The organism is Nocardia sp. NPDC051750 (assembly GCF_044453135.1).
GTDB lineage: Bacteria > Actinomycetota > Actinomycetes > Mycobacteriales > Mycobacteriaceae > Nocardia.
The window spans coordinates 440,120-555,462 of sequence record NZ_JBITCK010000007.1 but is presented as its reverse complement, the minus strand read 5'-3'; the positions used below and the strand labels follow the sequence as shown (position 1 = coordinate 555,462).

Annotated in this window: 97 protein-coding genes and 4 pseudogenes (2 of these 101 running past the window's edge); 44 read left to right on the top strand and 57 right to left on the bottom strand. The window is 68.1% G+C overall.

The annotated features are described in order from the left end of the window. Positions 1-1,466, bottom strand: the 5' portion of a protein-coding gene (locus ACIA75_RS30445) for a nitrate reductase subunit alpha (RefSeq protein ID WP_397110094.1). Its footprint begins 2,272 nt before the window's first position; only the first 1,466 of its 3,738 coding nucleotides appear in the window; its start codon is at positions 1,464-1,466; its stop codon lies beyond the left edge, outside the window. Positions 1,467-1,935: 469 nt separating this feature from the next. Here ACIA75_RS30445 and ACIA75_RS30440 point away from each other — a divergent pair, with 469 nt between their 5' ends. Further along, a complete protein-coding gene (locus ACIA75_RS30440) occupies positions 1,936-2,682 on the top strand; it encodes a hypothetical protein (protein ID WP_397110092.1) in 747 nt (248 codons plus the stop codon). Positions 2,683-2,704: 22 nt separating this feature from the next. On the opposite strand, the gene ACIA75_RS30435 is transcribed toward ACIA75_RS30440, so the two are convergent. From ACIA75_RS30435 to ACIA75_RS30390, 10 genes are all read right to left on the bottom strand, one after another. Continuing rightward, positions 2,705-3,691 carry an alpha/beta hydrolase gene (locus ACIA75_RS30435; protein ID WP_397110090.1) on the bottom strand — a complete coding sequence of 329 codons (987 nt, stop codon included), beginning with the start codon at positions 3,689-3,691 and terminating at the stop codon, positions 2,705-2,707. 60 nt (positions 3,692-3,751) lie between these two features. After that, positions 3,752-4,471 carry a DUF6875 domain-containing protein gene (locus ACIA75_RS30430; protein ID WP_397110088.1) on the bottom strand — a complete coding sequence of 240 codons (720 nt, stop codon included), beginning with the start codon at positions 4,469-4,471 and terminating at the stop codon, positions 3,752-3,754. A gap of 194 nt (positions 4,472-4,665) precedes the next feature. Then, positions 4,666-9,048 (bottom strand): AMP-binding protein, encoded by a 4,383-nt coding sequence (locus ACIA75_RS30425; RefSeq protein ID WP_397110086.1) that lies wholly within the window; start codon positions 9,046-9,048, stop codon positions 4,666-4,668. A gap of 588 nt (positions 9,049-9,636) precedes the next feature. Continuing rightward, a complete protein-coding gene (locus ACIA75_RS30420) occupies positions 9,637-10,281 on the bottom strand; it encodes a hypothetical protein (protein WP_397110084.1) in 645 nt (214 codons plus the stop codon). Positions 10,282-10,521: 240 nt separating this feature from the next. Continuing rightward, a complete protein-coding gene (locus tag ACIA75_RS30415) occupies positions 10,522-11,472 on the bottom strand; it encodes a sirohydrochlorin chelatase (protein ID WP_397110082.1) in 951 nt (316 codons plus the stop codon). Next, positions 11,469-12,689 (bottom strand): uroporphyrinogen-III synthase, encoded by a 1,221-nt coding sequence (locus ACIA75_RS30410; RefSeq protein WP_397110080.1) that lies wholly within the window; start codon positions 12,687-12,689, stop codon positions 11,469-11,471. The genes ACIA75_RS30415 and ACIA75_RS30410 overlap by 4 nt, the downstream gene beginning before the upstream one ends. Then, positions 12,686-13,087 carry a nitrite reductase small subunit NirD gene (nirD, locus tag ACIA75_RS30405; protein WP_397110078.1) on the bottom strand — a complete coding sequence of 134 codons (402 nt, stop codon included), beginning with the start codon at positions 13,085-13,087 and terminating at the stop codon, positions 12,686-12,688. The genes ACIA75_RS30410 and nirD overlap by 4 nt, the downstream gene beginning before the upstream one ends. A 289-nt stretch (positions 13,088-13,376) precedes the next feature. Beyond that, entirely contained in the window at positions 13,377-15,905 is a 2,529-nt protein-coding gene (gene nirB / locus ACIA75_RS30400; protein WP_397110076.1) for a nitrite reductase large subunit NirB, read from the bottom strand. A gap of 24 nt (positions 15,906-15,929) precedes the next feature. After that, the gene (locus tag ACIA75_RS30395) at positions 15,930-17,408 is read right to left on the bottom strand and encodes a nitrate/nitrite transporter (protein ID WP_397110357.1); all 1,479 of its coding nucleotides are present in this window, start codon (positions 17,406-17,408) and stop codon (positions 15,930-15,932) included. 304 nt (positions 17,409-17,712) lie between these two features. Next, positions 17,713-18,972 carry a CynX/NimT family MFS transporter gene (locus ACIA75_RS30390; RefSeq protein WP_397110073.1) on the bottom strand — a complete coding sequence of 420 codons (1,260 nt, stop codon included), beginning with the start codon at positions 18,970-18,972 and terminating at the stop codon, positions 17,713-17,715. A gap of 65 nt (positions 18,973-19,037) precedes the next feature. On the opposite strand from ACIA75_RS30390, the gene ACIA75_RS30385 reads away from it, so the two are divergent. Further along, positions 19,038-19,706, top strand: coding sequence for a FadR/GntR family transcriptional regulator (locus tag ACIA75_RS30385; RefSeq protein ID WP_397110071.1), 669 nt, complete (start codon positions 19,038-19,040; stop codon positions 19,704-19,706). 205 nt (positions 19,707-19,911) lie between these two features. Next, positions 19,912-21,402, top strand: coding sequence for an MFS transporter (locus ACIA75_RS30380; protein WP_397110069.1), 1,491 nt, complete (start codon positions 19,912-19,914; stop codon positions 21,400-21,402). A gap of 61 nt (positions 21,403-21,463) precedes the next feature. Here the strand turns inward: ACIA75_RS30380 and ACIA75_RS30375 are convergent, their stop codons facing one another. The 3 genes from ACIA75_RS30375 to ACIA75_RS30365 form a co-directional block, all read right to left on the bottom strand. Further along, positions 21,464-22,318: a TIGR02569 family protein gene (locus tag ACIA75_RS30375; RefSeq protein ID WP_397110067.1), complete on the bottom strand. Its 855-nt coding sequence runs from the start codon at positions 22,316-22,318 to the stop codon at positions 21,464-21,466. A gap of 361 nt (positions 22,319-22,679) precedes the next feature. Then, on the bottom strand, positions 22,680-23,861 hold the full coding sequence (moeZ, locus tag ACIA75_RS30370) for an adenylyltransferase/sulfurtransferase MoeZ (RefSeq protein WP_397110064.1): 1,182 nt from the start codon (positions 23,859-23,861) through the stop codon (positions 22,680-22,682). A gap of 254 nt (positions 23,862-24,115) precedes the next feature. After that, entirely contained in the window at positions 24,116-25,183 is a 1,068-nt protein-coding gene (locus tag ACIA75_RS30365; RefSeq protein WP_397110062.1) for a DUF3152 domain-containing protein, read from the bottom strand. A 230-nt stretch (positions 25,184-25,413) separates the two neighbouring features. On the opposite strand from ACIA75_RS30365, the gene ACIA75_RS30360 reads away from it, so the two are divergent. Then, positions 25,414-26,070 carry a TetR/AcrR family transcriptional regulator gene (locus tag ACIA75_RS30360; RefSeq protein WP_397110060.1) on the top strand — a complete coding sequence of 219 codons (657 nt, stop codon included), beginning with the start codon at positions 25,414-25,416 and terminating at the stop codon, positions 26,068-26,070. A gap of 53 nt (positions 26,071-26,123) precedes the next feature. On the opposite strand, the gene ACIA75_RS30355 is transcribed toward ACIA75_RS30360, so the two are convergent. The 3 genes from ACIA75_RS30355 to ACIA75_RS30345 all read right to left on the bottom strand — a co-directional run bounded on the left by ACIA75_RS30355 (position 26,124) and on the right by ACIA75_RS30345 (position 28,485). Then, on the bottom strand, positions 26,124-26,351 hold the full coding sequence (locus ACIA75_RS30355; RefSeq protein WP_397110057.1) for a DUF3107 domain-containing protein: 228 nt from the start codon (positions 26,349-26,351) through the stop codon (positions 26,124-26,126). Between the two features lie 326 nt (positions 26,352-26,677). Next, complete coding sequence (locus tag ACIA75_RS30350) at positions 26,678-27,376, bottom strand: ferritin-like fold-containing protein (RefSeq protein ID WP_397110055.1); 699 nt, start codon at positions 27,374-27,376, stop codon at positions 26,678-26,680. A gap of 41 nt (positions 27,377-27,417) precedes the next feature. Further along, positions 27,418-28,485: an alpha/beta fold hydrolase gene (locus ACIA75_RS30345; protein ID WP_397110355.1), complete on the bottom strand. Its 1,068-nt coding sequence runs from the start codon at positions 28,483-28,485 to the stop codon at positions 27,418-27,420. Between the two features lie 659 nt (positions 28,486-29,144). Between ACIA75_RS30345 and ACIA75_RS30340 the strand changes: the two genes are divergently transcribed. From ACIA75_RS30340 to ACIA75_RS30320, 5 genes are all read left to right on the top strand, one after another. After that, positions 29,145-30,956: a DEAD/DEAH box helicase gene (locus ACIA75_RS30340; protein ID WP_397110352.1), complete on the top strand. Its 1,812-nt coding sequence runs from the start codon at positions 29,145-29,147 to the stop codon at positions 30,954-30,956. 399 nt (positions 30,957-31,355) lie between these two features. Further along, the gene (locus tag ACIA75_RS30335; RefSeq protein WP_397110053.1) at positions 31,356-32,642 is read left to right on the top strand and encodes a PQQ-binding-like beta-propeller repeat protein; all 1,287 of its coding nucleotides are present in this window, start codon (positions 31,356-31,358) and stop codon (positions 32,640-32,642) included. A 37-nt stretch (positions 32,643-32,679) separates the two neighbouring features. Continuing rightward, complete coding sequence (locus tag ACIA75_RS30330) at positions 32,680-33,186, top strand: nitroreductase/quinone reductase family protein (protein ID WP_397110051.1); 507 nt, start codon at positions 32,680-32,682, stop codon at positions 33,184-33,186. A 58-nt stretch (positions 33,187-33,244) separates the two neighbouring features. Next, the gene (locus ACIA75_RS30325; protein WP_397110048.1) at positions 33,245-33,847 is read left to right on the top strand and encodes an acid phosphatase; all 603 of its coding nucleotides are present in this window, start codon (positions 33,245-33,247) and stop codon (positions 33,845-33,847) included. Positions 33,848-33,908: 61 nt separating this feature from the next. After that, positions 33,909-34,415, top strand: a complete 507-nt coding sequence (locus ACIA75_RS30320; protein WP_397110046.1) for a GNAT family N-acetyltransferase — start codon at positions 33,909-33,911, stop codon at positions 34,413-34,415. 24 nt (positions 34,416-34,439) lie between these two features. On the opposite strand, the gene ACIA75_RS30315 is transcribed toward ACIA75_RS30320, so the two are convergent. Continuing rightward, positions 34,440-34,856 carry a hypothetical protein gene (locus tag ACIA75_RS30315; protein ID WP_397110043.1) on the bottom strand — a complete coding sequence of 139 codons (417 nt, stop codon included), beginning with the start codon at positions 34,854-34,856 and terminating at the stop codon, positions 34,440-34,442. Positions 34,857-34,968: 112 nt separating this feature from the next. On the opposite strand from ACIA75_RS30315, the gene ACIA75_RS30310 reads away from it, so the two are divergent. Together ACIA75_RS30310 and ACIA75_RS30305 are read left to right on the top strand one after the other, a co-directional pair. Next, the gene (locus tag ACIA75_RS30310; protein WP_397110041.1) at positions 34,969-35,916 is read left to right on the top strand and encodes a diacylglycerol/lipid kinase family protein; all 948 of its coding nucleotides are present in this window, start codon (positions 34,969-34,971) and stop codon (positions 35,914-35,916) included. Positions 35,917-36,166: 250 nt separating this feature from the next. Beyond that, entirely contained in the window at positions 36,167-36,421 is a 255-nt protein-coding gene (locus ACIA75_RS30305; protein ID WP_357240534.1) for a WhiB family transcriptional regulator, read from the top strand. Positions 36,422-36,643: 222 nt separating this feature from the next. Here ACIA75_RS30305 and ACIA75_RS30300 read toward each other — a convergent pair whose 3' ends face one another. Then, complete coding sequence (locus ACIA75_RS30300; RefSeq protein ID WP_397110038.1) at positions 36,644-38,158, bottom strand: sensor histidine kinase; 1,515 nt, start codon at positions 38,156-38,158, stop codon at positions 36,644-36,646. Between the two features lie 169 nt (positions 38,159-38,327). Then, the gene (locus ACIA75_RS30295) at positions 38,328-39,023 is read right to left on the bottom strand and encodes a TetR/AcrR family transcriptional regulator (RefSeq protein WP_397110035.1); all 696 of its coding nucleotides are present in this window, start codon (positions 39,021-39,023) and stop codon (positions 38,328-38,330) included. Positions 39,024-39,134: 111 nt separating this feature from the next. Between ACIA75_RS30295 and ACIA75_RS30290 the strand changes: the two genes are divergently transcribed. Next, on the top strand, positions 39,135-40,160 hold the full coding sequence (locus tag ACIA75_RS30290) for a hypothetical protein (protein WP_397110033.1): 1,026 nt from the start codon (positions 39,135-39,137) through the stop codon (positions 40,158-40,160). Between the two features lie 59 nt (positions 40,161-40,219). Here the strand turns inward: ACIA75_RS30290 and ACIA75_RS30285 are convergent, their stop codons facing one another. Further along, positions 40,220-40,435, bottom strand: a complete 216-nt coding sequence (locus ACIA75_RS30285; protein ID WP_397110031.1) for a biotin/lipoyl-binding carrier protein — start codon at positions 40,433-40,435, stop codon at positions 40,220-40,222. Positions 40,436-40,581: 146 nt separating this feature from the next. On the opposite strand from ACIA75_RS30285, the gene ACIA75_RS30280 reads away from it, so the two are divergent. Then, the gene (locus tag ACIA75_RS30280; protein WP_022597109.1) at positions 40,582-40,656 is read left to right on the top strand and encodes a 50S ribosomal protein bL37; all 75 of its coding nucleotides are present in this window, start codon (positions 40,582-40,584) and stop codon (positions 40,654-40,656) included. Between the two features lie 100 nt (positions 40,657-40,756). On the opposite strand, the gene rsrA is transcribed toward ACIA75_RS30280, so the two are convergent. Both rsrA and ACIA75_RS30270 read right to left on the bottom strand, forming a co-directional pair. Next, complete coding sequence (gene rsrA / locus ACIA75_RS30275) at positions 40,757-41,011, bottom strand: mycothiol system anti-sigma-R factor (protein WP_397110350.1); 255 nt, start codon at positions 41,009-41,011, stop codon at positions 40,757-40,759. 20 nt (positions 41,012-41,031) lie between these two features. Continuing rightward, positions 41,032-41,718: a sigma-70 family RNA polymerase sigma factor gene (locus ACIA75_RS30270; RefSeq protein WP_397110029.1), complete on the bottom strand. Its 687-nt coding sequence runs from the start codon at positions 41,716-41,718 to the stop codon at positions 41,032-41,034. Positions 41,719-41,993: 275 nt separating this feature from the next. Between ACIA75_RS30270 and ACIA75_RS30265 the strand changes: the two genes are divergently transcribed. Both ACIA75_RS30265 and ACIA75_RS30260 read left to right on the top strand, forming a co-directional pair. After that, complete coding sequence (locus tag ACIA75_RS30265; RefSeq protein WP_397110027.1) at positions 41,994-42,485, top strand: aminoacyl-tRNA deacylase; 492 nt, start codon at positions 41,994-41,996, stop codon at positions 42,483-42,485. A 229-nt stretch (positions 42,486-42,714) separates the two neighbouring features. Further along, entirely contained in the window at positions 42,715-43,029 is a 315-nt protein-coding gene (locus ACIA75_RS30260) for a hypothetical protein (RefSeq protein WP_397110024.1), read from the top strand. A 50-nt stretch (positions 43,030-43,079) separates the two neighbouring features. Here the strand turns inward: ACIA75_RS30260 and ACIA75_RS30255 are convergent, their stop codons facing one another. Beyond that, entirely contained in the window at positions 43,080-43,946 is an 867-nt protein-coding gene (locus ACIA75_RS30255; protein WP_397110022.1) for an SOS response-associated peptidase, read from the bottom strand. A 184-nt stretch (positions 43,947-44,130) separates the two neighbouring features. Between ACIA75_RS30255 and ACIA75_RS30250 the strand changes: the two genes are divergently transcribed. The 3 genes from ACIA75_RS30250 to rsgA all read left to right on the top strand — a co-directional run bounded on the left by ACIA75_RS30250 (position 44,131) and on the right by rsgA (position 48,024). Further along, a complete protein-coding gene (locus ACIA75_RS30250; RefSeq protein WP_397110020.1) occupies positions 44,131-45,636 on the top strand; it encodes an aldehyde dehydrogenase family protein in 1,506 nt (501 codons plus the stop codon). Positions 45,637-45,715: 79 nt separating this feature from the next. Further along, positions 45,716-47,026 carry a 3-phosphoshikimate 1-carboxyvinyltransferase gene (gene aroA, locus ACIA75_RS30245; RefSeq protein WP_397110348.1) on the top strand — a complete coding sequence of 437 codons (1,311 nt, stop codon included), beginning with the start codon at positions 45,716-45,718 and terminating at the stop codon, positions 47,024-47,026. Further along, positions 46,975-48,024, top strand: a complete 1,050-nt coding sequence (gene rsgA / locus ACIA75_RS30240) for a ribosome small subunit-dependent GTPase A (protein WP_397110018.1) — start codon at positions 46,975-46,977, stop codon at positions 48,022-48,024. The genes aroA and rsgA overlap by 52 nt, the downstream gene beginning before the upstream one ends. A 64-nt stretch (positions 48,025-48,088) precedes the next feature. Here rsgA and ACIA75_RS30235 read toward each other — a convergent pair whose 3' ends face one another. Continuing rightward, on the bottom strand, positions 48,089-48,433 hold the full coding sequence (locus ACIA75_RS30235; protein ID WP_397110016.1) for a TfoX/Sxy family protein: 345 nt from the start codon (positions 48,431-48,433) through the stop codon (positions 48,089-48,091). Between the two features lie 76 nt (positions 48,434-48,509). Between ACIA75_RS30235 and ACIA75_RS30230 the strand changes: the two genes are divergently transcribed. Both ACIA75_RS30230 and ACIA75_RS30225 read left to right on the top strand, forming a co-directional pair. Further along, positions 48,510-49,484 carry a hypothetical protein gene (locus ACIA75_RS30230; protein WP_397110014.1) on the top strand — a complete coding sequence of 325 codons (975 nt, stop codon included), beginning with the start codon at positions 48,510-48,512 and terminating at the stop codon, positions 49,482-49,484. Between the two features lie 2 nt (positions 49,485-49,486). Beyond that, positions 49,487-49,843, top strand: coding sequence for a GntR family transcriptional regulator (locus tag ACIA75_RS30225; RefSeq protein ID WP_397110012.1), 357 nt, complete (start codon positions 49,487-49,489; stop codon positions 49,841-49,843). Positions 49,844-50,047: 204 nt separating this feature from the next. Here the strand turns inward: ACIA75_RS30225 and ACIA75_RS30220 are convergent, their stop codons facing one another. The 3 genes and pseudogenes from ACIA75_RS30220 to ACIA75_RS30210 form a co-directional block, all read right to left on the bottom strand. Then, positions 50,048-51,385 carry an LLM class flavin-dependent oxidoreductase gene (locus tag ACIA75_RS30220; RefSeq protein WP_397110010.1) on the bottom strand — a complete coding sequence of 446 codons (1,338 nt, stop codon included), beginning with the start codon at positions 51,383-51,385 and terminating at the stop codon, positions 50,048-50,050. A gap of 57 nt (positions 51,386-51,442) precedes the next feature. Next, positions 51,443-52,154, bottom strand: a pseudogene (locus ACIA75_RS30215) (ABC transporter ATP-binding protein); the annotation flags it as partial. Between the two features lie 29 nt (positions 52,155-52,183). Next, positions 52,184-52,441 (bottom strand): annotated as a pseudogene (locus tag ACIA75_RS30210) (ABC transporter substrate-binding protein); the annotation flags it as partial. Between the two features lie 383 nt (positions 52,442-52,824). On the opposite strand from ACIA75_RS30210, the gene ACIA75_RS30205 reads away from it, so the two are divergent. From ACIA75_RS30205 to ACIA75_RS30195, 3 genes are all read left to right on the top strand, one after another. Continuing rightward, complete coding sequence (locus ACIA75_RS30205; RefSeq protein WP_397110008.1) at positions 52,825-55,299, top strand: hypothetical protein; 2,475 nt, start codon at positions 52,825-52,827, stop codon at positions 55,297-55,299. After that, positions 55,296-56,093: an ESX secretion-associated protein EspG gene (locus ACIA75_RS30200; RefSeq protein WP_397110006.1), complete on the top strand. Its 798-nt coding sequence runs from the start codon at positions 55,296-55,298 to the stop codon at positions 56,091-56,093. Before ACIA75_RS30205 ends, ACIA75_RS30200 begins: the two co-directional genes overlap by 4 nt. A 247-nt stretch (positions 56,094-56,340) precedes the next feature. Beyond that, on the top strand, positions 56,341-56,739 hold the full coding sequence (locus tag ACIA75_RS30195; protein WP_397110004.1) for a DUF732 domain-containing protein: 399 nt from the start codon (positions 56,341-56,343) through the stop codon (positions 56,737-56,739). 86 nt (positions 56,740-56,825) lie between these two features. Here ACIA75_RS30195 and secA read toward each other — a convergent pair whose 3' ends face one another. Continuing rightward, positions 56,826-59,672, bottom strand: coding sequence for a preprotein translocase subunit SecA (secA, locus tag ACIA75_RS30190; RefSeq protein WP_397110002.1), 2,847 nt, complete (start codon positions 59,670-59,672; stop codon positions 56,826-56,828). 307 nt (positions 59,673-59,979) lie between these two features. Between secA and ACIA75_RS30185 the strand changes: the two genes are divergently transcribed. The 5 genes from ACIA75_RS30185 (at position 59,980) to ACIA75_RS30165 (ending at position 66,201) form a co-directional block, all read left to right on the top strand. After that, positions 59,980-61,386 carry a wax ester/triacylglycerol synthase family O-acyltransferase gene (locus tag ACIA75_RS30185; RefSeq protein WP_397110000.1) on the top strand — a complete coding sequence of 469 codons (1,407 nt, stop codon included), beginning with the start codon at positions 59,980-59,982 and terminating at the stop codon, positions 61,384-61,386. Positions 61,387-61,396: 10 nt separating this feature from the next. Then, on the top strand, positions 61,397-61,900 hold the full coding sequence (locus tag ACIA75_RS30180; protein ID WP_397110346.1) for a DUF6912 family protein: 504 nt from the start codon (positions 61,397-61,399) through the stop codon (positions 61,898-61,900). A 175-nt stretch (positions 61,901-62,075) separates the two neighbouring features. After that, a complete protein-coding gene (locus ACIA75_RS30175) occupies positions 62,076-63,209 on the top strand; it encodes a ferredoxin reductase (RefSeq protein WP_397109998.1) in 1,134 nt (377 codons plus the stop codon). 155 nt (positions 63,210-63,364) lie between these two features. Further along, the gene (locus ACIA75_RS30170; RefSeq protein WP_397109996.1) at positions 63,365-64,741 is read left to right on the top strand and encodes a fatty acid desaturase family protein; all 1,377 of its coding nucleotides are present in this window, start codon (positions 63,365-63,367) and stop codon (positions 64,739-64,741) included. A 212-nt stretch (positions 64,742-64,953) separates the two neighbouring features. Then, positions 64,954-66,201, top strand: coding sequence for a fatty acid desaturase family protein (locus tag ACIA75_RS30165; protein ID WP_397109994.1), 1,248 nt, complete (start codon positions 64,954-64,956; stop codon positions 66,199-66,201). 82 nt (positions 66,202-66,283) lie between these two features. On the opposite strand, the pseudogene ACIA75_RS30160 reads toward ACIA75_RS30165, so the two are convergent. Further along, positions 66,284-66,919: pseudogene (locus tag ACIA75_RS30160) on the bottom strand (aldo/keto reductase); the annotation flags it as partial. A 190-nt stretch (positions 66,920-67,109) separates the two neighbouring features. Between ACIA75_RS30160 and bluB the strand changes: the two are divergent. Continuing rightward, positions 67,110-67,742, top strand: coding sequence for a 5,6-dimethylbenzimidazole synthase (gene bluB, locus ACIA75_RS30155; protein ID WP_397110344.1), 633 nt, complete (start codon positions 67,110-67,112; stop codon positions 67,740-67,742). 111 nt (positions 67,743-67,853) lie between these two features. Here bluB and hpf read toward each other — a convergent pair whose 3' ends face one another. The 17 genes and pseudogenes from hpf to cofD all read right to left on the bottom strand — a co-directional run bounded on the left by hpf (position 67,854) and on the right by cofD (position 85,035). After that, entirely contained in the window at positions 67,854-68,573 is a 720-nt protein-coding gene (hpf, locus tag ACIA75_RS30150; RefSeq protein ID WP_397109992.1) for a ribosome hibernation-promoting factor, HPF/YfiA family, read from the bottom strand. Between the two features lie 189 nt (positions 68,574-68,762). Then, complete coding sequence (locus tag ACIA75_RS30145) at positions 68,763-69,395, bottom strand: ComF family protein (protein WP_397109990.1); 633 nt, start codon at positions 69,393-69,395, stop codon at positions 68,763-68,765. Between the two features lie 42 nt (positions 69,396-69,437). Next, entirely contained in the window at positions 69,438-71,267 is a 1,830-nt protein-coding gene (gene lpqB, locus ACIA75_RS30140; protein ID WP_397109988.1) for an MtrAB system accessory lipoprotein LpqB, read from the bottom strand. Further along, the gene (gene mtrB / locus ACIA75_RS30135) at positions 71,264-73,177 is read right to left on the bottom strand and encodes an MtrAB system histidine kinase MtrB (RefSeq protein WP_397110342.1); all 1,914 of its coding nucleotides are present in this window, start codon (positions 73,175-73,177) and stop codon (positions 71,264-71,266) included. Before mtrB ends, lpqB begins: the two co-directional genes overlap by 4 nt. A gap of 99 nt (positions 73,178-73,276) precedes the next feature. After that, on the bottom strand, positions 73,277-73,954 hold the full coding sequence (mtrA, locus tag ACIA75_RS30130; protein ID WP_033243239.1) for an MtrAB system response regulator MtrA: 678 nt from the start codon (positions 73,952-73,954) through the stop codon (positions 73,277-73,279). A 79-nt stretch (positions 73,955-74,033) separates the two neighbouring features. After that, positions 74,034-74,705, bottom strand: a complete 672-nt coding sequence (locus tag ACIA75_RS30125; RefSeq protein ID WP_397109985.1) for a dTMP kinase — start codon at positions 74,703-74,705, stop codon at positions 74,034-74,036. Between the two features lie 78 nt (positions 74,706-74,783). Then, the gene (gene ahcY / locus ACIA75_RS30120; protein WP_397109983.1) at positions 74,784-76,265 is read right to left on the bottom strand and encodes an adenosylhomocysteinase; all 1,482 of its coding nucleotides are present in this window, start codon (positions 76,263-76,265) and stop codon (positions 74,784-74,786) included. A 224-nt stretch (positions 76,266-76,489) separates the two neighbouring features. Beyond that, positions 76,490-77,557: an alkane 1-monooxygenase gene (locus ACIA75_RS30115; protein ID WP_397110340.1), complete on the bottom strand. Its 1,068-nt coding sequence runs from the start codon at positions 77,555-77,557 to the stop codon at positions 76,490-76,492. Between the two features lie 299 nt (positions 77,558-77,856). Then, positions 77,857-78,492 carry a TetR/AcrR family transcriptional regulator gene (locus tag ACIA75_RS30110; RefSeq protein ID WP_397109981.1) on the bottom strand — a complete coding sequence of 212 codons (636 nt, stop codon included), beginning with the start codon at positions 78,490-78,492 and terminating at the stop codon, positions 77,857-77,859. A 41-nt stretch (positions 78,493-78,533) separates the two neighbouring features. Beyond that, positions 78,534-78,716, bottom strand: coding sequence for a rubredoxin (locus ACIA75_RS30105; RefSeq protein ID WP_357240450.1), 183 nt, complete (start codon positions 78,714-78,716; stop codon positions 78,534-78,536). 40 nt (positions 78,717-78,756) lie between these two features. Then, a complete protein-coding gene (locus ACIA75_RS30100; protein WP_397109978.1) occupies positions 78,757-78,930 on the bottom strand; it encodes a rubredoxin in 174 nt (57 codons plus the stop codon). Further along, positions 78,927-80,162 (bottom strand): alkane 1-monooxygenase, encoded by a 1,236-nt coding sequence (locus ACIA75_RS30095; RefSeq protein ID WP_397109976.1) that lies wholly within the window; start codon positions 80,160-80,162, stop codon positions 78,927-78,929. Before ACIA75_RS30095 ends, ACIA75_RS30100 begins: the two co-directional genes overlap by 4 nt. A 382-nt stretch (positions 80,163-80,544) precedes the next feature. Then, positions 80,545-80,692 (bottom strand): annotated as a pseudogene (locus ACIA75_RS30090) (rubredoxin); the annotation flags it as partial. Between the two features lie 17 nt (positions 80,693-80,709). After that, positions 80,710-81,945: an alkane 1-monooxygenase gene (locus tag ACIA75_RS30085; protein ID WP_397109974.1), complete on the bottom strand. Its 1,236-nt coding sequence runs from the start codon at positions 81,943-81,945 to the stop codon at positions 80,710-80,712. Between the two features lie 239 nt (positions 81,946-82,184). Then, complete coding sequence (locus tag ACIA75_RS30080) at positions 82,185-82,703, bottom strand: NUDIX hydrolase (protein ID WP_397109972.1); 519 nt, start codon at positions 82,701-82,703, stop codon at positions 82,185-82,187. Continuing rightward, the gene (locus ACIA75_RS30075) at positions 82,700-84,061 is read right to left on the bottom strand and encodes a coenzyme F420-0:L-glutamate ligase (protein ID WP_397109970.1); all 1,362 of its coding nucleotides are present in this window, start codon (positions 84,059-84,061) and stop codon (positions 82,700-82,702) included. The genes ACIA75_RS30080 and ACIA75_RS30075 overlap by 4 nt, the downstream gene beginning before the upstream one ends. Further along, positions 84,058-85,035 (bottom strand): 2-phospho-L-lactate transferase, encoded by a 978-nt coding sequence (cofD, locus tag ACIA75_RS30070; protein ID WP_397110338.1) that lies wholly within the window; start codon positions 85,033-85,035, stop codon positions 84,058-84,060. The genes ACIA75_RS30075 and cofD overlap by 4 nt, the downstream gene beginning before the upstream one ends. Positions 85,036-85,569: 534 nt before the next feature. Between cofD and ACIA75_RS30065 the strand changes: the two genes are divergently transcribed. The 7 genes from ACIA75_RS30065 (at position 85,570) to ACIA75_RS30035 (ending at position 92,281) form a co-directional block, all read left to right on the top strand. Then, positions 85,570-85,803, top strand: a complete 234-nt coding sequence (locus ACIA75_RS30065) for a WhiB family transcriptional regulator (RefSeq protein ID WP_033243613.1) — start codon at positions 85,570-85,572, stop codon at positions 85,801-85,803. Positions 85,804-85,888: 85 nt separating this feature from the next. Next, a complete protein-coding gene (locus tag ACIA75_RS30060) occupies positions 85,889-86,368 on the top strand; it encodes a metallopeptidase family protein (RefSeq protein WP_397109968.1) in 480 nt (159 codons plus the stop codon). A 280-nt stretch (positions 86,369-86,648) separates the two neighbouring features. Beyond that, positions 86,649-87,023, top strand: coding sequence for a DUF3499 domain-containing protein (locus ACIA75_RS30055; RefSeq protein ID WP_397110336.1), 375 nt, complete (start codon positions 86,649-86,651; stop codon positions 87,021-87,023). 127 nt (positions 87,024-87,150) lie between these two features. After that, positions 87,151-88,527, top strand: a complete 1,377-nt coding sequence (locus ACIA75_RS30050) for a phosphomannomutase/phosphoglucomutase (RefSeq protein ID WP_397109966.1) — start codon at positions 87,151-87,153, stop codon at positions 88,525-88,527. A gap of 111 nt (positions 88,528-88,638) precedes the next feature. Beyond that, complete coding sequence (locus ACIA75_RS30045) at positions 88,639-89,838, top strand: tobH protein (RefSeq protein ID WP_397109964.1); 1,200 nt, start codon at positions 88,639-88,641, stop codon at positions 89,836-89,838. After that, positions 89,838-91,049, top strand: a complete 1,212-nt coding sequence (manA, locus tag ACIA75_RS30040) for a mannose-6-phosphate isomerase, class I (protein WP_397109962.1) — start codon at positions 89,838-89,840, stop codon at positions 91,047-91,049. Before ACIA75_RS30045 ends, manA begins: the two co-directional genes overlap by 1 nt. A gap of 305 nt (positions 91,050-91,354) precedes the next feature. Then, positions 91,355-92,281 (top strand): cation diffusion facilitator family transporter, encoded by a 927-nt coding sequence (locus tag ACIA75_RS30035; protein WP_397109960.1) that lies wholly within the window; start codon positions 91,355-91,357, stop codon positions 92,279-92,281. Here the strand turns inward: ACIA75_RS30035 and ACIA75_RS30030 are convergent. The 4 genes from ACIA75_RS30030 to ACIA75_RS30015 all read right to left on the bottom strand — a co-directional run bounded on the left by ACIA75_RS30030 (position 92,278) and on the right by ACIA75_RS30015 (position 97,606). Beyond that, the gene (locus ACIA75_RS30030; RefSeq protein ID WP_397109958.1) at positions 92,278-93,741 is read right to left on the bottom strand and encodes a phytoene desaturase family protein; all 1,464 of its coding nucleotides are present in this window, start codon (positions 93,739-93,741) and stop codon (positions 92,278-92,280) included. The genes ACIA75_RS30035 and ACIA75_RS30030 overlap by 4 nt on opposite strands. 226 nt (positions 93,742-93,967) lie before the next feature. Continuing rightward, positions 93,968-95,263 carry a cytochrome P450 gene (locus ACIA75_RS30025; protein ID WP_397109956.1) on the bottom strand — a complete coding sequence of 432 codons (1,296 nt, stop codon included), beginning with the start codon at positions 95,261-95,263 and terminating at the stop codon, positions 93,968-93,970. A gap of 112 nt (positions 95,264-95,375) precedes the next feature. Beyond that, positions 95,376-96,095: a TIGR03089 family protein gene (locus tag ACIA75_RS30020; RefSeq protein ID WP_397109954.1), complete on the bottom strand. Its 720-nt coding sequence runs from the start codon at positions 96,093-96,095 to the stop codon at positions 95,376-95,378. A 32-nt stretch (positions 96,096-96,127) separates the two neighbouring features. After that, complete coding sequence (locus tag ACIA75_RS30015) at positions 96,128-97,606, bottom strand: LCP family protein (RefSeq protein ID WP_397109952.1); 1,479 nt, start codon at positions 97,604-97,606, stop codon at positions 96,128-96,130. A 150-nt stretch (positions 97,607-97,756) separates the two neighbouring features. On the opposite strand from ACIA75_RS30015, the gene rfbD reads away from it, so the two are divergent. From rfbD to ACIA75_RS30000, 3 genes are all read left to right on the top strand, one after another. Next, positions 97,757-98,626, top strand: coding sequence for a dTDP-4-dehydrorhamnose reductase (rfbD, locus tag ACIA75_RS30010; protein ID WP_397109950.1), 870 nt, complete (start codon positions 97,757-97,759; stop codon positions 98,624-98,626). 11 nt (positions 98,627-98,637) lie between these two features. Beyond that, on the top strand, positions 98,638-99,549 hold the full coding sequence (locus ACIA75_RS30005; RefSeq protein ID WP_397109948.1) for a glycosyltransferase family 2 protein: 912 nt from the start codon (positions 98,638-98,640) through the stop codon (positions 99,547-99,549). Between the two features lie 75 nt (positions 99,550-99,624). Beyond that, complete coding sequence (locus ACIA75_RS30000) at positions 99,625-100,704, top strand: sugar phosphate nucleotidyltransferase (RefSeq protein ID WP_397109946.1); 1,080 nt, start codon at positions 99,625-99,627, stop codon at positions 100,702-100,704. A 16-nt stretch (positions 100,705-100,720) separates the two neighbouring features. Here the strand turns inward: ACIA75_RS30000 and ACIA75_RS29995 are convergent, their stop codons facing one another. Continuing rightward, a complete protein-coding gene (locus ACIA75_RS29995; protein WP_397109944.1) occupies positions 100,721-102,289 on the bottom strand; it encodes a carboxylesterase/lipase family protein in 1,569 nt (522 codons plus the stop codon). Between the two features lie 116 nt (positions 102,290-102,405). Here ACIA75_RS29995 and ACIA75_RS29990 point away from each other — a divergent pair, with 116 nt between their 5' ends. Beyond that, complete coding sequence (locus ACIA75_RS29990; protein ID WP_397109942.1) at positions 102,406-102,630, top strand: zinc ribbon domain-containing protein; 225 nt, start codon at positions 102,406-102,408, stop codon at positions 102,628-102,630. Between the two features lie 84 nt (positions 102,631-102,714). On the opposite strand, the gene ACIA75_RS29985 is transcribed toward ACIA75_RS29990, so the two are convergent. From ACIA75_RS29985 to ACIA75_RS29970, 4 genes are all read right to left on the bottom strand, one after another. Beyond that, on the bottom strand, positions 102,715-103,014 hold the full coding sequence (locus ACIA75_RS29985) for a SelT/SelW/SelH family protein (protein ID WP_397109940.1): 300 nt from the start codon (positions 103,012-103,014) through the stop codon (positions 102,715-102,717). Between the two features lie 56 nt (positions 103,015-103,070). Then, positions 103,071-103,457, bottom strand: a complete 387-nt coding sequence (locus ACIA75_RS29980; protein ID WP_397109938.1) for a YchJ family protein — start codon at positions 103,455-103,457, stop codon at positions 103,071-103,073. A 116-nt stretch (positions 103,458-103,573) separates the two neighbouring features. Next, positions 103,574-104,143: a hypothetical protein gene (locus ACIA75_RS29975; RefSeq protein ID WP_397109936.1), complete on the bottom strand. Its 570-nt coding sequence runs from the start codon at positions 104,141-104,143 to the stop codon at positions 103,574-103,576. Further along, a complete protein-coding gene (locus ACIA75_RS29970) occupies positions 104,140-106,644 on the bottom strand; it encodes an AAA family ATPase (RefSeq protein WP_397109934.1) in 2,505 nt (834 codons plus the stop codon). Before ACIA75_RS29970 ends, ACIA75_RS29975 begins: the two co-directional genes overlap by 4 nt. Positions 106,645-107,154: 510 nt before the next feature. Here ACIA75_RS29970 and ACIA75_RS29965 point away from each other — a divergent pair. From ACIA75_RS29965 to ACIA75_RS29950, 4 genes are all read left to right on the top strand, one after another. Further along, positions 107,155-109,995, top strand: coding sequence for a DUF5691 domain-containing protein (locus ACIA75_RS29965; RefSeq protein ID WP_397109932.1), 2,841 nt, complete (start codon positions 107,155-107,157; stop codon positions 109,993-109,995). Continuing rightward, entirely contained in the window at positions 109,992-111,098 is a 1,107-nt protein-coding gene (locus ACIA75_RS29960; RefSeq protein ID WP_397109930.1) for an AAA family ATPase, read from the top strand. Before ACIA75_RS29965 ends, ACIA75_RS29960 begins: the two co-directional genes overlap by 4 nt. Before the next feature lie 262 nt (positions 111,099-111,360). Continuing rightward, on the top strand, positions 111,361-113,805 hold the full coding sequence (locus tag ACIA75_RS29955) for a DUF5682 family protein (protein WP_397109928.1): 2,445 nt from the start codon (positions 111,361-111,363) through the stop codon (positions 113,803-113,805). After that, a complete protein-coding gene (locus tag ACIA75_RS29950) occupies positions 113,802-114,977 on the top strand; it encodes a VWA domain-containing protein (RefSeq protein WP_397109926.1) in 1,176 nt (391 codons plus the stop codon). The genes ACIA75_RS29955 and ACIA75_RS29950 overlap by 4 nt, the downstream gene beginning before the upstream one ends. A 227-nt stretch (positions 114,978-115,204) precedes the next feature. Here ACIA75_RS29950 and ACIA75_RS29945 read toward each other — a convergent pair whose 3' ends face one another. Next, a protein-coding gene (locus tag ACIA75_RS29945) for an ABC transporter permease (RefSeq protein WP_397110334.1) crosses the window boundary here: on the bottom strand, positions 115,205-115,343 show its final stretch. The gene runs 2,375 nt beyond the window's last position; only the last 139 of its 2,514 coding nucleotides appear in the window; its start codon lies beyond the right edge, outside the window — the gene reads right to left on this strand; it ends in the stop codon at positions 115,205-115,207.

The window sequence follows — 115,343 nt, the reverse complement described above, 5'->3', positions numbered from 1 at the left end:
GGGCGGCCCACGGCGTACTGCGCCAGCAGCAGATCGAAGACCGTGGTGACCCGCTTCCCGGCGACCACCGTGGTCGGCACACCACGCGTCAGCACGCCCGGGGTGTCGGTATCGAACCGGGGGAACTGTACGGCCGCAGCATCATCGGTACGGCCGTACAGCGTCAGGAGCGGCTCGACGCCCCCGAGATCCAGATTCCAGCGCCCGGTGCCGTTCTCGCCGAACCGATCCCCCAACGATCCGTTCGGCACCACCGGCGCCCCGTCGGAGTCCAGCAGCACGGTCCGGAATTCCGCGCCCTCGTCCTCGTTGCCCAGGTCGGCGGAGGTGAGGAATTTCCCCGGCACCGCGACCCCGTCCGGGCCTTCCTCCACTGTGATCAGGAACGGCAGGTCGGTGTACTTGCGGACATAGTCGAGGAACCGCGGCGTACTCCGGTCGACGAAGAACTCCCGCAGCACAACGTGACCCATGGCCATGGCCAGCGCGGCATCGGTCCCCGGCCGGGCGGCCACCCATTCGTCGGCGAACTTGGTGTTGTCGGCGTAATCCGGCGACACCACCACGACCTTCTGGCCGCGATAGCGGGCCTCGGTCATGTAGTGGGCGTCCGGGGTGCGGGTCACCGGGACGTTGGAACCCCACATGATCAGATATCCGGCGTCGAACCAGTCCGCCGATTCCGGAACATCGGTCTGATCGCCGAACACCTGCGGCGACGCCACCGGGAGGTCGGCGTACCAGTCGTAGAAGGACAGCATCGACCCGCCGAGCAGCGAGATGAACCGGGCCCCGACCGCATGACTGACCATGGACATCGCCGGAATCGGGGAGAAACCCGCAACCCGGTCCGGGCCGTACTGCTTGATGGTGTGCACATGGGCCGCGGCCGCGATCTCGGCGGCCTCCCACCATTCCGCGCGAACGAACCCGCCCTTACCGCGGGCCGCCTTGTACTTCCGGGCGCGTTCCGGATCCTCGACGATATCGGCCCAGGCCAGTACCGGGTCCTTGAGTTTCTGCTTGGCCTCCCGGTACATCTCCAGCAGCGTGGACCGGACATACGGATACCGGACCCGGGCCGGCGAGTAGGTGTACCAGGAGAAGGACGCGCCGCGCGGGCAACCGCGGGGTTCGTACTCGGGTTTGTCCGACCCCACCGACGGATAGTCGGTCTGCTGCGATTCCCAGGTGATCACGCCGTCTTTCACGTAGATCTTCCAGGAACACGAGCCGGTGCAGTTCACCCCGTGGGTCGAACGCACCACCTTGTCGTGGGACCAGCGGTCGCGGTAGAACTCGTCGGCACTGCGCCCGCCGACCTTGTGCACGGTGCGGTGATCGTCGGAGACCTCACCGCGCTGGAAGTATTTCCCCAGCCGCAGGAGTGCGTCGCCGGCGCCCGGGTCTCCGGAACGGGTGTCCGCAGTGGTGCGCGACGTGCCTGGAGTACGTGAAACAACCACGACGCCCCCTATTCTCGAGCGGTGAAATCGGGCTGAATGTCTTGACTGTAAGGACGGCGCCGGACCAGGCCAAACGGTCTTCTCACATCGAAAATGAGCAGGTGGTGAGCTGTGAGGTCACCGCAATCTGGTGGTCACTACGGCACACCGCCGGATGTGGCGGCGAGAGAAGGTCACCTGGGAAAACGGTGCGGAACGCGGAAGGTGGGCCACCTCGGAAGCGCTCGCGGGCCGGAGCGGTGAAGCTTCGGAAATCACCGCTTCTCCAGTGGTTTACATTTGTTTACATATTGTGGCGTCCGGATCGGGCCGGCACGCAGTGGCGCGCATCACTCCGCACTCACTCAGGGCGACCCGGCACTTCCACACAGCGGGAAGCCGATCACCGTGTTCCCGGAAGCGATTCGCCTACGATTGCTGCCCGATCCGACTGCCACCGGCGGTCGCCCGAACAGCGTCGAGGTGCACCATGGTCAGACCTGCGCCGGTGTCCCGGGGCCGGAGCTTTCCCACTCGAACCATATCCGCGCTCGCGGCGACCATGCTGCTCGTCGGTACGGCGCTCGCCACCGGTGCGGTGCTGGCACCCGCCCGGGCCGATGCCGCCCCGGCCGTCACGGTATATCCCGGTATGGAGGTCGTGCGAACCGAGATCCAGGGCAAGAAAACGGCGGTCAGCCGGTGCACTGTCGGGCTCACCGGGTCGGTCGGCTCGGCGCGGTACGCGGTCACCGCCGGGCACTGCTACCGCGACGGAGTCGTCACCGACAAGGACGGCAATCCGATCGGCTGGTACGAATTCCACCGGCCGGACAAGGGCCTCACCTTCGGGTTCGGGTTGATCCGGCTGTACGAAGGGATCGGGGTGGCCGCCACCATGGGAAGCTTCGGCTTGTCCTCCGTGGATATGAAGCCCCGCAAGGGGCAGAAGGTCTGCAAACTCGGCGCGACCACCGGCTGGAGTTGCGGAACGATCACCGAAACCGCGGAGAAATACCTCTACACAACCAAGGAACTCGGCTCGGAGGGCGGCGATTCCGGCGCGGTCGTCTACCGGCAGACCGCCGACGGGCACGCCGCCTTCGTCGGCATCCTGGTGGCCTACGACGAGGCGAACGGCCACAGCGCGGTAGTGGAACCCGCCGCCTGGCTCTTCGATCAGATCGACCGGTACGGCCCGACCCGCGACGCGCCGTTCGTCTGGTACCGGGTCTGATCCGGTCCGGCTCCCAGCGGGATCAGACTCCGAGCGCGCCCGCGAAGACCGGCCAGGACCGGTGCAGATCGTCCTGCCAGTAGGACCAGGCATGGGTGCCCGGATGGAGGTGGACGGTCGCCGGGATCTGCCGGGCGGCCAGCGCGGCGACCATCGGGCCGGTGCAGCTGTTGACGACGGATTCCATGGCGCCGCCGACGAGTACCCGGTCGGCCAGCCGCAGCGGGTCACCGTCGATTCCGCGCGCGTTCAGCACCTCGTGCTGTCCCGGGGCGCCGCTACCGGCGGAGAGGTAGAGCGCCGTCCCCCGCAAGCGCTCCAGGTGCAGCATCGGATCGTGGTCGAGCCAGGCGGGATGGCCGGGGCCGCCCCACATATTGGTCGCGTTCGCCCCGAACAGGGCCAGCTGCGAGTACACGATCGCGCGGGCCATCGGATCGCTGGTCCGGGTGCAGCCGCTGTATGCGCCGGCGGCCCGGTACAGACCGGGGGCGCGGATCGCCAGATTCAGCGCCGAAGTCGCCGACATCGACAGCCCGGCCACCGCATTGCGGCCGGTCATCCCGAACCTGGCGTCCAGCAGCGGCGGCAGTTCGCGGGTGAGGAAGGTTTCCCATTTGCTGCGGCCCAGTACCGGATCGTCGGCGAGCCAATCGGTGTAATAGCTGGCCCGGCCGCCCATCGGCACGATCACGTTCACCGGTTTATCGGCGAAGAACTCCACCACATCGGTCCGCCGCATCCACGGACCCCCGTCCTCGCCGCCGTCGACGGCGTTGAGCAGGTACAGCGCCGGAGCGCCGGAACCCGGATGGGACATCCACAAGGTGATCGGTTTATCCATCGCGGCGGAATGCACGACCACTTCGAACTGCCGGCCACCGAGCGGGCGCACATCCAGGATCCGGGCCGGCCCCGCCGCGGCGGCCGGCCCCGCCGCGGCTCCGGCCGGTATCAGCGCGAAACACAGCGTGAACAGGTAAACCAGGCAACGCTGCAGCCGGTACATGCCGTGGTTCTACCACGATGCACACCCGGTCCGGCGGCAAATCACCGGCCGGAGCGCAAGTCATCCGGCCTGTTCGTCCCGGGCATGCACGCGCAACGCGGTGATCGCCCCGGCCTCCGCTTCCGGCACCCGCATCCGCTCGGCGACCGACCACCGCAGCGCCCGCGGCAGCTGCGGCGCGACCTTGCTGAAATACGCGTACAACCAGTCGGTGCGCGCGACCAGGAACGGATAGTCGGTGGTCATCATGGGGCGGATCACCAGCATCGGCAGCGGTGCGTCCAGCGGATGGAAGGCGGCATTCCACAGGCCCGGCACAGCGCATCCCGGATAGAACTGGCCGAGCATCAGGCCGTCGCGTACCAGGTCGGTCTTGTGCCGGCGGTGCACGGCGTCGATCCGGTCATACCGGGTGAGGCCGGGGAAGACGGTCACCGATGCCAGCGACCGGGCGTCGGTTCCACTCGCCCGCAGGTGGTTGTAGAGCTCGTGCGCATCGCGCACCACGTCCGATAATTCCGCGGCGGTGAGATCGTCACCGCCGGGAACCACAGCCGTCCACAGGGCGTGCCGCGCCGTCGTCTGCCGGACGAACGGGCATACCGGGCCCTCCCGGCCGAGCTCGGGGTGCGGATGCACGAGATAGTCGGCGATCCAGTGCGTGAGCACCTCGGCGTCGGGAAAATCGCGGGACCACCGCGCCGGGTCTTCGTAGACATCCCGCCACAAAAAACCCGTGCGCGGGCCCACATGCGCAGGCAGCGGCACTTCGGCCGCCACCGGGGGCGGCCTCCACCCGGACACCGTCGGAGTCATAGCGCGGCACCCAGTCGTAGAAACTCCCTGGAAGCGGGGGCGTTCGGTCGGCGGAGGCCGCAGCGAAGGCGGAGATATCGCATCATGGGTGCTCCTTCGAAGCCGGGGCGTTCGGTCGGCGGAGGCCGCAGCGAAGGCGGAGATATCGCAGAATCGCATCATCGGTCTACCACCGGTTCCGCGAGCCGCGCCAGATGCCGGGCCAGAATCGGGCCGATCACCGCGGCGATATCGGGGTTGGTCAGCTGCCCGTGCGCGGCGTCCACCGGATGTTCGATCAGCTCACCAGCGATATACGGGCGCCAGAGCCGCACGTCGAGCAGTTCGGTCTCACCGCGGGTCGCCGAGAAGTACAGCAGGTCACCGTCGAACACTCGCGGCCGGTAGCGGGCGGATATCTCGACCCCGGAGATATAGGCGCGATGCAGCCGGTCCAGTTGGCCCGCGGTCAAACCGGCCCCCAGGGTGGCGCCCGCGGCCGCCAGCTGTGCGGCCGCCGCGGTGGCGGTGAGTTCCGGAGCCCGCCCGACCTGATCCGCATCGGGTTCGTCGCCGAGCAGATGGGTCAGCAGATCCCGCATCCGCGGCCGGGGCGGCGGCGGGGAATCCTCCGGGAAGACGACGCTGTCGAGCATCGCCAGCAGAGCGACCGGACGACCGAGATCACGCAACCGCACCGCGACGGCGTGGGCGAGCTGGCCACCGAGCGACCAGCCGAGCAGATGGTAGGAGCCCTCGGGCTGGACACCCAGGATCTCCCGTACATAGCGATCGGCGAGAGCATCGGCCGTGGTGATGTCCGGTTCGCCGGAGGTGAGCACCGGCGACTGGACGCCGTAGACCGGACGGTCCTCGACCCAGCGGGAAAGTCCCGTGTAGCACCAGGCCAGCGGCACAGCGGAATGGAAGCAGAAGAGCGGCGGCCGGGAACCGCCGCGGCGCAACGGGAGCAGGATCTCCAGACCCTCCGTCGTCGCCTCGGGCCCGCCGTCGGTCGCGGGTCCGGTTACCGGCGGATCCGATCCACCAGTGTCCCCATTCAGCCCGGATCCCACAGCTTCACCGGCGCCGGGGCCCGCCCAGGGACCTGCAGGTGTCCCGTCGCCTCCGGATACTGCCGGGCCCTGCCCGGAGGGTGCCGCCGAGGTAGCGGATACCCGGTAGCCCGCGATACGGTCGGCCAGATCCGCGACCGTCGGGGCGGTGAACAACCAGCGCACGGTGACCGGCACGCCGGTCACCTCGGCGAGGTCGGCCGAAAGGGCCACGCCCAGCAGCGAATTCCCGCCCAATGCGAAGAAATCGTCGTCCAGGCCGATATCCGTACGGGCGACCGTGCGGCCGATTCGTTCCGCGACGAGCCGCTGCAGGTCCGTCTCCGGAGCGCGATAGGCACGTGGCAGCACCGGTTCGGGAAGCCGGGCGCGGTCGAGTTTTCCGTTGGCGGTCAATGGAATCCGATCGATCTCGATCACCACTGCCGGTACCAGCGCGGCCGGCAGCACATCGCGCAGCCGGCGCAGCGTGACCACCGGATCGAACCGGTGGTCTGCCGCGACGACGACATAACCGACCAGGCGGGCGCCCGATCCGGGTCCGCCCGCAACAGTGACCACTGCCTGGGCGATCTCGGGACAGGCGGTCAGCGCCGATTCGATCTCACCGGGTTCGACCCGGCGGCCGTGCACCGTGAGCTGCCGGTCGACCCGGCCGAGGTATTCGTAGCCACCGGGGCCGGCACGCAGCAGATCCCCCGTCCGGTACAGCCGTTGCCCGGTACCCGCCGGATCGGCGACGAACCGGGCGGCAGTGGCAACCGGGTCGTGCAGATAACCGAGCGCCACCCCGGGACCGCCCACATACAGTTCGCCTCGGCCGCCTACCGGTACGGCCTGCAGCCGCCGGTCCAGCAGCCGCGCGCGAACACCGGGCAGGACGGGTCCGACCAGGACCGGATCGTCCGGTGGCAGCGGATCACTCTGCATTGTCATCACGGTCGCCTCGGTCGGACCGTAGCCGTTGCACAAACGCATCCGCGGCGCCCAGCGGCGCACCAGTTCGGCGGACGGCGTCTCACCACCGGTCACCACGACCCGCAGGCTCGGCAGCTCGCCCGGGTCGAGCGTGCCGAGCACGGCGGGAGTGCTGAGCAAATGGGTGATACCGGCCGACCGAATCAAGTCGGCCAGCTGTCCACCCGCAGCCGTCCCGGGCGGGGCGACGACCAGCCGCGCCCCGGCCGCGAACGCAGCGAGCAACTCCAGCAGGTGAGCGTCGAAGGCAGGAGAATGTGCGTGCAGGACAACCGAATCCGGTCGCACTCCGTAATGCTCGACAACGTACTCGGCGAGCATGCCCAGCCCCCGGTGACCGACGACCACACCCTTCGGCGTACCGGTGGTACCCGACGTATGGATCAGGTACGCGGGGTGATCCGGACGCAGGTCTGCCCAGGGAACCCGCCTCTTCCCGGCTTTCCCTTCCCCGGCATCCACTTCCCGCAGCCACACCCCCGAGTCCGGGCCGGATCTCCCGTCGCAGCCGCCGCTGTCCGCTCCGGGCACGCCGTCCGGCCCCGGTCCGAACACCGCCCGTTCACCCCGGTAGCTTCCGGCATCGACTGCGGCGTCACGCGATTCACGCGGGCGAACGACCGGCTCATAACGCTCTCCCGAGACCGACCGCCCCGCCGCGCCGGAACCGTTCGAGCCCGCAGCGGCAGCACCGTCCAGCTCCAGCCAACGCATCCGCCCGGCGACTTCTCCGTTCCCGGCGCCGGCGACTCGGACCCCATCGGCTCCGGACAGCGCCGGCCGCGCCCCCGCAACAGTGAGCCCCCATCGAATTCGACCGGCTGTCAGCACCGTCGCGATTCGATCCGGTGGATCCGCGGGATCGATCGGCACGAAGTAGGCACCCGAGGTGGCCACCGCCCAGATCGCGAGCACCGATTCGATCGAGCGCGGTATCACCACCGCGACCGGCACACCCGGACCCGCACCGCATTCGGTCAATTTCCGGGCCCAGCCGCGGGACAGGTCGTCCAACTGCCGATACGTCAAAGACCGGGTCGCATCGCTGATCGCCACCGCATCCGGGTGCACCGAACGCATCCCTGCGCGCAGGAGCTCCGGCAGCAACGTCCGGGCTGCCGACGGCTCTCCTTCGCGGAGGCCCTGCCCGCGCGGACTTTCGGGCAGTCCGGCCACGGAACCCGTCGCGTTCGCGGGCACCTCGAGGCGTGCGACGAGGTCGCCGGGTGCGGCGGTGAGGAAACTATCGAGGTAGGCCAGGAATCCCCGGTGGTACCAGGCGAGGGTCGCGGCGCTGTACCGGGCGGGGTTGCCGTGGAAGTCGATACTGATGGTGCGCTCGTCGGGCCCCAACTGGTAGACGTTGACCAGCAGATCCTCCACCGGACCCGACGACAGCAGCTGCGCGTGCCCGGTGAGCGGGCCCAGCCGCATCGGTTCCACGAACCCGAGCACATTGATCGCCGGCCCGAACCCGCCGCGTTCCACCCGGCCGTCGCCGCGGTCACGCTGAATATCCTCGTACGGATACCGCTGATGGCGCAGCGCCGCAAGGACTTTCGCCCGGACCTCGGTGAGCGCGGCACCGACGGTCCCCCGCGCGATATCGGTCAGCCGCAATGGCACCACATTCGCCACCGACCCCCCGGAGCGGCGCAAGACGGCGGTGGTGCGCGCCGGTACCGGCAGCGCCACGACGGGATCGTTGTTCCCCGTGAGCCGGGAGAAATAGCAGGTGAACGCCGCGATCAGCAGTTCCCCGAAGGTGGCGCCGTGCCGGGTGCGGGCCACCGCGATCGAGCCAGCTGTCCGCGGTTCCAGCAGCGCCGAGACGCGATGGGGTCGCGTCCGGGGCGCCGCGCGGTGCCCGGCCAGCCCCAGCGGCTCGGCCAGACCGGACAGTGCGGACAACCAGTACTCCCGGTCGGCGGCGACCCGTGCCGACCGGCGATAGGCCACTTCCGCGGCGAGCAACCCCGCGGTGTCCAGTCCGCCGGGCCCCTCCGGCTCGGCGCCGGTGACCGCCGCCCGGTAGAGCTCACCGGTGCGGCGCAGCAGCGCGACGGCACCCATTCCGTCGAGAACCAGATGGTGACTGCGCAGATACAGCAGGTGCCGGTCGGGGGCCACCCGGTACAGGATCGCGACGGTGAGCGCGTCGATCCGCGGATCGAGCGGTGTGAAATGGTCTTCCTCCATCCCCCTGAGCGCCTCGGCCACCGGATCCGGACGGCCGGCGAGGTCGCGAACGGTGAACTCGAGGTCCGCGTCCGCGAGCACCTGCTGCCGTGGCGCGCCATCCACCGAAACCACTCGGACACAGGGTGATTCGATCTCCCTGGCGGCGCGGCGGCCGCAGTCGCGCATCAACTCGACCTCGAGCGGGCCGCACAGGTCCAGGTACATCGCCACGGTGTTCGGAATATCCGGGTACAGCTGCTGCGCCACCCACCAGCGCAATTGGGCAGCCGACAGCGGAAGATCCGGTTCCGTTTCCTGGTACCTCACCTCGATCGCGCCTCCTGCGTTGTCCAGTCGGCTCCGACAGGAACAGCGCACGACACCGATCCACGCGTAGTCCGGGCCACCGGCCCGCCGCTACGCCTACCTGCGGAAATCACCTGGGCCGAACACTACGCCTGCCGAGCCGCACAGCACATGTACCGCAGGTACCGATGGCACCGCCGATATCACCGGCTTACAACAGCCCAAGACCCACCCGGGCCCGGGTCCGGGCCGATACCGCTCTCACGCGCACAACGGTCGACCTATCACCCGACGTCATCCGCGTCGTAAAGATATCCGCTACCGCACAGGGCACGAGCCTCGACGAATGCCGGCAAAGCCTCGGCGAATGAGGTGACCACCGTCCGCGACCGCCGAGGAGAGCCGAGTGCCGAGGGCGTGCCCGGTCAGCCTGCTACTCATCAGATATGACGCAACTAGTGGATGTGAGAACCGCAGATGTCGAAGAGTCCGCGGCGAGCTCCTCCTCGTCACCATCGAATAACAGCAGGACCTGGACAGTATGCCCGCCGAGACCGGGAGCGCATTCGTGCCGTTGTCCGCCGGAACGTTCAAGGAGACGCACCCTGCTCACCCGGCGAGCCATACCGGTAGTGATGCACCGTCATCGAAGAATACGACCTCGGGATGCTGCTCGTAGAGAATCCCGAGGTCACCTCCCCACAAGAGGCCGAGATCGCGGCCGATCGCCCAGTCCAGGACCGCCCACAGTTGCCCCTGCATCCAACATCTGTCGGTCGTTGACAGATCGCCGATATCGCCACGGGGTTTCGGTGGTATCAAGGCGGCCAGGCGCCGGGTTTCAGCGGCATCGAGCCAACCGTGGATACCCTCTCCGCCGGTGGGGTCGATCAAATACGCGGCACCGTGGTCCAGTCGTGCAAGCAGTGTGCCCAGCTCGCTGACCGGTGCGTGCTTTTCGCCCCGGTATTCCCGAAAGACACTCGAGACACGTGAGCCCCAGCTGCCGAGCCACGCGCAGGCTTGCAGCGTCTCACGGGTGATGATCCATTCGACGAGGTCGGCGAAATCGTAGTAGTCCCACATCGATCCGTCGTAATCGGATAATTCCGGCGGCTGTGACCACGCGCGGATCTCGCCGTGGGCGACGGCGAAGTTACGTCCCAGGTCGCAGTCGGAGAACGAGTCGTCGACATGGGCCATCACCTCGGCCAATCCCTCGAAGTTGCCCGGAGTCTCGGAACTGAGCGCCACCAGAGAGTGAACACGCCAGCGACGAATAGCACCCGCGACTATCGGATGATCGGGCCCGGACCTGAGAGCCGGGACAACAGCGGTTCGGAACCTTGCTTCGTCGAACGCGCACACCACGCCCCATGTACCCATCGCACCTCTTCCAGCCCGGTCAGAGGTCGATCATGACAGCCGCGGACCAGCCGAACAACGACAACTTCCGCTCGTGCCGTTGTCCGGCACAAGAGGACGGCGATCCGGTCAGGAGCGCGAACCGGCGCCCGGCCGATCCGCAGAGTGCCCGGCGGATCCCGCCAACCTCCGTGCGGGCCGACCGGACTGCTCCCGGACGGCGGCGCGGTAGCGATCCGCGATCAACCGGACCACCGCGGGATGGACACCGATCGGATCGGCGACCCCGGTCGCGCCGGCCTGGTGGAGACGTTCGTGGAACAGACCGTGTGCCAGGAGATAGGAGGCGATGAACACCCGTTCCTGCCCCTCGGCACGCAGTTGCGCCACCACCTCGGGAACACGCGGTGTGCCCGTAGCGACATACGCAGTGCGTACAGGCGTCGCGAGTTGCGCGGTCAGCATGGCGGCGGCCCGGCACACATCGGCGCGAGCCCGTGGGTCCGAAGAGCCGGCCGCCGCGAAGACCACGGAGTCGCCCGGACGCCACCCGACCGCGCGCAACCGCACGGCCATGATCCGTGCCAGCGCCGGGTCGGGGCCCATAGCGGGCGTAACGGTCACCGCGGGATGACCGCTGTCGCCCACTTCCCTCGGCACATCCTGATAGACGTGGTACCCCGAAGCCAGGAAAGCCGGAACCACCACGGCCGGAGCCGGATTCGCGGGCTGAGCGGCGAGATCGCGCAGCACTTCCGACGGCGCCGGACCGAGCACATCGACGAACGCGGTACGCACCACCGCGCCCATAGCGGGCGCACCAGGCGTGGTGGCCAAGTCGGCGAGGGGGTTGGCTACACACCCGCACCCCGCGAACCCGTGCGTACCGGGAAGGGCTGCCCGGCGACCCCGGGAATCAGGTCCGGTGCCGCCGTGCACGCATCGGGTACCGGCCCCGTCAGGCCGGTGACCCAGTTCGCGACCGACCGCCTCGGCCAGCGCGGCGATCATCTCCACGCCCTTACCGCTGCGGGTTCCGTGCGCCACCAGAACCAGCGCGGGCGCTTCCGGCGGCCTCACCCGGGCACCACCGTCCGCACATAGCGGGTGTTGCGGGCCGGAGCCGCGGACAAGGGCGCGGTATCGGCGTTGTTGTCGGTGCATTCGGCCGGATCCATCGCCAGCCGGTACCCCCGTTTGACCACTGTCTGGATCGCCTTGGGCGTACCCAGACCCGCCCGCAACCGGGCGATCGCCGTCTCCACCGCATGGGTGTCGTCGCCACCGCCGGGCAGGGTCGCGAGCAGATCCTCCCGGGATACGACGCGACCGGGATACCGCGCGAGGGACCGCATCAACGCCATCGGTGCGGGCGCCAGCTGTTTCACCGTGCCGTCCACCACCACGCACGCACCGCGCACGCTGATGGTGTGACCCGCGGCGTTGATCCGGCCGGCGCGGCGCGGCAGTTCCTCGGCGACATGGCGGGCCAGGGCACCCAGCCGGGCGCGACCGGGCATGGTGACCGGCACCCCGAGTTCCTCCAGCGGCGCCGCGGTGATCGGTCCGACACAGGCCGCCGGGACCCGGCTGCGCAGCGCGTGCAGCACCCCTTCGAGCACACCGGTTTCCTTGGCCCGCATCAGCATCGACGCCACCGCGGGAGCGCTGGTGAAGGTCACGCAGTCGATCGCGGAGGTGACGATGGCCTCGATCAGGTTGTCCATCGGACCGCGATCGGCGGGCGGTTCCCACCGGTACACCGGCACCGGCACCACATCGGCGCCACCGCAGCGCAGCACCTCGCAGAAATCCGGGATCGGCTCCCATTCGGTGGTCGCGCCGTGCAATTGGACCGCGATCCGCACGCCTTCGACACCTTCGGCGAGCAGATGGTCCAGGACCTCCGCCGACGATTCGGAGGCCGGCGACCATTCCTCACGGAGTTCGGCCGCCCGGATCGCGCCCTTGGCCTTGGGACCGCGGGCCAGCATCCGGGTACCGCCCAGCGTGGAACGCAGCTGTTCGGCCAGGCCCCAGCCCTCGGCGGCCTCCACCCAGCCCCGGAAACCGATACCGGTGGTGGCGACGGCGATCTGCGGTGGGTCGGCGACCAGCTCCCGGGTCACCCGTTCGAGTTCGGTGTCGTCGGCCAGCGGAATGATCCGGATGGCCGGCGCGGACACGACCGTCGCACCCCGGCGGGTGAGCAGGGTGGCGAATTCCTCGGCGCGCCGGGCGGCGGTGATGCCGATGGTGAAACCGGCCAGCGAGGTGCTCGTATCCGGAACCGTCATACCGGACTGCCGCTCGTGGCCACCATCGCGGGTTCGTCGGAGATCGAGACCAGTCCGTCGTCCACGCGCACGGAATATACCGGCAGCGATGCGGTGTCGTTGTCCAGACACCGCCCGTCGAGCAAGGAGAAAGCCTGCTTCAGCAGCGGCGACGCGACCACCGGCTCGCCGCCGCGGTCACCGACGATCCCACGCGACATCACCGCCGCCCGGCCGAAGGGGTCGATATTGCCGACCGCGTACAGCGTGCCCTCGGGCAGCAGGAACAACGCGGCTTGTTGCCCACCGGGCAGCAACACCGCGACGCCGCGGCCGGGAATCAAATAATCGAGCCGGCAAGCCTGGGTCCACCGGGTGGTGGCCGGGGCAGCAACTTCAGCTGTATCAATTACGGTCATTTTGGAAGCCTCCTTCGAAGGCAGTACACGCGGTCCGCGGAGGCCGCAGCGAAGGCGGAGGTACCGCATCCCCGTGGTTTCCTCCGCACGCCTACCCCATTGGTACCGACGTCCTGTTTCCTGACGGTTAAGCCGTCATTTCCCACTCGTAGCGATACTGCCGCCACGATTCCGGGCCTGCCGTGTTCATCCGGCATCCCCTCCCGCCGCTGTGGTCACCTCCGCTGCCGCTCGTGGGCGTAGCGGGCAGGCTGTGTCCTTTTCGGCCTGCCCACCACGCCCTCCGTGGTTACACTCCGCTGCCGGCTCCCGGCATGCCCGGCAAACCGAGCAGAACCGGGACCTTGCGTTCGCCGCTGTCGTCGAACGAGATGGTCGGATCCGCTTCGGCAGGGGCATTGACGAAGGAGACGAAGCGCGAGAGCTTCTGCTCGTCCTCGAGCACCGCGGCCCATTCGTCGCGGTAGCCGTCCACATGCGAAGCCATGGCCGCTTCCAGGTCCGCGGCGATCCCGAGGCTGTCCTCGCAGACCACCTCGCGCACGTAGTCGATGCCGAGGTCCTCCTGCCAGGGCGCGGTGCGCTGCAGCCGGTCCGCCGTGCGGATGTAGAACATCAGGTAGCGGTCGATATAGGAGATCAGGGTGGCGTCGTCGAGATCGCCCGCCAGCAGCACCGCGTGCTTCGGGGTGAGGCCGCCGTTACCGCCGACGTAGAGGTTCCAGCCGTTCTCGGTGGCGATCACGCCCACATCCTTGCCGCGGGCCTCGGCGCATTCCCGGGCGCAGCCGGAGACGGCCAGCTTCAGCTTGTGCGGTGACCGCAGGCCGCGGTAACGCTTCTCCAGCAGCACCGCCATCCCGACCGAATCCTGCTGACCGTAGCGGCACCAGGTGGACCCCACGCAGCTCTTCACCGTGCGCAGCGATTTGCCGTAGGCGTGCCCGGATTCCATCCCGGCGTCCACCAGCCGCTTCCAGATGAGCGGCAGCTGTTCGACGCGGGCGCCGAACAGGTCGATCCGCTGCCCACCGGTGATCTTGGTGTAGAGCCCGAACTCCTTGGCGACCTCACCGATCACGATCAACTGTTCGGGCGTGACCTCACCACCGGGCATCCGCGGCACCACCGAGTAGGTGCCGTTCTTCTGCAGATTGGCCAGGAAGTGATCGTTGGTGTCCTGCAGCGCGGCCTGTTCGCCCTCCAGGATGTGATCGCTGGAGGTGGAGGCCAGGATGGAGGCGACGGTCGGCTTGCAGATATCGCAGCCGGTGCCCTTTCCGTGCCGGGCGATGAGCTCGGTGAAGGTGCGGATACCGGTGGCCTGCACGACCTGGAACAGTTCGGCGCGCGACTGCTCGAAGTGCTCGCACAGCGCCTTGGACATCTCGACGCCGGACTGTTCGAGCACCTTCTTGATCATCGGCACACAGCCGCCGCAGGAGGTACCGGCCTTGGTGCAGGCCTTGATGGCCGGGATATCGCAGGCACCCTCGGCGATGGCACCGCAGATCGCGCCCTTGCTCACATCGTTGCAGGAGCAGATCTGCGCCTCGTCGGGCAGTGCGTCGGCGCCCAGCTCCGCACCGGCGGGGGAGATCAGGGCCGCGGGCTCGGCCGGCAGCGGCCGCCCGACCAGCGGCCGCAGCGCGGCGTACTGGGTGGCATCGCCCACCAAAATGCCGCCGAGCAGCGTCTGGGCGTCGTCCGAGATCACCAGTTTCGCGTAGGTGCCGCGGGCCGCGTCGTGCAGCACCACCGAGAGCGCGCCCTCGGTCTTGCCGTGGGCGTCGCCGAAGCTGGCCACATCCACGCCGAGGAGCTTCAGCTTGGTGGACATATCGGCGCCCGGGAACTCCCCGGCACCGCCGAGCAGCCGGTCGGCGACGATCTCGGCGGTGGTGTAACCGGGGGCGACCAGGCCGTAGCAGACGCCCTCGATCGCGGCGCATTCACCGATCGCGTAGATATTCGGGTCGGAGGTGGCGAGGCTCAGGTCGGTGATGATGCCGCCCCGCGGGCCGACGTCGAGGCCGGCGTCCCGGGCGATCTGGTCCCGCGGGCGGATTCCCGCGGAGAACACCACCAGGGCGGCGTCGATCACCTGGTCGTCGGACAAGGTGATCCGTAGCCGCTCGGCCGGCGCCGCGTCCTCGGTGCGTTCGATACCCGCGGTGCCCACACCGGTGTGCACCTGCAGTCCCAGATCACTGACCAGCTTCTCCAGGATCGCGCCACCGCCCTCGTCGACCTGGGCCGGCATCAGGCGGTCGTTGTACTCCACCACGTGCGGGGTGAGCCCGAGCATCCGCAGCGCGTTGGCTGCCTCCAGGCCGAGCAGACCACCACCGACCACCACACCGTGGGCGCCCGGACCGGCCGCCTCGGCGGCGGCCTTGATGCCGTCGAGGTCTTCCAGGGTGCGGTAGACGAAGCATTCCGGATGTTCGTGCCCCGGCACGGGTGGCACGAACGGGTAGGAACCGGTCGCCAGGACGAGCGCGTCGTAGTCGAGCACTTCACCGGAGGCGGTGGTCACCTTCTGGGCGTCCTTGTCGATCGCCTCGGCACGCTGGCCCAGGCGCAGGTCCACCAGCTCGTCGCCGGCGTACTCGTTGCCCGGAAGCGCCAGCGACGCCGGATCCCAGGCACCGACGTAGGAGGACAGACCCACCCGGTCGTAGGCGGCCAGCTTCTCCTCGCCGAGCACGACGACCTGCCAGCTGCCCGCCTCGTCCCGCGACCGGAGCGCCTCGACGAACCGGTGCCCGACCATGCCGTGACCGGCGACGACGACTGTTTTGCGCTGTGCGTTCATGGTGTCCTCCGTGGAGATCCGGTGTCAGACCGACGACCGGGCGGACCGGGATTCGGTGGGCTGGGCTGAGCTGCGGCTGCCGGATTCGGCCCGGCGGACCAGGGCCTCGGCTTCGGCGACGATTTCGTGGCCGGGCGCCGGACGGCCGGGACGGCGCAGGAACACCGTCCAGGTGACGAGGGCGCAGGCGATGTAGAACGCCATGAACACCCAGAAGGCAGTGGTCGCGGACTGCGTCGAGGCATACGACGACCGGAGCACCAGGTTGATGCCCACCCCGCCGAGCGCGCCGATGGCACCGACGAACCCGATGAGCGCACCCGAGGTGTTCTGCGCCCAGGCGGCGCGGTCGGCGGGGCTCGCGTCAAGGCTGCGCGATTTGGCGTCGAAAATCGACGGGATGATCTTGGTGACGGACCCGTTGCCCACCCCGGACAGCACGAACAGAGCCACGAACCCGGCCACCAGCACCGCCAGCACCGGGCCGGAGAATCCGGCACCCGAACCATCGGCGACCGTCGATGCCACCGCGACCACCACGGCCGCGACCATCATGGCCGCAAAGGTGAACAGCGTGACCTTGCTGCCGCCGATCCGGTCCGCGAGCTTGCCACCGTAGGGGCGGGCCAGCGAACCGAGCAGCGGTCCGATGAACGCGATCTGCGCGGCATGCAGTGTGGCCTCGGCCGCGGTGTCCCCGCCGGCCACGAAACTGATCTGCAGGATCTGTCCGAAGGCGAAGCTGTAACCGATGAACGAACCGAACGTACCGATGTAGAGGAACGAAACGGCCCAGGACTGCGGCACTTTCAGCGCGGTGAGCATGAAGGACAGATCGGCCTTCTGGTTCGGCAGATTATCCATGAACAGCGCCGCACCGAGTCCGGCCAGGACGACCAGCACCAGGTAGGCCGCGCAGATGACCGAGGCGTACTCGTTGCCGAGCGTCGCGATGACCAGCAGACCGAACAGCTGGATGACCGGGACACCGATATTGCCGCCGCCCGCGTTCATCCCCAGGGCCCAGCCTTTGAGCCGCTGCGGGTAGAAGGCGTTGATATTGGTCATCGACGAGGCGAAGTTGCCGCCACCCAGACCGGCGAATGCCGCCACGATCAGGAAGGTCGTATACGAGGTACCCGGCTGGTTCACGAAGTAGAGCGTGAGCAGCGCCGGGACCAGCAGCGCACCGGCGCTGAACACCGTCCAGTTGCGACCGCCGAACCGGGCCGTCGCGACCGTGTACGGAATGCGCAGGATCGCGCCGACCAGGGTCGGTACCGCGACGAGGAAGAACTTGCCGGCCGCGTCGATCCCGTAGGTCTCGGTCGGCATGAACAGCACCATGACCGACCAGATGGACCAGATCGAGAATCCGATGTGCTCGGCGACCACCGACCAGATCAGGTTGCGCGTGGCGATCTTCTTACCGCCGGCTTCCCAGGCCGCGGTGTCCTCCGCATCCCAGCGCTCCAGTTTCGGCCGCCGGAACAACGCCTGCACGGCGCCGCGGCGACTTTCTGTCTGCGTGTTCAAAGGGCCTCCCAACGTGGTTGGACCCCACGTTAGGAAACAGGTATTGCCGCAATGCTGCCCAAAATGACCACCGAATCAACGGTTTCTCACGCGGACGGCATCACACAGGTGAGAAACCCGCGCTTGTTAACTCGGTGTCACAGAAGCGTTTCCGGGCGTCACGAAATGCCCATTCTCACCGGGAAGCGCGGTGAGGGCCTGCGGAAATGATGACCTGCGTCACTGCCGGACGCAACTCGGCGGGAGAATCGGCGCCGCGGACGCGAACCGCTCAGGGCGCTGCGGGGCTGTCTTCCAGCAGCCGCGGTTTACACGCCTGCCACGCCCCGATCAGCAGCACCACCACCGAGACAGCGAGCAGCGCGAACGGTGCCGTCCAGCCGCCGGTCGCGGTGTGCAGCATGCCGAACACCAGGGGTCCGATACAGGCCAGCGCGTAACCGACGCCCTGGGTGAACCCCGACAGGGCGGCCGATCCGGCCGGAGTCCGGGTTCGCAGATTGATCAGCGTGAGCGCCATCGGGAAGGTACTGGGGCCCAGCCCGAGGATGACCACCCACAGCACCGGTGCACTCATCGGCGCGATCAACAGACCGGCGAAGGCCACGAGGAAGCACACCGCGCAGCCCACGGCCACCGGGAAGGGGTTGGTCATCCGGGCCGCGACGGTCGGCGCCGTCAAGGCCGCTATCAGGCCCATGAGCGCGAACAGCGCGACCATCGAACCGCCGAAAGCCGCGTCCGCACCGGCGTCGGACAGGATGGTCGGCAACCAGGTGAACACCGAATAGGTGGTCAGTGAGGTCATCCCGAACATGGCCGACATTCCCCAGGCCAGCGGCGAGCGCCACAACTTCGGGGCCGGCCCGGAGGTGGCGGGCAATCCGGTCGTATCCGCCGCGGCGTGACCCCGCCGAACGCGCAGCACACCGATCCAGGGCACGGCGGCCGCGAAGCCGAGCAGCGCCCACACACCCAGCGAGACCCGCCACCCGTGCGCCTCGGCCAGCGGGACCGCCACCAGTGCGGGAAGAACGGTGCCGATCTGCACCATCGTGATGTAGAGCGCGCTCACCGTGGCGACACGGTCGGGGAAATAACGCTTCACCAGTGGCGGGACCACGATATTGCCGATACCCATGCCGCCGAGCGCGAGCGCGGAGAAGAGCAGCAGGCCGGCGGTCTCCGAGACCAGCACGCGGGCGAGCATGCCCACGCCGGCCGCGGTCATCGCCAGCAGCACGGTCCACTCCAGGCCCAGGTGGCGCGCCAGCAGTGGTGTCAGCAGCCCGGTCAGCGAGAACATCAGCGTCGGGATCATGCCGAACACGCCGACGACCGCTGTGGAGTAGCCGATATGTTCGCCGATCTCCTCGGCGAGTGGAGTGAACGCGGTGACGGCCACCCGGAGGGTGAGCGCGGACATGATGATCGCTGCGAGTACCAGGAGCCGGCCCTCGATGAGGCTGCGACGCCGGCCCACAGAGGGCGGGTCGGCCGGACGGGTGGCCTCGGGCAGCGCTGCAGTCACCGAAAAATCATAGGATGACCCCACGAATGGGGCAAGGGAGTTGTGACGGGCGGTACTCTGGCGACGTGCAAAGCGTTCGCCGCACCAGCCTCATCGCCCAGGTCACCGAGCAACTCAAAGAGGATATCCGCTCGGGACGCTGGCCGATCGGGACGCGGATACCCACCGAGCCCGAACTCGCCGAACTGACCGGTACCGGCCGCAATACGCTACGCGAGGCCGTCCAGGCGCTGGTGCATGCCGGCATGCTGGAACGGCGGCAGGGTTCGGGTACCTATGTCATCGCCACCTCCGAGGTCGGGGGCACCCTGGCCAAATACTTCGGTGAGGCCGCCGAACGCGACGTCCTGGAACTGCGCCAGGGACTGGAGGCCACCGCGGCGGCGCTGGCCGCGCACCGCCGCGACGAATCCGATATCGCCGCGCTGCAGCATCTGCTCGAGGAACGAAACCGGCTGTGGCGCATCGATCGGGCGGCGGCCATAGAAGCAGATGTGCAACTGCACCGCGCGATTGTGGTCGCCAGCCACAACGCGGTGTATCTGGAGTTCTACGATTCCCTGCTCGGCTGTATCGAATCGTCGATCCGTTCGCGCACCGCCCGGCTCGACAACTGGTACAGCGCCGAGCACACCGAACTGGTGCAGGCGATCACCGACGGTGACGCCGAACGCGCGGCCAAGACCACCCGCTGCTTCCTCGACGCTCTGCTGGCCGACTATCCCGACCGCTGACGGTTCCAACGACGTTACGTATCGATCACCCGCGTATTCCGCGCCCGTGAGCGGGATTTGTGCCGATCGTCATAGCGCGCTATTCCGTTGAAACACCCGGCTTCTAGCGTTTCCTCACGTCACAACACCGCACTCGACCACCCGGCCGCCGCGCCGGGCACCCCGGTTCCGGCGGGGATATCGAGCCATGACGAGAGGGGCGCCGATGACCGCGATAGTCGACACCGGCCGGCAAACACCCGAGACAGCAACATCTTTCACCCACCAGCGCCGCGGGCGCTGGATCGAGCAGTGGGAACCGGACAACGAGCGGTTCTGGGAATCCGGCGCCGACCGCACCGCCCGCAAGAACCTGATCTTCTCGGTATTCGCCGAGAACCTGGGCTTCAGCATCTGGGTCATCTGGGCCAGCGTCGTCACGAGCATGGGCGCCGCCGGATTCCCTTTCCTGGAGGGTCTGGGCAGCGGTAACCCGGTGGCGGTGAGCAACGCGCTGTTGCTCACTTCCATTCCGACACTTGTCGGTTCGGCCCTGCGTATCCCCTACACCTTCGCCATCCCCCGTTTCGGCGGGCGGGCCTTCACCGCGTTCAGCGCGGGCATGCTGCTGATTCCCACCCTCGGCCTGGTGTTCTTCGTCAACCAGCCCGGCACTCCGATGTGGGTTTTCGTGCTGCTGGCCGCCCTATCGGGATTCGGCGGCGGTAACTTCTCCTCGTCGATGGCCAATATCTCGTTCTTCTTCCCGGACGGAAAGAAGGGCGCGGCCCTGGGCATCAACGCTGCCGGCGGCAACCTCGGCGTGGCCCAGACCCAGCTGCTCCTGCCGCTGCTGATCACGCTGGGCACCCATCTCACCGCGAAGGACGCGGCCGGCTACCGGTTCGGTATCACGCTGTCGGTGCTGGTCTGGATGCCGTTCATCCTGGCAGCCGTGTTCGGGGCACTGCGCTATATGGACAGCCTGTCCACCGCGAAATCCGACGGCCGCTCCTACAAACTCGCCCTGACCAACCGGCACACCTGGGTGATGGCCTTCCTCTACATCGGTACCTTCGGGTCGTTCATCGGCTTCTCGTTCGCGTTCCCGACCCTGATCAAAGCCAACTTCCCCGACCTGGCGAATATCGGCTGGATCAGCACCATCGGTAACCTCGCCTTCCTCGGTGCCTTCGTCGGCTCGTTCTCCCGGCCCTTCGGTGGCTGGCTCTCGGACAAGCTGGGCGGCGGCGCGAAGATCACCATGATGGTGTTCGGCGGAATGGCGATCGCCGTGGCCCTGATCATGGCCGCGCTGGAGATGAAGAGTTTCCCGCTGTACCTGCTGGCCTTCCTGGTCCTGTTCGTGCTCACCGGTATCGGGAACGGGTCCACCTACCGGATGATCCCGTCCATCTTCAGCGCGGAGGCCAAGAAATATGCCGCCGAACACGGGATCGAGCCCGCCGAATCGGCCGCCTCGGCGAAACGGCAGGCCGGCGCGGCGATCGGAGTTATCGGAGCCGTCGGCGCGTTCGGTGGATTCGTCCTGCAGCAGGCCCTACGCCTGTCCAATACGAACTTCGGCACCATGGAACCGGCCTTCTGGGCCTATGCCGGGGCGTTCCTGGTGATGGCCGGAGTCACCTGGTGGTTCTACCGCCGGACCTCGTTCGCCGCGGCCCGGATCCCGTCCCTGGCCTACGCCAACGTGTGACGAAACCCGATATGCGAAGGGCCGGCCGGTACCTACCCGACCGGCCCTTCCGCATACCCGGTTACACCATGAACCGGACCATATCGGCGGTCCGCACCAACCCCGGCAGCGCCTCCGGCGTCGAGCGCGGATGCAGCACATGCACCGCCAGCCGGAAGATCACCGCACGCAACAACATCTGCGGCCACTCGGGCAGATCGGACCAGCGCTCGAGCAAGCCCTCGTCGGCGCCACCCCAGGACAGCGCATCCACCACGGTCACCCCCGCGGCCCAGGCCGGCGGCCGCCAGTACGGAGTGATATCGGTCAGTGCCGGGGTCTGCGCGCCCGCGAACAATACGGTGCCGAAGAGGTCGCCGTGCACGAGCTGCGCGGGGGTGTGCACCGTTTTGCGCAGGGTGGCCAGCTGTCCGATCAATTCGAGACTGTGCCGGCCGTCCGGGGAGTTCTCCATCACCGCGCCCGCCGCGCGTAACGTACGCAGCGGCACCGCCTCCCAGGCCGCCCGGTCCGCGGCCACGAAAACATCCACGTCCAGCCACGGCGTCACCGGCGGCTGGGACAGGAACCGCGGCCGGTCCAGGGTCGCGGTTGCTTTGTGCAGCCGCAGAGATACCGAGACCACCTCGTCGTGACGGGGTTCCGGCGACCCCGGCATATAGGTGTCGCAGCGCCAGCCCGACACCACATACCGCCCGTCGGTGGCCCGCACCGGCCGCGCCAGGCGCAGACCGTCCACCCGCAGGCTTTCCCGTATTTTCGCCGACCACGCGGCGCGGGCGTGATCGGCGACGGGGCTGAGCACCACGTCACCGAGGCGCCAGCCGCCCTCCCAATCGCCGAGAGCGACCGGGCTCATCTCGCGCAGACCGAATGTGGCCCGCACATGCTCGGGGGGTTCGACTGTGGTGGTCACGGCCGTACCGTACTCCCGGGGCCCAGCCGCTACAGTGCGCCACACCGGGCCGTAGCCGTGCCGCGACACGCCGATCCGGCCCGCCGGAACCTCGCCGCCGACCCAAGCATTGCCGAGCCGGGGGCGCGGCCAGGGACACCGAGAACGGGCACCGATGAACCCGGACCGGCGCGCTTCACGGCGGCCGGTAATCGCCCCTTCGGCAGCTCCTGACTCGCTCACCTACAGGGCGATACGCCGCTCCGACGGTGTTCGCGTCCGACCATGGGAGACGCCTGCCGAATCGGGCACGGTGGCCTCGGCAACGATCCGGCGCGGCTTCGCATCACCGGGCCGGGCCCACCGCCCACATCCGGCCGACTCAGTACACCGGCAGTGAGGGATCCACCTGGTGCGCCCATGCGATCACGCCGCCCTGGAGGTGGGTCGCGTCGGCGAAACCGGCCCGTTTGAGCGCCGCCAGCGCCTCGGCCGACCGGACTCCGGTCTTGCAGTGCAGCACGATCTTGCGGTTCTGTGGCAGTTCCGATAGCGCTTCACCGGAAAGGATCCGGTCCTTCGGGATCAGCGTCGCGCCGTCGATATGGACGATGTCCCATTCCACGGGTTCGCGCACATCGATCAGTTCCACATCGCCGGCGTCGAGCATGTCCTTGAGTTCCCGCGCGGTGACGGTCGACCCGGCCGCCGCGGCCTGGCCCTCCTCCGACACCACACCGCAGAACGCCTCGTAGTCGATCAGCTCGGTGATCGGCTGCCGCGCCGGATCACGGCGCAGTTTGATCGTCCGGTAGCTCATATCGAGTGCGTCGTACACCATGAGCCGGCCCAGCAGCGGATCCCCGATACCGGTGAGGAGCTTGATCGCTTCGGTGACCATGACCGAGCCGATGGAGGCGCACAGCACCCCGAGCACACCGCCCTCGGCGCAGGACGGCACCATGCCGGGCGGCGGAGCCTCCGGGTAGAGGTCGCGGTAGTTGATCCCGCGGTTGTCCGGGGCGTCCTCCCAGAACACCGAGACCTGCCCCTCGAACCGGTAGATCGATCCCCAGACATAGGGCTTACCGGCCAGCACCGCGGCATCGTTGACCAGATAACGGGTGGCGAAGTTGTCGGTACCGTCGACGATCAGGTCGTACTCGGCGAACAGCTGTACCGCGTTCTCCGGTTCCAGCCGGATCTTGTGCAGGCGCACATCGATCCCGGAATTGATCTCCAGAATCGAATCGCGGGCACTATCGGCCTTGGGCCGGCCGATATCGGATTCACCGTGGATGACCTGCCGCTGCAGATTCGAGGCATCCACCTCGTCGAATTCGACGATGCCCAGCGTCCCCACCCCGGCCGCGGCCAGATACAGCAGGGCCGGCGAACCCAGCCCGCCCGCACCGATCACGAGCACCTTCGCGTTCTTCAGCCGTTTCTGCCCGTCCATCCCGAGATCGGGGATGATCAGGTGGCGGCTGTACCTGGCGACCTCGTCCTTGGTCAGCTCCGCCGCGGGCTCCACCAGCGGGGGCAGGGACTTCGGTGATGACACGTCTGCGAACTCCTCGTATCGAATAGCCGGGTTGCGGTGTGCGCGGCTGTACGGACGGCGGCCCGTGGCCGATGCGGCAACCGGTCGCACCGGCGTCGGTTCCGGGTACAACGCGGCCGCACCGAGCATTCTTCCCGCGACCCGCCCGCACCCCGCGCCCGGGCTCGACCGCAGCCCCGCACCCCGGCTGTGCCGCGGCACTTCGCCAGGTTGTGCGGGCCCCGGGCGCGGCCGCCGTCCCGCGCGTCGGAGGCTCAGCCGCGCGGATACGGCCACGGGTTGAACCGGCAGGTTCTCCCGTCCATCGGCACCACGCCGAAGGGGTCGAGAGCCGCGATCTCGTTGTTCGCCGTACCGAAGGTCTGCTGCATCATCACCGGCGCCAGACCGCCCTCGCTCTCACACGGCTGATGCGCGTGATAGCCGATGGCATGGCCTACCTCGTGGTTGACCAGGTACTGCCGATACGACCCGATATCCCCGTCGAACGCCGTCGCCCCGCGCACCCAGCGCGCCTCCGACAACACCACCCGGGCCTGGTCGGAGTTGTAGCAGGACGAGTCGATCGGGATCTCGAAACCGCAGGCCGTGCGCGTGGTGGTGCGGGCGGTGAGCGAGATCCGGAAATCCGGAACCCCGCGGTCGATGCGCTGGAACGCGAACTTCCGGTCGTGGATCCAGCTCTTCGGGTTGCCGAGGGTGGATTCGACGAGCCGCGCCACGGATTCGTCACCGCCGTACTCCCTGGTGTCGACCCCGTTCTCGATTTCGACCGTATAGGTGAAGGTGAACTGGTCCCCCGCGCCGATCCGTTCGGACCCGCCCGGAACGATCCGCCAGTTACCCTTCCCGGCTTCGGTGAACTTCCCGCCGGCCGGTAGCACACCGATCGGCAGATCCTCCGGGAAATGCCCGTCACCGGGCGGGGCACCGATAACCCCGGCACTCGCCGGGGGCGGCCCCAGTGCGCCCAGCGCCGGGTCGGCGGGATCCGCCGGCGTCCCCGACCCGGCCCGGACCGCATCGACCGCCACGAAGACGGTGAGCGCCAGCAACACCGGCAGGGCATACGCGCGCCAGCCGTAACGCGCGGCGAAATACCGCAGGCGCGCCCACCCACCGGCCGGTCGGGACCGCGCCGCGGCCGGCGGGGTCGCGGTAGGATCCCAGCTCGCGCTCAGTGGTTGCCGGGACTCATCCACTCGCGCGACCGCGGACCCGGCCTCGGCCGCCGTCTGCTGCTCGGCGACCGTGCGGTCTGGATCGTGGGGGCGGTGCGCGCTGCGCCCGCCGCCGGAAGAGCTGTCCGGTCGGTCGGTCACGCGGTCCACACTCTCACAGGGCCGCCGGACCGGGGACAACGGCGGTGCTCGAGGGGGCGTCCGGGCGTCCGGTCCGGACCGATCGGCAGGGTGTTCCCAGCGCACCGCGCAGATCGCGGTCGATCTCCGGGTTCGCCGACCCGGGTCGGCAAGAGCACTGTGAGCGAGTATGGTGCTCGAAAGACCCGGTACACACCCCTTTGCCGGGGAATCGACTGGGAGATCCGAATATGACCGACCTCGTGGACCGGATGACGTCGCGCTCCTCTTCCGGCACCGCCCCCAAACGTGGCACCCGGCTTCCACGTGACGAACGACGCCAGCAGCTTCTGACCGCCGCCAGTGAGGTCTTCGTACTCCGCGGTTACCACGCCGCCGGGATGGACGAGATCTCCCAATGCGCCGGCGTCAGCAAGCCGGTGCTCTACCAGCACTTCACCAGCAAACTGGAGCTGTACCTGGCGGTCCTCCAGAATTACGTCGACATGCTGGTCTCGAGCGTGCGCCAGGCGCTGCGCTCCACCACCGACAACAAACAGCGGGTCCGGGCGGCCGTCGCCGCCTACTACGATTTCGTGGACAACGAGATGCAGGGTTTCCGCCTCGTCTTCGAATCCGACCTCACCAACGAACCCCAGGTGCAGCGCCGCGTCGAACAAGCCACCGAAGCCTGCGTGGACGCGGTATACGACCTGGTCGCCCACGATTCCGGATTGGACCCCTACCGGGCCCGCATCCTGGCCGTGGGCCTGGTGGGCGCCAGCCAGTTCACCGCCCGGTACTGGCTCGAAGCCGACCGTCCGATCCCCAAGGACGAAGCCGTCGACACCACGGTCGCACTGGCCTGGGGCGGCCTCAAGCACGTCCCACTGCATCCGATGCCGTAACGCACGAAGCCCCCGCCGATCGGCGGGGGCTTCGAAGTTTCCGGACCCTGGTCTCAGACCGCGGCGAAACCGACCTTGCCGCCGGTGACGGCGCCGATCTCCACATAGGCGACCTTCGCGGCCTGGATCAGGTACTTCCGCCCCTTCTCGTCGGCGAGCGCGAGGACCCCGCTCGTGGCGCCCAGCGCCTCGGATACCAGGGCCTCGACCTCGTCCGGGCTCTGCGAGCTGGCGATGACGAGTTCCCGCGGGCTATCCGAAATACCGATCTTGACCTCCACGGCCAACCTCCGAACCTAGAGTCCTGTGCTGTCCCCGCAAGGTTAGTGGAGCTGGGAAGCCCCGTGGCACACACCCGGGTGCGCCCTCAGCGAACAACCACACCCCGGACCCACCCACCCCGCAGGTCTCGCCGCCCCGGCAAGGCCCGATCGAACCTGCCCAGCGGCGGCGCCGAAAACACGGCGCGAGCGTTCGCGAACCGGATCCCCGCCTTCGCGAACCAGACCTCGCCTTCGCGCCGTCACGAACCGGTACGCAGGTCAACTCCGCAACGGGCACCCGACGCCTTCGTGAGCAGTCCCCGAGACCGGGGACACCGCAGGTCCTACAGCCCCAGGACCGCCATCCGCTCGGCGTGCGCCGTCTGCATGCGGTCGAACAGCGTGGCGATCCCGTTCAGATCCCCCGTCGCCGCGAGCACCAGCTCCGTCAGCTCGTCACGCTGGGCCATCACATACTGGGCCTGGGTGATCGCCTCACCCAGGAGACGCCGGCCCCAGAGCGTCAGGCGGTCGCGTTCGGAGCGGCTTGCCGCGACCGCATTGCGGACCTCGTCGATCACGAACTCCGAATGCCCGGTCTGGGCCAGCACATCGCGCACCACCTCGGCCACATCCAGGCTGAGCGCGCCGGCGATCTCCCGATAGAAATCCGCGGCGATACCGTCGCCGACGTGGAATTTCACCATCGATTCCAGCCAGGTCGACGGGTCGGTGGAACGGTGGTAGTCGTCCAGCGCGCGGGTGAACGGGGCCATCGCCGTGTACACATCGGTGCCGCGTTCGGTGAGCGCCGATTCGAGCCGTTCGAAGTGCGCGAGTTCCGCCGCCGCCATCCGGGCCACCGCGACCTTGCCGTGCAGGGACGGCGACAGCGCGGCTTCCTCGGTGAGCCGGTAGAACGCGGATATCTCGCCGTAGGCCAGCACCGCGAACAGATCGGTGACACCGGGATGCTCGGCGGGGATAGGTGACGAGGCCGGTTCACTCGGTGTAACACCCAGCGCGGATGACTGTGCTCCCATGGAACTCCAGCGTAGTACCTGCCGATGTGCGGTGACCGGGGTCACGCCGGTGTGGTGAGGAACTTGTCGAGGTAGGCCCAGGTGGTGTCGCGGGCAGTGGCACCGGTCAGGATCGCCAGATGACCACCGGGCGCGGTCTCGTATCGCACGGATTCGGCACCGGTGAGCGTGTGCAGGCCGCGTTCGACCGCCCGGGCCGGGGTGATCACATCCGACGGGCCGCCGACCAGCAGCACCGGCGCCGTGACATCGGCCAGGCGGATCCGTCCGGACCCGAAGCGGACCTCACCGCGGCCGATCTCGTTACGCAGTACCAGCCGGTTCCACAGCTGCTGGTACGTCCGGCCGGGATAGCCCGGCATCTCCGCCATGAACCGGTCGACGGCCTCCATCCGGGCCAGCGATTCGGTACGTGCCAGGTTGCCGGCCACGAACCAGGGCCGCTTGACCTCCCGATCCCAGGCGGTGAGGCGATAGGCGAGCCGGGTCAGCGGCGCCGGAACCCCGCCCACCGCGCCCAGCGCCGCACCCACGGCGGCGCCGGTCCCGGTGCGCCGGGCGAGCGCCGCCAGCTGCGGCGTGCCCGGCATCGCGTTGTAGTCCAAGGGCGACCCGATCGCGGTGATGGACCGGATCGGCAGGTCGGTGTGCGCGGCGGCCGCGAGCAGCGCCATGGTGCCGCCCAGCGACCAGCCGACCAGATCCACCCGCGGTTCCCCGTCGGAGCCGATCCGGTCGGCGGCGGTACGCCGGATGGCTTCCGGAATGATGTCGTGCACCCAGTCCTCGAACCCCATCCGGCGGTCGCCGTAGGTGATCTCGCCGTAGTCGATCACATACGGCGCACGTCCGGTCTCGAGCAGGAACTCGGCCAGGCTCTGGCCGGGCCGCAGATCGAAGCAGCTGGCCGGCGCGGCCAGCGGCGGCACCAGCAGGACCGCGGGTCGCGAACGACCACGTCCGGTGACCGGGGCGGGTTCGAACCGCCGCAACTGACGGTGCGGTTCATCCCACAGCACTGTCGCGGGCGTGGGCCGGGGCCCCTCGACACCATCGCCGAAAGTCAGGGCCCACGCGTTACGCGCGGCACGCTCGAGAGTCCGCGTCAGCTCGCCCTCGGGATCGACCGCGCGCACGGCGCGATCCGCCAGGGCAATACCTCGATCTGCAATACTCACGCAGAAATTATGGGCGTACTCCGCGACACAGGAGAGAACCGGTCCTCATGGGTCCGGATACGAGCATTCGCGTGACACGCCAGCGGCGACGCCGAACACACGAGCATTCGAGATCACATTCCGAGCCCGATCGACGGCGCCCAGTGGCGGCGCCGAGTCTTACGAGGCCCTTGAAGGTTTTGGCCCGGCCCTGATTTCAGCCCTCGAAGCGCATGCGCCGCAGGCGCGAGTCTCGAGGGCTGAAAGCAGGGCCCAAGGGGGGCCAAAACCCCGCGCGCGCCAGCGCGCCGATAACAGAGCTACAATCGCCACGGACATCCGAAGAATTCGGCCGATCCGTTGAGATCGGCGGCGCCGAGAGTCGCGCACCGCGGGTGCGCCGGGCGGTGGTCGGGAATTCTGCGGGGTCCAGGAAAATGTGCGCGCACCAGATCCGCGTCACCGATGCGCTGCGCCGATGTCCGAGCTTCGCTGCCCCGTTTGCGGGCATCTGCCGACATCCGGCGGCGGCCCGGGTGAATATCGCAGGGCGGATCCGTGGTCGTCGCGGACCGGCCGGTCCGCCCCACGCCTCGTGCGCGTGTAGCGCGATAACGAGGGAAGGCACGAACCTGAGCAAGATCACAGTCGAACCGGAACCCGGTCTGGCGGAAACTCTGCTGACAGCCGAACTGGACGCCGGTCATACCGCACCGTCTTTCACCGAATTGGGTGTGCGTGACGAAATTGTCCGCGCACTGGGTGAGATGGGTATCGAACGTACATTCGCTATCCAGGAACTCACCCTGCCGCTGGCCCTGGCCGGCGAGGATCTCATCGGGCAGGCCCGTACCGGAATGGGTAAAACCTTCGGGTTCGGGGTGCCGCTGCTGCACCGGATCAGCACGCTCGAATCCGGTACCAGCCCGCTGGACGGCACTCCCCGTGCCCTGGTCATCGTGCCGACGCGCGAACTGTGCATCCAGGTGACCAAGGATCTGGAGAACGCGGCCAAATACGTCAGCACCGAGCGCGGCCCGCTGCGGGTGACCTCCATTTATGGTGGTCGCCCCTACGATTCGCAGATTGCGGCCCTGCGCGAAGGCGTGGATGTCGTGGTCGGGACCCCGGGGCGCCTGCTGGATCTGGCCGATCAGCAGCATCTCATTCTGGGCAAGGTCGGCGTTCTGGTCCTCGACGAGGCCGACGAAATGCTCGATCTGGGCTTCCTCCCGGATATCGAACGCATTCTCAACATGGTCCCCGATAAACGGCAGACCATGCTGTTCTCGGCGACAATGCCGGGGCCGATCATCACCCTGGCCCGCACTTTCCTGACCCGGCCGACCCATATCCGGGCCGAGGAACCGCACGATTCGGCGGTCCACGATCGGACGGCGCAATTCGTCTACCGGGCACATGCGCTGGACAAGAGCGAATTGATCGCGCGGATCCTGCAGGCCGAGAGCCGCGGCGCCACGATGATCTTCACCCGGACCAAACGCACCGCGCAAAAGGTCGCCGACGAACTGGGTGAACGCGGTTTCGCGGTCGGCGCCGTGCACGGCGATCTCGGGCAGATCGCCCGCGAGAAAGCGCTCACGAAATTCCGTAAGGGCACCATCGACGTCCTGGTCGCCACCGATGTCGCCGCCCGCGGTATCGATATCGACGATGTGACCCATGTCGTCAACTATCAGTGCCCCGAGGACGAGAAGACCTATGTGCACCGGATCGGCCGCACCGGCCGGGCGGGCCGGACCGGAGTCGCGGTCACCCTGATCGATTGGGACGAGCTCACCCGCTGGGCGGCGATCGACGCCGCGCTCGGACTGGGTATCCCGGAACCGGTGGAAACGTATTCGCGGTCACCGCACCTGTTTTCCGATCTCGGCATTCCGGAGGGCGTGACCGGCACCGTCGGCACGCGGAAACCGGAGCGCGAAGCGGATGCCGTGGTGGTCGAACGGCCGGCCCGGGCGCCGCGCAAACGCAACCGGAAACGCACCCGTGGCGGTCAGGCGATCGAGCCCGGCACGGTCACAGCCGATTCCGGCACCGATACCGCGGAATCCGAGACCGGGAACGCTGACAGCTCTGCCGATTCCGGCCCCGAAGCCGGCCAGGCGGATGCCCCGGCCCGTCGGCGCCGGCGCCGGCGCCGCTCAGCGGCGGGTGACAGTGTCGCCGGTGACGAGACCGGCGGCACCGACACCGACACGGACACGGCCGAGGCTGCCGATACCGGCGTCGAGAGCACCGAGAAACCGGCCCGTCGCAGGCGCCGCCGCAAACCGGCCGGCCAGGACGCGGCGGGCGGCGAAGCACCGGCCGACGGCGACGCGGCGCCCACCGGCGACGCCGGCGATTCGGCCGGCACCGCCGACGCCACCGCGAACGGCAGTTCACCGGCGCAGGATTGATCGGCCCTCGGGGACCGGTCCAGGGCCGGCGGTCAACCGACCGCCGGCCCGATCCGTATCCGGGCTCCTGAAACAGTGCTGCGAGCACCGTCCGGACGACTCGGAAGCATCCATCGGGTGCCCCTCGACGTCGGACTCGTCTGTGGGCATCCTCGTTTCCGGCGAATTCGACCCGAGCGTGCGCGTCCTGCGCACGAGCAGCCGCCGGAGGGGTGTTCCAGGCGATCGGCGCACATCCTCGGGTGGACACCAGCTCACTTCCGCGGTCGGCCCGCGTCTGCGCGGTGAGCGCACTCCGAATTCGACGCATACTTGCGTGTCCTGGGCACCTCCGGATCCGCTCCGGGCGGGCGCGGGCTGCGGACGATCGCCCCGGCAGCACCTATTAAGCTCGCGTACGTGCTCGCACCCGAGCGGCGAACGCGCGCCGATGTCATCACCGCTGCCGCGATCGCCCTCGTCGTGGTGATCGGGGTGGTCGTGGCATGGGTGAGCAGCGATGTCGCCGGTACCGAGTCGGTGGTCGCCGACCGGCCCGCTCGCTCGCCCGCGGCCGCCCGTGAACTCCCGGGCGAACTGCGGGAATTGTGGCGCTCACCCGATTCCGCCACGGCGCGTGCGCTCACCGCCGAGGGTGTGGCCGTCACCGGCGAGGGCGGCACGGTGACCGGGCACGATCCGCGGACCGGTGCAGAAGTGTGGCGATACACCCGCGATCTGCCGCTGTGCGGTGTCGAGGCGCAGTTCGGGATGGTGATCGCGGTCTACCGGAGTGATCGCGGCTGCAGCGAGACCAGCATGCTCTCCGCTGCCGACGGCCGCCGCCGGACCGCCCGCAGCAGCTATATGGACGATCAGGTCCGGTTGTCCGTGGACGGCACCTATGTGGTGGCGCAGGGGCCGGAGCGGCTGGAGGTCTGGCGCTCGGATCTCGTCCGCACCCTGGAATACGGATATGTGGATGCCAAGGAGAACTGGAAAACCCAGCCGCGCCAGGGCTGCGATCTGCGTTCGGCGGCGTCCAGCTCGTCGCGCCTGGTGGTGCTCGAACGGTGCCCGGACGATCCCGCGAATCGGCTCACCGTCCTGGCTCCCGCACCGAAGGACGACAATGTGCCGGAGGAGTACGGCTCACGGATCCTGGAGGGCCCGGGGGCGGATTCGCCGGATGCGCGCGTTATCGCGGTCTCCGACAACCGGATCGCGGTCTATCAGCCCGGCGAAACCGGACCCGAGCCCGCCGCGCCGCGCCTGACGATATTCGATGCCAAGGGCACCCCGATCGTGGTGCAGGAGCTCTCGGCTCCGCTCGCCGAGAACAGCACTGCCGTACGGATCGGTTCGGCCTTCCTGGTGTTCACCGGGAACAGTGTCATCGCCTTGCAGGCCGGTACTTTCGAGCCGTTGTGGACAGCGGGCGATGCGCTCGGTGCGCCGGCGCTGATGGCCGACCGGCTGCTGATCCCCGTTCCCGGGGCGATAGCGGCCCTCGACCCGGCCGACGGCACCGAGGTGGCCCGGATACCGGTGGACCGGCCGGGTTACGGGGGCGGCCCGATATCGCTGGCGGTACTCGGCAACACGGTGCTGGAACATCGCGACGGCGAACTGGTCGCGCTGGCCGATCCCGACGCCACCGACACGGGTGAGTCCGACGCGAACAGACCGGCAAAACCACTGCGGTGAAACGTTTTTGTCGGTGCCCGCGGGCACACTGGCCCGTATGACAGAAGCAGCCCCGCCCACCGAATCGGCCCCTGCGGCCGGATACACCCGCTACGACGATCCCGACGCGCCGTGGAACCGGTTCACCGAGCAGGATCCGGCCGTCTGGAACACCGAGGTGATCCGCGAATTCCGGGCCAACGGCGGACGGGTCGGCGGCGACTACGCCGGGGCCACGCTACTGCTGCTCACCACCACGGGCGCGAAAACCGGTAAACGGCATGTGGTTCCGCTGGGTGCGCTGTATCGCGACGAAACTCTGTACGTCAGTTCGCTGGTCGACAGCGGTGATCCCGCCTGGTATCACAACGTGCAGGCGGATCCCGCGGTGATCGTGGAACTCGGCGATCACGTGTACCACGCCACGGCGCGTGCCCTCACCGGCGCCGCCTACGACGAGTTCGCCGCCTGGGTACTCGAGAACAATCCGTTGCTCGCCGGCTTCCAAGCCACCACGGAACGCCCCATCCCCTTGGTCGTACTCACCCTGGCGACCTCGCACTGAGCGGGCGGCCACCGCCCCACCTCAGCCGTTCGGTCCGGGCCCCGGCATCATGGTGCGTATGCCCGGTCCGGAGGAGGACGCCCGTGTGGTGCTGTTGCGCCACGGCGAGACCAGCTGGTCGGTTCAGCACAAACACACCGGCCGCACCGATCTACCGCTCACCGCGGCCGGTGAACGCCAGGCCACTGCGGCCGGGCACGTCCTGGCCGGACTGCGGCTACGGGATCCGCTGATCCTGGTCAGCCCCCGTGCCCGCGCCCGGCGTACCGCCGAACTGGCCGGGCTCCCCGGCGCGCAGGTCGAACCGGACCTCGCCGAATGGGATTACGGCGAGTACGAAGGCCGCACGACCCCGGAAATCCGGGCCCACGACCCCGGATGGACCATCTGGTCCGGGACCGTACCCGGCGGTGAATCCGCCGACGCGATCCGCGCCCGGGCGGACCGTGTCCTTGGCACCGCGCGAAACGCACTGGACACCCGCGATGTGGTCCTCGTCGGCCACGGGCACTTCTCCCGCGCCCTGATCGCCCGCTGGCTCGGCTTCGAGGTCCGGGAGGGCCGCCGTTTCGCGCTGGCGACGGCCGGTGTCAGCGTCCTGGGCTATGAGCACAGCGAACCCACCCTGTGGGCGCACAACCTGCGCCCGCCCACCGAATGACGGCGCCGCAAACACCATCCTGCCCCGGCACCCCACCGAGAAACCGATCGAGGAGCTTCCCGTGCCCGTGACATCCGCCCCGGTTGTTCGCCGCGCCCGACCCGACGATGTGCCCGCGCTGGTGGACCTGGTCTACGACCTGGCGGAATACGAGAAAGCGCGGCACGAGTGCACACTCACCGCCGACCAGCTCCTGGCCGCCCTGTTCGGCCCGGATCCCGCACTCTTCGCCCATGTCGCGCTACTGGGCGACAAGGTCGCGGGGTGCGCCATCTGGTTCCTGAATTTCTCCACCTGGGACGGCGTGCACGGCATCTACCTGGAGGATCTGTACGTGACTCCGGAGGCGCGTGGCACCGGACTCGGACAGGCGCTGCTGGCCGCGCTGGCGCAGGAAGCCCACACCCGCGGTTACAGCCGGGTCAGCTGGTCGGTACTGACCTGGAACACACCCTCGATCGGCTTCTACGAATCCCTCGGCGCCCAGGTTCAGGACGACTGGGTGGGTTACCGGCTCACCGGGCCGGCCCTGGCCACACTTGCGGCCGCCGCTACCCCGGAGGTATGAGCGAACGGTCCGTACCCGGCCGTGTCATTCCTCGCTGGTGGTCCCGTACTCCTGGGCTGCCCAGCGCGAGGTCGCCGGCGCGAACAGCAGGCCCAGTGCGCCGAGCGCCACCACCCCGAGCACGGTCCCGAACACCGGCTGATCCGAGCCGAACAGCAACGACCACACCACCGGCAACAGCAACAGCTGCGTGATCGTCGCGATAGCCCGCCCCCAGCGCTGCCCGAGCAGCAGTCCGACCCCGGACGCGAGTACCGCGCCACCGAGGATGCCGAACCACATAGCCGTGCCGTAGCCGCTGATCGCGTCTTCCTCGTGTCCCAGCAGGGCCCGCACCACCAGGACAACCGCCACAGTGACAGCGACCGCGCCTTCCAGCGCCACCAACCCGCCCGCCCCCCGGACGGACCCCGGCACACCAACGTCTTTTCGCTCGACCACCCCGCCAGCTTAGGTTGTACTTTTCGGGCCGCCCGCACGCGCGGGCTCCGCACCGCATCGCCCGAGGGGGCCGAAACCGCGCGCGCACCGGCGCGCCGAATACGCTGCAGGGGTGCGGACGTTGTTGATCGTCAATCCGAATGCGACCTCTACCACAGCTGCGACCCGCGATCTGCTCGCGCACGCACTGGAGAGCCGGACCCAGTTGACGGTTGCGCATACCCAGCATCGCGGCCATGCCGCCGAACTGGCGCAGTGGGCCGCGACCAACGAAATGGATCTCATCGTGGTCCACGGTGGCGACGGGACGGTCAACGAGACGATCAACGGTTTCGTGCCACTACCGCAGGTCGACGACGGGCAGGCGTGGCGGCCCCGGCTCGGCATCATTCCCGGTGGTTCGGCGAATGTCTTCGCGCGTTCGCTCGATATCAGGCCCGACCCCGTCGCGGCGACGAACCAATTGATCGACCTGCTCAAGGCCGGTGACGGGGATCGCCGGATCGGGCTGGGTATCACCGATGACCGGTGGTTCTGTTTCAGCGCCGGTGTCGGGCTCGATGCGGACGTCTGCGCCGCGATCGACGCCGCTCGTGCCAAGGGCCGGGCGGCGACGCCGGCCCGCTATGTGCGTACGACTGTGGCGCAGTTCTTCCGCGCCAAACGCGCGCAGCCGGAAATCACCGTTCATGTGCCCGGCCGCGAACCCGTTTCCGGTGTTCATTACGCATTCGTCACCAATACGAGTCCATGGACTTACCTGAACACCACACCGGTACGTACCAATCCGGGAACCACGTTCGAATCCGGTCTCGGTGTGTTCGCCGTGCGAACCATGGCATTACTGCCTACACTGCGCCTGGCGACGCAACTGTTGTCGCCGCACTCCGAGCCGAAGTCGCGGAAGCTGTTTCGTGACGACGACGTTCCGTCGGTGCGCATCACCAGTGCCGAGCCTATCGGCCTGCAAATCGACGGTGACTTCATCGGCAGGCGTGACGTGGTGGATTTCACCGCTGTGCCGGACGTCCTCGATGTGGTCGCTCCGCGACCGGTATAAGTGGCGCATCCGGGAAATACATCCCGTTTGTGCTGCGGAAACCGGCGTAGGCGAGTAAAAAGGACTGCGGCAGGTCTCCTCGTGGGGCCTTCAGTGCGTGAGCTTCCCCACGGTGCATCGGATACCTATTGACATCTACGGTGTTCGTGAAAGCATTCACAAGCAACCGTGCGGAAACATTCAGTTCGCACAAGTGAACGATCCAGCAACCGATCGGCGCCCTGCGGCGCCCTACAAAGGAGCAGAAGGAATGGACTGGCGCCATAAGGCCATCTGTCGCGATGAGGACCCTGAACTGTTTTTCCCGGTGGGCAACAGTGGTCCTGCGCTCGCGCAGATTGCCGATGCCAAGCTGGTCTGCGCCCGCTGCCCCGTTACCGCCGACTGCCTGTCCTGGGCCTTGGGCTCCGGACAAGATGCCGGTGTATGGGGCGGTATGAGCGAAGACGAGCGGCGCGCGCTCAAGCGCCGCAATGCGCGCACCCGCACTCGTACGGCTGTCTGAGAACGCGGGGAAGCGACTACCGGACCCTTTCCAGCCCGGGCCCGGGGAGTCGCTGAATGCCCGGCACCAGTAAATCTGGTGCCGGGCCGAATTCTTTTCGGGGTGCTCAGCGTGGGTCGTCCGGTAATTTGCCGGAATGTCGCCCGAAAAATATCTGCGGTGTTTCCGACCACAGCGGATCGTGGGTATGCATAATTGAAACCGGCGAGTTTCCGTCAGGTATCACCGCGCCGAACGGCGCCCCAGCGGCACCCGCAGTACCGCATCGGTTCCGATATCGGTACCGGGATGCAACCCGATCGAACCACCCAATTCCGCGGTCACCAGAGTGCGCACGATCTGCAGCCCGAGACTGTCCGACGTCTCCAGGCTGAATCCCGCAGGCAGACCGCGACCGTCGTCGCTGATGATCACATCCAGCCAGCGGGCCGAACGCTCCGAGCGAATGGTGACGGTCCCGTTCTGGCCACCGTCGAAGGCGTGCTCGATGGCATTCTGCACCAATTCGGTCAGCACCATCACCAGCGGTGTGGCCCGCTCCGCGGAGAAAACACCGAGCGACCCCGCCCGCCGCACGGTGATGCGGGCGGTGTGCACGGTCGCCACATCGGCCATGATCGGCAGCAGCCGGTCGACGACCTCGTCCAGGTCGACCTCTTCGTCGACCGACATGGACAGCATCTCGTGCACGGACGCGATCGACGTCACCCGGCGCACCGATTCGGTGAGTGCGACCCGCGCCTCCTCGTTCTCGGTGCGTCGCGCCTGCAATCGCAGCAGCGCCGCGACCGTCTGCAGATTGTTCTTCACCCGGTGGTGGATCTCCCGGATGGTGGCGTCCTTGCTGAGCAGCGCCCGGTCCCGCCGCTTGACCTCGGTGACATCACGGACCAGGACCGCCGCCCCCGCCAGTTCGCCGTGCGGGCGCAAGACCAGCGTGCGCAACAGCACCGTCGCCCCGCGCGCCTCCACCTCCATCCGCCGCCCGGTGCGCCCGGCCAGCGCGGCCTGGATATCCCCCACCACCTCCTGCGCGTCGAAGGGATCGGTGATCAGTGACCGTGTCGTGGTGGCCAGATCCTGGCCCGCCAGATCGGCCTGCAACCCCATCCGGTGATACGCGGACAGCGCGTTCGGACTCGCGTACGTGACGGTGCCTTCCGTATCCAGCCGGATGAACCCGTCACCGGCGCGGGGACTGGAATGAGTGGCGGCACGGTCTTCGGTGGTCGGGAAGGTCCCGTCGGCGATCATCTGGCACAGATCGTCGGCGCAGGCCACATAGGCGATCTCCAGGCCGCTGCGCACCCGCGACCGCTGCCGGTCGGTATCCCGGCTGAGCACCGCGATCACATCGTCCCCGCAGCGCACCGGAATCGCCTCGCGAATGGCCTGCACGGGGTACGGGTGGTAGACGCCGGCCGCCTCGCCCTCGCTGTCGGTGCGCACGATCTCACCACTGGTCAGCGCGTCGATCACCTGCGAATGGTCCGCGTGCCGGGCCACGGTCCCGACCAGATCCTCGAGATGGACAGTCGGCGCGGTGGTCGGCCGGCATTGCGCGACGCACACGATATCGGCACCGGCGCCGATCGGTCCCGCCCCGACCCACAGCAGCAGATCCGCGAACGAAAGGTCGGCGAGCAGTTGCCAATCGCCGACCACCCGCTGCAGGTGATCCACCGCCACCCCGGGCAGATCGGTGTGTTCGGCCAGCAGATCACTCAGTGTGGACATGATGTGTATTTTGGTGCCGCCTGCGGCGTCGCGCGTTTCGGCCCCCCTTGGTCCACCTCCGCTGGGTACGTTCGGTCGGGCTCGGGTCGCGGTTGTTCCAGGACGTCGCTGAGTGCGGCGCGTCGGTCCGGGTTCACCTTTGGCGTGCACCGTCGATCGCCGCAGGGCATCAGCCGGCGGAGGCCGCCGCGTGGCCGGCTTCCTGGTGAGACTCCCCCCGATGGAGCGGGGGGTGGGTTCGCTCGGCGGCGTCGAAGGCGGGTTTCAAGGGGGTCAGGGCGGCTCGGAGGAGGTCGGGGAACGAACCGGACGGGATGACCAGGCCTGCCTCGGCCAGGTTTCCGGTCGCCGGCTGTAGCCACAGTTCGAGTCCGACGCGAACGGCAGCGGCCGCGCTCGCCGCCAGCACACGGGCCGTGGGGCTGCCGGTGTCGCCGAGGCGATCGGCGATCGCCTCGGCGAGTGGTTGCTCGATCGCGACCGCGGTGCCGAGAAATGCCCGGCGCAGTGCGGGGTGGGTGGTGAGCAGCAGCAGGCTGTCGCGACTGTGTTCGCCCGGGTCTGTGTACTGCGCGACGATGGCCTCGACGACAGCGTCGGCAAGACGGACGCCCGGGGGGTGTGCCGCGACGGCAGCGCCGACCCGGGTCTCCCGCTCGGCGGTGACAGCGGCGACGATCGCCTGTTCGCGGCTGGAGAAGTAATTGTTGTAGGTCCTCGGCGAGACACCCGCCGCCTCGGCGATGTCCTCCACACGTACACTTTCCGGCCCGTGTTCGAGCGCCAGCCGCAGGGCGGCGGCCCGCAGCGCCTCGCGTGTTGCCTGTTTCTTCCGTTCGCGCAGCCCCGCCCGTTCCGTTGTCACGCCGGCAGCATTCCACAGTTGCTGCGCTCACGCAATATTGCGTGCACGCATGTTTCTCGCTTACGGTTCGTGAGAACGATGTGAAACCACTCGACCGAACGGATCATGCGAATGCGCGGCAAGGGAATGACATACGACACCGGCTTCATCCGGAGAGGCAGAATCTCCCGGGCGGACTTCGACCCCGCGGTTGTCGCACGCGAACTCGCCATCATCCGGGACGACCTGCACTGCAACGCCGTCCATATCGTCGGTGGCGACCCCGCCCGGCTCGAAGTCGCCGCCCGCTGCGCCGCCGAACTCGGACTGGAGGTCTGGTTCTCGCCCTACCCGCTGGAGCTGACCGGTGACGAGATCCTGACACTGTTCGCCGATTGTGCGCAGCGGGCGGAGCGGCTGCGGCAGACCGGCGCCGAGGTGGTGTTCGTCGCCGGGGTCGAACTGACCATCATGAACCGGGGCTTCGTCCCCGGCGACAATGTCGACGAGCGGCTCGATCTGCTGCTGAGCGACCCCGAACGCCGCGCCGAACGGTTGACCGAGGCGAGCGCCCGCCTCGACGAATTCTTCGGCAGCGCACTCCCCCTGATCCGCGAACGATTCCTCGGCCAGATCACCTACGCCTGTATACCGTTCGAGCGTATCGACTGGACGCCCTTCGATTTCCTGTCGATCGAACTCATCCGGTCGGCCGAGGTGGCCGGCCAGTTCCGTGAAGGGGTACGCAGCCTCGTCACGCAGGGGAAACCGGTCGCCGCCACCGGCTTCGGCACGGCCACCTGGCGTGGCGCCGGCGATGTGGCGCCGCGCAGTATGGAGATCGTCGAATACGACGAACACGGCGACCCGATCCGGCTGAACGGCGAGTACACCCGCGACGAAGCCGGTCAGGCCACCTACCTGCGCGAACTCCTGGAGATCTTCGATTCGGAAGGCGTCGACAGCACCTTCGTGTTCCTCTTCGCTCTGTACAACTACCCGCATCGCCCCGCCGGCGACCCGCGCGAGGATCTGGACCTGGCAGGTCTCGGCATCGTCAAGGTCCTCGCGGACGGCCGGGGGCACACCTATCCGGATATGACCTGGGAACCCAAGGCGGCGTTCACCGCCGTGGCGGAGTACTACCGCGGCAGGTAGTGACCGATCACCCGGACATGCCCGGCCGCACCGAAATCGCGGCCGCCGTCACTCCGCGATCAATCGATGACCGCGATGAGGTCGCCCTGCTGGAGGACCTGGCCGGGCTGGACCGCGATGGAGGCGACCTCGCCGCCTACCTCGGCGATCACCGGGATCTCCATCTTCATCGACTCCAGGAGTACCAGCGTCTGATCGGTCGCGACCTGATCGCCGACCGCGACCTCGACGGTGAGCACCGTGGAGACCATTTCCGCTCGTACTTCTTCCGCCATGACACCCTCGTTCGGTAGGTTGGTTCCGGTACGGGCCCACTGCCCGCTGTACCGCCGTCGGTACAGCCAACCACACGTGGGACAATGGCCGGGATCAGTATCTACTCCCCGCATTCGCGGGAAATGTCCCCAGGAGGGAGCTACCCATGGGTAAGCGTGGCCGCAAGAAGCGCAGCCGTAAGGGCAACGCCGCCAATCACGGCAAGCGTCCCAACGCCTGAGCCATCAGGCACAGGATACGAAGACGCCGAACGCCCGCACTCGGAAACGAGTGCGGGCGTTCGTTCGTGCGGAGCCCGTGGGCCGGCCCCGCGCCGGGAGTCACTCCTCGGAGCTGACCTTCGCCGAGCGGCTGCGGATCTCCACCATCAGGCGTTCACGCAGCGAATCGGGGGCCTTGTCGCCGCCGCATTTGCGGCTGAGCATGCTCTTGATCTTTTCTTCGATGCCGTAGGCCTCGATGCAGGGGGAGCAGTGGTCCATATGGTGCTGGAGGCGTTCGCGGGTGCTGTCGTCGCATTCACCGTCGAGCATCAGCCAGACATCGGCCAGTACCGCCGTGCAGTCGACCTCCATATCGGGGTCATGCTCGGTGCTCACTGCTTGACCTCCTGGCGCACCGCGGCGGCGGTATCGGCGTTCCCGGACTCGGCTGCGGTGCGGTTGAACCCACGTTCCCGCGCCACATCGGCTAGTAGACCCTTCAGCTGTTTCCGGCCGCGATGCAGCCGGGACATCACCGTACCGATAGGTGTGCCCATGATGTCGGCGATTTCCTTGTACGGGAAACCTTCGACATCGGCGTAGTACACCGCCATCCGGAATTCCTCGGGCAGTTGCACCAGGGCGGCCTTGATGTCGTCGTCCGGGAGTGCGTCCAGGGCCTCGACCTCTGCCGAGCGCAACCCGGTCGAGCTGTGTTCGGCGGTGGCGGCGAGCTGCCAGTCGGTGATCTCGTCGGTCGGGTACTGCGCGGGTTGCCGCTGTTTCTTGCGGTACGAGTTGATGTAGGTGTTGGTGAGGATCCGGTACAGCCAGGCGCGCAGGTTGGTGCCTTCTTTGAAGGATTTGAAGCCCGCATACGCCTTGACGTAGGTCTCCTGCACCAGGTCCTCGGCGTCGGCGGGGTTACGCGTCATCCGCAGTGCGGCGCCGTAGAGCTGGTCCAGCATGGGTAGTGCGTCCCGCTCGAACCTCCGGTCCAGTTCGGCACCGGTCTCCGGCCGGTCGGCAGGCCGCTCGTCGGCGCCGGTTCCGGTCGCCACGTCGTCCTCGCTCGTCACACGTGTCCCTTCGATTGGTTCACCAGCCAAATCTACCGGGAGTGTGAAGTCGGAGAAGAACCGCGTGCGCGCCGGGGCCGGATCGAGTGGCATCGGGCGTGGTTCGGCAAGAACGGGCACCGTCGCTCCTTCGCTCTACTGGGGGTCCGCATCGGTGGCCGCTACCGGCCGGCCCGATGATCTGTCTCTGCCGCGTACAACCCGCACCGGCCGCGAAGTGTTCCCCGACCATGGCAAAGCCGATCCGCCCCGGGCCGCCGGTAAGCTTCTCGGCCATGGCAGCAGGCGCCACACCGGCGATCCGGGCACTGGTCGCGGACGGGGCCGGGCATACCGTGCACAGCTACGATCACGACCCGCGTAGCGACTCCTACGGCAGCGAGGCGGTCGACGTACTGGCCGCACGGCTCGGGGTGGGGCCGCGGCAGGTCTTCAAGACGCTGATACTCGAACTGTCCACCGGGTCGCTCGCGGTCGCGGTTCTGCCGGTTCCCGACACGTTGTCGCTGAAAGCGGCGGCTGCGGCCCTGGGTGTCCCGAAGGCGAGCATGGCCGACCGGGCGAAGGCCGAGCGCGGGACCGGATATGTGCTCGGCGGTATCTCCCCGCTGGGGCAGCGCCGCCGGCATCCGACGGTTATCGATATCTCCGCGCTGGGGTGGGAAACCGTGCTGTGCAGCGCGGGCCGCCGCGGCCTGGAGATCGAACTGGCGCCGGGCGACCTGGTCCGGCTGGCCGGTGCCGTCACCGCCGCGGTCACGGCCTGATCGAGGTAGCGGAGACATACGGCCGCGGCATGGATCGGCGGCAGCGGGCGGGCTCCGCGCCGGAGTACCGGGGCCGAGCTGGGCGGCGCCCGGGTGACCCGGAGCCGCGCCGACCCCACCGGACCCACGACTCCCCCGCGCGCCGGGCGGGAATTGACCAGGTCACGGGTTCAGGTATGCGTTACTGGGAGCGACCGACCGATCGACCGACCCGAGGATGTGATGCGATATGTCCCCGCGCAAACCGCTGCGCACTGTGTTCTTCGCTGTATCCGCGGCCGCGGCGCTGACCGTCGCGCCTGCCCTGCTGACGAGTCCGCTCGCAACACCGGCGGCACTCGCCGCTCCGGGTCAGTATCCGCTGACGGGTGAGGGCGAGGACGAGGGCGGCACCGCCGAGCGAACACCGGAGAACGGCCCTGCCGAACGTGCGGAAAAAGCCGGCGGCGGCATTCTCTCCGAAACCATCGACCTCAGCGCCGATCTGCTCAAATGTGGTCTGAGCATCGCCACAGAGGCGGTGAGCTGCCCGCTCGGCAGCTGATTTCGGCGGCGGTGCGGGGTCGTATCGTGCGGCCCGCACCGCGGCCGGTTTCACAGCAGCGTTGCCTGTTCCGCGGTGCCGTCGGCCGGGGCCAGCAGTTCCGGGCCGTTGTTCTTCACACTGTTCACCAGGGTGGACACCGGACGCGCGGTGATCCGGTCGACCAGCTCCGCGCTCGGCGCGTCGAGCAGTTCGGCGGGAGCCGGGTGGTCGGGGTCCAGCCAGGCTTCCCAGTGTTCCTGCGGCATGGGCAGGGGCATCCGGTCGTGGATCCGGGTGAGGTCCCCGATCGCATCGGTGGTGAGGATGGTGCAGGAGAGCAGGGGCTCGGGGTTCTCCAGCGAGCGGTCACGCCATACCGACCACAGGCCCGCCATATAGAGCTGTGCGCCGTCGGCCCGCGACATGAAGTACGGGTGCTTGATCACCTTCGGCTTCTTACCCCGCCCCGGTCCTGCCGGATCGGGTTCGACCAGCCATTCGTACCAGCCGTCCATGGGGACCAGGCAGCGGCGGTATTTCACCGCGTCCCGGAACGACGGCAGGCTCGCGGCCTTATCGGCCCGGGCGTTGAACAACGGTTTTCCCTTGACCGGTATCCCCGGTTCGGCGGCTTTCGTCCAGTGCGGGATGAGCCCCCAGCGCATCCGCCGAATACGCCGGCGCGGAGTGTCGTCCGGATGCTCGTGCGCGTGCCGCTCGACCACGGTGAGAATCTGCGTTGTCGGGGCGACGTTGTAGTTCGCCTGCTGCCGCCGGTCCGGCTCGCCGGAACCGGATTCGGCCGCGGCCGATTCGCTCGCCGTGGCGCTCCCCTCGCGGATACCCGAACCGGGGCCGGGTTCGGTTTCGTCGAGGGCGTCCAACTCGGCGGCGAGGCGCCCCGGGTTCGTCGTCGTCGCATATCGTCCGCACATATTTCGATCGTCGCACCGGATGCCGACAGATCGCGACAATTCCGGCCGGGAGGACGACAATAGGTGCTAGTACTGGGTGACGTGTTGAGAGTTATGTCCTAACATTCTCTCAACGGGGACGAGGTGGTCACAGGCTGCCCGTTCGCGCGCGCAGCTACCGCCCTACTTCCGCAGAGGAGACCCTGTGACAACCACAGAAAATGCCACCGAGAAAGCGTCGGTGCTCACCTCGGTCGATCCGGCCACCGGCGCGACGCTGGCCACGTATCCGATCGCCGACGACGCAGCGGTCGCCGACGCCGTCGCCAAGGCTCGCGCCGCAGCTCCCGTCTGGGAGGATCTCGGCTTCGACGGCCGGAAAAAAGCCCTGCTGCGCTGGTCCAGCAGGCTCGTCGCCAAATCCGACGAATTCTGCGAACTCATCCACGCCGAGAACGGCAAACCGCTCGACGACGCCTTCCTCGAGCTGATGCTGGCGCTGGAACATATCGCCTGGGCGGCCAAACACGCCAAGAAGACATTGGCCCCGAAGAAAATCCCCTCGGGTGCGACGATGGCAAATTTCTCCGCCCGGATCGAATACCGGCCGTTGGGCGTGATCGGTGTGATCGGGCCGTGGAATTACCCGGTGTACACGCCGAACGGTTCCATCGCCTATGCCCTCGCGGCCGGTAACACCGTCGTGTTCAAGCCGTCCGAGTTCTCCACCGGTATCGGCAATTTCGTCGCCGAGGCGTTCTCCGAGGCCAACCCGGAGCTGCCCGAGGGCGTCTTCCTGACCATCAACGGCTTCGGTGCCACCGGCGCCGCCCTGGTGAAATCCGGTGTGGACAAGGTCGCGTTCACCGGCTCGGCCGCCACCGGTCGCAAGATCATGGCCTCCGCCGCCGAGAACCTGACCCCGGTGCTGCTGGAATGCGGCGGAAAAGACCCGGTCATCGTGGCCGACGATGCCGATGTGAAGGCCGCCGCCGACGCCGTCGCCTGGGGCGCCACCTCCAACAGCGGCCAGACCTGCGCCGGTGTCGAGCGGGTCTACGTGGACAAGTCGGTACGCGAAGAGTTCCTCTCCGAGCTGACCCGCATCCTGAAGGACGTGAAACCCGGGTCGGAGGCCGGCGCGAGCTACGGGCCGATGACCATGCCGAGCCAGATCGATATCGTCAAGCGGCATATCGAAGCGGCCATTGCCAGCGGCGGCAAAGCACTCCTGGGTGGCCCGGAATCGGTCAAGGGGCCCTACATCGAGCCGGTCGTGCTGGTCGATGTCGACGAGGACTCCGCCGCCGTCAAGGAGGAGACCTTCGGCCCGACCGTCACCGTGACCACGGTGGACAGTATCGACGAGGCGATCGACCTGGCCAACAACACCACCTTCGGACTGGCCTCGGCCGTGTACTCGAAGAACCGCGGCCTCGAGATCGCCCGGCGCCTGAAGGTCGGCGCGACCTCGGTGAACTCGGTACTCGGCTTCGCCGCCATCCCCGGTCTGCCGTTCGGCGGCAGCGCCGATTCCGGGATCGGGCGGATCCACGGCGAACCGGGCCTGCGGGAATTCGCGCGACCGCATTCGATCGCGGTGCAGCGCTTCGCCATCCCGGGTATGGCGCTCATGAGTTACCGCCGCACCCAGGCGAATATGAAGATGCTGCGCAAGATGGTGCCGCTGCTGCACGGTCGCAACAAGTGATCGCCGGCCACAGATGAACAGGCGGCCGGTGGTGCTCGGCGACACACTCGGGAGCACCACCGGCACGCATGTCACTCCGATGCGCCAAGATGGTCGAGTGAGTTTCTGGCCAGCGCCCCATGTCGACGCCCCTGTGCGGGCGACCGTCACCCTGCCCGGATCGAAATCGATCACGAACAGAGCGCTGGTCCTGGCCGCGCTCGCCGACGGTCCCTCGACCATCACCGGGGCACTGCGCAGTCGCGACACCGGTCTGATGATCGCCGCCCTGCGTGCCCTGGGTACGCAGATCATCGGCGACGCCGACACCCTCGCCGTCACTCCCGGCCCGCTCCGCGCCGGGTCGGTCGACTGCGGGCTCGCGGGCACGGTCATGCGATTCGTCCCGCCGGTGGCGACCCTCGCGGCGGGCGACAGTTCGTTCGACGGTGATATCGCCGCCCGCGTCCGCCCATTGCACACCATCCTCGACGCCCTGCGCGGCCTCGGCGCCACGATCGACGGTGACGCGCTGCCGTTCACCGTGCGCGGGACCGGATCGCTGCGTGGCGGCACCGTCACCATCGACGCCTCCGGCTCGTCCCAGTTCATTTCCGGTCTGCTGCTGTCCGCTGCGCGTTTCGACGAGGGCGTGGTGGTACGCCATTCCGGGAGCGCACTGCCCTCGATGCCGCATATCGAGATGACGGTGGAAATGCTGCGCCGCGCCGATGTCGCAGTGGAGTCTCCCGCCGATCCCCGGGCCGACCAGGTGTGGACCGTCGCGCCCGGTGCGATCCGCGCGGTCGACTGGACCGTGGAACCCGACCTGTCCAACGCCACCCCGTTCCTGGCGGCGGCGGCGGTCACCGGCGGCACGGTGAGCATCCCGCACTGGCCGCGCCTGACGACCCAGGCCGGTGACGTCATCCGGGAGATCCTGGTGCGGATGGGCGCCGAAGCCGGTTTCGCCGACGGCGCCCTCACCGTGACCGGCCCGGACCGGCTGGCCGGTATCGATATCGATCTGCACGATGTCGGCGAGCTGACGCCCACCGTCGCGGCACTGGCCGCACTCGCGGATTCGGAGTCACGGTTGCGCGGTATCGCCCATCTGCGCGGCCACGAGACCGATCGGCTCGCCGCCCTCTCCACCGAGATCAACCGGCTCGGCGGGCAGGTTTCGGAGACCGAGGATGGGCTGGCGATCACCCCGGCACCGCTGAGCGGTGGCCGCTGGCATTCCTACGCCGATCACCGGATGGCTACGGCCGGAGCGATTCTCGGCCTCGCCGTACCGGGAGTGGAGATCGAGGATATCGGCACCACCGCAAAAACCCTGCCCGATTTCGTCGCCCTGTGGGAGTCCATGCTCGACCCGGAAGCGGCCGCACCGGGAGCGGCTCGCTGAGCCGCCGCGGCCGCACCACCGCCTCGTACGACGAATCCGATGTGCGGGTGCGTCCGGGGCGGAGTTCGCGACCGCGCACCAAAACCCGCCCGCAGCACCGGGATGCGGAGTCGGCGATGGTCGTCTCGGTGGACCGCGGCCGCTGGGGTTGCGTACTCGACGGCGATCCGGCGCGGCCGCTGGTCGCGATGCGGGCCCGGGAACTGGGGCGCACGCCGATCGTGGTGGGCGACCAGGTGGATATCGTCGGTGATCTCTCCGGCCGGCCCGACACTCTTGCGCGCATAGTCCGGGTCGCCGAGCGCAGCACCGTCCTGCGCCGCACCGCCGACGACACCGACCCGTTCGAAAGGGTGGTCGTCGGGAATGCCGAACAGTTGTTCATCGTGGTGGCGCTGGCCGATCCGCCACCACGGACCGGTTTCGTGGAGCGGGCGATGGTCGCCGCCTACGCCGGTGGCCTGGCGCCGGTGCTGTGCCTGACCAAGCATGATCTGGCCGGTGATTCGGAGTTCGCCGCCGCCTTCCACGATCTCGACCTGACCATCGTCTACGCCGGCATCGACGACCCCCTCGATACGACGCTGGAACTGCTGGCCGGCCGGCTGACCTGCTTTCTCGGTCATTCGGGTGTCGGGAAATCCACCCTGGTGAACCGGCTGGTGCCCGATGCCGCGCGGGCTGTCGGCGAAGTGTCCGGGGTCGGCAAGGGCAAGCACACGTCCACCCAGTCGGTCGCACTGGCGCTACCGGGTGGGGGCTGGGTCATCGATACGCCCGGCGTGCGTTCCTTCGGCCTCGCCCACATCACTCCCGACGATGTGATCGCCGCGTTCACCGATCTCGCGGAGGCCATCGAGGATTGTCCGCGCGGGTGCACCCATCTGGGTCCCCCGGCCGATCCGGAATGCGCCCTCGACAATCTGGTGGACAGGTCTCAGCGGGTCGCCGCGATCCGGCGCCTGCTGGTAGCGCTGAATTCCAACGACCAATGGTGAGCCGGCCGGTGCCGGTTCGGTCGTGACAGCGATCCCCCGGCGAGCGAGGCGGAGTATTCGCGTCTCAGCGTTTCGGCGGCTTGGGCGGTAGCGACCGGGCGAACAGCATTCCGCGATCCACCCATTCCGTCAGCGCGGGATCGTCCGCGACCGCGCCGGCGTTCACCCGCAGCCAGCCGTCCAGTTCCCGGCCCTGCATCACCATCGGCGCGACAGAGATATCGTCGACCAGCGCGGCTGCCGCCGCGGGTGCCATCCGGATCATCAACCCGCCCTCGCGCATCACCACGACCCCCATATGCCCGCCGAACAAGAAGGCGAGCCCACCGAACATCTTCCGTTCCGAACTGTCGGGCGCGCCGCCCACCACGTCCCGAACCCGCTCCGCCAGTTCTTCGTCGTATGCCATGAGGTCAGTGTGGGGTACCGGCCGACAGATCGCACTGACTCCTTTGTTATGATTCAAACATAACAAAGGAGTCGTCGTGACCAGACCCAACCCGATCCGGCTCGGCTTGCTGGCCGGGCTTCCGCCCGTCCTGTGTGCCGTACCCAACCTCGTTCTGCTGGCGACAGCGGCCGACAATCTTCCCGACCCGCTGGCCACCCACTTCTCCGCCGGCGGCGCCGACGGCTTCACCGGGCGAGTCGCCACCATAGGTATCTCCGCCGGGCTGGCCATCGGTCTCGGCGCGCTGTTCGCCGCGATCCTGGTGGCGAACAACCGGAAGGACGCACCGGCGCGCCGGCCGGACACCACATTCGACCCCAACCGCCTGCTGGTCGCGAGCTCCTGGGGAGTCGGCGGGCTGATCGGGGCGCTCCTGTTCGCGGCCACCCGCGCCAACCTCTTCCTGACGAACGCCGACCAAGCCGAACTGCCCGGCTGGACGTTTCCGGTGGCGGCGGTGATCGCTCTGCTGTTCGGTGCGGCGGGCTGGCTCATCGCCCCGGCGAGCCCGGTAGCCGAGGTCGCACCCCCGGCCGCCGAACCGCTCACGATCGGACATACCGAACGGGTGAACTGGTCGCGGCGGGCCACCTCACCCTGGATGCTGCTGACCGGCTTGGTGTCCCTGGTGATCGGTGTCGCGGTCGGGGTGGTCGTGCACCCGCTCGTCGGCTCGATCGCCGTACTCGCGGGAGTCCTGGCGACCCAGCTCGCGGTGGTACGCGTAGTCGTGGACCGGCGCGGACTCACGGTCGGGAGCGGGCTGCTCGGCTGGCCGCGGTGGCAGCTGGCGCCCGCGGAGATCACCGAGGTCACCGCGACCGATATCTCGCCCGCCCACTACGGCGGCTACGGGATCCGGCTGGTTCCCGGCGCCACCGCCGTGGTGCTGCGGGGCGGGCCGGGCATCGTGGTGACCCGTCGTTCGGGCCGGCAATTCGCGGTATCGGTGGATGATGCCGCAACCGGGGCCGGCGTGCTCGCGGGCGTCGTGCAGAAGTCGGCCTGACCGTGTTGATCCGGGTCGACCCGGCGCGGTCCGAACCGCTGGCCGATCAGATCGCGGCCTGCGTACGCCGGGCCATCGCCGACGGAGAGGCCCCCGCGGGCCTGCGCCTGCCCGGGGCCCGCGACCTGGCAGCCTCGCTGGACGTCAGTATCCATACGGTGCTCGCCGGGTACCAGCGGTTACGCGACGAAGGCCTGATCGAACTGCGCCGCGGCCGGGGGGCCACGGTCCGCGCCGGCGCCCCGGACGGCCGGGCCGTGGTGGTCGACCTCGCCACGCAACTCGTGGCCGCGGCCCGCCATATCGGCTTGGACGACGACGAGATGCTCGCCGTAGTCCGCGCGGCCGCCGCCCGCTGACCCGCGCGTCCCCGGCCCCACAACAGGCCGGTTCGAGAGGCCGATACCCGCCATGGTTTCACCGCACCGGTCGATCCGGATCCGGCCGGATCTGCGAGCCGCGCGGTCGGCACGCGACCGGGTCGCCCAGCACCTGCGGGCCACCGGTACCGGCCCGAATACCGCCGAACCCGACAGGGGACGGGCAGCCGGCCACCATCTCCGTTACGCGCCGACTCCGGCCACGGTCCGGGCGAATCGGCTGGTACGCGCGCCGAGTCCGTAGTGTCCGCGCACAGTGGTCTCGGTGTAGTCGGTGCGGAACAGTCCGCGCACCTGCAGGATCGGCACCACCAGGTCGACGAAGTCGGTCAGCCCGCCGGGCAGGTACGGCGGCATCACGTTGAAGCCGTCGGCGGCACCGGCTTCGAACCAGCGCTGCAGGTCGTCGGCGATCTGCTCGGGTGTTCCGGCCACGGTGCGGTGACCGCGGCCCCCGCCGAGTTCGGCGATCAGATCGCCGATGGTCAGTGATTCCCGTGCCGCCAGGTCCTTGACCAGCTGGTAGCGGCTCTTGTTGCCCTGGATCTGTTCGAGCGGCGGCAAGGGCGGCAGCGGTGCGTCCAGCGGGTACCCGGTGAGATCCACCCCGACCATCTGGGAGAGCTGGCGCAGCGCGTACTCCGGCGAGATCAGGTCGGTGAACTCCCGTTCCAGTCGCCGCCCGGAGGCTTCGGACTCGGCGATGAACGGCACGATACCCGGCAGGATCTTCACATCGTCGGGATTGCGCCCGGCGGCGACGGCACGGGCCTTCACATCGCGGTAGAAATCTTGCCCCTCCGGTATCGAACGCTGCGCCGTGAAGATGGCTTCGGCCCAGCGGCCGGCGAAATCCTTACCGCTCTCCGACGACCCCGCCTGCACGAGCAGCGGGCGGCCCTGTTCGGAGGCGGGCACATTGAGCGGGCCGCGTACGGCGAACCGCTCCCCCACGTAGTCGATCGTGTGCACCTTGTCCGGGTCGGCGAAAATTCCGGCGGCGCTGTCGAGTACGACGGCGTCGGATTCCCACGAATCCCACAGGGCCGTGGCCACTTCGACGAACTCCTCCGCCCGGCGGTAGCGTCCGGCATGATCGGGGACGGTGTCGTAACCGAAATTGGCGGCTTCGTCGGCGCCCACCGAGGTGACGATGTTCCAGCCCGCCCGGCCACCGCTGATCCGGTCGAGCGAGGCGAGGGACCGGGCCAGGTTGTACGGCTCGTTGTAGCCGGTGGAGGCTGTCGCGATCAGACCGATCCGTTCGGTGGCCACCGCCATCGCGGACAGCAGGGTGATCGGTTCGAAGATCGTCTGCGTATTGCGTTCGATCCGGGAGCCCACCGACAGGAGGTCGGCGAAGAACACCGAATCGAGCTTGCCGCGTTCGGCGATCCGGGCGAGCTCCTGGAAATACCCGGCCCGCAGCAGATTGCGTGCGTCGGTGCGCGGATGCCGCCAGGCCGCCTCGTGGTGGCCGACGCCCATGAGGAACGCGTTGAGATGCAGTTGCGAGGACATCGGTGCCTTCTAGAGGGCCACACGCCAGCGTGACAACCGGCGTTCGGTGAATAGCTTCCGGAACTCCGCGCCGGAACGGACGTCGTCGGTGCCGCGGTCGATATCGATACCGACCGCTGTCTTCACCCGCCCCGGCCGGGAGGTGAGCACCGCGACCCGCTTCCCCAGGTAGATCGCCTCGTCGATACTGTGGGTGATGAACAAGATCGTCTTCCCGGTGCGTTCCCAGATGGGCAGCAGTTCGTCCTGCAGCGATTCCCGGGTCTGCGCGTCGAGCGCGGCGAACGGCTCGTCCATCAGCAGTACCTCGGGATCGAAGGCGAGACTGCGGGCGATCGCGACCCGCTGCTTCATCCCACCGGACAGTTCGTGCGGGTACCGGTCCGCGAAACCCGCCAGACCCACCAGCTCGAGGTAGTGCTCGGCGTTCGGCACGCGGTACTCCCTTGGCTTCGAGCCCGAATTCGACATTGCGGCGGGCCGTGCGCCAGGGCAGCAATGCGTACTGCTGGAAGACGATTCCGCGATCGAGACCGGGGCCGGTGATCGGAGTGCCGTCGAGCAGGATCTGCCCCGAAGTCGGGGCGCTGAGCCCGCCGAGCAGATCAAGCAGCGTGGATTTACCGCAGCCGCTGGGGCCGACGAGGACCAGGAACTCCCCCGCGGCGAGGTCGGGGGTGATATCGGAGACCGCGGCCAGCTCGGACTTCTGACCCCTGATCGGAAAATTCTTGCTCACCTGAGACAGGCGGAGTTTGGGTGTGCTCATTTCTCACCGGCCGATACTTGTCCGTCGGGGCCGGCCGCGTTGAGTTTGACCACCGCACCGTTGAACGCGGACCCGAACTCGATCTCCCCGGTCGCGGGCGACTGGATGTCCTGTGGACCGCTGGTGGTATTGTCGACCCACTCCAGCTGGACTTTCTCGTAGTAACCGAGGTCCGCCGCCAGTTCGTGGAATCCCACATCCCCGGCCCAGCCCTGATAGCGCAGGACGGTCTTACCGTCGGCGGGCCTGGTCGCTTCCCCGCCCGCACCGCACGCGCACAGCAGCATCACCACGGCGGCGACCAGTGCGGTCACCGCGGGCCGCAGCGGCCGCACATGCACGTGTGGTTTCAGGCGTCTTGGCATGACATCGATCCTTATGAGGTGATGGGGCTGCCCGTCATGGTGCGGCGACGACGGCGAAGTCTGAACCGTTTGCGTCACGCCGAGTCGAACCCTTCGCGGTGGCCAACGGCGTGCGGTCGCCTCGGGCCCCCCCGGACCGGCCGGTTCGCCGGGGCGGACCGACCGGTGGGTACCGGGTCGAATTTCCCCGGACGTTATGGGAAGTTAATCCCGGTGCGGTGTAATGCGATAGACGTGTGCGCGGCACCCGGCCAACGGTCTCGGTGCGCCACACCGGGCCGGTTTTCGAGGGAAGGTCAGTTCCGATGGTTCAAGAGCCGGGCACCTGGGCCGGTCTGAAACAGGATGCGTCCCAAAACCTTCTGTATTTCGACCCCGCCGCGGCCGTGACCGGCGCGGAAGCCGCCGGCCGGATGGTCGATCAGATGCTCGCCATGCGCGCCGCCATCGACGATTTCTATATGGACGAACTGAGCAACTTCACCGGTGGCATCCTGACCTCCGGCCAGGGACTCGCCGAGATCTACAACAAACGCGCGGATCGACTGTCCACGGTGCTGCAGGACCACGCGAATATCGGCACCGAGATGGCGAATGCGTTCGTCCAGGCGGGGCTTTACTACCGCCGGACCGAGACCGAGAACTCGGCGGATCTCGACAAGATTCTCGACAAACTCGCCGAGTTCAAGGTGCCCGTGGAGCCGACCTCGGAGATTCCGATGGTGTACACGGACGGCCCCGACTACGACGCCTCCGAGCACCCCGCGGGGACGCCGACCAATGCGGGCTGGGACGGGGTCCAGGACGACTATCGCTCCCTCCCTGCCTCCGCTGTGCCCGATGAGCTGCAGCGCTACATCGGCCGCCAGGAGTCCATATCACCGGATACGGTCCAGCTGGAGAACAGTTCGGCGCTCGGCTTCCAGCATTTCCGCGGCCTGGCGGACAACCTGCCCTGGGGCATCTTCGTGCTGGCCGCGATGCGGCAGCGGTGGTGGCAGCTGGCCTCGCATACGAAGACCGAGCTGGAAAAGTTCGAGACCGCCATCGAGAGTATCCAGGACAAGTGGCTCGGCCAGGCCGCGGACCGGGCTCGGACGGCCACCAAGAACTACGTGGATTCCATTGCCCCGCTGTGGAATTCCATGTTCTCGATGAGTGAGAACATGTGGTACACGGCAGAGTGGCTGCGCCGGACTCAGATCTCGATGCCGCAGGAAGACTTCAACTTGACGGGCTCCTCGGTCGAGCAGGCCGTACTCCAGCGGTACCGAGAGGAGTGGGACAAGCACTACGCCGAGGGCATGCGCAACACTCTCCGGGAAATGCCGATCATCGAAGGGCCGATTGCCGAGCCCAAGCCGGCGCCCCCACCCCCGCCCCCGCCTCCGAACGAGGACAACAACCAGAACAACAACAACAACCCGAACAACAACAACGAGAACAACCCGAACAATCAGGGCCCCGGGGACAAGACCTATCAGGAAGGCTACGACGAGGGGTACGAGCAGGGATACGACGACGCCCTCGAGGAGACCGGCCAGGGCCAGGGCCAGGGCGAGGGCGAGGGCCAAGGATCCGGGAGCGGGTCCGGCAACGGCCAAGGCGAAGGTCAAGGCGGCGGCCAGGGCACGGGCCAAGGGCAGGGCACGGGTCAAGGCGAGGGCCAAGGACAAGGCAGCAGCAGCCAAAGCCCCGCGCAAACCCCCGAGGTCCCCAGTCACGATCAGGCCGAATACGGCTCCGGTGAAACGACGCCCGCCTCTTCCGAAACCCCCGGTGGTTCCGGCGGAACCACCCCGGCCCCCGCCAGCACAACACCGACCGTGCCCTCGATCCCCGCCGCGGACACTCCGGCGGAAAGCATTCCCAGCGGCAGCGACAGCGCCCCGGTCACCGGCACCACCATGCCGAAGAATCCCACCGCCGCCGATATCCTCTCCAAGCTCACCGGCATTCCCAAGTCGCTCCTGCCCGAATCCCTGAAGAACATTCCGGTCACGGGGCAGAACGGCAAACCACCGACTCTCGCCGACGCCCTGTCGAAGATCACCGGTATCCCGCTCGACGAGATGCCCGAGGAATTGAAGGACACCCCACTCGAGGACCTGTATTCGGGAGATTCACCGTACGGCCAGATGGAAACCCTGTTCGGCGCGCTGGGGGAAACCACCGGCAAACCGGCGGGCGATATCAGTCCGACCGATACGGAAGCAGCGATCGCCGGACTACTCGGTGGGACACCGGAAACGATGGCAAGCGGCGCGCCCGGCGCCGAGAGCCAGAGCATGCTCGACCGGCTGGTGAACATGCTCACCCAGGGCATCCAGGCCTTCACCCAGACCGGCGACATGCCCGGGATGGACCAGTTCGCGCAGATGCTCGATCCGAGTCAGCTCCAGCAGCATCTGGGCGAACTGCTGTCCGGCTCGGGTGAGATCCAGCCGGCCGGCGGCGGCTCGGGCGGCGGCGCCGGAGTACCGGCCACGGAACACGCCCCACTGGAACCGTATCCGGGGACGAAGCCGAGCCCGTTCCCCCGCGCTTCGGTCGCCGGTCCGGGCCTGGAAGTCGCCTCGTATTCCGGAGTATCGGCCGGATCGACCTCTCCCGGCGGTATGCCCGGCTCGCCCATGATGGGCTCCGCGGGCGCCGGCGCGGCGAATACCAACGGACAGAACAGCGACCACACCCCGCCGGAGTTCCTGGTGTCGCGCGAGAACCTCGACGAAATCTTCGAAGATTCCCAATCCAAGGTGCGGCCGGTGATCGAGCAGTGAATCACACCTGGGAACTGACGGATCTCGAGTTCGTCCTCCTGTGCGAGGAACACGGATCCACCGAATTACCGGTTCCCTTCACCTTCACCAGCCGGACCTGGCTGGCGGCGGACCATCGGCAGGAGCGGGCGGTAACCCTGCGGGCTCTGCGGGACCGCAATGATTCCGATCTGGACGCGATGGCCGGTGCCGTCGCCCGGCCGGATGTCACCGTCGTCGCGCAGGCCTGGGACGAGCAGGAGCCGGAGAAGCCGGAGAGCTGGAGCCGGATACACGCGGTCAGGCAACGAGCCCGGGGTTTCGTGATCACTCAGCGCCCAGGCGAAACAGTTTGGCACAGCGGCGGTTTCGATATCACCGCCTGCGATCCCCATGCCCTCGTCGAGACCGTACTGGACCTGCTGCCGCCCGCGAAAGCCGGCCGGATGAGCCAGATCACCCTGCTGGATCCCGATACCGAGCCCGATGCCCGGCCCTTCGTCCCGCTGATCAGCGATGACGACGAACCCGAGGACGACGAGGCCTACCGCAGCGCGGCCTTCCTGAAAGCGCCTACCACCGCGGTCGGGTCGGTCCAGGTTTTCCAGGGCCGGTCCATGTTCGGACCACGCGGCCGGGTCGATATGGGGCTGCGGTGGCGGGATCTGGCCGATGACGGGCGCTATGTGATTCCGCTCGCCGCGGAGGTACCCGTGGCGACCGGGATGGGGACCAAGGGCATGGTCGAGTGGGTTCAGGAGCAGGTCGTCGAGGTGCTGCTGCGCCTGGACCGGAATCTGGAACACGAGGAGTGAACCCGCTGGACCGCTGCGGTCCAGCGGGGCCGTAAGCCGTCGGTGACACCGTGAGCGAATCCTGTTCGGCGGTTCTCACCCGAACGGCAAACAGTCAACATCGATTCCGGTTACGATGCGCGCGCATCGATGCAGTGCCTCCGCGGTAGTCGCGAGGTATCGAGGCGATCGTCCAGGCCCCCGGGCCCGGATATCTGTGTGTACGACAGCTTTCCCATCCGCATGTCATTCGAGCACAGAAGGAACGATGTTCAGGATATTGATCATCAGCGCGGTGGCCTCCGCGATCGTGTTCGGCAGTTCCCCGGCCGTCTGGGCACAACCGCATCCGGGTACAGCCCGATCGGGTGCCACGGGCACCACCGGCCCGCACAATCCGGCCGGAAAAGACGATTCCGTCGCCCAACTACCTTTCCGCGATCGAGAATTCCTCCGGGCCAGTGCGTTCGACGACGAGGCCCGGCCCCTCCAGGACGGGGCGATCGCACTCGCTCGCGCCCAGTGCGAATATCTCGACAAATCCGGCAACACCGCGGCGAATCGCACGTACCTCGCCGAGGAAGCACGTCCGTTGGTGGAGTACCCCTACCTGTTCTTGGCGGCCGCGGTCCGCTCCTACTGTCCACGGCACACCGCGCCGAGTTGATCGGGTCCGGCCCCGGCGGATGAACGCCGGGGCCCGCACGAAAACAACGGCGCCCCACCGGGAGGTGGGGCGCCGTTCTTGCGGAATCAGTTCTTACGACGGGACTTCGGCCCCTTGCCCTGTTTCGTCTGCGCGCGCGCAGCCTCGCGACGCTGGCGGCGGGTACCCTGCGGCTGATCGTCGGAACCGTATTCCTCGGCATCGCTGTGCACCGCCGTGCTTCCGCCCTCGGCCGGACCCGAATAGCTGAGGCCCCGCGGACCCGACTGGTCGATACCGCGGGCCCGCAATGCCGGGGGGGCGCCGTTCTGGATCGGCAGTTTCTCCGTCGGGTACTGGCTCTCCGGCGGCACGGGCTGGGAGCCGATCGGCGACCGCAGTCCGCCGTCGATCTGCACTCCCTCGGGCTGCGGCTGCTGGACCTCCACCTGGACGTTGAACAGGATGCCGACGGCATCCTCTTTCAACCCTTCCAGCATGTTCGCGAACATATCGAAACCCTCGCGCTGGTATTCGACCAGCGGATCACGCTGCGCCATGGCGCGCAGGCCGATGCCCTCTTTGAGATAGTCCATCTCGTAGAGGTGCTCACGCCATTTGCGGTCGAGCACCGACAACAGCACCTGACGCTCCAGGGTGCGCATACTGCCCTCGCCGGCCAGCCCGTCGATCTCCGACTCGCGCTGTTCGTAGGCGGCGTGGGCGTCGTCGAGCAGCGTCTCCCGCAGATCGTCGGCGGTCAGTTCGCCGGCCTCGCCGACCTCCGTCTCGCCGGTGAGGTCCTGGTGGCTCATGCTCACCGGGTAGAGCGTCTTGAGCGCACCCCACAGCTTGTCCAGATCCCAGTCCTCCACGTAGCCCTCGGCGGTGGCGCCGTCGACATACGCGGTGATCACATCCGTGATCATGCTCTGGACCTGGCCCTCCATATCCTCGCCGCGCAGGATCTGGTTGCGCTCGCCGTAGATGACGGTGCGCTGCTGGTTCATCACCTCGTCGTACTTGAGCACGTTCTTGCGGATTTCGAAGTTCTGCTGTTCGACCTGGGTCTGCGCGCTCTTGATGGCCTTGGAGACCATCTTCGCCTCGATCGGCACATCGTCGGGCAGATTGAGGCGGGTCATGATCGACTCCAGCGCGGCACCGTTGAAACGGCGCATCAGCTCGTCACCGAGCGACAGATAGAACCGCGATTCGCCCGGATCGCCCTGGCGGCCGGACCGGCCACGCAGCTGGTTGTCGATACGCCGGGAATCGTGACGTTCGGTGCCGAGCACGTACAGACCGCCGGCTTCCTTCACCGCCTCGGCATCCTCGGCGACCTGCTTCTTCACCTTCTCCAGGGCATGGAACCAGTTGGCCTGGTACTCCTCCGGTGTATTCACCGGGTCCAGCCCCTGCTGACGCAGCAGGGTGTCGGCAATAATGTCCGGGTTACCGCCGAGCACGATATCGGTACCGCGGCCGGCCATATTGGTCGCGACGGTCACCTGGCCGGGCCGACCGGCCTCCGCGATGATCTGCGCTTCCTTCTCGTGGAACTTCGCGTTCAGCACATTGTGCGGAACACCGCGCTTGGTGAGCTGCTTGGACAGGTACTCCGAACGGTCCACGCTGGTGGTACCGATCAGCACCGGCTGCCCCGCTTCGAATCGCTCCACCACATCGTCGACCACGGCGTTGAATTTCGCCTCTTCGGTCTTGTAGATCAGATCCGCCTGGTCGGACCGGACCATCGGCCGGTTGGTCGGGATCGGGATAACGCCCAGGCTGTAGATCTGGTGCAGCTCGGCGGCCTCGGTTTCGGCGGTACCGGTCATCCCGGACAGCTTGTCGTAGAGGCGGAAATAGTTCTGCAGGGTGATCGTGGCCAGGGTCTGGTTCTCCGGCTGGATCTCGACCTCTTCCTTGGCCTCGATCGCCTGGTGCATACCTTCGTTGTACCGGCGGCCGACCAGGATGCGCCCGGTGAACTCGTCGACGATGATCACCTCGCCGTCCCGGACGATGTAATCCTTGTCCCTGGTGTAGAGCTCCTTGGCCTTCACGGCGTTGTTCAGGTAACTGACCAGCGGCGAGTTGGCGGCCTCGTAGAGATTGTCGATACCGAGCTGGTCCTCGACGAACTCCACACCGGCCTCGTGCACACCGATCGTGCGTTTCTTGATATCGACCTCGTAGTGCAGATCCTTTTTCAACAAAGGCGCAATTCGGGCGAATTCGGCATACCACTTACTGGAGGCATCGGCCGGGCCGGAGATGATGAGCGGGGTCCGGGCCTCGTCGATCAGAATGGAGTCGACCTCGTCGACCACGGCGAAATTGTGGCCACGCTGGACGAGATCGTCCAGCGAATGGGTCATATTGTCGCGCAGATAGTCGAAGCCGAATTCGTTGTTCGTGCCGTAGGTGATATCGGCGTTGTAGGCCTCGCGTCGCTGCGCGGGCGTCATTCCGGCCAGGATCGCGCCCACCTCGAGGCCGAGGAAGCGGTGCACCCGGCCCATCCATTCGGAGTCACGTTTGGCCAGGTAATCGTTGGTGGTGACGATATGTACGCCGTCGCCGCTGATCGCGTTGAGATACGCGGGGAGTACCGAGGTGAGGGTTTTGCCCTCACCGGTCTTCATCTCCGCGATATTGCCCAGATGCAGGGCCGCGCCGCCCATGATCTGCACCTTGTAGTGCTTCTGCTGCAGCACCCGCCACGAGGCCTCGCGCGCCACCGCGAACGCCTCGAGCAGCAGGTCGTCGAGGGTCTCGCCGTCGGCGTAGCGCTCCCGGAACTCATCGGTCTTGGCCTGTAGTTCGGCGTCGGTGAGCGAGGCGAAGTCGTCCTCGAGCTCGATCACCTCGTGCGCGAGATGGGAGAGCCGCTTGACCATGCGACCTTCACCAAAACGTAGCAACCTCGACAGTGTCAGCGCAGGCACGAGTCTCGTCAGTCCTCTGGGTCGGTTTCGGCTCCGATGTTCGCGGCGGCACATCCCGGCAACGGGAGCGCAGCCACAGCTTGCTTCATGGTAATGCGGCTCCCATGGTAGGCGTCGGCGCGTACCCGGCCACCGCGCCTTCGTCACAATTTCCGGCGTGGACGGGGGCGGATCCGATATACCAACGCCGGGCACCACGCAAGGCCGCCGAATTCCGTATCGGAAAATCCACACAATGGTGCGGAAACGGCTTCCGACTGGTCACAATGGAGTCCGGGTTCCGGACTCCGAAGGGGCAGACACCAGCGTGATAGCCAGGCTGACACCGCAGGACGCCGACTTCTTCCGGCTGGAATCGACCACCCACCCGGTACACATCGGGTCGCTGATCGTCCTGGACAACACCGCGGGCGGCGAGCAACTCCTGGACTACCAGGTTCTGGTCGATCTGGTCGAATCACGCCTGCCGCTGGTTCCCCGATACCGGCGCAAGGTCCGGGAGGTCCCGTTGTCGCTGGGGCGGCCGGTCTGGGTCGATGACAGCCGGTTCGATATCACCTATCACATCCGCCGCTCCGCACTACCTTCCCCGGGCAACGACGACCAGCTGCACGAACTCGTCGCCCGGCTCGGCTCGCGCCCGCTGGATCCATCCCGGCCGCTGTGGGAGATATATCTCATCGAGGGGCTGGCCGGGGGCCGCTGCGCCATCTACACGAAATCCCACGCCGCACTGGTCGACGGCGACGCCGCCCTGGAAATCGGGCATGTCGTCGCGGACGCGGCCGAATCTCCGCGGGAAATCGCCGATGACCGGTGGCGGCCGGGCCGCGAGCCCAGCGATACCGATCTGCTGCTCGGTGCGCTCGGCCATCTCGTGGCGCAGCCGGCCTCGGCGGTCGAGGTGCTCCGCGAAGCCGGCGCGAACGCGGCCGGGCTGATCGGTACTGCGGGCCGCACCCTGGACACCGTGGCGTCGGCGATCCGGTCGGCGGCCGGCGGTGCACCGGACAGTCCGTTGAACACGCGCACCTGCCGGCAGCGCCGGTTCGCCTCCGCGGTGACCGACCTGGACGATTACAAACGGATCCACCAGCACGTCGGCTGCACCATCAACGACGTGGTCCTGGCGGTGCTGACCGGCGCGCTGCGCAACTGGCTGATGTCGCGTAACAAAGGAATGACCGAATCGACCGTGCTCCGGGCCGTCGTGCCGATGTCGGGCTACGGCACCGAACCCCGGGCCGGGCGCACCCTGCCCAGCGAGATCACGCCCCTGCTGATCGATCTGCCGGTGGGCGAACCGAGCCCGGTGATGCGCCTGTCGCATATCGCCCACGCGACGGCGGACGACGGCCGGCAGCGGCATGCGGTCCGTGCCCGTACGCTGGTACATCTGGCCGGTTTCGCTCCGGCCAGCCTGCATGCGATGAGCGTCCGGGCGGCGAGTACGTTCGCAGACCATACGTTCAATGTGGTGATCACCAACGCGCCGGGCCCGCAGACGGCCATGTACGTCGGCGGTGCGCGGATGCTGGAGATGTACCCGGTGTCACCGTTGCTGCGCAACCAGGCCACGAGTATCGGGATCTCGTCCTACGACGGACGGGTCTGCTACGGACTCAACGCCGACCGCGAGGCAATGGCCGATATCGGTGTACTGGCCGCGTCGGTGCCCGAATCTATGGAGGAGTTACTCGGTGCCTGCCTCTGATCGCAAGACCATGCGTGTGTACGTACCGGCCACCGTCGCGATGTTGCGGGAACTGGTGGACAAACGCGAACTACACGCGGTGGGCGGGACGGCCTTCGCCCTCACCCCCGCGCTGCGCGAGGCCTACGCCTCGGGCGACGACGAGGAACTCGCGGAGGTCGCCATGGCGGAGGCGGCCCGCGCGTCGCTGCGGCTGCTGGCCGATGATATCCACAGTTCGGCCACGCCGATGTTCCGGCGAGCGGTGATCGCGGTGGACGCCACAGGCGTCACACTGCGCCCCGACCTGGACGACGCCGTCGTGAAACTGGACGGCCCGATCGAGTACAAGCGGATCGGATCGGTGCATATGGACCTGGCCGAGGCCGAATCCGCGGTGGCCAAGGCCGTGGACATCATCGACGCCGCGGATCTGGGCGACGAGGACGCCGAATTCGTCCTCGGTGACGCCGAGGACCATCAACTGGCCTGGTACGCCACCCAGGAACTGCCTTTCCTCCTCGAATTGCTCTGAGCCTTCCCTTGCTCCGGGCCCCGGCCCGCGCCGGCTTCCCGCCTCGATACGCTGCCGAAATGATCGGCCGATCGTTGTGACAGCGCACCATCCCGGCCCAACCTACGATGCCGTAACCTGTGGGCAGGCGGTCGCCCGACGGTGGCCACGACGACAGAAGGACGACACGGCACCGATGTTTCTCGATAATGTCCGGGAGTGGCTGGAGGCTCCGGCGGCCGATGTCGCCGAACGCGGCGGCCGGCTCAACATGCTGCGCGGGGCGGTGGCCCGGGCGACCACCCCGCTGCTGCCCGACGACTATCTGCATCTGGCCAATCCACTGTGGTCGGCGCGGGAACTGCGCGGCCGGGTGGTGGACGTCCGCAAGGAGACCACCGATTCGGCCACCCTGGTGATCAAACCGGGCTGGGGGTTCGATTTCCGGTACGAGCCCGGGCAGTACATCGGTATCGGGATCCTGGTCGACGGCCGCTGGCACTGGCGTTCGTATTCGCTCACCAGCCCGCCCGACTGGGACGACCCGCGCTACGGCAAGAAAGTCATCGCCATCGCGGTGAAGGCGATGCCCGAGGGTTTCCTGTCCAGCCATCTGGTCAACGGGGTGAGTCCGGGCACCATTGTGCGCCTGGCGGCCCCGCAGGGCGCCTTCGTGCTGCCGTCGCCACCGCCGCCGAAGGTGCTGTTCCTCACCGCCGGATCCGGTATCACGCCCGTGATGTCCATGTTGCGTGCCCTGGACCGCCGCGACGCGGTGACCGATGTGGTGCATATCCATTCGGCCCGCACCGCCGACGAGGTGATGTTCGCGGCCGAACTCGAGGACCTGCACCGGCGGCATCCGGGATTCGTCTCGCATATCCACCTCACCGGCGCGAAAGGCAAGTTCGCCCCCGCCGCCCTGGACCAGCTGTACCCCGATTGGCGGCAGCGGCAGACCTGGGCCTGCGGCCCGCTGGGCATGCTCGACGAAATCGAGAAACACTGGCACGGCGCCGGTCTCGGCAACGCCCTGCACGTGGAACGGTTCGAGGTGGAACGGTCCGCGACCACCGAGGGCGGCACCGTCACCTTCGGCAAGACCGGGCGCACAGTGACCGTCGACGGCGCCACCACACTGCTGGAGGCCGGTGAATCCGCCGGCGTTCAGCTGCCGTTCGGCTGCCGGATGGGTATCTGCCAAACCTGTGTGGTGACCTTGAGTTCGGGACATGCCCGCGATCTGCGCAACGGCAACGAACGGTACGAAGGCGAAAAGGTACAGACCTGTATCTCCGCCGCCGCCGGGGATTGCACGCTCGACGTCTGACCGAACCACCACTCCCGGCAATCACCGGGCACAGGTACCCTCGAGAGGAACGGGTGGGTTCCTCCCCGAGGGCGTCGACGCTCGCGGAAACGTGTTCTCGTTTTCGACCTATCCCGCTCTCGTCTCCGCATATCGCGCCTACAGAAGGGACGCCGGTGGCCATCACCGACATCAGAGCCTTTGCCCACCTCACGGCCGCGGATGTCGAGATGCTGGGGCAGGAACTCGACGGTATCCGGCGCACCGTAGAGCAATCTCTGGGCGAACGCGATGCCCGCTATATCCGGCGCACCATCGCCGCCCAGCGCGGCCTGGAACTCGCCGCGCGCGCCGTACTGTTCGGCAGCCGCAACCGCTGGGCCTGGCTGGCCGGTACGACAATGCTGTCGGTCGCCAAGATCATCGAGAACATGGAGCTGGCGCACAACATCAGCCACGGCCAATGGGATTGGATGAACGATCCCGAAATCCACTCCACGAATTGGGAGTGGGATATGACCGGGCCGTCGGCACAGTGGCGGCGGGCGCACAACTACTCCCACCACACCTACACCAATGTGCTGGGCCGGGACGAGGACCTCGGGTTCGGCATTCTGCGGATGACCCGCGACGAAGAGTGGCGTCCCCTGCACCTGGTGCAGCCGATCGCCAATATCGTCCTGGCCGCCGCCTTCGAATGGGGTATCGCGCTGCACGACTGGAAGATCGAGAAACAACTCGCCGGTGTGCCACGCTTCCAGCTCGGTTCCGAACCGAACAAACTGTTCGGCCGCAAGATCGTCCGGCAGCTCACCAAGGATTTCGTGATCTATCCGGCGATCACCGGTCCCGCTTTCACCGCCACGTTGAAGGCGAACGCCACCGCGAACCTGGTCCGCAATCTGTGGGCCTACGCGGTCATCTTCTGCGGCCATTTCCCCGACGGCGCCGAGAAGTTCACCGAGGAACAACTCGCCGGCGAGACCCGGGGTGAATGGTATCTGCGGCAGATGCTGGGCAGCGCGAACTTCTCCGCCGGGCCGGTGATGGGTTTCATGAGCGGGAATCTGAGCTACCAGATCGAACATCATCTTTTCCCGGATCTGCCGAGCAACCGCTATCCGCAGGTCGCGGTGGCGGTGCGCGAACTCTGCGAGAAGTACGACCTGCCGTATACGACCGGATCGCTGGGTAAGCAGTACCTGCTGGCATTCCGCACCATTCACAAATTGGCGCTCCCCGACCGCTTCCTGCGGCGCACCGCCGACGATGCGCCGGAAACATCGTCCGAACGCAAGTTCGCCGCACTCACCGCCCGGCCGGGCACCGAGCATCGGCCGTGGAGTATCGACCCGGCGACCGGTGAACGGCGCGGATTGAAATCGGCTCTGCACGACGCGAAGGTTGCCTTGCGGGCCAAGGCCCGGCACGAGAAAGAAGTGCTGCGCGCCGCCGAGCGGACCGTGCGGGCCAAAGCCCGGCAGGAGCGGGATCTGGTCCGGCGGGCCCGGAATGCACTGCGGACAGCTAACGCCGGACGGCCGGCCCGGTAGTCGCCCGCCCGGGGTTTCGCCGTATCGATTTCGGATGTAACGTCCGCCCTCGACCGGGCGATTATGACGTCGAGCCTCGGTAGTGATCCATTACGTCGGCGGATTCCGCTCGACTTATCACCCCCCATTGGGACATGCAATAGGGCGCACGCCACATTTTCTACCAAATCCTCCAAACCTACGGTGTCGTAACTTACGGTAGGGTAGCCCGCATGGCTATATCGGATGTCAAGGAATACGCGCACCTCACCGAGGCGGATGTCGAAGCGCTCGGGGCCGAGTTCGACGCTATTCGCCGGGACATCGAATCGACCCGGGGCGAGCGCGACGCCCGCTATATCCGCAACGTCATCCGGCTGCAGCGTGCACTCGAAATCAGCGGCCGCACAGTCCTTTTCGCAAGCTTCCTACCCCCGGCCTGGTTGGCCGGCGTGGCGCTGCTCGGCACCTCCAAGATCATCGAGAACATGGAGATCGGGCATAATGTGATGCACGGTCAGTGGGACTGGATGAACGATCCGGAGATCCACTCCAGCCGCTGGGAATGGGATAACGCGGGCCCGTCCAAACACTGGAAGCACACCCACAACTACCTGCACCACAAGTACACCAACGTCCTGGGGATGGACGACGATATCGGCTACGGCCTGCTGCGGGTCACTCGCGACCAGCGCTGGAAGCCGTTCAATATCGGTAACCCGGTATACAACCTGGTGCTGCAGTCACTCTTCGAATACGGCGTCGCGATCCAGCATCTGGAGCTGGGCAAGATCGCGGCCGGAAAGGTTGCGCCGGGAACCCCGGAGCGGGCCGAATTCGACCGGAAGGTCGACGAAGTACTCGCCAAGGTCAAGCGGCAGGCGCTGAAGGATTACGTCGTCTTCCCGCTGCTGACGGGCCCGTCGTTCTTCCACACCCTCACCGCGAACTTCGCGGCGAACGTCATCCGCAATATCTGGTCCAACGCCGTGATCTTCTGCGGGCACTTCCCGGACGGTGCCGAGAAATTCACCAAGGCCGATATCGACAACGAGACCCATGCGCAGTGGTACCTGCGGCAGATGCTGGGCAGCGCCAATATCTCCGGCGGCAAGCTCATGCATTTCATGACCGGGAATCTCAGCCACCAGATCGAGCATCACCTCTTCCCCGACCTGCCCAGTAACCGGTATGCCGAGGTCGCGGTGCGGGTGCGGGAACTGTGCGATAAGTACGACCTGCCCTATACCACCGGTTCCCTGCCCGTCCAGTACTTCAAGGCATGGCGGACCATCCTGAAACTGGCACTGCCCAACAAATACCTCCGCCACACCGCCGACGATGCCCCGGAAACGGCTTCGGAACGCAAATTCAACGGCGTGGCCGTTTCCACGATCGACCCGGTGACCGGGAAACGGAGCGGCCTGCGTACCGCAATCGCGAAGGGACGGCGTCGGGTCGCCGTATCGTTTGCGCGCTGACGCAGCGGGGTTGCGGGTTCGCGGGTGCCGGTAACCGGCACCGCGGACCACAACCCCGGTCTGCCATTCGATGGATTACCTACTACTCGCCGCGTGGGCCGAGCAGAATATCGCCCGACTTGGCCGGCACCGCGGCCATCGTGGCGTCGTCGAGAGTGACGGCGCCGGCCGCGACATTCCCCTCGAGATGTTCGGCGCTCGCGGTCCCGGGGATGAGCAGCACGTTCGGGGCGTGGTGGAGCAGCCAGGCCAGGCCGATCTGCGCCGGGGTGACCCCGAGCGACCGCGCGGCGGCGACAACCGCCGGCTCGTCTGTCACCTTGGGCATCCCCGGAAAGGCGCTACCCAGCGGAAAATACGGCACCCAGGCGATGTTCCCGGCGCGGCAGAGTTCGAGTATCCCCTCGTCGTCGCGCGCCACCAGGCTGTACGCGTTCTGCACACAGGCGATACCGGCGGGCAGCGCCTGGCGCAGACCTTCCGAGTTCACCCTGCTGAGGCCGATCCCGCCGATCTTGCCTTCGTCACGCGGCGCGGTCATGACGGCGAGCTGGTCATCGATATCGACCACCTGGTCACCCTCGGCGCGTAACCCTGGGCCGGTGTCGAGGCGGCGCAGATTGACAAAGGGAATTCGATCGAGCCCGAGTCTGACCAGATTGGCTTCGACGTCGGCGCGGAGTTCCTCGGGCCGCTGCGCGGGACGCATGGGGTAGGGCCCGCAGCAGCAGCCAGGACCGTACCGGCCGGCTATTCGATCTCGTCGTCGACGCGCTGCACCCGCGCGAGAGCCGGACCACCCAGGCGAACTCCGGCACAACCGCCCCGGCCGATCGGACGCAATGAACGGCGAACGGGCACGGGCGGCGCGGCAGGCGATGGATACTGTCACGGTGGGAGCTGCGGAGATGAGTGTGTACGAGGCGATCAGGACGCGGCGCGATGTCCGGGCGGAGTTCACCGGAGAACCGGTCGACGACGCGGTCCTGTGGCGAATCCTGGAAGCGGCGCATTGCGCGCCGAGCGTCGGGAACTCCCAGCCGTGGGATTTCGTGCTCGTCCGCCACCGCGCGACCCTGCGGAAATTCGCGGCGCATGTCGCGGAGAAACGGCTCGAATTCGCCCGCTCGCTGCCGGCCGAGCGGGCGCGGACCTTCGACCCGATCAAGATCGAAGGTATCGAGGAGAGCGGCACCGGCATCGTGGTGGTCCACGACGATGCCCGCGGTGGGCCGCATATTCTCGGCCGGGCCTCGGTACCCGAGACCGGCGTGTACTCCACCATTCTGGCGATCCAGAACCTGTGGCTGGCCGCGACCGCGGAACACATCGGCGTCGGATGGGTGTCGTTCTACGACGCCCCGTTTCTCGCCGAACTCATCGAGCTGCCCGCCGGGATCCGGCCGGTGGCCTGGCTCTGCGTGGGACCGGTCAGCGAATTCCAGCGCGTACCCGATCTCGAGCGTTTCGGCTGGCGGGACCGGCGGTCACTGAGCGAGGCAGTGCATTTCGAGGGCTACGACAGCGGCCGTACGGAATGAGCGCGCCGGCCGGTCTCTACCGGACCGGCCGGCGCGCTGCTGACTACTGGTACCGCCGCGCTCGTTGCGGCCGTGCGTGGTCTGCGGCCGGGTTGCGCCCGGCCGCGCCCATCAGGCGAGCCTGATCAGACCGTAATCGAACGCGTGCCGCCGGTACACCACCGACGGACGGTCACTTTCCTTGTCCTGGAACAGGAAGAAATCGTGGCCTACCAACTCCATCTGGTAGAGCGCGTCGTCCACCGTCATCGGAACGGCCGGGTGGACCTTGGTTCGCACAATATGGCCGGGGCCCTCGTACTCGGGATAGTCGGCGGCGAAATCCGCCCGTTTGGCACCGTGCCGGGAATGGTCGTGGGCAGTATCGGACAGCTCACCGGGAACGGCCTCGTCGGCCAGATCCGCAGTGGCGTCGTGCACCGAAACCGGCGTTTTCTCCCCATAGTGCACACGACGCCGATCCTTGGTGCGCCGCAGCCGGCTCTCGAGTTTGGCCGTGACCGCCTCGAACGCGGCGTAGAAACTGTCCGCACAGGCCTCGGCACGGACGATCGGCCCCTTACCGCGCGCGGTGATCTCCACCCGCTGGCAGCTCTTGCGTTGACGACGATTGCGTTCGTGGAAGAGTTCCACGTCGAAAAGGAAGATCGATGGATCGAAACGTTCCAGCCGGGACAGCTTGTCCGACACATAGATTCGGTAATGGTCGGGGACCTCGACGTTACGGCCCTTGACCACGATATCCGCGCGGGTGTCTCGTGGCGTGTCGAGCTGGTCGTCCAGCTGCGGCTGGGCTGTTTCCTGAACTGAAGGTCGTGAAGATGTCGTCACGCGTACCTCCCGGATCTGGCCGCGCACTTCCGACGCGCGCGGCGGGATGAAACCGTGCCGGCCACGTCCCAACAGTCGGCCGGCACTCGTACCGCTGGCCCACCTCCAAACTCCCGGAACGGGGTGTGTGCACGCGACGCTAGTCCGCGGATCGGCCGTTCGCCACCGTTCACGCAAATTTTGGGGGATTCACGCGGCACAGGTCACCAAGATGTCATCGAAGTATGAGCCGACGCCCGCCAGAGCCTGGGCACACGCCCGCGCCGTGGCCCCCGTGGTGAGCACATCGTCAACCATGACGACCTGCGCGTTCGCCGCCGCGGCCGGTAGCGGCACGGCACTCACCCGACCGCGGAGATTGCGGTCGCGTGCGCGAGCCGACAGCCCGGCCGAATCGCGGACTCCCCACCAGACTCGCAGACATGGCACGACCTGGCAACCGTCCAGCGACCGGGCCGCCACCCGAGCGCACCGCAGTACCGGATCGCCGCCGCGTCGCCGGGCGGAGGCCTTACGGCTCGGCGAAGGTACAAGTATCAGGGGCCGGCCGGGTACCCGCAACTCGGCCAGCCCGGCGGCGAGGGCGAGCCCGAGCGGCGGCACGAGATCACCGCGGCCGCGTTCCTTCACCGCCAGGACGGCTTGACGCGCGGGCCCGCGATACGGGCTCAGCGCCCAGCACGGCACTCCCGGGTCGTTACGCGGGCGGATCCGCATCGGCGGGCCCGCCACGGCCCGCGCGCACTCGGCGCACCATGAGGTTCCGGGCCGCCGGCAACCGCCGCATTCGGACGGCAGGACGAGATCCAGGAGTGTCCGCATACGGCGAAGTGTGCCGCGAGGCACCGACACCCGGGCCGGATATCAGCCGGGCAGAATCGGCACCGCGTCCGCACCGAGGCCCGGGACCTCGCGCCAGTAGGGATCGCCGCCCTCCGGAGTGCGGGTCAGTTCCAGGACCGCACGCGAATCCGCGACGTACTGGTGTTCGATGGAGGCGGTGACCTGACGGACCGGCGGGGTCAGGTTACGTCCGCCGAGCGAGGACATACCGGACCCGTCGATTTTCACTGTGCGTACCGGATCCACCGTGCCGCTGCCGGCCAGGATGATCGTATCGTCGGTATACCAATCCAGCGACGTCGCGGGCGTACTCAGTTCGATGGCGATCTGCTGCGGCGCGGTGAGCGCGTAGCTGCCGTCCGGGCGGACCAGCACCATCGAGATGTACACCTTCCCGTCGGCGATCAGGGCCGCGGTCACCCCGTTGCGGGAGATCCGCAGTTCGGTGATCGACCCGTCGAACGGGAGGGCGGAATCGCCGGAGAACAGTTGAGTGGTTTCCACGCCCTGGGGCAATACCGTGCCCGTCTCGCCGTTGGTGACGGCACGGATCACCCGGGTACCGTCGACAACCGCCCAGGCCGCGCTGCCGTCCGCCGTCCAGGACGGGCGGGTGATGGTACCGCCCTCCTCGACCGGAAAAGCGTCACCGCCGTAGCTGCCCATCATCAGGGTGCGCTGCGGCTGCGGCGGCTCCCGGCCCGCGTCGGCTACCGCCGCAACCCGTTTCCCGTCCAGTGACAGACCCACCGATTGCAGATTCTGCACGGTGCCGAAGTACCCGGCAGCCGGTTTCGGGCCGCCGTTGGCATCGACCTCGACAAGCGTTCCGTCGCGCAGGGCGTGCAGTCCTGTTTGCGCCTCCGGTTGCACGGATTCGGCGATCGGACCGAGATCGGTCACCGACCAGCCACCGTCGGCGAACCGCTCGTCCAGCGGACGCCCATCGGACAGCAGAATGTAGGGACCGAGGACCTCGGCGGCGGACAGGGTCAGCACCACCTGGGCGGCGAACAGCTCGCGGTCGCGCGGCGACAGCTGGTCGATACCGGAGAAATCGATCCGCACCCCGCCGAGGCCGACTCCCACCCCGACCGGATCGCCGTTGGCCTTGGTCAACGTGCCGCGGACGGCGACCGGCGGACTCAGGTAATTGCGTACGGCCGGCGCGATATACGGCTGCGGGCCGGCGATCAGCATATCGATCAGCCGCCGCGCCAGATCGTCCGGACGCACCGAGATCCAGCGCAGATCCGGGGCCACGTGCCGGCCGTCGGCGGTGACGAAATACAGCGCCTGCCGCCGGTAGGACTGGGTGAAGGCGCTGTACTCCATGACCACGCCGTCGGGTAGCTCATCGATACGCCATTCGCCGTCGACCCGGGTCATCTCGATCTTGTGCTCGATGATCCCGTCGGCCACGTGATACGACCCGTCCTCGGCCAGCTCGCCCACCTTACGAGCGCGCAGAACATAGGTCGCCTCGTTCTCGGTCCGGGATTCACGCAGCGTATCCGCACGCTCGACGATGATGTGTTCGTCCTCGTCGTTCCACTGGGTGGACGCGGCGGGGGTCATGTACTGGCGGGCGGCCAGATGTCCGTCGGCAGGATCCGCGGTGGCCTGCAGAAAATCGCGCAGCAGCAGATCCGGGTCGCGGCCGGGGCTGGGCGGCAGCGGCCCCTCGGCGGTAGGTTCCTGATCGATCGTGCCGAGGGCCTGTGGCTGCGAAGCGTCCGGGAGGTTCGCGCACCCGGCCGACACGGCCGTGACGATCACGGCGAGGAGCACCGCGAGCTGTACTTTCAGCGCGCCGGCGCGCGTGATCGGGCGTCGGGTGCGCACGGTCATGATTTCTGGTCTCCGCTGTCGGTGAACACGGACCCGCCGGATACCGCCGGACCGGCCGGGACATCCGGATCTGCCTCGGAATCTGTTGTGGGCGTATCAGCGTCGGATGCGGATTGCCCGGATTCGGTGCCGGGCGCCTCCGCGGGAGCCGCGTCGTCGCCGGATCCGGGGGCACCGGCCGTTTCACCGGTACCGGCCGGCACCGGGCCCGGTTCTGCCGCGACCGCGGGCCGTGGGGCCCAGGGTTCGGTCTCGGAGACCGGGGGACCCAGTTCCGCGCGTTCGTTCGCCCCCTGGTCGCCCTCGCCGTCCGGGCGCCGGGGAGCTTTTCGCATACCCGGTTCCAGCGGCAGCGGACTCCTGCCCAGTTTCTGTCCGCGGACCAGCGGCAGGGTCAGCCGGAAACTCGCACCGACATTGGGCCGGCCCCAGGCCTCGAGCTTGCCGTCGTGCAGATTCGCGTCCTCGACGCTGATCGACAAGCCGAGCCCGGTGCCGCCGGAGCGACGCATACGCGAGGGATCGGAGCGCCAGAATCTGCTGAAGACCAGCTTCTCCTCACCGGGCCGCAATCCGACACCCTGATCCCGCACCACCACCGCCAGCGCATTCGCCTCGGTATCGCCGCGCATCCGGATGAGCACCGGTTTGCCCTCGCTGTGGTCGATGGCGTTGGCCAGCAGATTACGCAGCACCCGTTCCACCCGGCGCGGGTCGACCTCGGCGACCACCGGTTCCTCCGGCAGATCGATCACCACCTCGACCGCGGCGTCGCGTGCGAGATGCCGGACGGTGGAGATCGCGGCACGCACACACATCCGCACATCGAGCGATTCCACCTGGAGTTCGGCGACACCGGCGTCGTGGCGGGAGATCTCGAGCAGATCGTTGAGCAGCCCTTCGAATCGATCCAGTTCGGTGACCAGCAGCTCGGCGCTGCGCGCCAGGGCGGGATCGAGATCGTCACTACTGCCGTGGATCAGATCCGCGGCCATTCGCACCGTGGTGAGCGGGGTACGCAGTTCATGGCTGACATCGGAGGTGAAGCGGCGCTGCAGATTGCCGAACTCCTCGAGCTGGTTGATCTGATTCGACAGACTCTCGGCCATTTCGTTGAAGGCCTTGGCGAGCCGGGCGATATCGTCGTCGCCGCGCACCAGCATCCGCTCTTTGAGCCGCCCGTCGGCGAATCGCCCGGCGATGCGCGCGGCGGACCGGATGGGCAGGACCACCTGACGGGTGACCAGCGCGGTAATCGCGGCGAGCAGGATCAACAGCACCACACCGCCGACCAGCATGGTGCCGCGCATCAACGAGAGACTGCGTTCCTCGTTACTCAGCGGGAAGATCAGATAGATCTCCAGCGTGGGCACCTCGGAGCTGGGACTGCCGATGATCAGCGCCCGGCCGTGATAGCCGTCCGGATCGTCGACGGAAGCGAACTGGTAGCTCACCTGGTTGCGCTGGACGAACCGGCGCAGCGAATCGGGCACCTCCTGGATGGGGCCGACGGCGACCATCTGCTGCGGGGCGCCGCCGATCATGCTCAGGGCCGAGTCGAAACTACCCGCGGCCCCACCGGACTGGCTCGAATCCCGCCGGTTCGACAGGGAGTCACGGGCATCGCTCAGGCGCTGCTGCTGGCTGGTGACATCGTGCACCCCGGCCAGCTGCCCCTCCACGGTGTTGCGGACCCGGTCCATCTCCTCGACGCCGGCATTGATCTTGGCGTCCAGCAGCCGGTCGGTGATCTGGCTGGTCAGCACGACACCCAGGACGGTGATGACGATCAGCGACAGCGTCAGCGTCGAAACGATGACGCGCAGCTGCAGCGAACGCCGCCAGAGCAGACCCAGCGATCGGCCGACATGCTGAAGCCATTCGTTGACCGGAACCAGCGCCGCCCGTATCCGGGCCGCAAGCCCGCCCCCGTCCTGATCGCGAGGTGTGCGGGACCCTTGATGGTCACGCAAGTTACCGCCTCCGGGCCCGGAGGGCAGCGGCACCGATCACGGTGGCCCGGCCTTGTAGCCCACGCCGCGGACGGTCAGCACGATTTCCGGGTTCTCCGGATCTTTCTCGACCTTGGCGCGTAGTCGCTGCACGTGAACGTTCACCAGCCGGGTATCGGCGGCATGCCGGTAGCCCCAGACCTGCTCGAGCAGCACCTCGCGGGTGAAAACCTGCCGCGGTTTGCGCGCGAGCGCCACCAGCAGATCGAATTCCAGCGGGGTCAGCGAGATCTGCGCGCCCTCGCGGGTGACCTTGTGCGCCGGCACATCGATCACGATATCCGCGATATTCAGCAGTTCGGCCGGTTCTTCCTCGGTGCGGCGCAACCGCGCCCGCACCCGGGCCACCAGTTCCTTCGGCTTGAACGGTTTGACGATGTAGTCGTCGGCGCCCGATTCGAGACCGAGCACCACATCGACGGTGTCGGTCTTCGCGGTGAGCATCACGATCGGCACACCGGAGTCGGCACGCAGGACCCGGCAGACGTCGATACCGTTCATCCCGGGCAGCATCAGGTCCAGCAGGACCAGATCGGGCCGGATCTCACGGACCGCCGACAGGGCCTGAGTGCCGTCGCCGACCACGTGCGGGTCGAAACCCTCGCCCCGCAGGACGATGGTGAGCATCTCCGCGAGGGCCATATCGTCGTCGACGACCAGAATCTTCGGCTTCATAGTTACTATGTTGTCATCTCCCGGGCTCGTAACGGGTCGCCACGCCACACAGTGGCGCGTTCCCGCCGGATATCCAACACTAATTCGCTGCCAATGCGGCGAGCCGCGCAGCCAATACGTTCATTTCGCCGGAGCGCGGGCCGGAGCCTTGTTCGCTGGGCCGGAAAACCCACCAGGTGCCATACCACTCGCGCCGAGCGAGATCACGGTACACCGCGGCCGTGCGTTCCTGTAATCCACCGTCGCGTTCGTAGGCGTCCAACTCCCGCGTCGCGTCGAGTTCACCGCGCCGGCGGGCACGTTGGGCCGCGACCTCGACCGGTACGTCCAGCAGCAACTGCACCCGCGGCACCGGGAGTTCGAACCGGCCGAATTCCAATTCCCCCACCCACCGCACGATTTCCCCGTCGGCGGATTGACCCAGCCGGGCCGCGTTGTACGCGGCATTGGAGGCCACATACCGGTCCAGGACGACCACGTCGTTGCCGGCCAGTAATTTCGCCAGTTCGTCGGCCGCGGCGGCCCGGTCCAGCGCGAACAGGACGGCCATGGCATTCACCGAACCGGCCAGATCGCCGTGCGCGCCGCGCAGGGCTTCGGCGGCCAGATCGGCGTGCACCGACCGTCCGTAGCGCGGGAAGGCCAAGGTGTCCGCACGTAGTCCACGGGCCTCGAGTCCGGTCACCAGATCGGCGATCAGTGTCCGTTTACCCGCACCGTCGAGGCCTTCCACCGAGACCAGCACACCCATGAGGGGCAGCCTACTCGGACAGCCGCGCCCGCCTGCCGAGGCAGGCGGGCGCGGCCGGAGACCGGAAAGGGAGCCGGATCAGTAGCGGTAGTGCTCCGGCTTGTACGGGCCCTCGACATCGACATTGATGTACTCGGCCTGGTCCTTGCTGAGCTTGGTCAGCGTGCCGCCCAGTGCCTCCACGTGGATGCGGGCGACCTTCTCGTCCAGCACCTTGGGCAGGCGGTAGACCTCGTTGTCGTATTCCTCCGGCTTGGTCCACAGTTCGATCTGCGCGATCACCTGGTTGGAGAAGCTGTTGCTCATCACGAACGACGGATGCCCGGTGGCGTTGCCCAAATTGAGCAGCCGCCCTTCGGACAGCACGATGATGGACTTACCGGAATCGCCGAACGTCCACAGGTCGACCTGAGGTTTGATATTCAACTTGGTCGCGCCGGAACGTTCCAGACCGGCCATATCGATTTCGTTGTCGAAATGACCGATATTGCCCAGGATGGCCTGGTCCTTCATCGCCCGCATATGGTCGAGGGTGATGATGTCCTTGTTACCGGTCGAGGTGATGACGATATCCGCGTCGGCGATGGCCTGTTCCACGGTGACCACGTCGAAACCGTCCATCAGCCCCTGCAGGGCGTTGATCGGGTCGATCTCGGTGACCTGCACCCGGGCACCCTGGCCGGCCAGCGATTCCGCGCAGCCCTTGCCGACATCGCCGTAGCCGCAGATCAGCACCTTCTTGCCGCCGATGAGCACATCGGTGCCGCGGTTGATGCCGTCGATCAGCGAATGCCGGGTGCCGTACTTGTTGTCGAACTTGGACTTGGTGACCGAGTCGTTCACATTGATCGCCGGGAAGGTGAGTTCGCCGGCGGCGGCGAACTGGTACAGCCGCAGCACGCCGGTGGTGGTCTCCTCGGTGACGCCCTTGACGCTTTCGGCGATCGCGGACCACTTGCCCTTATCGGTCTCGAACCGCTCACGCAGGAGCTTCAGGAACACCGTGTATTCGGCGGAGTGCTCCTCGTCGGCGGGCGGCACCACACCGGCCTTCTCGAACTGGGCGCCACGCAGCACCAGCATGGTGGCATCGCCGCCGTCGTCGAGAATCATATTGGCCGGTTCGCCGGGCCAGGTGAGCATCTGCTCGGCCGCCCACCAGTACTCCTCCAGGGTTTCGCCCTTCCAGGCGAAGACCGGGGTGCCCTGCGGCTCCTCGACGGTGCCGTGCGGGCCGACCACCACGGCGGCCGCGGCATGGTCCTGGGTGGAGAAGATATTGCAGGAGGCCCACCGGACCTCGGCGCCCAGTGCGGTGAGGGTTTCGATCAGCACGGCGGTCTGCACGGTCATATGCAGCGAGCCGGAGATACGTGCGCCCTTCAGCGGCGCGACGTCGGCGTATTCGCGCCGCAGGGCCATCAGCCCGGGCATCTCGTGTTCGGCCAGCCGGATCTCCTTGCGGCCGAAATCGGCCAGCGCCAGATCCGCGACCTTGTATTCGACGCCGTTGCGGCTATCGGAGCTCAGCGAGGTGCGAGGCAATTCGGAGGTCGTCATCAGCGTGGATCAGCCTTCTCTCGGTTTCGGCGTGCGCGAATCAGGCCCGGAGGCGGAAGCGGAGCGTCACCTGCGCAGGGCCCTCGCGCATGCCCAATAGACACGGTCTCGATCGCAAGGCTAGCCGGTTCGGCGACCTCGCGGTCCGGCTGTACCGGTCGGCGCCGGTACCCGGCGCGGCCGTACCCGGCACCCGCCCGCGTTCAGTGGCGGCATGCTCGCGTTCACCCGGCGACCATGCCGGGATTCGCCGGTGCGGCCCGGATCGCACGCCGCTTCCGGGTGCCGAGATTGATCCGGGTGAGGTCTCCGTCGTAGTGCGCGAGCACCCGTTTGTCCATGACCCGGCGCCACAGCGGCGGGATCACCGCGAGGACCACCATGGCCGCATATCCGGCGGGCAGTTGCGGTGCCTCCTCGGAACTGCGCAGGGTCTGATAGCGACGGCCGGGGTTGGCGTGGTGGTCGCTGTGCCGCTGCAGATGGAACAGGAAGATATTGGTGACCAGACGGTCGCTGTTCCAGCTGTCGCGCGCGGTACAGCGCCCGTACCGCCCGTTGGGACGCCGCTGCCGCAGCAGCCCGTAGTGCTCGATGTAGTTGACGGTTTCCAGCAGGCCCGCGCCGAGTACCGCCTGCAGCAGCAGATACGGCAGGATCTGCCAGCCGAAGACCAGCATCAGTCCCCCGAACAGCACCACGGTCATCGCCCACGCCTGCAGGATGTGGTTGCGCGGACTCCACCAGCCGCTGCCGATCCGGCGCAGCCGTACGCGCTCGAGCCGCAGCGCGGAGCGGAAACCACCGACCACACTGCGCGGCAGGAATTCCCACAGGCTCTCACCGAACCGGGCGCTGGCCGGGTCCTCGGGCGTGGCGACCCGGACGTGGTGGCCTCGGTTGTGTTCGACGAAGAAATGCCCGTACCCGGATTGGGCGAGCGCGACCTTGGCCAGCCACCGTTCCAGGTGCTCGACCCGATGCCCGAGTTCGTGCGCGGCATTGATCCCGATACCCGAGACGAGCCCCAGCGTGCCCGCGAGACCGATCTTGTCGAGGACGCTGAGCTCGCTTCCGGACCACAGATACCCGGCGAGCGCGAGCCCGACCAGCTGAATGGGCAGGAACAGATAGGTGCACCAGCGGTAATAGCGGTCGTTGGAGAGGGTCTCGTAATCCTCCTCGCGCGGATTCGTCCCGTCGTCGCCGATCAGCACATCCAGCAACGGGATGACCACCAGGACCATGATCGGACCGATCCACCAGAACACCTCGAGTCCGGTGTGCAACACCAGCTGGGAGGGCAGTAACGCACAAGCCGGAGCGAGCAGACCGAGGACCCACAGATGGCGTTTGGGATCGGCCGATCCGGCCGACTTGCCAACCAATTGCACGTTTGCCCCGCTATTGAAAACCGAACTTGCAGCGGCCTACATATTTGCAGACCTCGTGTCTCCATTGCGTCATTGTTCGACCCAAACGTGGTGACTGTTACACGCCGGAACCGTACCCTGCCGCTGTACGGCGTGCAGAACCGACCGAGCAGTCGGCCCGGGCTCGGCGAATCTGCAGGTCGAACGCCCCAGCGGGCTCAGCGCGAACCGGATTCGGCCGCCTCCCGCTCGGCGAGCACCGCGGCCACATAGGGACTGAAGACCCGGCCGAGCTCGGCCGGCGCATCGTGACCGGGCCCGGGCGGGGTGGGTATGTAGCTGATCGCCACCCGGACCAGCGCGTGGGCGAAGGTATCGGCCTGGGCGGGCGTCGGGGCCACCCAGCTGCGTTGCATCACCCCCGAGAGCCGTTCGGTGGCATGGGCGATCAAAGGACCGGCGTCCAGCGTGATGAGGCGGAGCAGATCGAGCTTGACCTCGCCGAGCAACAGCGATTGCACCAGCGGGTCCTGGGCGGCGTCCCGGAAATAGCTCGCGAGGCCGTCCCGGATGGCGGCGTCGGCATCGCCGATATTGGCGGCCAGCGCGGTTTCCACATGGTCGACGAGGTCGTCGGCGAGGCGGATGGCGTAGGCCTCGGCCAGTCCCTGCCGCGAGCCGAACTCGTTGTAGAGGGTCTGCCGGCTCACCCCCGCACCGGCGGCCACGTCGGTGAGCGTGATCTTCGACCAGTCGCGCCGGCCGAGCAGTTCGCGCATCGCGTCCAGGATGGCTGTGCGCAGCACCTCGCGCGCAGACCCCCGTGCGGAATTCCGGGATCCGGTGGCGGTCATAGCAGCGACCCTGGCACGTTTCACCTGCACGAGTCAAAGTTTCAAGTTCGTTCGATCTCGACCATGAAGAAATCCGCCTTCGCGGCACCGCAGTCGGGACAGGTCCAGTCGTCCGGGATATCCGACCAGCGGGTACCCGGTGCGATACCGTCGTCCGGCCAGCCCTGCGCCTCGTCGTATTCGAAACCGCACTGGGCACATTGATAGAGCTTGTATTCGGTCATCGGCGTACCGGCCTTTCGGTCGCGCGGCGCCCTCCCCGGGTCAGGAACGGGCGGGCGCCGGTTCGAAATCGATCTTCTCCCGGACGGCGCAGTCCGGACAGCACCAGTCGTCGGGCACGGCCGACCAGGGTGTCCCCGGCGGGAAACCCTCGCGCGGTGCGCCCGCGGCCTCGTCGTAGATGTACTCGCAGACCGGGCAGCGATAAGCGCTCATGGTGTCACCTCCGGCGCTGCCGCCCCGTAGCGGGCCAGGATCCGGTCCCGGTGCGGGGGATGGATATTGGCACGGGTGATATCGCCCGCGTAGTGCGCGAGCACGCGTTTGTCCATGACTCGCCGCCACAGGGGTGGGAAGTAGGCGAGCAGGATCATGCTGGCGTAACCGCTGGGCAGCTCCGGCGCCTGCTCCCAGCTGCGCAAGATCTGATAGCGGCGGGTCGGGTAGGCGTGGTGATCGCTGTGCCGCTGCAAATGGTAGAGGAAGATATTGGTGACCAGATGGTCGCTGTTCCAGCTGTGGGTGGGGGCGGGTCGTTCGTACCGCCCGGACGAAGTGCGCTGCCGGACCAGTCCGTAGTGCTCGAGGTAGTTCACCGACTCCAGCAGGCTGAAGCCCATCACCGCCTGCAGGAGCAGATAGGGCAGCAACTCCGGGCCGAACACCGCGACGAGCGCGGCGTACAGCACCAGCGTGAGCAGCCAGGCAGTGAGCAGATCGTTGTGCCGGCTCCACGGTCCGGAATCCAGGCGCCGCAGGCGCGTGCGTTCCAGTTCCCACGCCGAACGCAGGCTCCCCCGGACGGTCCGCGGCCAGAACGCCCAGAAGCTCTCGCCGAACCGGGCGCTGGCCGGATCCTCGGGAGTCGCGACCCGCACATGGTGACCGCGATTGTGTTCTATATAGAAATGGCCGTATCCGGTCTGCGCCAGGGCGATCCGCGAGAGCCGGCGCTCCAGGCCCACTTTCTTGTGCCCGAGTTCGTGCGCCGTGTTGATCCCGATCCCGCCGATCACACCCACCGTGAGCGCCAGGCCGATCTTGTCGACCAACTGCAGTCCGCCGTCGACACCGAGCCAGGTCAGGTCGTCGGCGGTGATCAGATAGCAGGCCATGATCAAGGTGGCGTACTGGCACGGTAGATACAGGTAGGTGAGGTAGCGGTAGTAGCGGTCCCGCTCCAGCGCCTCCATCACCTCGTCGGGCGGGTTCGAACCGTCCGCGCCGAAGGCCAGATCGGCGATCGGGATGACGATGTAGAGCAGTACCGGGCCGAGCCAGTACGGGATATGGGCGACACCGTGCCAGCCGATGGTATTGAGGCCCCAGATCAGTGGCAGGCCGATGGTGAACAACCCGGTGGGCGCGAACAGCCCCCACAACCACAGGTATCGCTTGGGGTCCCGCCAGGTTTCCGGTGGGGCCGATTCGTCGGGCACGGCAGACATCGCTGTCTCACTTCCTCACGCCGCGCTGTGATGCGCGCAACAATCAGCACCGACGATAGGCCGCAAAGAGGCCTACGGGTAGACATTTTTATTGATTTGTAAAGCACGGATCTGCGATTCATCCCGCCGTTATCCGCCGCCGCCCCCGGGATGCCGCCCGTGAACAGGCCCGGCCCTGCCGCCCGGCCCGGAGCGACCGGGCGGCCGCGCTGTCAACGGACCGCGACGTCGGCATCGGGTGATCGGACATTCACCGGCCACCGGCGCAGCTCGATCGACTCGGCACTGCGCGCCTGCACCGACCCGGACGAGCGGTGGCCCGGAACAGCCCCGCTGCCGCGTCGGCACGCGTCAACGGCCCGGAGCGGGAAGCCTCAGGGGTTCGCTCGATCTCGACCACGAAGAAATCCGGCTCGGCGGCTCCGCAGTCCGGACAGGTCCAACTGTCGGGGATCCGCCCCACCGGATGCCGGGGCGGGGATACCGCCCTCGGGCCGGCCCTGGACCTCGTCGTAGCGGTACTCGCACACCGGACATCGCTACACGCTCACTCCGGCGCCCCCGCCCTGGCAGCCCCGTACCGCGCGAGCACCCTGCGCTGCACGGGCGGGTGGATATTGGCACGCATGATATCGCCGTCGTAGTGCGCCAGTACGCGTTTGTCCATGACTCGCCGCCACAGCGCCGGAAAATAGGCGAGCACGATCATGCCGGCGTATCCGGCGGGTAACGCCGGGGCCTGTTCCCAGCTGCGCAAGGCCTGGTAGCGACGGGTCGGAAAGGCGTGATGGTCGCTGTGCCGCTGAAGGTGGTAGAGGAAGATATTGGTCACCAGATGGTCGCTGTTCCAGCTGTGGGCCGGCGTGGGACGTTCGTAGCGTCCGGACGGGGTGCGCTGCCGAGCCAGCCCGTAGTGTTCCATATAGTTCACCGCCTCCAGCAGGCCGAAGCCGATGATCGCCTGTAGGAGCAGGTACGGCACCAGTTGCGGCCCGAACACCGCGACGAGTCCGGCGAACAGCACAGCGGTCAGCAACCAGGCGGTGAGCACGTCGTTGTGCCGACTCCACGGCCCGGAGCCCGTCCGCCGCAAGCGGGTGCGCTCCAGATCCCAGGCCGAGCGCAGGCCACCCCGGACCGACCGCGGGAAGAAGGCCCAGAAACTCTCCCCGAATCGGGCGCTGGCCGGGTCCTCCGGGGTGGCGACACGGACGTGGTGACCACGGTTGTGCTCGATGTAGAAGTGACCGTATGCGGTCTGCGCGAGCGCGATCCTGGACAGCCGGCGTTCCAGGCCCACCTTCTTGTGCCCGAGTTCGTGGGCCGTATTGATCCCGACCCCGCCGATAACCCCCAGCGTCACCGCCAATCCGATCTTGTCGACCAACTGGAGCCCGCCGTCGACCACGGGCAGGCGGACATTGTCGGCGGTGATCAGGAAGCAGGCCGTGACCAGGGTGGCGTACTGACACGGCAGATAGAGGTAGGTGAGGTACCGGTAGTACCTGTCGTTCTCCAACGCCGCCATGGCTTCCTCGGGGGGATTGGAACCGTCCGGCCCGAACAACAGATCGGCGAGCGGGACAACGATGTACAGCACGATCGGACCGAGCCAGAAGACAAGATGGACGAAGCCGGGCCGCCCCACAGCGTCGAGCACCAAGATCATCGGCAGACCGATTGTGAAGAGCCCGGTCGGCGCCAGCAGACCCCACAGCCACAGATACCGCCTGGGATCGCGCCAGGATTCGGGCGAAGTCGATTCATCGGACTCGGCAGACATCGCTGTCTCACTTCTAGTAGGGCTCGGCAGGCATCGCCGCTGTCTCACTTCCGCACACCGGCGCGCTCTACTGCGCGCAACACTCTTTCGACGGTAAGCGTGAGAAGGCCCCGAAGTGGACACGTTTATGAGTTCGGTAAAGAAGGGATTCGCGTTGACGCATACGTTATGCGACCGCGGGGCATACCGGCCGCGACCGAGCCCGCTGCCCGACCGCAAGCGGCCGGGCAGCGCGAGCGTCAGCGGATCAGGACATCGGCATCCGCGGGGAGCGCGTCCACCGGCCACCACCGCAGATCGGTGGATTCCGCGCTGCGCACCGGTACCGCACCCGGCGGAGCGGTGATCCGGAACAGCAGATCCAGATGACGTGTCGGCTTGCCGAGCGAGCAGGTGATCGGATGCGCCTGGGCACCATAGAGTTCCGGTTCCAGCCGCAGCTCCGCGATACCGGATTCCTCGGTGGCCTCACGCAGCGCCGCCGCGGCCACCGTCGCGTCGGTGGCCTCGCAGTGCCCGCCGAGCTGGATCCAACGACCCACCCGGGGGTGCAGGGTCAACAGCACCTCCCGCCCGTCCGACGAGAAGACCACCGCCGATGCGGTGATATGGCCGGGTTCGTGCTCACGCAGACAGCCACGCGGCGCCGAACCCAGGAATGCCAGCATCGCTTCCCGCAGCGAGGCTTCGGGGCCGGCGTCCGGTTTCCACGCGGTGAGCAGTTCGGTCGCCGAGGCATGCAGCGATTCGGCGGTCACAGCTCCACCAGGCCCGCGGCCGGATCAGCCGGCACACGCGGCGTCAACTCCTCGGCGGGGTGGCCGATCGCGATGGCTCCCAGCGGGTTCCAGTCGCCGTCGAGGCCGAGCACCTCACGGGTGACCTCGGGCGCGAAGATTGTCGAACCGATCCAGCAGCTGCCGAGACCCTCGGTCGCCAAGGCGACCAGCAGCCCCTGGACCGCCGCACCGACAGCGACGGTGAACATGGTCTGTTCGGCGGCCCGGCGACGATCGTCCGGATAGTCGTGTGCCCCGTCGGGCACACCGCACGGAATGATCACTTCCGGGGCGTCGAACAGGATGCGGCCGCGGTTCACCCGCCGCTCCACCCGCTCGGGGTCCAGACCGTCCGCGGTGAGGTCGGCCCGCCACTGTCCGGCCATCGCCGTGAGCAGCCGTTCCCGGCGCACCCGATCACGCAGCCAGACGAAACGCACCGGACGCGTGTGGTGCGGCGCGGGCGCGGTCAGCGCCACCGCGGTCGCGGCTCTGATCCGTTCCGGATCGACCGGAGCGGGGGCGAAACTACGGACCGAGCGCCGCAGCAGCACCGCCTCCTCGCGGCCCCGCTGGATGGCCTCGGCCGTACCGAGCCAGAACAGATCGTCGGTTCCCGCCCGGACCAGATCGGCCGCGCTGGAACCGTTGTCGGTGACCGTGAGTCCACGCACCACGGCAATCGGTACGCCGCCCAGCTTGCCCTTCACCAGATCCGCCGCGGCGGCCAGCTCGTCCGCGATCGCCACCTGCGTGACCTGCAACTCGTTGCCCTGACCATCCACGGAACCCGAATAGTCGTGCAGCACACGCAGTCCCGCGGAGCCGATGGCGATATCGGTCTGCCCGTTGCGCCAGGCGCGCCCCATCGTGTCGGTGATCACCACTGCCGTATTCACACCGAGGCGGGTCGCCAGTGCCGAGCGCAGACCCTTCGCGCTGCCGTCCGGATCGGCCGGGAGCAGCACCAGTTCGTCACGCTCCACATTGGATCCGTCCACCCCGGACGCGGCCTGCACGATACCGAGCCGGTTCTCGGTGATCAGCGTGCGACCGCGGCGGGCCACCACGCGAACCGCTTCCTGTTCCACCAGCTGCCGCCGGGCGATATCGCGCTGGTCCGGATCCCTGGGCGCGGCCACGATCCGCCCCTCGGCCTTGGCGACGATCTTGCTGGTAACCACCAGCACATCCCCGTCCGCCAGCCACGGGGCGCGGGCGGCGATATGTTCGGCGAGGTCGTCGCCGGGCCGGAATTCGGGTAATCCGGTGATAGGAAATATCTCTAATTGCGCGGCGGCGTGATCGGCAATTACCTCGGGAAACGACTCCGTCACAGCTTCACTCCTGCCAGATCGAGCGCGGCACGCACCATTTCGGCCGTCGTCGGCGGGTCCGTCATCAACAGCGGAACGCTGCGCACCTCGACACCGGGTACCTCGGCGGTGTCGGTGGTGTGGGTCAGCCAGCCGTCGAGAATGCCGGTGGCCGAACGGGATCCGTAGTGGCGACCCACGGCCTCGGCGGTGGTCTCCACCCCGATCACCGACAGGCATTCGTCGGCCATCCCCCGCAAGGGCTTTCCGTCGATCACCGGCGACACCCCGATCACGGGTGCCGCCGTGGTACGCAACGCACCCCGGATTCCCGGGACCGCCAAGATCGATCCGACGCTGACAACCGGGTTCGAGGGAGCCAGTAATACAACATCTGCATCGGCTATGAGTTCAGTCACATTCGGTGCCGGTTTGGCGTCATCCGCTCCGATTGTGGCGAATCCGTGAGTTCGGACGTCGGCGCGGTAGCGAACCCACCACTCCTGAAAATGAATCGCGCGGCGTTCGCTGGGGTCGTCCGAGTCGCTGATAACAACATGCGTTTCGCAGCGATCGTCGGTTGCCGGGACAAGTTCGACGCCCGGTTGCCAGCGTTTGCACAGCGCCTCGGTAACCGCCGAGAGCGGATAGCCGGCACGCAACATTTCGGTGCGAACCAGGTGTGTGGCGATATCCCGATCCCCCAGACCGAACCAGTCCGGTTGGGCGTGATATTTCGCCAACTCTTCCTTCGCGTGCCAGGTTTCCCCGAGCCGGCCCCAGCCGCGCTCCGGGTCGATTCCGCCACCGAGCGTATACATGCAGGTATCGAGGTCGGGGCAAATTCTCAGCCCGTGCATCCAGACGTCATCGCCCACATTGACGATGGCCGAAACCTTCGCTTCGGGCAGCAGCTCCCGGACGCCCAGCAGGAACCGCGCGCCACCGACTCCGCCGACCAGGACGGCGATACGGGGACCATTGGCGGGCCCGATGTCCGCTTGTTGTGAAGTCACATCTGTACACCCTATGCCGCTCCGGAAATGGTGCGTCTTCCGCTATATTTGCCGCTCATTTGCTATTCGGGTCACAAGATCGACTCGGAATGCCGCGCGGGATAGTAACGGAATAGTGACGGTGGCTTGACCATCACACCTGGCGGCGTGTCTAATCACAGACATGTCATTCCGGACCGCGCGGGAAGTACAAGGCGCGAACGGAAATTCGAACAGATGTTCGAATTCGAATGACGGGCTCGGGGAAGTCCGCGAGACAACATCGCGGAGTTAGGCCGTCGATTATGCGTATGGATCGACGGAAAGAAATCATTCTGCGCTAACACACAGTGAGGAGGCGGAGCGATGGCCGAAGAACTGGCCCCGGCCGGCATTCCGGTGGGTGTATCGCGAACCGATTCCACAGCAGGCGCAGCACGAAGCGTCGCTGCTGACAACGGCTGGACCGATCACGATCGGAGTGAGCGAGAATCGACTCCCCGGCTCAGCCTGATCGTGACCGGTTTCGACGAAATGTTCGACTCCATCGAAGAACAATGGCAGGAGCGCGCACTCTGCGCGGAGACCGACCCGGAGGCCTTCTTCCCGGAGAAGGGTGGCTCCACCCGCGAGGCCAAGCGCATCTGCATGGGGTGCGAGGTCCGCGACGAATGCCTGGAATACGCGCTCGCACACGACGAGCGGTTCGGAATCTGGGGCGGCCTGTCGGAGCGGGAGCGCCGGCGCCTCAAGCGCGGTATCGGCTGACGACACCGCTCGCGTCGGTGCGCCCCGGAGCAGGTAGCCGGGGCGGGCCGTCGCGATCGGTGGCCGGTGACTAACGTTCGAATACATGGCACGATCCCGCAACCACACACCGCCGACCGCCCGGTCGGTCAGCCGCCGGGGCCGCGGTGTGCGCGGGCCCATGCTGCCGCCCACCGTCCCGGCCTGGCGTACCCGCGGCCAGAAATTCGACCGGCTCGTCCTGGAGGCGTTCGCGCCGCTGGACACCCGCTGGCACGATCGCCTCACCAAACTGGATATCGCTGTCGACGATGTCCCGAAAATCCGCCCCCTGCACCCGGATTCGGTCACCTGGCCGGACGAGGTGGTGGCGGACGGCCCGGTACCGCTGTCCCGGCTCATCCCGGCCGGGGTCGACCGGCACGGCACTCCTATCCGCGCCCGGGTGGTGCTCTTCCGCAAACCACTCGAGCTACGCGCCGGCGATCCGGACGATCTGGTGGACTTGCTACGCGAAGTACTGGTACAGCAGATCGCCACCTACCTCGGAGTCGACCCCGACGTAATAGACCCCGAACCGGAATAACCGGTCCCCACCCCTCCCCCGAACCTACGAACCCCACGGTCGACGTCAGCCGGATCCCCCGGCCAAACATTCTGTGGCGGGGCCCGCCCCCCGACCTGGAGCGACGGAGCGGGGGAGCGAAGCGGAGGAGTGCAGGGGTTGACAGGCCCCGCCATCTCGAGGCGCGGAGCGCCTCCATAGATACAGATCACACCCCGACGCGCCGTGCACAACCGGATCCGTAAGCGTGTCTGCCCCACCCGGGCGCACCCGGCGGGTTACTCTCATCGACGTGATCTCCATGCGTCGTTGCTGCCGACCCGGCTGCAAGAATCCGGCCGTCGCGACGCTGACCTATGTTTACTCCGACTCCACCGCTGTGGTGGGTCCGCTGGCGACGGTAGCCGAACCCCATTCCTGGGACCTCTGCGCCACGCACGCCTCCCGGATCACCGCCCCCAAGGGCTGGGACATGGTCCGGCACGAAGGCGGTTTCGCCACCAGCCCCGACGACGACGACCTCACGGCACTGGCCGAGGCGGTGCGCGAGGCGGGCCTACGCCGCCGCCCGCCGGAACCGGAGCAGCGCGGCTACCGCGAGCACAATCCGCCCCCGCGGCCCACGCGCACGGGACGTCGTGGGCATCTGCGGGTTCTCCCCGATCCCCCCAGCTGAGCCGAGCCGCCTGCGGCGCCGATCCGTCGCCCGGTCGCCGGCGCGCGGAACCGCGAAGGTTGCGGGATAGGCGCGTTCGGCCAGACGGTCGGGACTGCTCCCGAACGGACCTACTAGGGTAGGCGCTATGACAGTCGCCCGCTCTGCCGAGTCTGTGAACGCGGTGATCAAGGCCTACGACATCCGTGGTGTGGTCGGAGACCAGCTCGATACCGATTTCGTCCGGGATACCGGCTCGGCGTTCGCCCGGCTCATGCGGGGCGAAGGCGCGGGGCGCATCGTCATCGGTCACGATATGCGGGCCTCGTCACCGCAGCTGGTGGCCGCGTTTGCCGAGGGCGTGCTGGCGCAGGGCCTGGATGTGGTGCAGATCGGCCTCGCCTCCACCGATCAGCTGTATTTCGCTTCGGGCACCCTCGACTGCCCGGGTGCGATGTTCACCGCCAGCCACAACCCCGCGCGCTACAACGGCATCAAACTCTGCCGGCCCCGGGCGCTGCCGGTGGGCCAGGACACCGGCCTCGCGGTGATCGCCGCGGAGATCGCCGCGGGCGTGCCGGGCTACGACGGGCAACCCGGTACCGCCACGGAAACCGATCTACTCGACGACTATGCGGCGTTCCTGCGCGACCTGGTGAACCTGGACGATATCCGCCCGCTGACCGTGGCGGTGGACGCCGGTAACGGGATGGGCGGGCATACCGTTCCCGCTGTGCTCGGGGCACTGCCCCAGGTGAAGATCGTGCCGCTGTACTTCGACCTGGACGGTTCCTTCCCGAACCACGAGGCCAACCCGCTCGATCCGGCGAACCTGGTCGATCTGCAGAAACTGGTCCGCGAGTCCGGCGCCGATATCGGGCTGGCCTTCGACGGTGACGCCGACCGCTGCTTCGTGGTCGACGAACAGGGCGACCCGGTCTCGCCCTCGGCGATCACGGCCCTGGTCGCCGAACGCGAGCTGGGTGCGGAGCCCGGCGCCACGATCATCCACAACCTGATCACCTCGCGGTCGGTACCGGAACTGGTGACCGAACTGGGCGGTAACGCGGTGCGGTCCCGGGTCGGGCATTCGTTCATCAAACAGCTCATGGCCGATACCGGCGCGGTATTCGGCGGGGAACATTCCGCGCACTACTACTTCCGGGATTTCTGGGGCGCCGATTCCGGGATGCTGGCCGCGCTGCACGTCCTGGCCGCGCTGGGTGAGAAAGACCGGCCGATCTCGGAACTGATGGGCTCCTATACCGGGTACGCGGCCTCCGGCGAGATCAACTCGACCGTCGCCGACGCCGGTGAGCGCACCGACGCGGTGCTCGACGCGTTCACCGGCCGCGCGGTCGCGGTGGACCGGCTCGACGGGGTCACGGTGCAGCTGACCGACGATGCGTGGTTCAACCTCCGCGCCTCCAATACCGAACCGCTACTACGGCTCAACGTCGAAGCCCGTACACCGGAGGAAGTAGACGCACTCGTGACCGAGATTCTGCGCATCGTCCGCGCCTGACTGGAATAGTGGAAATACACACCGTGGATTCGCCCGTTCCAGGCCCGGTGTCCACGACCCGGGCGGTGGCGGCGACCGATAACAGCGCGATGAGGGGAGGTGCCACGCCCGATGATCGCTGATACCCCGGTACTCGATCTGGACGATGCCGCAATGCTCGAGGCCGCCGATACCGGCGGCGCCCTTCGATCCGCCGCATCCGGTGGCGCCCAGGTGCGGGCGACCGCGGCGGCCGTGGCCGAGAACGCACTCGGCCGGCTGAGCGGTCTGCGCCCACGCAGCCTACTGTTCGTTTCCGGTCCGGGCCGGGCCAGCCGCGCGGCCGGCCTGCTGGTGGCCGCGCTCGGCGACCGGGCCGGACTACCGCTGGTCCCGGTCACCACGGTGCCGTCCTGGGCGGGCCCCCTGGATGTGGTGCTGGTCAGCGGTGACGATGCCGGCGACCCCCGGCTCATCGACGCGGTGGACCGGGCCGTGCGCCGCGGCGCGGAAGTGGTCGTGGCGGCGCCGAACGAAGGTCCGCTGCGCGCGGCGGCGGCCGGGCGGGCTGCCCTGCTGGAGCCGCGCGTCCCGGTCCTGGACGACAATCGGCTCCTGCGCTACCTCGGGGCCGGGATCGCGGTGCTGCGGGCGATCGACTCCACCCGCGGATCGGCCGAACTGCCCGACCTCGCCGAGCTGGCCGATATGCTCGACACCGAGGCGCTGCGCGACGGTCCGCAGCACGAGGTGTTCCACAATCCCGCCAAGAACCTGGCCGCCCGCACCCAGCAGCGCGGGCTGATCCTCACCGGCGATACCGCCGCGACCACCGAACTGGCGGTCCATGCCGCGGAGGTACTCCTGCAATCGGCGGGCCGTACCGCCACCGCGGTGGACCTGGCCGTGGCGGTCGCCGCGCTACCGCAACTGGTGGACACCGCCACCGCGGCCGCCCCGGACTACGATCCGCTGTTCCACGACGAACAGCTGGACGGTCCGCCACCGGTCGAGAAGAAGCGGATCTTCTTGTGCAGCACCGATTCCGATACGCCCGCCGCGCGTCGCAAACTCGCGCTATTCGGTGGCGCCGGTGGCGGAACGGTCGACGCCGACCTGGTGACGGCCGATATCGAAATGGTTCCCGCGGACCCGTCGCGCGCCGCCGCGGCCGAACCCGCACCCGAGCCGTCCCCTCGGGCCGGCGCGGAGCTGGAACGTCTCGCCGTGCTGGCGCTGCGCTGGGAGATGACGGCCGCGTACCTGCGGCTCATCGGCGGCCGGGCGGTCGCGGTGGGCGACCCCGGCAGTTACGACGGGGGACACTACTAGTGCACGAACTCGTGGGTGCGCTGCGCTCGTATGCCTGGGGCTCGCGCACCGCGCTCGCCGAACTGTGCGGCCGCCCGGTCCCTTCCGCCCATCCGGAAGCAGAACTCTGGTTCGGTGCCCACCCTGCCGACCCAGCTCATATTCGCACCGGCGACGAGAAACGCTCCCTGCTCGAGGTGGTCTCGGCCCAGCCCGAGCGCGAACTGGGCGCCGCCGCGGCACGATTCGACGACCGATTGCCGTTCCTGCTGAAGATTCTGGCCGCCGAGGAACCCCTCTCCCTACAGGCGCATCCGAGCGCGGAACAGGCGGCCGCGGGATTCGCCCGCGAGAACCGCAAGCAGGTCCCCCTCGATTCGCCCATGCGCAACTACCGCGACGACAGCCACAAACCCGAACTGGTCGTCGCACTGGAACGATTCGAGGCACTCGCCGGTTTCCGTGACCCGCTGCGCACGGTGGAATTGTTCCGCGAACTGGACGTCGCCGAACTCGGCAACTACGCGGACCTGCTGGCCGCGCAACCGGATTCCGACGGCCTCCGCACGCTGTTCACCAGCTGGATCACCCTGCCGCCCACCGTGCTGGACGCGGTGCTGCCCGCGGTACTGGACGGCTGCGTGCGCTACCTGTTCAATACGAAACGCGAATTCGCGGCCGAGGCGCAAACCACTCTGGAACTCGCCGAGGCCTACCCGGGCGACGCGGGCGTGCTGGCGGCACTGCTGCTGAACCGGATCACCCTGCAACCCGGCCAGGGCCTGTTCCTGGCCGCCGGGAATCTGCACGCCTATCTGCGCGGGGTGGCGGTGGAGATCATGGCGAACTCGGACAATGTGCTGCGCGGTGGACTCACTCCCAAACACGTCGACGTGCCGGAATTGCTGAAAGTGCTGGATTTCGAACCCATCGACCTGCCCCTGGTCCTTCCGCAACCAGCCGGCGACGGGTCCGTGCGCTACCCCACCCCCGCACCGGAATTCGCCCTCCGCCGCTTCGACCTCACCGCGGGATCCGCGCTGGTTCCCCTCACCGATGCGGGCCCGGGAATCGTCCTGTGCACCGCCGGCTCGGCCCGCCTCCTGGACGGGTCCTCGGAAGTACACCTCGACCGCGGCACCGCGGCCTGGATCTCGGCCACCGACACCGATATCCGCGCCCAGGCCGCCGATGGCCCCACTACCCTCTTCTGTGCCTGCTTAGGAGAGTAGGAGTAGCGATTCGGCTCGGCAGAGGCCGGAAGTGCCGGAGTTTTCGCGGTCCTGCGCATCCGGCGCGCCGAAAACACAACGTTTACAATGCTGTGGGCCTGCCAGGGTCTTCCTTCTTCCGACCTGCGCGCGCTCCCTCCGGCCCCAGTGAGATGGTGGGCCTTCGGTGGTTTGGTTCGGGGCCCGTCTCGGATCTGGACTGACGGAGCGGGGGAGCGAAGCGGAGGAGCGGCGGAGTGAAGATTCGAGACACGAGGGGGCCCCGAACCCGCGCGCGCCAGCGCGCCGAAAACACAGGTGGGCAGATGTCGGCTGGTGGAAGTAAGAAGGCAATCCTTGCCGCGTTGACGGCGAATGCCGGGATCGCGGCGGCGAAATTCGTGGGTGCGGCGATCACCGGCTCGGCCTCGATGCTCGCCGAGGGTGTGCACTCGGTCGCCGATACCGCGAACCAGGGGTTGCTGTTGTTCGGGCAGAACCGGGCCCAGCAGGAAGCCGACGAACTGCATCCGTTCGGGTACGGGCGCAGCCGCTACTTCTATTCGTTCGTGGTGGCGCTGGTGTTGTTCACGCTGGGTTCCGTGTACGCCCTGTACGAGGGCATCCACAAGGTGCAGCACCCCGAGGAACTGAACTCGCCGATCGTGGCCGTCGTGATCCTGGTGATCGCCATCGGACTGGAGACCTACAGTTTCATCACCGCGGTCAGGGAATCGAAACCGCTCAAGGGCCGGGCGAGCTGGTGGCAGTTCATCCGTAATTCACGGAGCCCGGAGCTGCCCGTGGTGCTGTTGGAGGATACCGGGGCGCTGATCGGGCTCGTACTGGCGCTGGGCGGTGTCGGGCTGACCATGCTCACCGGTGATCCGGTGTGGGACGGTGTCGGAACCCTGGCCATCGGCGCGCTGCTCGGGATCATCGCGATCATCCTGATCATCGAGATGCACAGCCTGCTGATCGGTGAGGGCGCGACCGCGGACGAGGACCGGGCGATCCGCGAAAACGTCGCCGACGGTACGACCATCGATCGCCTCATCCATATGAAGACCCAGTACATCGGCCCGGAGGAGTTGCTGGTGGCGGCCAAGGTCGCGGTGGTGCCGGGGCTGGATATCGCGCAGATCGCGGCGGGTATCGACGAGGCGGAGAGCCGCATCCGGGCCGCCGTACCGACGGCCCGGGTCATCTACCTGGAACCGGACCTGTACCGGGAGTCCGCGACGAAGGTCTAGCGGTCCGCGGCGGTCGCGGCGACCAGATCGAAGGGGTCCGTGCGGTTACCGAAGACGGTGCGCAGCGCATGCGCCGCGGCATGGGTACCGGCCATCCCGTGCACCCCGCCACCCGGTGGGGTGGCCGACGAGCACAGATAGACGCCGGGCAGCCCCGTGCTGTACGGGTTCCAGCGGGGCGCCGGCCGGAAGACCGTCTGCCACACGGTCATCGCACCGGCATTGATATCCCCGCCCACGTAATTCGCGTTGTATGCGGGCATATCGGCGGCGGTGCGGACGTGTTTCGCGAGGATCAGATCGCGGAACCCGGGCGCGAAGCGTTCGATCTGACCCACCATCAGATCGCTGATATCTCGATCGGAGCCGTGCGGGACATGACCGTAGGCGTACAGCGTGTGCTGTCCCGCCGGGGCTCGGGTGGGGTCGACGACCCCGGGCTGGATGACCAGCGTGTACGGACGATCGGTGTGTACCCCCGCGGCGACCGCGTGTTCGGCGGCCAAGGCCTCGGCGCGACTACCGACCAGGTGCAGGGTCCCCGCCTCGGCGCACCCCGGCGCCTGCCACGGCACCGGACCGGACAGCGCGAAATCGACCTTGCAGGCACCCGCGCCGTACCGGACTCGTTCGAGCCGGCGGCGATAACCGGCCGGGAGACCGTCGCCGGCGATGCGCACGAGTTCGGCCGGGGAGGTGTCGCACAGGATCGCCCGGGTGTCACCGAGCTCGGCCAGCGAGTCCACCCGATGCCCGGTGATCACTCGCCCGCCACGCCGGCGCAGTTCCGCGGCGAGCGCGTCCACGATCGCCTGGCTGCCGCCGCGCGGTACCGGCCAGCCGCCGACATGCCCCAGGGTGGCCAGCAGCAACCCGGCCCCGACGGCCGGCAGGGCCCGCGGCGGGGTGATGACATGCGTGGCGACCCCGGTGAACAATGCCGGGGCGACCTGTCCCGAGAACCGGGTGTTCCACAGGGGTGACGCCTGCTCCAGCAGCCGGAGCCCGAACCGGATCGCCGCCGGTGAGATCGGAACATGCCGCATATCGGACATGGCGGTGTCCACCACCGCCGGCCAGTCGCGGACCAGTGGTGCGAACAGTCCGCGCCACGCCTTCCCGTCACGACCCAATTCGTCCACGGTCCGGTCCAGGTCCCGCCACGCCACCCCCGCGACCCCCGAATCGAGCGGGTGCGCGTAGGAAGCGGCCGGGGCGAGCAGTTCCACCCCGTGCGCTGCCAGGTCGAACGCGCGGAAGAACGGGGAGGCGTAGGCCATGGGATGCGCGCCGGCGCAGATATCGTGCCGGAACCCCGGAAGCGTCACTTCCGAGGTCCGGCACCCACCCCCCAGCGTCTCCCCCGCCTCGTACACCTCGACCTCGAGCCCGGCCCCGGCCATCATCACCGCCGCCGCAAGCCCGTTGGGCCCGGATCCAACTACCGCAACATCAGCCACGCTGTGTATTATGGCGCGCCTCCGGCGCGCGGGGTTTTGTCCCCCCTTGGCGTCGCCGTTCAGCCCTCGAGACTCGCGGCTGCGCCGCATGCGCTACGAGGACTGAACGGCGACGCGGGCCAAAACCTCCAAGGCCTCGCTGAACTCGGCGCCACCGTGGGCACGGTCGGCAGGAATGTCACGTCGGACGGTACTGCCTTGATCGAGGCCGCCAGAGCCAGCGCAATCAGACTCTGGTGCGGACTCGCGGGCCGGTGTGGACCGGGAGGTGGGAGTAACCGTGGAGGGTGAACAAGGGGCGGCGGGTGGGTGGAGCGGTGAGGCGCAGGTCGGGGAATGTTTCCAGGAGGGCGCGCAGGGCGTGGACGGCTTCCATACGGGCCAGGCCGGCGCCGAGGCAGACGTGGATTCCGCTGCTGAAACCCAGGTGGTTCTTGGCATTTTCCCGGGTGATATCGAAACGGGCCGGGTCGGGGAACACCGCGGGATCACGATTCGCGCCGGCCAGGGAGAGGACCACCGTGGAGCCTGCGCGGAGGCGGCGGCCCGCGATCTCGAGGTCGGTGCGCGCGGTCCGGGCGGTGGTCTGCACCGGTGCGTCGATGCGCAGGATTTCTTCGACCGCGTTCGGCCAGAGGTCCGGTTCGGCGCGGAGACGGTCCAGCTGGTCCGGGTGGTTCAGCAGCCAGATGATGCCCTTGCCGATGAGGTTGACGGTGGTTTCGAATCCCGCACCCATGAGCAGGGTGGCCGACGCGCACAGTTCGTAGGTGGACAGCTCGCCCGCGGTGACGAGGCTGCTGAGGATGTCGTCGCCGGGCTCGGCGCGGAGTCGCTCGATATGGTCCAGCAGGTACCGGTGGACCCGTTCGGAGGATTCCATCGCCCGGCTGTGCGCCTGCCAGGAGATTCCGAGGTCGAGCAGCGGGCTGATGTCGTCGCCCCAGTGCAGGAACATCTCGCGATCGGCGTCCGGGAAGCCGAGCATCTCGGAGATGATGGCGATCGGGACCTGGGCCGCGAATTCGGTGACCAGATCGGCGGGCCCGTTATCGGGTAGAGCGGCGAGGAGTTCGTCGGTGACCGTGGTGACCCGGTCCCGTAGCCGGGCGACCGCGCGCGGGGTGAAGGCCGCGGCCACGGGTTTACGCATCCGCGTGTGTTCCGGCTGGTCGATCATCAGCATGGACGGCGGGTCCACCGGGTTGGGCGGGACCGGCCACCGTTCCAGCGCCCGCTGTGCCTTGTCCGGCAGGCGGAGCACATTCGGCATACCGGTACCGAAACGGTTGTCCCGCAGGATTTCCCGGCACAGGTCGTGGTCGAAGGTAACCCAGACGGGCGGCACCCGATGCAGTCCTCCGGCGCCGCGCAGCTCTTCGATCAGCGCATACGGATTCTCGATACCTTCCGGCCCGCCGTTGAGCCGGGCGAACAGATCGCCCCGGCGCAACTTCACCTGCTTCGCCGCCCGAATCAGCCCGTGATTGTTGACCCACCGGTACACGTATTGCGGTTTCATCCGACCCCTCCGTGGTTGCGCCATCGCCTCGCCGTCGACGCTACGCACTGCGCCGCCGCGGCGGAACCTGCCGGAGTCGGACTTCGCCCACCTACCGTGGTAGGACAACCGGTCAGAGAATCAGGGTGACCCGTTCGGTCTCGACGCGCCGATCCCGCAGCGCCGGATCGGGTTCGGTCACCTGCACCAGCGAGGCACCCGCGACGAGCACCGCGAGGTAGCGGTCGATCAGTTCCTCGGCGGTATCCCAGCTGCCGCTGGACAGGACCCGGTCGGTTTCCGAGAATCCTTGCCGCGCCGCCGATTTCCGGGCCGCGGTGAGAACCTCCGGCACCGGCATACCGTCCAGCGCGGCACCCGCACCGCCGGGGCGGAATTGGTCGCCGTGGACCCGGACCGCGGTCGCGTAGTCGGTGACGCCGATCGGCAGATCGCGCACCGGCGCACCCATCGGGTCCAGGGACAGCGCCGCGACCTCGGGGGCATCCTCGGTTTCGGCCAGCCGGTCGGCGGCGGCGAAGACCAGTTCCGCGTCGGGATCCGGTTGCAATACCACCTCGGTTCCGGCCCACCAGCAGCCGAGCAGGACCGCCGCGGTCTGCCAGTGGGCGGGCAGCAGTACCGCGACCCGGGCGCCGGGGGTGAGCCCGAATTCGTCGCGGATGAGATTGCCGGTTTTGGCGGCCCAGTTCGCCAGCGTCAGACCGGAGAGCTCGATACGCGCGCCGGTCGCGTCGTCGTACCAGGTGATCCGGGGTGCGGCGGGTTCGCGTTCCAGAATCGGCTCGAGCACCGCTTCGGGGAGGGTCGTGGCCTGGTCTACGTCGCGCATCGTCTGCTTTCTGCGTCCAATTCACACAGGGTTCAGTTCACACAGGTGGGTCCGTCTCCGGCCGCCGCGATGGGCGGCGCGGGCGGCACCGGGGTGGCCGATGTCGACGATTCGCCGAAATCGATCACATCCTCGCTACCGGATCCGGGGCCAGCGTAGTCGCTCGCCAGCACGACGCTCACCGTCCCCGCCGCGACCGAGGGATCCGAGACGACCGGGAGGCCACCGAGCGATACGGCGACCGCCGCGGCACCCGGATCCGAACTCGACGCGGCAAGCACCTGACTCTGCGACACCGGGTCATCCGGATAGTTACCCACCTCGCCCTGGACATAACCGAGTGCCGTGAGTTCCCCCGATACGGATCCGGCCAGGCCGGCGACCGAACTGGAGTTGTAGACGTTCACCTCCACCGTTCCCGCGTCGATGTCCGGCGCCGCGGTGGTAGCGCTCGATTCGGCGGTGGCGGGTTCTTCGCCGACCAGCCCGGCGACGTAATCCCGCACCTCGTCGGGTTCGACCCGGACCACGGACTCCCCGTTGGTGGTGGTGCCGTTGAGGTCGGCGACCGGAATGGTTTCGAAAGTGACGTTCCCGGCGGTGAGATCCTGGAGCTGGTTCAGGAACCCCAGCAGGTCCCAGTCCTCGTCGAGTACGACGGTGCGGCCGACCGCGTCACTGAGTTCGCGCAGCCGGCTCGGGTTGCTCAGCGTATCGGCGCTGATCACCTGGTGCACGAGCTGGGCCATGAACACCTGCTGACGGACGATGCGGTCCAGATCGCCGCGTTCGAGGTTGTGCCGCTGCCGGACGAAACTCAAGGCTTGCGGTCCGTCCAGTTTCTGGCGGCCGGCGGGGAAATACGCACCGGACAGCGGTTCGTCGACCGGGTTCCGCAGGCAGACGTCCACACCGCCGACCGCATCGGTGAGCAGGACGAACCCGAGGAGGCTGACCTCGGCGTAATGGTCGACGGTAATCCCGGTGAGTCCGGCCACGGATCGAATCAGGGCCTGCCGGCCGCGCTGGGTGGATTTCTCCTCGGCCTCCTCCGGCGTGGCACCGTCGGCGAGCAAATCGTCCTGCACGGTCTGTTTGGTGATGCCGTAGGCAGAGTTGATCTTGCCCTTGTTCATCCCGGGAATATCTACGTAGGCATCGCGGGGAATCGAGATCGCGGTGGCCGAACTACCGTCGTTGGGTACCCGCACCAGCACGACGGTGTCGGTATTGGTGCCGATCTCGTCACCCGCGTGCAGCATCGCACGTTCGGCGTCGCTGAGCGGATCACCCTTGGCATCGGTGCGTGAATCCACGCCCACGAGCAGAATGTCCACCGCACCGTCGCGCTGGCCACCGCCCAGGCCCAGATCGGTGATCCGCTCGATATTCGACACCAGCGAATCCACCCCGCGCCAGGCGAATCCGGTACCCACCAGCACAATCAGAGCAACCGACGCGACGAACACCCGCACCGGACTCCACAACGTCGGCTCCCCACGCTGCGCCACCTTTGAACTTCCTCTCCCCTGTACGGATCGGTCGAGGACCCCGATCCACTTCGCGTATGCCGTCGAAACACCTTCCGCACCACGCAGGCTAACCAACGGCAGCCCTACTGACACCGATTCGGCGAATCGACGGCGTGCCAGACTGGGCCGGTGAACGATGTAGTACCACCCGGCACCGACCTCACCGCCCGGCTCGTGATCACCGGGGCCGGCGGGCAGGTCGGCCGGGAACTGCTCCGGCTGGCGCCCGCCGCCCGCGCCTATCCGCGATCCCTGCTGGACATCACCGACCCGGCAGCCGTGGAATCGGCACTGCGGCCGGGCGATATCGTCATCAATTGTGCCGCCTTCACCGCGGTCGACCGGGCCGAATCGGAACCCGAGGCGGCCTTCGCGGGTAACGCGACCGGTCCGGCCGTCCTGGCGGCGGCCTGTGCCCGGAGCGGTGCCCGGCTCATCCACCTCTCCACCGACTATGTGTTCCCCGGCACCGGGACCGCCCCGTACGAACCCGGCGACCCGACCGGCCCAACCACCGTCTACGGCCGCTCCAAACTGGCCGGAGAACTTGCCGTCCGGGAGAACAGCCCGCACGCGCAGATCGTCCGGACAGCCTGGGTGTACCGGGGCACCGACGGCGATTTCGTCGCCACCATGCGCCGGCTGGAACGCGAACGCGACACCGTGAACGTCGTCACCGACCAGATCGGCTCCCCCACCTACGCCGCCGACCTCGCCGCCGGGCTGCTCGAACTCGCGCATCACCCCGATCCCCCCGCGGTACTGCACGCCACGAATTCGGGCCGGGCGAGCTGGTTCGACCTGGCGCGCGCGGTTTTCGCCGGTATCGGCGCCGATCCCGGGCGCGTGCGACCGTGCACCTCCGCCGAGTTCCCCCGGCCCGCGCCCCGGCCCGCCTTCTCCGTGCTCTCCGGCGCGACCTGGCAGAACGCGGGCCTGACACCGTTACGCCCCTGGGAATCCGCACTGACCGAGGCACTGACCGGCCCCGCGCATTAGGGTGGGGCGCTGTGAACGCCTCCGATACCCCGGGTCACCCGCATGACCGGCCGCGCCTGGCCGTGGTCACGGTCACGTATTCACCGGGCGAACATCTCGAGCATTTCATCAGCACCCTCACCACGGCGACCGCGGAGAAACCTCAGGTCATCCTCGCCGACAACGGTTCGACCGACGGCGTCCCGGAACTGGTCGCCGAAGCGAACGCCCATGTGCGCTTCCTGTCGACCGGCGGGAACATCGGCTACGGCGGCGCCATCAACCGCGCCGTCGCCGAACTCGACCCCGACCTCGACTATGTACTGATCGCCAACCCGGATATCCGCTGGGGCAACGACTCCATCGACATCATGCTGGAAGCCGCCCAGCGCTGGCCCCGAGCGGGCGCGATCGGCCCGATGGTCCGGGAACCGGACGGCAGCGTCTACCCGTCCGCCCGGTCGGTGCCCGGCCTGCTCGACGGCGCCGGGCACGCCATCCTCGGCGCGGTCTGGAAAACCAACCCGTGGACCCGCCGCTACCGGCAGGAGAACGAGGAGATCTCCGAACGGTCGGTCGGCTGGCTGTCCGGGTCGTGCCTGCTGGTGCGCCGGGAAGCGTTCGACTCCATCGACGGCTTCGATTCCCGCTACTTCATGTACATGGAGGACGTCGACTTCGGCGACCGGATGGGCCGGGCGGGCTGGCACAACGTTTTCGTGCCCGACGCCGAGGTCACCCATGCCAAAGGGCACGCGGCCGGACGCCACCCGGAGAAGATGCTGCCCGCCCACCACGCCAGCGCCTACCGTTTCCAGGCCGACCGGCATCCGCACTGGTGGCAGGCCCCGCTGCGCTGGGCACTCCGGGCCGGACTTGCGATCCGCTGCCGCATTGCGGTTCGATCCGCACTGCGTGCACGGCAGCGGGAACAGGCCGGCTGACCGGCGGCGGGAACAGGCCGCCCAGCCGCACCGGCGCCGTGCCGGGTCGACGACGGATGGGAACAAGGGAGCTCCATGGCATCACAAGCAGGCGCGGAAGCGGTCATCCTGGTCGGCGGCAAGGGCACCCGGCTGCGGCCGCTGACCCTGTCGGCGCCCAAACCGATGCTGCCCACCGCGGGTGTGCCGTTCCTGACCCATCTGCTGTCCCGGATCGCCGAAGCCGGCATCACCCGTGTGGTGCTGGGCACCTCGTACAAGGCCGAGGTCTTCGAGGAGCATTTCGGTGACGGCGCCGACCTCGGCCTGCAGCTCGAATACGTCACCGAAACCGAACCGCTGGGCACCGGCGGCGGTATCCGCAATGTGTTGCCCCGGCTCACCGCGGACAACGTCATGGTGTTCAACGGTGACGTTCTGGGCGGCACCGACCTGCGGGCCATCCTGAAAACCCACGAAACCACCCGGGCCGATGTCACCCTGCACCTGGTGCGGGTGAGCGACCCCCGCGCTTTCGGCTGTGTGCCCACCGACGCCGACGGCCGGGTCACCGCCTTCCTGGAGAAAACCCAGGACCCGCCGACCGATCAGATCAATGCCGGCTGCTACGTGTTCCGGCGCGAATACATCGAGAAGATCCCCGCCGGGCGGCCGGTCTCGGTGGAACGCGAGGTCTTCCCGGCGCTGCTCACCGAGGGCGCCCGGGTCCAGGGCCATGTCGACACCTCGTACTGGCGCGATATGGGGACCCCGGAGGACTTCGTCCGCGGTTCGGCCGACCTGGTCCGCGGTATCGCCCCCTCGTCGGTGCTGCCCGGGCAGCGCGGCGAATCGCTGGTCCACGAGGGCGCCGGAATAGCACCCGGAGCCCTGCTCATCGGCGGCACCGTGGTCGGCCGCGGCGCCGAGGTCGGCGCGGGCGCCCGCCTCGACGGGGCGATCCTCTTCGACGGCGCCAAAGTGGAAGCAGGCGCCACCGTGGAACGCTCGATCATCGGGTTCGGCGCCCGCATCGGCCCGCGCGCCCTGGTCCGCGACGGCGTTATCGGCGACGGCGCCAGCGTCGGCGCCCGCTGCGAACTCCTCCGCGGCGCCCGAGTCTGGCCCGGCGTGCAGATCCCCGACGGCGGTATCCGGTTCTCAACGGACGTGTAGCAGCCCACCCGGGAAATCAAGCAAAGCCGACGGCGCGTTCTCCCCAGGCGGTGAGCAGGTCCCCTTCGGGATCCGGGACCACCCGGTCGACGGTGTCGATGACCAGCGTTTCCCGGGATTCCGGGTGGTAGGGCGGCCAGTGCTTGGAACCGTCGAGCGCGGCCGGAACGCCGTGGGCGGCGAAAGCCAGCCAGCGGCGCATCATCCGGCCCGACACCTCCGTGGCCTGCCGACGCCCGCCCAGCCAGAAGGTGGGGTCGTGGTCGAAGGTGCCGAAGTTGCCGAAGACGTACGGCAGTTCCGTGGCGTGCCCGGCACCGACCCGGGCAGCCCGCAGCATCGGGGTCGCGTGGTCGAAGCGGTACATCCAGGTGCGTGAGTGCTGGGAATGACCGTCGGCCACCCAGAGAGCGGGCATCCGGAACGCGGCGTCGGTGGACATGGCCAGTGCTCCGCGCGGCTTCGCCAGGTCGGGGTACACCGCGGTGATCTCGGCGACCCGGTCGGGCGACAGGTCCGGATGGCTGGCCTGTACCTGCTCGAGCATGGTGTTCACCGCGTCCGGGGTGACCGGCATGATCGGTGACCGGAACAGCCGGAACAGCGACGCCTCGTCCTTGTTGGTGCCGATGATAAGCGGCACCCGGTGCGAGCGGCCGTCGCGAAACCGGTCGGTGGGGTAACCGGGCAGCAGATCCTCGTCCACCACCGGCGCCGCGGCCAGCGTCCCCGGGGCCTGCAGCGGAACCTCGTCGATCAGTACCGCAGCGGCCTGCACGATCCGTTCGATCGGGCAGGTCAGCAGTTCGCCGGCCCGTGACCTCGGGAGTTCCGCCAGTTCGAGGAAACGGTCGGCCACCCGGGCGGCGCGTTCCCGGCCGTAGACGGTGGTCGCGGGCGGGCTCTGTGCGATGGCGCGGTGGAACAGGCCCGCGGCGCGCGGCGCGGTGAGCAGCGCGGTGACACAGCCGGCGCCGGAGGACTCCCCGAACAGGGTCACATTGCCGGGGTCGCCGCCGAATCCGGCGATATTGTCGCGCACCCACTCCAATGCGGCGAGCTGGTCGAGGAGCCCCAGGTTGGGCACGAACTCGTCCGAGAGCGAGGACAGATCGAGGAAGCCCAGAGCTCCCACCCGGTAGTTCACCGTGACGACCACCACGTCGCCGGTCGTCGCGAGGTTGCTGCCGTCGTAGACGGCCTGCGCGGCCGATCCCAGGCAGTAGGCGCCGCCGTGCAACCAGACCAGCACCGGACGCGGCTCGTCGGCGGTCGACGCGGGGGCCCAGACGTTCAACCAGAGGCAGTCCTCGCCCATCGCCAGGGAACGGTCCATGGGCACGGTGTTGGCCATATCCTGCGGAGCGATCCGGCCGAAGGCCGTACAGTCGCGGATCCCGTCCCAGCGTTCCGGTGCGCGCGGCGGCCGGAAGCGGCGCGGACCGGCCGGTGCGGCCGCATACGGAATTCCGCGCCAGACCGATACCGGCCCCTCCCGGGTCCCCCGGACCGCACCGAACTCGGTCCGGGCCACCGGTGCGGAATCGCCCACAGCAGGCGCTACCTCGAAGTACTGGACATTCATCACAGACCTCCTCTACCTGTGCATTCGAGGGTACGGGCGATCCGGTTACAGTTCGGTTCCGGAAATATCGCGTCGCACCCACCAACACCGGATCGGAACGTCTCTAGAATTCGGCCATGCCGAGTTATGAATTCCGTTGCCGCAGCTGCGGCAACACCTTCGAGGTCAACCGTCCGATGGCGCAGGCATCGGACCCGGCGGTCTGCCCCGGTGGCCACGACGACACGGTGAAACTGCTCACCACCTTCGCGACGACCGGACGCGCCGCGGCGCCGGCGGCGGTATCGGCTCCCGCACCGGCGGGCGGCGGCGGATGTTGCGGAGGCGGCTGCTGCGCCTGAACCGGCGCACCACCCACGATTCCCGGGGCGGCTCGGGCGCGGGCGGATAGCCGGCCCGCTGACCGGTGCCCGGCTCGACCGCCGTCAACCGCCTGATTCAGCCGTGGGATCGCCGGCGCGATCAATATGACCGAGATCGCGGGCCGGCGCGATCCGGTCGCGCACGCGCTGCTTCAGCACGGCGATATCGGGGAATCCCCCGTCGGCTTTGCGCTCCCACACCTCATCGCCGTCGACGGTGATCCGGAAGATTCCGCCTTCGCCGGGAATCAGCGCAACCTCCCCGATATCGGTGGTGAAGGTACTCAGGAGTTCCTGTGCCATCCAGCTCGCCCGCAGCAACCAGCGGCACTGGGTGCAGTATTCGATGGCGATACGTGGCATAGCGTGCACAGTACCGCCGGTCGTGCCGCGGGACCGGACGAGTCCGCGGCCCGCGGTCACGGCTCGATATCGCCGTCCACGTAGCACCACGATCCGCCGGCCCGGGCGAACCGGCTGATCTCGTGCAACTGCCCGCGACCGCCGGGGTCACGGTAGTGGGCGGTGAACTCCACCGTCCCGGATCGGTCGAAGGGCCCGCCGCCGGTCACCCGCTGTATCTCCAGGAACAACCAGCGGCGTCCCGGATCGAGCGCCAACCGCACCGGGCGGGTGTCGGGGTGCCAGGACCGGCGCAGATAATCGGCGTCCCCGAGCGCGAACGCGGTGTAGCGCGAACGCATGAGCGCTTCGGCGCTCGGCGCGGGACTGCCCGCCAGCAACGGGCCGCAGCATTCGGCGAGCGTGTCGCCGCGACGGCAGGGGCACGGCTCCGTTTCGTCCACCCCCCGATTCTGCGCCGCACGGAAATACCGGAACTCGCGGGCCGGCGCGGAAAGGTCCGGGCAGCTGGCGGCACAGCTCGCGCATCCGCCAGTGTTCCCCGGTTCGCACGGCAGGTTCAGCGACGGACCGCGGCCAGCTCGGCGACGATCCGCTCGGTGTCCTCGCGCCAGCGCCGTAATTCGCCGAGGCCCGGTGCCAGCTCGTGGTCGTGGTGATGCGCGGCATGCGACAGAGCAGTCCACAGCGCGGCTGTCCGCGCCGCGGTGGGCGGGCCGGCGATCACCCGCAGGGCCAGCAGCTGGGCACGCATCGGGCAGCGCGCGAGGGCGGGTTCGGTCCGCGACCAGAGATCGTCCACCGATTGTTCGAGCGCGATCCGCAGAATCCACGCGGTCGCCCGGGACCAGACCGCCCCGGCGGCGGGAACCGAACCGTCCAGTAAGCGATCGACCACCGTCAGCCGTTCGGTCACCGTGGGCCGGGGTGGGGAATCCTGGGCCTCCCGGCGTCCCGGCGGACCGTGCGGGCGCCGCGTACCGCCTTTATCGCGGCCACGCCGGACCGGCCCGCGGACACGGCGGCGTGTGCCGCTGCCGGGGGCGTCGGGTTCACCGCTCCGCGCGGGTTCCGGGTCCGCCGGACGTTCGGCGCGGTCGGCCCGGTCGCCGGATCGGTGCGGGCTCATCGGTTCAGCCAGTCCACGAAACGTTCGGTATCGGCGATCAGTTCCGACAGATCACGCGCGATCGGGATATGGGCGCCCGCGGTGGCGTCGCGGACGACCTCGACCGCCCACCGGCCCTCCTTGGCGAGTTGTTTGTTCAGATCCTCGATCCGGCGGCCGGGCCCCAGCACCGCCAGCGCGACCATGGCGCGGGTGGATTGTGCGGTATCGATCCGCCGCTGCACTTCGCGATGATCCATCCCCCCGGCGAGCAGATCCCGTTTGGCGCGGGCCAGGCCGGCCGCTTCGAGCGCGGAGCGGCAGCAGCTGGCGACCAGTTCGTCGGCAATGGCCCGGGGCAGCTGCGGGGTCCGCAGCAGTGCGCGAGCATCGTCGAGGTAGCGGTGCACGGGGTCGCTGGACAGCCGGATCTCGACCACCGACCGTTCCCGCCGCTGCACTTCGAGGATGCGGGCGTCGATCTGCATCCGGCGCACCGCTTCCGCGAGTCGGTCGTCGTGGGTGAAGACCACGACCTGCCGGTCCCAGGCGACGGTCGCCAGCACCCGCGCCAGCCCGTCGACCTTGGCGGGGTCCATCGCCTGCACCGGGTCGTCGATCAGCACGAAACGGAACGGGCTCGCGGCCACCGTCGCGCGGGGCAGGAAGAGCGCCAGGCCGAGCGCGTGCAGCTCGCCTTGGCTCATCACCCCGAGGGCGGCGCCGTCCACCTCGTCCACCGTGACATCGAGTTGTACCCGGCGGGCACTGTTCGCATTGCCCTGTAACCGGATTCCACCGAGTTCCACACTGCTCTGCTGGCGCAGGCTCTGCCATACCCAGCGGGCGGTACCGGCGAGCGGGGCCAGTCGTTCGTCGCGGACCTGCGCGGTCGCCGATTTCAGCCAGTCCTCGGCGGCGCGGGCGATGGTCAGTTCGGTGGCCCGGGCGGTCACCGTCCGGGCGAGTTCCAGCCAGGCGCGCAAGCGCGGGGCCAGCGGCGCCCACACCTGTTCCACCCGGTCCAGTTCCTTGGCGGCACGGTGCCGCAGGAATCCCAGTTCGGTGGACAACCGGTCGTAGACGGCGCCGAGATCGTCCGGCGACGGGTTCTCGTGTCCGGCCAGCTGTCCCCACCGCATCCAGGTGTCGCGCAGGGCGCCGGTATCGAGGTAGGCGGGTTCGGCGACAGCCAGTTCCGTGGGAACGTCGCCGATCGACGCCCGGAGTTCCGCGAGCACAGTTGCCAGTTCGGCGCGGGCGCGACGTAGATCCGCGGTCCGTTCCGACAGTTCGGCGACCGCGGCGGCGGTCTCGGTCTGCCATTGCCGGTCCAGAACTCCCCGGCCACAGACCGGGCACGGGCACCCGGCCTCGTCCGCGCTGCCGGGCCGGGGGGCGGGCTCTTGATGGCCGGGTCCGATCGGGCCCCGAGCGCCCAGAGCGTCTTCCGGTCCGGCGCTATGGAGGTACGCCATCCGCAGCAGATCGAGGACCCGCAGATCCGCCACGGCTTCGGGTGAGGTGGCCGCCGATACCGCCGACTGTGCGGTACGCAATCGAGTGAGCAGTGCCGCGACCCGGCCCGCCGCGGGCAATTCGAGAGCCAGCACGGCACGCAACGCGGCCGGTTCCGACCCGCCCGCGTCGGTGAGCAGTCGTTCGAGCTCCGCGAGATCGGGTTCGGGCTGCCGGAGTATCCGACCGGCGCGCGACGCCCGTTCGTCGGCGACCCCGGACAGTTCCGCCAGCAGGGCCTGCCGCTCCCGGCGGGCCGACCGGACCGCGCTCTCCATCTCCAGCCGCCCGGAGCGGATCCGTTCGTGCGCGCTGATCAGTTCGTCCAGGCCGAGCAACTGGTGCAGGGCATCGAACAGTTCACTGGGTTTCCCGTCGACCAGCGCGCCGAGTTCGCTGTAGGACAGGAACGGTCGATACAGCTCCAGTGGCGCGGCCCAGTCGCCGGCCGGGAACGCGGCGAGCGGCTCACCGTCCCGGCGCTGAGTCCATTCACCGCCGGTCAGCGGCGCACCGGCCGCCCATTCGCGGGCCACGGTCAGCGCGGCGGGCGGTCCATCGGTACGCAATTCCACTTCGATGCGTACCGGGCCGGATCGGTGCAGATTGCGCCAACCCTCCCGCCAGGCGGCCGAACGGCCGTCCCACCGTCGATTCGCGCCGGTGAGCGCGAGTTCGGCGGCCTCGGCGAAACTCGACTTCCCGCTACCGTTACGGCCGGTGACCAGGGTGAGCCCGGGACCGGCGGGCAATTCCAGCGCGGTGGCCGGACCGATACCGCGGAAACCCTCGATGCGGATGGCCCGCAAGAAGATCCCGCCGAGTCCGAACCCGGCCTCGTTGCCGACGGCTTCCGGGCCCGCTGCCGGTTCCGGTGGTGCCAGGGCCGCCCGGATCACCGCGGCGGTCGCATCGGGTAGGTCCGGATCCGCCGCCAGCTGCGCGACGATCTCTGCACCCGGCCGAGCCGGGGCCTTCCGGGATTGTTCCCGCACAGGTTCCACGAAACTTCTCCACGCCCCCTACGGACCACGCGCACCCCGGCCCCGGTGTGATCGAACGATCGAAAGCTGGACAGAACGCTACCCGATGGCGAACCGATCGGACAGGTCGAGACGGATTCGGCGTCCCGGACGGTCTGTGCGCCAGACGATCACGGGCTGGATACGCCGACGGCAGGTCGAACGTGCCCGCGGGGATGGGATCTGGTCATCGACCGACCCGGACGGGACACCGATGGCCACCCCTCGCCAACCCCGTCGGGCAGCTCGTTGGTGTCACCCTCCAGGGTGGCTCGGTCTGGCCGAACAGGTCAGGATGCCAGAGAGCATCCGATTCCGCAATACCTGGTATGGCTCGAATAGCTGTCAGCGGCAACTGCTTCCATCCACATCCGGCGCTCGGAGCGATCCTGTCGGTGCGGTGCGATAGAACTCTTCCGACGGAGAAAACGGGGGCAAGATGACCGAACGATACGGGGTCACCGGATGACTCAGCGGTGGTCGGAGAACCAGGTGAACGCACTCGCACCGGACGCGAGTTCACTCGCCGCCGCACGCAAACTCGCCGGAAGGTGGTCCGGCACCGGATGGTGCGTTACCGCAGTATGGGGGTTGTGCGCGGGCAGCGGCAAGACGCCTTACCAGACGATCGTCGACCTGTCCGGGCCGGCCTTCCGGTGTTCCTGCCCGAGCCGGAAGTTCCCCTGCAAACACGGTCTGTCGCTGCTGTTGCTCTGGTCGGCCGGCACGGTGGCGGAAACCGGCGATACGGCGGATTTCGCGGCGGAGTGGATCGGCCGGCGGGTCGAAAAAGCCGCCGCGCCGAAATCGAATCGCACCCCGGGCGCCGCGGCGGTGCGGCAGCGCCGCGACCGGGTCGAGAGCGGATCGGCCGAACTCGGTACCTGGCTGGCCGATCAGATCCGTACCGGGCTGGCCCAGACGGACCACTCCCCCGCCGCGTTCGAAGCCGTGGCCGCGCGGATGATCGATGCGCAGGCGCCGGGAATCGCCGCCGCCCTGCGCCGATTGCCCGCGGCGGTGGTCGGCCGGCCGAACTGGCCGGAAGTGGTACTGGGCCGGTTCGCGTGGCTGCGGCTGCTGCTCGCCGCCCACGCATCACTGGATGAGCTGCCCGCGCCGCTCGCGGCCACCGTCCGCGCTCATATCGGCTACCCGACAGCGACGGAGTCCGTACTCACCGAACCGGCGGTGCGAGATCGGTGGCTCACCGTGGGAATGCGGACCAGCGAAGAAGATCGGCTGCACACCCGGCAGAGCTGGCTGTACGGGGTGCACACCGGGCGCTGGGCGCTGTTGCTCGATCATTCGCACGGTTCGCCGGCCTTTCCCGCCCAGGTGCCGCCGGTCGGCCTGGCCACGGAATCGGATCTGCACTTCTATCCGGGCGCCGCCCCGTTACGGGCATCGGCCGGACCGTCCGACGGCACCGGTTCCGCCGCGCGAGCGCCGGGCGAATTCCGGATTGCCGCCGAGGCGGGCACGATCGCCGGCGCACTGGCCGAATTCGCCACCGCCGCCGCTGCCGATCCGTGGCTGGAGTCCTGGCCCGTACTCCTGCACGAGGTGGTGCCGACCCGGCTCGGGCCGGACTGGATGCTCGCCGAACCCGACGGCACGGCGGTACCGCTGGTGGAACCCGCCCAGCCGTGGCGGCTGCTCGCGCTCTCCGGAGGCCGGCCGGTCACCGTTTTCGGTCTCTGGACCGGCCGTCGCCTGGATGTGCTCTCGGTGCTGGCCGGAGACGAATTCCACGACGCCGGCCCCGCGGCCGACGTCACCCACACCGCCGTGACCGCCACACCGGAAGCAGCCTCCATCGCGCTGCTCGGCACGGCCCGGGGCGGCGCCGCCCTGCCCCCGCTACCGGGTCCGGTCGCCGCGGCCGCCGCGGCCCTGCCGAGCGAGGACGCCGCCGACCGGTTGCTGGAAGCCACCGCTCTGGAGATTTCCTGGGCCCGTGGTGGATATCTTCCGGGCCGGGCCGAACTACCCGCCGAACCCGCTGCCGCGGACTCCCGGCGGGTGCTGCCGCCCGCCGCGGCCGACCGGCTGGCGCTCCTCATCTCGGACCGGCCCGAATTTCTGCCGGAATGGTTCGCCGCCGCGGCGCGGCACGATTTCCGCGCGCCGGACCGGATGGTCGGGCAGCTGCTCGAATTCGCGTCCCGCGACAGCGCTCTCCGCGAACCGGCGCTGCGTCTCGCCGGTACCCGGGGCCGCTGGCTGGCCGGGTGGATACCGCGCTGGAACGATCTCGCCCGGCGCGATACGGCGCAATCGGAACCGAGCGCCGAAACCTGGCGGCTGGGTCTGCCGCCGGAACGGGTCCAGTGGCTGGCCGCGCTACGCCGCCGGGATCCAGTTGCCGCGCGGGAAGCTCTCGAGACCGCCTGGCCACAGGAATCGGGAGCGCCGAAAGCCGAACTGCTGACGGTATTGGCCGACCGGCTGGGCCCCGGGGACGAGGAGCTGCTCGAACGCGCGCTGCGCGACCGCCGCGGCGACGTCCGCCGCGCCGCCGCCGGACTACTCGGCCGCCTGCCCGGTTCGGCCTTCGCGGCGCGGATGTCCGCACGGGCCGGCGACTGGTTGAAATGCGCCCGGAACGGGCCCGATCAGGCACCCGAGCTGATCGTGGACATCCCGGAAAGCCTGGACGAAGCCACGGTCCGCGACGGATTCACCGAGAACACCCGTGAATTCGGCTACCGCTGGAACGGACAGCCCGATCGCGCCGCCGCACATCTGCGCACTCTCGTCGCCACTGTGCCGCTCGGCTATTGGACCGGCACCCTGGGCTCCCCGGCGCGAGCCGTCACCGCCCGGATCGACGACCGGTTCCGCCAACCGCTGTTCGACGGCTGGATGGACGCCGCACTCAGCCGGCGCGATACCGCCTGGGCCCCGGCACTGTTCGCCGCGGGGACACCGTCGAATGCGGCCATTCTGCGACGCCGGGAACTGTTCGCCCTGCTCCCACCCGCTGACCAGGCATGCCACCTGATGCGACTGGATGCCGCGTGGCTGTCCGAAATCGAATCGCTGCTGCCGGCCGTGGCGCAGCCGTGGCCGCCCGAAGTGGCCCGGCACCTGCTGCATCTGTTCGAGGAACGGGCCCGCACCGCGGCACGCCGGCCGGGCGCGCCCGGAACCCATCCCACCGCACATCGTTCGCTGCTGCACACTGCCGCCCGCCATATGCCACCCGAGAGTGAGAGCGCGGCCCGCGCGCTGTCGGCCCGCTGTGCGGACAGCGACTGGGCCATGGCGATGAGCCTGCTCGGCCACGAACTCCATCAACGATCCGCGATGCTCGAGGAGCTGAAGTGACCACCATCGAAACCACCCCCACCGCGCCGCTCCTGCGCCCGCACGCCGAACAGGCCTTCGCGGGCGAACTCGAGGCCCTCGCTCGGGTCGACGAACGGCCGCGGCCGCCGTCGTGGCAGCTGTCACCGTGGGCGGTGGTGACCTACCTGCTGGGCGGCACCCTGGACGACGGGACAGTGATCACACCCAAGTATGTGGGCCCGCGCCGGCTCATGGAGGTCGCTGTCGCCACTCTCGCGACCGATCGTGCCCTGCTGCTGCTCGGGGTGCCGGGAACAGCGAAAACCTGGGTCTCCGAGCATCTGTCGGCCGCGATCAGCGGCTCTTCCACCCTGCTGGTGCAGGGCACCTCGGGTACCGCGGAGGAGGCAGTCCGATACGGTTGGAACTACGCCCGGCTGCTCGCCGAGGGGCCGAGCGACGCCGCCCTGGTGGCCTCGCCGATCCTCAACGCCATGCGCACCGGGGCGATCGCCCGTCTCGAGGAGCTCACCCGGATCCCCTCCGATGTACAGGACGCGCTGATCACCATCCTGTCGGAGAAAACGCTGCCGATCCCCGAGCTCGGCACGGAGGTCCAGGCCGCCAAGGGCTTCAATATCATCGCCACCGCCAACGACCGCGACCGCGGTGTGAACGAACTGTCCTCGGCGCTGCGCCGCCGGTTCAACACGGTTGTCCTGCCGCTGCCCGGTAGTGCGGCCGAAGAGATCGATATCGTCACCCGGCGGGTGGCGCAGCTGGGCTCGGCGCTGGAATTGCCCGAGGTACCGGCCGCCGCCGAGGAAGTGCGGCGGGTGGTGCGGATCTTCCGCGAGCTGCGCGGTGGTATCACCGACGACGGCCGGACCAAACTCAAATCTCCGTCGGGCACACTGTCGACCGCCGAGGCCATCTCGGTGATCACCAACGGGATGGCGCTGTCGGCCCATTTCGGCGACGGGGTGCTGCGGGCCGCCGATATCGCGGGCGCGGTGATCGGTTCGGTGATCAAGGACCCGGTCACCGATTCGGTGGTATGGACCGAATACCTGGAAGCCGTTGTCCGTGAACGTGACGAATGGTCCGACTTCTACCGCGCCTGCCGGGAAATCACCGGATGAGCGGGTCAGGCCCGGAGGCGGTAGCGCAGCGTCACCACGCAGGGCCCCCGCTCAGCCGCAATGAACACAGCATGAGCGGGTCAGGCCCGGAGGCGGTAGCGCAGCGTCACCACGCAGGGCCCCCGCTCAGCCGCAATGAACACAGCATGAGCGGGTCAGGCCCGGAGGCGGTAGCGCAGCGTCACCACGCAGGGCCCCCGCTCAGCCGCGATCGACACAGCATGAGCGGGTCAGGTTCTGGCTCATGCCGAACGGGCGCAGTATGAGCTCGGCAGCGTCCGGTGAGACGCGGATCTACGGAATACGGCACCACGGGCCGGGTTCGGCTCGCTCATTACGGCTGGCACTCGAGGACTTCCGGCCGGATATGGTCCTGATCGAGGGGCCGGCGGACGCGGATCCGCTGGTGGTCCATGCCGCCGCCGACACGATGGCGCCGCCGGTGGCACTGCTGGGTTACGTCGCCGACGAGCCGGCACGCGCGGCGTTCTGGCCGTACGCGGTGTTCTCTCCGGAATGGCAGGCGCTGCGGTACGCCGCCGAGAACGAGGTACCCGTACGGTTCTGCGATCTCCCGGCCGCCACGGTGCTAGCCGTCGACGACAGCGGCGGCGGCCGGGACGCGTTGGCGGAACTCGCCGCCGCAGGTGGCTACGACGACGCGGAACGCTGGTGGGACGCCGTGGTCGAATCGAGCACGGATACCGAGACTTTCGCCGCCATCACCGAGGCGATGGCGGCGCTGCGGGAAACCGCCGTCAGCGAGCCGATGTCCGGCGATCCGGGAAATTCGTCTCCCGGTCTGCAAGAAACACTCGCCGCCGCCGAGCCCGCCGACTACCCACCCGGTAGTTCGCAGGCTACCGAGACTGGAGTGGATCCCCCGGTCGGTCCATCCACCGGACCACACAGCGTCGGCGCAGCGGCCGAACCTACCGGCACGCCACCCGGCGGCATATCGGGTACCACGGGCGATCGCGCAGTGGACGGCAGCGAAGCCCGCCCCGAACCGCTGGTCCTCGATCGGCACACCCTGATCCGGGAGGCCCATATGCGGCAGGTGCTGCGCAAGGCCCGCAAGGACGGGGCGCGGCGGATCGCCGTGGTCTGCGGTGCCTGGCATGCCCCGGCGCTGTGCGACCCGCTGGGTCCCGCGAACGCCGATCAGCTTCTGCTGAAGGGGCTTCCGAAGGTCAAGGCCACTATGACCTGGGTGCCGTGGACGCATTCCCGGCTCGCCGCGGCCTCCGGCTACGGCGCGGGAGTCACCTCGCCCGGCTGGTATCACCATCTGTTCACCGAGACCGGCCATCCGGTCGCTTCCTGGCTCACCAAGGTCGCGGGACTGCTCCGCGGCCACGATCTGCCGGTGTCGAGTGCCCACATCATCGAAGCCGTCCGGCTCGCCCAGACCCTGGCGGCGCTCCGGGCCCGGCCGCTGGCCGGTCTGTCCGAGGTCACCGAGGCGACCCGGGCGGTGCTGTGCGAGGGGGACGAGACCGTCTTGCGGCTCGTCGGTGACGAACTCGTGGTGGGTGAGGCACTGGGCGCCGTCCCGGCCGAAACCCCCACTGTTCCCCTGGAAGCCGATCTGCGCGCCCGGCTGCGCACGCTGCGGATGAAACAGGAGGCCCTGGCCCGGACCCTGGACCTCGATCTGCGCAAGGAGCGCGATATCGCCAGGTCGCGGCTGCTGCACAGGCTGCGGCTGCTGGGCGTGGACTGGGGTATCCCCTCGGCCGGCACCGTCCAGTCCACCGGAACATTCCGGGAAAGCTGGGAGCTGCGCTGGGAACCGGAATTCGCGGTCCGGGTGATCGAAGCGGCCCGCTGGGGCACCACCGTGCAGGCGGCCGCGGAAGCGAAGCTGCTCGATACCGCCGGCCGTGCCGGTAGCGGCGTCACCGTACTGACCGACGCACTCGAATTCGCCCTGCTGGCCGACCTACCGGGCGCGCTCGACGGGCTGATCACCGGTCTGGGGTCCGCGGCCGCGGTAGACCACGATATAACCCATCTGCTCGCGGCCCTGCCCGGGATCCTGCGCACGTTGCGCTACGGCGATGTGCGCGGCACCGATACCTCCGCGCTGACCCATGTCGCGGACAGCATGCTCGTGCGGATCTGTGCCGGGCTACCGGCCGCCGTCACCGGCCTGGGCGACGATACCGCCGCGGCCCTGCGCGATCAGCTCGATACGGTCACCACCGCGGTGCATACTCGCGATCACACCGAGTCCACCGAGCGATGGCTCGCGGCGCTGGCCCGGCTCGCCGACCGGCCGGATATCCACGGCGTACTGGCCGGGCGGGTGGTCCGGCTGCTGTGCGACGCCGGCCGCTTCGATGCCGGGGAAGCGGCTCGGAGACTGGCCGCGGCGCTGTCGATCGGCCATACCGCGGCGGCCAAGGCGGCGTGGGTCGACGGTTTCGTCGGCGGCCGCGGGCTGGTGCTGGTGCACGACCGGGCTCTGCTCCGCCTCGTCGACAACTGGCTCGCCGGGCTTTCCGGCGAACAGTTCCTGGAAGTGGTGCCGCTGCTACGCCGTACCTTCGGTGCTTTCGAGTCCGGGGAACGCCGGGCCATCGGATCGGCGGTACGCGACCCGCTCCCGGCCGGCGGGCCGGCCGGCACCACCGATACCGATGCCGAACGGGGCGCACTCGTGCTCCGCGCTGTCGCCGACATCCTGGGGGTTCCCGCATGAACACGACCGCACCACAATCCATTCCGGACCACGAGCGGTTACGCCGCTGGCGGCTCGTCCTCGGGTCGGCGGCCGAGCCGGCGCTCGGCGGGCTCACCGGAGGCGACGACGCGGCCATCGACAAGGCGCTGGGCGCTGTCTACGATTCGAGCGGCGGCGGCCGGTCGGATGGCGACCGCTCCGGTAGTCTCGCCGGTTCCGCGCCGCGGGTGGCCCGCTGGCTGGGCGATATCCGCACCTATTTCCCGTCGACGGTCGTCGAGGTGATGCAGCGTGACGCGGTGGAGCGGCTGAACCTCACCCAGCTGCTGCTCGAACCCGAACTCATGGAGGCGGTCGAGCCCGACGTCCACCTGGTCGGCACGCTGCTCAGCCTGAACCGGGTGATCCCGGAGACCACCAAGTCGACCGCCCGGATGGTGGTCCGCAAGGTGGTGAAACAAATCGAAGAACGGATCGCCTCCCGCACCGCCGCCGCGGTGAGCGGGGCATTGAACCGGGCCGCCCGGACTTCCCGTCCCCAGCCCCGCGATATCGATTTCGACCGCACCATCCGCAAGAATCTCGCCAACTATCTGCCCGAACAGCGCACGATCATCGCCGAGCACCTGGTCGGATATGGCCGGCGCGCGCAAGCGGTGCACCGCGACGTGATCCTGGCCATCGATCAATCCGGGTCGATGGCCTCCAGTGTCGTGTATTCGTCGGTGTTCGGTGCGGTGCTCGCTTCGATGCGGTCGCTGCGCACCTCGCTGGTCGTTTTCGATACCGAGGTCGTCGATCTCACCGATAAGCTGGCCGATCCGGTCGATGTTCTGTTCGGTACCCAGCTCGGCGGCGGCACCTACATCAACCGAGCGATCGCCTACTGCCAGTCACTCATCACCCGGCCCGCCGACAGCCTGTTCTTCCTCATCTCCGACCTGTACGAGGGCGGGGTCCGGGACGAGATGCTGCGGCGGATCAACGCCATGAAGGAATCCGGGGTCCAGGTAGTGGTGCTGCTGGCGCTGTCCGACGACGGCGCCCCCTCCTACGATCGCGAGAACGCCGCCGCACTGGCCGCGCTCGGCGTTCCCGCGTTCGCGTGCACCCCGGATCGTTTCCCGGACCTGCTGGCCGAAGCCCTCAACCGGGCCGATCTCCGCCGCTGGGGCACCGACCAGCAATGACCGAGCCCGGTCCGGCCAGACCGGCCACCGACAGTTCACCGGGCGCCCGTGTCGCATGCGGGTGTCCGCTGTTTTCTGTACATGCGGTGAGTCGGCATGCGGTGGTTCGGGGCCCGTCTCGGATCTGGACTGACGGAGCGGGGGAGCGAAGCGGAGGAGCGGAGGAGGGAAGATTCGAGACAAGAGGGGGCCCCGAACCCCGCGCCGCCGCAGGCGGCGCCAAGGACTCAGAGATCGGCGATAGCGGCCAGCGGTGGGGTGCGGGCCGCGCGTACCGCGGGCCAGAGCGCGGCCAGGACACCGACCACTGCTGATCCGATCAGCATGTACACCAGCTGATCCCAGGGGACCGCGATCTGGTCGAGC

Excerpts from the sequence above, each read along its gene's own strand:
- ACIA75_RS30260 (WP_397110024.1), top strand. The coding sequence starts at position 42,715 with ATGTCCCCGCGCAAACCGCTGCGCACTGTGTTCTTCGCTGTATCCGCG.
- nirB (WP_397110076.1), bottom strand. The coding sequence starts at position 15,905 with ATGAACGCACAGCGCAAAACAGTCGTCGTCGCCGGTCACGGCATGGTC.
- ACIA75_RS30085 (WP_397109974.1), bottom strand. The coding sequence starts at position 81,945 with ATGTCTGCCGAGTCCGATGAATCGACTTCGCCCGAATCCTGGCGCGAT.
- ACIA75_RS30205 (WP_397110008.1), top strand. The coding sequence starts at position 52,825 with ATGGTTCAAGAGCCGGGCACCTGGGCCGGTCTGAAACAGGATGCGTCC.
- aroA (WP_397110348.1), top strand. The coding sequence starts at position 45,716 with ATGCGCCAAGATGGTCGAGTGAGTTTCTGGCCAGCGCCCCATGTCGAC.
- ACIA75_RS29950 (WP_397109926.1), top strand. The coding sequence starts at position 113,802 with ATGAACACGACCGCACCACAATCCATTCCGGACCACGAGCGGTTACGC.
- ACIA75_RS30125 (WP_397109985.1), bottom strand. The coding sequence starts at position 74,705 with ATGGGTGTGCTGGTCTCGGTGGAAGGCCTCGACGGTGCGGGTAAACGG.
- ACIA75_RS30180 (WP_397110346.1), top strand. The coding sequence starts at position 61,397 with ATGCGTGTGTACGTACCGGCCACCGTCGCGATGTTGCGGGAACTGGTG.
- ACIA75_RS30195 (WP_397110004.1), top strand. The coding sequence starts at position 56,341 with ATGTTCAGGATATTGATCATCAGCGCGGTGGCCTCCGCGATCGTGTTC.
- ACIA75_RS29985 (WP_397109940.1), bottom strand. The coding sequence starts at position 103,014 with ATGCCACGTATCGCCATCGAATACTGCACCCAGTGCCGCTGGTTGCTG.
- ACIA75_RS29955 (WP_397109928.1), top strand. The coding sequence starts at position 111,361 with ATGAGCTCGGCAGCGTCCGGTGAGACGCGGATCTACGGAATACGGCAC.
- ACIA75_RS30100 (WP_397109978.1), bottom strand. The coding sequence starts at position 78,930 with ATGAGCGCTTATCGCTGCCCGGTCTGCGAGTACATCTACGACGAGGCC.
- ahcY (WP_397109983.1), bottom strand. The coding sequence starts at position 76,265 with ATGACGACCTCCGAATTGCCTCGCACCTCGCTGAGCTCCGATAGCCGC.
- ACIA75_RS30330 (WP_397110051.1), top strand. The coding sequence starts at position 32,680 with ATGACAGAAGCAGCCCCGCCCACCGAATCGGCCCCTGCGGCCGGATAC.
- ACIA75_RS30325 (WP_397110048.1), top strand. The coding sequence starts at position 33,245 with ATGCCCGGTCCGGAGGAGGACGCCCGTGTGGTGCTGTTGCGCCACGGC.
- nirD (WP_397110078.1), bottom strand. The coding sequence starts at position 13,087 with ATGACCGTAATTGATACAGCTGAAGTTGCTGCCCCGGCCACCACCCGG.
- ACIA75_RS30035 (WP_397109960.1), top strand. The coding sequence starts at position 91,355 with ATGTCGGCTGGTGGAAGTAAGAAGGCAATCCTTGCCGCGTTGACGGCG.
- mtrA (WP_033243239.1), bottom strand. The coding sequence starts at position 73,954 with ATGAAGCCGAAGATTCTGGTCGTCGACGACGATATGGCCCTCGCGGAG.
- ACIA75_RS30285 (WP_397110031.1), bottom strand. The coding sequence starts at position 40,435 with ATGGCGGAAGAAGTACGAGCGGAAATGGTCTCCACGGTGCTCACCGTC.
- ACIA75_RS30350 (WP_397110055.1), bottom strand. The coding sequence starts at position 27,376 with ATGGGAGCACAGTCATCCGCGCTGGGTGTTACACCGAGTGAACCGGCC.
- ACIA75_RS30220 (WP_397110010.1), bottom strand. The coding sequence starts at position 51,385 with ATGTCCTCGCAACTGCATCTCAACGCGTTCCTCATGGGCGTCGGCCAC.
- ACIA75_RS29975 (WP_397109936.1), bottom strand. The coding sequence starts at position 104,143 with ATGAGCCCGCACCGATCCGGCGACCGGGCCGACCGCGCCGAACGTCCG.
- ACIA75_RS30410 (WP_397110080.1), bottom strand. The coding sequence starts at position 12,689 with ATGACGGTTCCGGATACGAGCACCTCGCTGGCCGGTTTCACCATCGGC.
- ACIA75_RS30000 (WP_397109946.1), top strand. The coding sequence starts at position 99,625 with ATGGCATCACAAGCAGGCGCGGAAGCGGTCATCCTGGTCGGCGGCAAG.
- ACIA75_RS30300 (WP_397110038.1), bottom strand. The coding sequence starts at position 38,158 with ATGTCCACACTGAGTGATCTGCTGGCCGAACACACCGATCTGCCCGGG.
- ACIA75_RS30065 (WP_033243613.1), top strand. The coding sequence starts at position 85,570 with ATGTTCGACTCCATCGAAGAACAATGGCAGGAGCGCGCACTCTGCGCG.
- ACIA75_RS30095 (WP_397109976.1), bottom strand. The coding sequence starts at position 80,162 with ATGTCTGCCGTGCCCGACGAATCGGCCCCACCGGAAACCTGGCGGGAC.
- ACIA75_RS29990 (WP_397109942.1), top strand. The coding sequence starts at position 102,406 with ATGCCGAGTTATGAATTCCGTTGCCGCAGCTGCGGCAACACCTTCGAG.
- ACIA75_RS30145 (WP_397109990.1), bottom strand. The coding sequence starts at position 69,395 with ATGCGGACACTCCTGGATCTCGTCCTGCCGTCCGAATGCGGCGGTTGC.
- ACIA75_RS30290 (WP_397110033.1), top strand. The coding sequence starts at position 39,135 with ATGCGCGGCAAGGGAATGACATACGACACCGGCTTCATCCGGAGAGGC.
- ACIA75_RS30020 (WP_397109954.1), bottom strand. The coding sequence starts at position 96,095 with ATGCGCGACGTAGACCAGGCCACGACCCTCCCCGAAGCGGTGCTCGAG.
- ACIA75_RS30045 (WP_397109964.1), top strand. The coding sequence starts at position 88,639 with ATGATCGCTGATACCCCGGTACTCGATCTGGACGATGCCGCAATGCTC.
- ACIA75_RS30175 (WP_397109998.1), top strand. The coding sequence starts at position 62,076 with ATGTTTCTCGATAATGTCCGGGAGTGGCTGGAGGCTCCGGCGGCCGAT.
- ACIA75_RS30060 (WP_397109968.1), top strand. The coding sequence starts at position 85,889 with ATGGCACGATCCCGCAACCACACACCGCCGACCGCCCGGTCGGTCAGC.
- ACIA75_RS30165 (WP_397109994.1), top strand. The coding sequence starts at position 64,954 with ATGGCTATATCGGATGTCAAGGAATACGCGCACCTCACCGAGGCGGAT.
- ACIA75_RS30105 (WP_357240450.1), bottom strand. The coding sequence starts at position 78,716 with ATGACCGAATACAAGCTCTATCAATGTGCCCAGTGCGGTTTCGAATAC.
- ACIA75_RS30305 (WP_357240534.1), top strand. The coding sequence starts at position 36,167 with ATGGACTGGCGCCATAAGGCCATCTGTCGCGATGAGGACCCTGAACTG.
- ACIA75_RS30380 (WP_397110069.1), top strand. The coding sequence starts at position 19,912 with ATGACCGCGATAGTCGACACCGGCCGGCAAACACCCGAGACAGCAACA.
- lpqB (WP_397109988.1), bottom strand. The coding sequence starts at position 71,267 with ATGACCGTGCGCACCCGACGCCCGATCACGCGCGCCGGCGCGCTGAAA.
- ACIA75_RS30360 (WP_397110060.1), top strand. The coding sequence starts at position 25,414 with ATGACCGACCTCGTGGACCGGATGACGTCGCGCTCCTCTTCCGGCACC.
- ACIA75_RS30050 (WP_397109966.1), top strand. The coding sequence starts at position 87,151 with ATGACAGTCGCCCGCTCTGCCGAGTCTGTGAACGCGGTGATCAAGGCC.
- ACIA75_RS29995 (WP_397109944.1), bottom strand. The coding sequence starts at position 102,289 with ATGAATGTCCAGTACTTCGAGGTAGCGCCTGCTGTGGGCGATTCCGCA.
- ACIA75_RS30110 (WP_397109981.1), bottom strand. The coding sequence starts at position 78,492 with ATGACCGCCACCGGATCCCGGAATTCCGCACGGGGGTCTGCGCGCGAG.
- ACIA75_RS30055 (WP_397110336.1), top strand. The coding sequence starts at position 86,649 with ATGCGTCGTTGCTGCCGACCCGGCTGCAAGAATCCGGCCGTCGCGACG.
- ACIA75_RS30265 (WP_397110027.1), top strand. The coding sequence starts at position 41,994 with ATGGCAGCAGGCGCCACACCGGCGATCCGGGCACTGGTCGCGGACGGG.
- ACIA75_RS30440 (WP_397110092.1), top strand. The coding sequence starts at position 1,936 with ATGGTCAGACCTGCGCCGGTGTCCCGGGGCCGGAGCTTTCCCACTCGA.
- rsrA (WP_397110350.1), bottom strand. The coding sequence starts at position 41,011 with ATGGAGGTCGACTGCACGGCGGTACTGGCCGATGTCTGGCTGATGCTC.
- bluB (WP_397110344.1), top strand. The coding sequence starts at position 67,110 with ATGAGTGTGTACGAGGCGATCAGGACGCGGCGCGATGTCCGGGCGGAG.
- ACIA75_RS30435 (WP_397110090.1), bottom strand. The coding sequence starts at position 3,691 with ATGTACCGGCTGCAGCGTTGCCTGGTTTACCTGTTCACGCTGTGTTTC.
- ACIA75_RS30255 (WP_397110022.1), bottom strand. The coding sequence starts at position 43,946 with ATGTGCGGACGATATGCGACGACGACGAACCCGGGGCGCCTCGCCGCC.
- ACIA75_RS30235 (WP_397110016.1), bottom strand. The coding sequence starts at position 48,433 with ATGGCATACGACGAAGAACTGGCGGAGCGGGTTCGGGACGTGGTGGGC.
- ACIA75_RS30025 (WP_397109956.1), bottom strand. The coding sequence starts at position 95,263 with ATGAAACCGCAATACGTGTACCGGTGGGTCAACAATCACGGGCTGATT.